This is a genomic window from Sphingobacterium faecium (assembly GCF_003054045.1).
Lineage (GTDB): Bacteria > Bacteroidota > Bacteroidia > Sphingobacteriales > Sphingobacteriaceae > Sphingobacterium > Sphingobacterium faecium.
Genome location: NZ_QBKH01000003.1, coordinates 461,371 through 576,713, shown reverse-complemented (window position 1 = coordinate 576,713; position 115,343 = coordinate 461,371). Strand labels below are relative to the sequence as shown.

Below are 115,343 nucleotides of genomic sequence, written 5' to 3'. Positions count from 1 at the left end.
AGACCAATAGGTAATGACAAGAGTACTGAAAATGGAAGAATATAACTTTTATACTGTGCACTTAAAAGAAAGTATATAAAAAGAAGGCAAAGGGAAAAAATTAAAACCGTTTGGCTACCGCTGGATAATTCTTCACGCGTCAATCCTGAAAATTCGTACGAATAGCCACGATCTAATGTTTGAGCGGCTGTCTCTTCTATGGCTTTAATAGCATCGCCAGAACTATAACCCACATTTGGGATTCCTGTAATGGTACTGGAGGTAAATAGGTTAAATCGTTGAATAAATTCTGGCCCATAAGTTTTTTTCAAGGTTACAAACTCAGCAATTGGCGCCATATTACCTTTTATCGTACGCACATAAATTTTATTGATATCTTCCTCCTTTGCTCTATAATCAGCTCCAGCCTGCATCATCACACGATACTGCTTTCCAAAGCGATTGAGATCTGAGGCATAAATACCACCAAAGTATCCTTGCAAAGTGGTCAACACGGTATTGACGCTCACACCAGCAGTTTTACACTGCGCTACATTGATATTAATTTCCAATTCAGGGAAACCAACATTAAATGAACTCGTCGCATAATTAATCTCTGGACGTTTGCTCAGGGCAGTAATAAATTGATCAATATTTTCGTTAAATTGCAAATAACTTCCTCCTGTTTTATCTTGCAACTGCACTTCAAAACCATTGCTATTTCCAAATCCCTGTAAAGTCGGTGCCGCAAAGAAAATAACACTTGCACCTTTGATATGAGCTGTCTTTTCAAATAATTTTTGAACAATCGCTGCTGCACTTTGATCTTTTCCTTTACGTTCTTTCCAAGGCTTTAAACGGATGAACAAGGCACCATAAGATCCACCGGTACCGTGCAGTAAATCCATTCCAGACAATGTCGAGGATAATTCAATTTCTGGTATGCTACGGGCGATACTATCAACCTCGAAAGCGATCTTTTCAGTACGTTCCAAAGTTGAGGCTGGAGGTAAAACAACATTTCCAAAGATCGCACCGCCATCTTCATTAGGAACAAACCCCGTTGGCGTGGTTTTTATTAAGGTATAAAATAACAATGCAAAGGCTACAATACCAACAAAAGAAATCCATTTGCGTCGTATTAAAAAGCGCACCACTCCTACATATTTTTTAGTCACAACTTCAAAGGCGATATTAAAACCTGTAAAAAATTTAGGAATAAAACCTTTGTGGTTTTCAGCATCAGCTGTATGTGGTTTCAATAATAAAGCACATAATGCTGGACTTAGAGTCAAGGCATTAATCGCCGAAATAATAATAGCCACAGCTAGCGTTAAACCAAATTGTTTATAAAAGACACCTGCGGAACCGGTTATAAAAGTAACAGGAACAAATACAGCCGACATGATCAAGGTAATCGAAACAATAGCTCCACTAATCTCACTCATGGCATGCAGAGTTGCTTTTTTTGCAGACTTAGCCCCTTGATCAAGTTTTGCATGTACCGCCTCAACTACGACAATTGCATCATCTACCACAATACCAATAGCTAACACAAGTGCAAATAGAGTCAATAAATTAATCGTAAAGCCAAAGAGTTTTAAGAAAAAAAATGTTCCTATAATAGCTACTGGAACGGCTATGGCAGGAATAAGGGTAGAACGCAAATCTTGTAAAAAAAGAAAAACAACTAAGAAAACCAATATAAACGCCTCGATGATTGTATAAATAACTTTCTCAACCGATGCATCTAAAAACTCATTGGCATTTAAAAAAGTATGATACTCCACACCGGGAGGAAAATCTTTAGAAGCTTCTTTCAAAATATTTTCACAAGCAATAATCAATTCTCTTGCGTTTGAACCTGAAATTTGACTTATCGCTCCTCCAGACGAGAGCTTACCTTGTGTTATCAATGAAGTCGTATAATCAAGCGCACCAAATTCTACATCTGCAACTTCTTTTAACCGTAAATAATCTCCAGATACACCACTTTTCAAAATGATATTTTCAAATTGCTCTGGATCCTCAAGGCGACCCGTGAATTTCAATGCATACTGTAAAGATTGACGGCTATTCTCTCCTATTTTACCTGGTGCAGCCTCTATATTCTGTTCTTTCAAAGCAGTTATAATATCTTCTGGTATTAAACCATGAGTCGCCATGACATCTGGTTTCAACCAAATACGCATGGAATACTCTTGATCACTATAGATCTCTGCTGCACCAACCCCTTCTACGCGCTTCATCTGAGGCATAATATTTATACGTAAGTAATTATCGAGAAATTTACGGTCATACTTTCCATCTTTACTATACAATAAGAAACTAAATGCTGTACTACTCAACTGCTTACTGGTGGTAATTCCAGATTTAATAACTTCAGCAGGTAATAAACTAGTTGCCTTACTAACCCGATTTTGGACATTCACTGCCGCCATATCTGCATTAGTTCCTTGTTTAAAAAATATAGTGATAGCAGCTGTTCCGTTATTACTGGCAGTAGAGGTCATATAAGTCATATTTTCAACACCATTAATTTGTTCCTCTAAAGGTATAATGACACTTTTCATGACCACATTGGCATTTGCTCCTTGATAAGAGGCTGTTACCACTACTGTAGGAGGTGCAATTTCAGGATATTGTGAAATGGGTAGCGATAACAATCCTAAAACACCAAGCATCACAATTATAATCGATATTACCGTGGATAATACCGGATTTTCTATGAATTTTTTTAACATTTTTTTTCTATTTTATTTATTCGAAATAGGGGCCGGTTTTATCTCCATCCCATTACTTAAAGTCCCAATACCTTCTGTAATGACAATATCTCCAATATGAAGCCCACTTTTTACAACATATTCTTGTTCCGTTGAGGTTGGATACAACACTATTTCAGTGTGATTGACAATATTCTTTGGACCTACTTTATAAACAAAGTAATTTCCCTGGATTTCAAAAACAGCTTTTTTAGGAAGGAAAATTGCTTGATCAATAGTAGTAGGTATACGAAGTATCGCACTGGCGCCACTCCATAAAAGTCCTTCAGGATTAGGAAACAATGCTCTAAAATTAGCAGAACCTGTTTCCCTGCTCATCACACCACTTAAGCTTTGAATTTTCCCCTGGGGCATGTAATCATTTCCATCTGCTGTTCTCAAAGTAACAGAAGGCATATTTTTCAATTTTTCAGCCATATTTCGACCTGTATATTGATCTAAAAAGCCATTTAACTGTTTCTGACTTAATGAAAAGTGTGCATATACTTCTCTTGTATTGGCAATTGTGGTTAAGGCCATCTCAGAATTACTACTGACTAGGCTACCTTTTTTAAGAGGAAGACGACCTACAATACCCGTAATTGGACTTACAATCTGTGTAAATCCCAATTGTGATTGCGCATCGGACAAAGCAGCTTTAGCTTGGTTAAGCTCTGCTTTCTTCACGCGTTCCACATTTCTTGCTGTAGTCAATTCAAATGAATTCACTATTTTTTTGTCGACTAAAGCCTGTGTTCGCAAAACTTGAATACTAGCCGTCTCCAAAGCAGCCTCGACAGCTAGCACCGCTGATTTTCGCTGATTAACATCTTGGACAAAACGGTTGGCATCAATTTTAAATAGCTTTTGTCCTATCTTGACCAGACTACCCTCCTCGACAAACACCTCCTCGATGTAACCATCTATTTTGGATCGAATCTCAACAGTTTGTATCCCTTCTAATGTAGCTGGAAATTCAACATACAAATCCGCTTTCTGCGCATTTAACGTTAACACTGGATATGAAGAAATTTTATTTGTAGGAGACTCCTTTTTCGATTCACAAGATATTAATCCTATGAAAAGAAAGAATAATAGATATAAGTGTGTTTTTTCCATGGTAATAATTTTTGAATAAACAATATGTAAAAATTTAATAATGAGATTTTTAGACCACAACATGGTATTAATAACAAGACATAGTTATCCCGTTCCCCCGCTCAAACCTGTTTTGGGGTTGGGGATATTTTAAATATTTAGATGATGAAATCTATATGTTCATCTTTTGCGCGAGGGTTATTACCTCTTCAGCGTATTCCAGTACGGAACCACAATTATAAAGGCAAAATGAACTCCTTGAGTTATTTGTTTAGGAAGGTGTATTTTTGATGTATCAATCCACATAAAATAAATATTACAATTCTTACTTTACATTCATCAAATTTATAATTGGAAGTCTATGCTTAAAATTATCCATTTTGATAAGTGTAACAAAAGTAGTAATTTTGAATAATAAAACAACTAAATACTTGTTTTATTATTTTATGACGACAAATCGAATTTTAATGTTACTGAAAATGCGTGGGCCTCTAACGGCACTCGACATTGCCCATGAATTAAAAATAACTAAGGAAGGTGTTCGACAACAACTCGTTAAGTTTATGGAAGAAGGCTTAATAGAAGTTGAAACAGAATCGAAAGGAGTTGGAAGGCCTCAAAAGTATTTTACGATTTCAGAAATCGGAAATCGGAAATTTCCGGATACTCATGCTGAATTGACTGTTAAATTATTAACAATCATCAAAGATGCAATGGGCAAGGATGCTTTACAAACGATTATTGATGCTAATGAGGTAACAGGTAAAAAAAGATATCATGAAGAGATCGATCCTCTACCCGATCTAAACTCTAAAATCGCCCGTTTGGTTGCTATTCGTACACGTGAGGGGTATATGGCAGATTATTCTGAAGATGAAGAAGGATATCTACTGGTCGAAAATCATTGTCCCATTTGTGCAGCGGCAAAAGCTTGTCAAGGGTTTTGTAATTCAGAATTACAAATTTTCCAGTCCGTTTTAGGAGAAAGTGTTTCTATTCACCGTACCGACCACATAGTAGCTGGTGCTAGACGGTGTGCTTATCGGATCGCTCTTTCTAAAAACATGGGGAATAATGAAGCATAAAAAATGCCCAAAGAACTAGATTCTTTAGGCACTTTTAGGTTAAAAACTAGGATTGATCATATTTCAATATTATTTTAGATCAAAAAACTATAATACGAATTCTAAAATCAAATCTTTATTTATGCTGATACCAGATCAAATCGATCAGCATTCATGATTTTATTCCATGCTTTTATAAAAGCATGGACAAAAGATTTCTCATTTCCCGATTCAGCAAATACTTCTGCCACTGCTCGCAACTCAGCATGTGATCCAAACACGAGATCAGCTCGACTAGCAGTCCATTTTGGTTGCCCCGTTTTTCGACAAGTCCCTAAATATAATTCTTTTGTCTCGTCCATGGCTTTCCATTCTGTCTGCATATCTAACAGATTCACGAAAAAATCATTAGTTAATTGCCCTGGGCGCAAGGTAAAGACACCATGTTTAGAGCCATCATAATTGATGTCTAACACTCGAAGACCACCAATTAGAACGGTCATTTCGGGAACAGAAAGATTTAACAACTGAGCTTTATCAATTAAAAGCTCCTCTGTTGAAATGGCTTTATTTTTTAATTTACGATAGTTTCTGAAGCCATCTGCAAGTGGTTCTAAAAATGCAATGGATTCCATATCGGTTTGCTCCTGACTAGCGTCCGTACGTCCAGGATTAAATGGTATCTGCACATCATGACCTGCATTCTGTGCTGCTTTTTCAATAGCAGCTACGCCAGACAACACAATTAAATCTGCAATTGAAACCTGCTTTCCGTCAAATTGCGCATGATTAAACCTTTGCTGGATATCTGTTAACACGATCAAAACCTGATTCAATTGGTTTGGCCGATTGACCTCCCAATTACTCATCGGTAAAAGGCGGATGCGAGCACCGTTGGCACCACCGCGTTTATCCGAATTACGAAAAGTAGATGCCGATGCCCAAGCTACGGATACTAACTCAGAAATTGATAGACCTGTATTCAAAATTTCAGTCTTTAAAAACTGAACATCAGCGTCATCGATCTGTATATATTCTATTTTTGGAAGTGGATCTTGCCATACAAACTCCTCATGAGGTACATCTGGTCCTAAGTAACGTGACCGAGGTCCCATATCGCGATGGGTCAACTTAAACCAAGCACGAGCAAAAGCGTCAGCAAACTCGTCTGGATTATTGCGAAATCTCCGAGATATTTTTTCATATTCCGCATCAAAACGCAGTGACAAATCCGTTGTTAACATGGTTGGTTTTAATTTCTTAGTGGCATCATGAGCATGCGGAATAATTTCTCCAACATCTTTAGCGATCCACTGATGTGCTCCAGCAGGACTTTTTGTTAATTCCCATTCAAAATCAAATAAATATTCAAAAAACTGATTCGTCCATTCTGTGGGTTTACTAGTCCAAGTTACTTCTAAGCCAGAGGTAATCGTGTCTGCGCCTTTTCCAGATCCAAATGAGTTTGCCCATCCTAAACCTTGAGATGCTAGATCTGCAGCTTCAGGTTCTTTACCAACATGGTCAGCAGGACCTGCACCATGTGTTTTACCGAATGTATGACCGCCTGCGATCAACGCAACGGTTTCTTCGTCATCCATAGCCATACGACCAAATGTATCACGAATATCTTTTGCGGCAGCAATTGGATCAGGGTTGCCATCAGGACCTTCTGGATTCACATATATTAATCCCATTTGAACAGCTGCTAAGGGATTTTCCAAATTCCGGCTGTGTATTTTTCCATCTGCATCATCATCCGACACCAATACACCATGTGACTCTGCAACACCTTCAGATCCCTGCGCATAACGGACATCACCTCCTAACCAAGTTTTTTCGGAACCCCAATACACATCTTGATCTGCTTCCCATACATCCTCTCGACCACCTGCGAAACCTAAAGTTTTGAATCCCATGGATTCTAAAGCCATATTTCCAGTTAAGATCAGTAAATCTGCCCAAGATATTTTACGTCCGTACTTTTGTTTTATAGGCCATAATAAACGTCTTGCTTTATCTAAGCTCACATTATCGGGCCAACTATTTAGCGGAGCAAATCGTTGTTGCCCACGCCCAGCACCGCCCCGTCCATCACCCACTCGGTAAGTTCCAGCACTATGCCAAGCCATTCGAATAAATAATGGCCCATAATGCCCAAAATCAGCTGGCCACCAATCTTGTGACTGTGTCATTAACTGTTTTAAATCATTTTTTACTGCTTCTAAATCTAAGGTTTTAAATTCTTCCGTATAATTGAAATCTGATCCCATTGGGTCTGACTTAGTAGCATGTTGACGTAGCAAATTAACTTTTAACTGATTGGGCCACCAATCTTGATTTGTTGTACCTCCACCTGCAACAGCTTTTCGCATTGTTCCATTATGAAATGGACACTTATTAATATCATTTAATTCGTTTTCCATTGATTTCTATTTTATCAGTAATTTAATTTCTAATTTTGGTTATTCTAATCTAATAAATTTAAACAAAAAAAATTCCCAAATGAAATTTTAATTACCTTAAAAAACTAATCTTCAAGAAAATAAATCAATAAACAGTATCATTATTGATGAAATATTTTCCCAAAATATAAATGGGTTACATCACATGATGTAACCCATTTATATTGTATTCCATTTATTTATTCCCTATAAATCCTAGGCACTTCTATAGCCTAAACTCCTACAATAAATGGATAAACTTTTCTTACTTTTTTATGCTTAACCAATCTATAGCTTCTTGTAGTTCACTTATTTCATAACCTTTAGCCTCTCCTGGACTGATATAGCTAAAGGCATCCGTAAATTTTTCTACTGCTGTTTGATCAGTCACGATAGCCATTTTTTTCCAAGCTGTAAAATGTTTCAAGCCCGCTATTAGATCTTGCACCCAAGCACCTGCTGTAAAATTTTGCACCTCTGTTTCCAACAGTAAAAGATAATAGATCTCGTTATAACGATCAGTTAATGATTCTAGCCCGGGTAATAAAACATTTTTTAAGTCATCTGCTGTGACCTCTCCGCTTGCACGTACACCAAATACATGGTCTGGTAGATTTTGAATAACTCTAAGCATATCTAGTATCATTTTATGTATATAAAAACAACAAACTAAGTCTAGCTTTGTTTTGGAGGAATATACCCAAACCTATAAGCTTTTTATAATTGTAATATAATGACTAGACATCAACTTACATTAAAGCAATTTTTAACTTTTTTACATAGAAGGTGAAGCACCTTCGAACGGGGTAGATTCATAGAACTTTTTTGTGTTCAGATCTTGCAAGCGTTCGATATGGTTATGCTGATCATAAAATATTTTAAAAGTTCGCAAAATCTTGTTCTTCCTATCCGTGAGATAAAGCATATTCTGGTCAATTTTTGCATCATACTGAACTAATTTGACAAACATAGATAGCACGTCGTTCTGTACATTATAATTCTCTTGTTCGCTCTTTTTCAATTTAACTTCAACATCTCTAAAGGAAACTCTGCTGTCTACCTGGTCACCGTTTAATTCGATAATTTCCCTAAAAATAACATTTGGAGCTAAGGTCGTATCCGCATTTATTTGCCAAGCAAAAGCTAGAGGAAAAAGCGGTACATTTTCACTCGTTTTATATTCCTCAGGAATGACAATTTCTGGCGGTGCTATAATATCTGGTCTTTTAATTCTAGTTTTCTTTGTAGACTTTGTTTGTGCTATACTTTGACTAGCAACGACAACAAAAAGTAATAGAAAGTATTTTAAAATTTTCATTATTTAACGATTAGGTTATACTATTTTAATTTAGAATTATTGATTACATGAAACTAGCAAATCATCTTCTACGAAAATACCCATTTTTTTTGCTTTAAGAAGATCTGCGCAACATGTTGGATCATTTAAAAACTGTTTAATCTGTCCCCTAACATAATATGAAAAACCATCGCTTTTGTCTAGATCTATTGCCTTATTACAATCTGCTAAAGCAGATTTAAGATTTAGATCTGCTTTTTCAGAACGTATTTTTGAATTAATTGTCCAATTCATCCTGAAAGGTTGGTTAGGCTGTTTAGTACGGATAATAATAGCTGACTGGGTTGGTTTTTCGGATAGGCTTACCTTGGCTATGGCCCTATTTATGTAAGCTAGAGCATACTTTCCATTGATTTGGATACTTTGGTTGAAGTCAACCAAAGCTTGATTATATTGCCCTAGCAACAAATAGATATGGCCTCTTCTATTAAAATATAATTCTTTTGCAAATCCATTGAGATTTGGAATCAATGCAATGGCATCATTCATTCGTACTAAAGCGGTATCCAATTTTCCAATATTCACTTTACTTTCCGCGTCGTGATAATAAATATCCGCTAAAGAAGCATCGTAATAGGATTGAAGTTCTTGTTGGCTTGCATTGATAAAGCGAGGATTATTTTTAAATTCAAGCATCAAGCTCGCCTTATTAATTAAAGCAATATCATAATTTAAAGTAGCGTTAGTAAAATCTTTCAGAGCCAAGTGGGCATTACCTTTAAAAGATAAAATCATGGCGTTATCAGGAAATTGCCGTAATCCTGCATCGTAAATTTTTAACGCTTTTTCATATTGTTGTAAGTTATAAAAAGCCACCCCGCGCTGATAGTAATAACTGGCTTTGCTGGAATCACAAAAGGTCGACATTGATTCCTCCATGTTTTTGTATAATTCAGCATCCTCTAACTTTTGCTCCAGAGCTAATGCTTTTGCTGTTGTATAGTCTTGACAGGATGCATCCAAATCTTCTAGCGCATAATATATTTCGGCTCTATTTAAATATGTGATAACATCATTGGGATTAAGTTGGATCGATGTATTAAGATCTGTCAAAGCATTTTCAAATTGTTTCAAATGGTTATAAACAGTACCCCGAAAATTATATAATTGAGGATCAGGAGCAACTAAGGAGATTGCTTGATTGATATCTTTCAATGCAGCAGAGAGGTCGTTATTTTCAAATTTCAATCTACCTCTAAAAAAATAAGCCTTATAATGCTTAGAATCGAGTTCGATCGCTTTATTAAAATCCAACAAAGCTTTAGATTTTTCTTGATGATTTAAATGATAATTTCCTCTTTCCACATAGTTACTGGCGCGATCAGGAGCAATTGATATTGATTTATTATAATCTACTAAAGCACCAATCTTATCACCGATCATATCCTTTATTCTTCCTCGATTTGATAAAATCATATCATCGTTTGAATCATTAGCCACAGCTTTATCTAAATAGTTTAATGCTTGATTAAAATCATTTTTAAAAGCGTAAATCAGACCTAGATTGAGATAACAACGTGCACATGCTGGATTGACCATAAGTGCTTGACGGTAATAATGCTCACCACGCTCTAAGTTGTTTAATTGCAAATATTGATATCCCGTTAATCGAAGTAACGTTTCTTCTTTAGGTTGCTTTTTAACTTCTATCTCTAAATATGGAATAATCTTCTCTGGTTGGCCGATTTGATTTAAAGAATCTACTGTTTTTTCATAAATACTTTTGATCTGACCAAAAACCGGAGCACAAAACAAAACGGACAATAATAAAATGGCCAACTTAATTCTCATAATAAAATATTTATAATTCAATATATCTATAATTTAACGGTTAACTTCTGATTTACCATAAGTACTCTATTAACAAAAAATACGCTTAAATGTTAACATACATTTTTATGTGGGAACTACGTCTTTATTTTATAGTAACATTCCAACGGATCTATTACATGTCTTTGATCCATTATCAATTTAAACTGGCTCTATAATAATTGATTTTTTTAAAGTGAACACCATCGATATCTTTTGATTGAAAAGTTTTTACTATAAACGTATCGTTGTCCAACCAACGGATTCCTTCAATCGTAAAATTTTTACTCTCGAAACTTTGATGCTCTTCAAGAATATGTGTCTTATTTCTATTCATCTGCAATAACCCAATAAAACAACTATTGCCATCATATAGCCAATTATAATAATAAACTAAATAGTTGCCCCGTGGAGATATGATAGGGGTTTCAACTGCCCCATCCCCTATGGAAACAATCGTATACGAATTTCCTGTTAGACTATCGATTAATGCAAGTGAACCAAAACTTAATTCATCAGACATGATATTCTCTGTGATCGCATACATATTAAGCTGAGGATAGTATCCAAGGAATTCATATCCATTAAAATCTTTTTTATCCGGTAGTGTTTTCTTAAATTTTATTTGACCGGTATTAGTCTGTAAATAGAAATTTGTTTTGCTCTGCTTAATCTTAGGTATTACGAATTGATTTAGTGATTTGCATTGTTCATATTCCACAACATTGGATTTTACAAAATTTATTCTTGGCAATTTCTGGTAATCTTCAACATACCCAATATCATTATTATTAATCAACTGCCCTTTCAGTTCACTTACGATCAATACCAGCATGGCAAAAATTAAAACCAGATATTTGGGAGAGTATATAAGCATTGACTTAAAAAATTAAATTTAGTATCTGTTTATTATCCAAATATTAATATGGAAACAAAGAAAGATTGAACCATTAAAACTTAACAACTTATTTATTTATAATTAGGCAATTTAACACGCTCTTTTAGATCCTTTTTGGCATTACCTCCAAAAATTTTTGAAATTTTTTTCACCAACCTGCTTGATGCTATTCCAAGGGCAGCATTAAAAAGTGTGATGCCCAACTTTGTCTTAGGATGTGCTACCCATGGCACTCCTGGAGGTAAGCTTTGAATATCTTCAACAAAAGGTCTCATCAACTTTTCGTAAGCTTCAAAAGCATCTTGATGATTTTTATGTCGTCCTAATTCACCTGCCAATATATATGCGCCCACAATGGATAGACTTGCTCCCATTCCTGACATTGGAGTGGGGCAATAGGCCGCATCACCAACCATTGCGCACCTTCCATTAGACCATCGAGGAGCCTTTACCTGACTTATACGATCAAAATACACATCTTTACTTTGATCTAATGCTTTTAGAATACGTGGAGCTTGCCATCCGGCATCTGCAAATTTATCCTTCAAAATTTCTCTCTGTTTTACTAAATCTAATTTTTCATAGCCGTTATCTGGTGAAAGAAAAGAAAAGGAAGCTCGGGTTGTACCCACATTATCAGGTCTTGTGTTTAATACTCTCGAGCCAGGTGCATTATACCAATATGCCCATTCATCATCAGACTCGATCCGAGGAATGGTGAGATATGAACAATAAACGCCAATGTACTTAATCTGTGGCTCATCTCCGAACATCAACTTACGTGTCGTAGAACGGATTCCATCTGCCGCGATCACGAGGTCAAAAATGCGCGGCGCATTATTTTTAAAGGTAACTAAAACCTGATTTCCCTGATCTTCTAACACCGTAATCTGGTCATCAAAAATATAACCTACATTTTCCCGGGTTGCATGATAGAGGATTTGAGCAAGATCCCCTCGGAGGATTTCTAATTCAGCCGTTCCAAAATCTGAATTTGCTTTTGGAAACTCGGCTTTAATACGATGAGCGGCATCGACAAAACGAATACCTAACTCACCAGTATTAGCGGCTCGGATTTTATCTTCCAACCCCATGAGTTGTACGACTTTCTGTGCTTCATCTCTAACATCTATATTTTGTCCACCTAATCTCAATTCTGGAGCGCGCTCTACTACAGTCACTTCAAAACCAAATCGAGACAACCAAAATGCAAGAGTTGGACCAGCAATACTGGCTCCTGATACAAGAACAGTTCTTTTTTCCATATATATTTTAAATAAAAATGAAGCGATACTTAATGTTAAATACGTATTATAATACATTTAGTTTTCAAATACGATTCCCTTTATCAAATAATCTGTATAAAGTAACATTATTTAAGATATATCTACTATGATTTTAAATCGTTCATAACAGCGTCTATTTAATCATCCATAGTACCTGCTATTTAAAATATCAATTAAAAATTATAAAAACTAAATTTACGTTAGATTAATTAGTAAAAATCAGTTTACAATAAGAATTGAGTTTTAGTTTAATCATGATTTCTGTGTGAAAATGAAAGTGAAAAACTGAATCGTCGGTATTTTATAAAGATAGCTTGGATTTATAAAAATTTCACAAATTATTAAAGTTACCTATTTGTTTAGATCCTAAAAACGATACAGATTCCACTACGTTTACTTGGTAGGATTTTATAACTTTACGTTATGAAATTGGTACAGGGCAAACAGTTTAATATTTTGTTTTTTTTACTCTGGTTAATTATTGTTGCTGTAATTTGGGTAGTGAGTGACTATCATCAGCATGATCCATTTTCCAAGATCATTTTTTTAGGTCTACAGTTATTTATCCTAATATTAACTACATACATCTTATGTAATATCTTGTTACCCCCAATCATCATGGGCAACAAGATTTATCTCTTTATCGTTATATTAGTCGGTATTTCGTTGATTCAGGCTACATCATTATATTATTGTGATGTCTTTTTAAATTTTTTAGAACAGAAAAAGATTATTTCTCCAAGCTTAGATGGAGCTCCAGATGAATTATTTGTTGCTATATCTAGCTTTACCCCCATTGCTTTGCTTTTAAATATGGGATTTGGTGGATTGAGATTTTTATATGATCATTCACGGCTATCCGAAAAAAACAATCTATTGCAAAAGAATCTTCTAGAAAGTCAAATCGCAACGTTACAAGCACAAATTAATCCTCATTTTACTTTTAATATTCTAAACCATATTCATATTTTAATGCAAACAAATCAGGATAAAGCTTCCGTATTATTATTAAAATATGCTGATATGTTACGTTATCAACTTTATGAAGGAAATAAGGATTTAACAAGCTTAATGGTTGAGATATCCTTCCTGAAAGACTTTATTACGATTGAAGGTATCCGATGGGATAATAGATTGTCTATAGACTGTTCTTGGGAGATCAGAGATCCACAAACGAAGATATCACCTTTTCTTTTTTTTACCCTGTTGGAAAATGCATTTAAACATGTGTCCAAATCAACATCGAATCTGGGGTTTGTAACTGTAAAAATGTGGCAGGAAAAAACTAAAATTCACTTCGTTGTCGCAAACTCAATTTCTACAGCAACCATTCTGCCGAAAAATAGAATTGAATCCGGATTGGGGTTATATAATCTTCGAAAACGACTTGAATTGATCTATCCAGATCGACATTTGCTCAAGACACAACAAAATGAAACAGAATATATAACCGAATTGATCATTCAGCTTTAAATAGAAATAGTAAAAATGACAAATAAAAGGATATTATCCTGTCTCATTGTTGATGATGAGCCGCTGGCAGTAGAGGGCATTAAATTTTACCTAAGTAAATTAGCTGATATCTCTATTGCTGATGTCTGCTACTCAGCACTCGAAGCAAATCAAAAATTGAAGGAAAATCAGATCGATCTGCTCTTCTTAGATATAAATATGCCTGATATATCTGGGTTGGATTGGCTCGAAAGTATCATTATGCCACCAATGACGATTTTAACAACAGCCTATTCAGAGTATGCGATGGATAGTTATCGTTTAAATGTAGTAGACTATTTGCTAAAACCCATTTCAATGCCGAGGCTAGTTGCTGCTGTTGAAAAAGCACATCTGCGAAAAAGTTATTCTTCAATGGTAGAATCTCCAATCAATGTTCTTTATATCAAGCACGCTGATGCACATTTAAAAATTAATATCTGCGATATTCTATTCGTGGAGTCTATGCAGAATTATGTAAAAATCTATACGGTTGAAAAAACTTATATTGCGCATCAGACTATGTCTTCTATTAGTGATAAATTGAATAAGGAATTGTTTTATAGGATACACAAATCCTATTTAATCAACACTACTTACATCAATAGTATTAAAGGAAACCGTATTTTTATTTTAGAGCATGAACTGCCATTATCTAAGCACCGTCGCGAAGATTTCTTTAAAACAATCGTGCATCTTTAATTCCTAAAAATAGATAGATGCTCTGAGCATCGGATAGTCACCGGTAAGGTCGGTCCAGATCATTTTCTGGTTTCTTTTTCCTTCAGAATAAAACATTTTTTTAAGTTTAGGTGTAATAGAGTAAGCCAGTTCTGTTGATAGAATCCCAATGCCCGCTCCTGCTAAGACATCGCTAAACCAATGTTTGTTATTCAACATGCGGAATATCCCAGTGCTAGCGGCTACTAGATACCCCGACGAAGCGATCCATATATTTTGATCTTTATATTCCTTAAAAAGCATATGTGCCCCTACAAAAGCGGTTGCGGTATGACCAGAGGGAAAAGATTTGTCGTTTGAATGGTCAGGTCTCCAAATATGAGTAGTTTTTTTAAGTGCTTGGGTAGTTATTGCGGTGATGGTCGCAGCTGTAGCCATTGCTTTCATCCGCTGAGAAATACTATGTTTTGCTTTTAGACCGGTCAGTTCCAATGCAAAAACAGCTAAGGAAGGTGTATACTGAATAAAATCATCTACATATGTTCTTCCTGTGTATACACTATTGGCAATTTCTTTTGCCTGTATGTCCAACCTCTTTAAGGCCGGAACTCCAAGAGAAACTAAACCATAACCAATTAGGCTTCCCGATATCACGATAGGTGTGGTAAAATGCGTTGGCTTTTCTACTCTTGGTAACTTAGAATACAACAGTAGCGAATCAAGTGAACATGCGAATGTAGAAGAATTGACAATATAGATGAAAAGTAGCAATAGGTATTGTTTAAATTTTAACATGTTGATCTTTTTCAGCAAAGATGTGAGCAACTCATACGCTAATCAAATTACTTTGACCAAAGCTTATTATGACTTGATTACAGGGAGAATACTGTTGATGACTGGAATCAATCTATAGTCAAAATAACCTTTAATGTACAATTACTAATCTAATTGCGAAAAACAATTCAACTGACTTTCGATCAAAAAATTGTGGGTATTCATCAGGATTTCTTATCACAGATCAAAGAGAATTTATCATCTGACTTAACCTAGCAATCTTTATCTCATCAACCTATATCGATAAAGATTATAAATAAGGTTAAAATATATATAAATATCAGGCACCTAAGTCATTGCTTATTAATAAGTAATTAACATATTGACAAAAATATAAATTCAAAATAAATGAAAAAGTCGCAGGACGAAAAAAATGAAAAATATATCTGCAGTAGATATAAGGAGTACATTGCTAAAAGAAAAAAATGAAGAGGATATCGTCTGATCTAAAACCAAACAAGCGAGCGAATAGATAAAGGCCCAACCATTTAAGTGGAAAATATTTAGTGCGCTTCAATAAATCTCAATAACTATTACAAACAAAAATAGATCTATATTTTCTAAATTATTTTGATAGTGTAAGCTTAATTCAAATTGAAATTGATTATTGTTGCGACAAGATAGTATAAAAAACAAGTGAATGCTACAATAAATTCGGCTTTATAAAAAAAATCAAGCGCAAATAGTATGCGCTTGATTTAATTATTTTTAAACTCTTGCAGACTCATTAATTTCTATACCCGAATCCTCAGATTGCTCTTCCTCTTTCTTCAGAAAATCTTCTAGTTCTTTTTCCAATTTTCCACTAGAAACTGTTTTTTTTAGATCAACATTTTCTTTCCCTTCTCCATGGGGTACAACTTTAGTCAGTAAAACTGTCACCTTTGTTTTCCCATCAGATAGTTTAGTCAAGGTTATATCCCAAGTAGACGCTATCATCACCGCATCCATAGGTTTTTTGTAACTAACAGCCATATAATTCTTTTCAATAGCAACGGCATATTGCTCTTGATCAATAGTGACACTAGTTATAAAATTATCATCACCTTTAGCTGCATCAGACATTCCATCAGGTGCAACCAGATTTTGAAAATCCCCTACTCTGCTGATTAAAGTATTCATGTCCTTATTAATGACGAAAGATTTTTCCTGAGCCATTGTCACGGAAAAGCTCACAAGAAGTAAGCAAATTAGAACTATTTTGTATTTCATATTGAATTGTTTATGATGGGTTTAACAATTGTAATAACTATTCAGTTTTTAAAAAATTATCGGAACATGACCTTTTTCTGTACTAAGTGGCTTTTGTTCTCATTAATCAACTTTTTCAAAATAATTTGTTTTAAGCTGATATTTAATTTTACGTTTAGTAATATATCCATCAGCTTGAATCAACGGAAGTATAATTGTTTTACTTTTGCTATCAAATGTCAACTTATAATCACTCGATTTCAAATTATCCAATCTATTCCTATTAGATAAACTCGATAAGTCCACTTCATAACCTAATGTATTATTAATTCCAGTTTTTGTTTTAATCAACTTCTCATCAGGATTCAATTTTCCATTTTCAATTGAAAAAATCTTAGCTTGATAATAGAACAGTGCGCTGCTACCACGACTTACTCTACTGGTCATATAATAATATTTATCCCCAACCCTAACATCGTTAATATCATAATAATCATAACCATCATTATTTTTAGGTGTGCGATCTAATTGGGCATATACTTTCCCATTATGACTATATTGATACACATTCTGAAAAAACTGCATGGTGCCACCTTCCAAGGTATTCCATGTATATATCCTAAATAAGCCATCCTTAGAAGTCACGATATCAATATTGTCTCTGATATTTTTAAACGGATATTGAAGTGTTTTGCTATTATTTGAGGTAAAATCAAGAATAAATTTCTCCAATTCCTGATTATAATACACGAGTGAGTCATATGCCTTATCATCATGACTATCGCTCCACTTTGTTCTCTGCTCACTCAGTTCATTTAATTTTTTTTCCAACAGATTCATATTTTGACCATAAAGTGGCACTGTCAGAGCTATCAACACGAGTAAAATAAAATTTTTCATCATACTTCAATCAAGGGAATAAAATAATTCAATCCATCCACCATAGGATAGATCTATTTGGCATTATATTTTGCTGCGATGGAGTTAATACTTAACCAATCACAACATGTTTAGGCAAACATAAAGCCAAAATTTTGTTATTATTCACGTTGATGATTGACTATCCAAAATAAGTCCTCCCTAAACTACAAATATCTACGGGTCTCCTATCGTCTATATTTTACGGTGTAACATTGTCATTATGATTAAATTTCTAATATTTATTATCTTTAAACAACGTTCTATATTCATCTCCAGACGTAAAAATCAACATGATGATGAACCCACTAATAAGAATGGGCTTTACGGCTAAAAAAGGGTGTGTGTTAGGAATTGCATAGCCATGATAAAAAATTTTTAAATTATAAATAATACAGATGTATACATTAATAAGAACAAATTCAGATCATGAAGATTTTCAAAAATTAGTCCAGCAATTAGACAGAGATCTCGCCCTTAAAAATGGTGATAAAAATGATTTTTTTGCCCAGTATAACAAGTTAGATTTGATTAGATATGTTGTGGTTGCCTATATGGATAAACAGCCTGTAGGCTGTGGTGCAATAAAAGAATATGAAGAAAGCATGATGGAAATCAAACGGATGTTTGTACCTATTGAAAATAGAGGAAAAGGAATTGCCAGCGGAATATTACAAGAATTGCAACAATGGGCAAAAGAATTGGGTTATAAAAAATGTATTTTAGAAACGGGCGATCAGATGGTTGAAGCAATTGGATTGTATAAAAAGCATGCATTCATCATCATTCAAAATTATGGTCAATATGAAAACATAACGAGTAGCATCTGCTTTGAAAAAAAGATATAATTTATTTTTAAATCTTCAGAAGTTACCATATATGTCTCAATTGGAGTATACTTTATAGTATATTTGAAGAGATGAATTTGCAGCAATCATAAAAAACTACGATCAATGTCGTTAACTGTATACAATAAAAGCAAATATGAAACTATTGAGCATACAGCCTCCAGCTCATCTAAAAAATGTCATCAATGAGTTTTGGTCTGCCACTATTCCAAGCACAGTATCTGGAGTTGATGAATATAAAATTTTAGCTGATGGGGCGCCAGGGATTATTTTCCAGCATCACAACGGAAACTCTAATTTATTTAGAGGACAGGATACTGCTTTACCCATTTCTTTTATTTATGGCCAGAAGAATGGTGCCCCTTGCACCAATTACATTCATGGAGCTTCTTTTATCTTTGGAGTCAACTTTCAACCAGCAGCAGTCAAAAAACTATTTTTAATCAACACATCCGAATTGACCAATACACTAGTCGAATTGAGAAATTTTTTTTCCGTACACTTTACCGAAAAGTTATTAGATGCATCCTCCATACAACAACTTGTTGAACTATTTAGTCAAGAGATTTCTCAAAAATTATTGAATTCTAAAAATCAAAACAGTATAGAAGAAAGTGTTAATTTGATTCGAAACAGTGCTTTTAAAATAAATTCTGCTTTGCTGGCGCAACAATCTCTGTTATCAAGAAGACAATTTCAGCGCAAATTTAAAGAATACGTCGGCATATGTCCAGAAACATATTCCCGAATTGTTAAGTTTCAAAACTCAATTCACCTCATAAAAACTGGACAGTTTAATAAGTTAAACGATATCGCTTACAGGATTGGGTATGCCGATCATTCTCACTTTGGCAGAGAATTTAAATTATTTTCCAGCCTAACGCCAAAGGAATTTTTAGCATTACAACATTCAGAAAATGATACTGGTACAATACATGGTAATGAGTTAAGTCTACTACGCATTATGAAAAATTGGCGATGATGTCGCCATAGTTCTATTTTATAAAAATTAGATTTCTTTATTTTGACAGCTAACATTTATAGCATGGACAAAATAAAAATACATCATCTAAACTGCGTGGATATCTTAACCCCTATGCAACTCAGTGCCATCGGACATTGCATTTTATTGGAAACAGCAAATAGACTTATTTTAATTGATACTGGAATTGGACTTAACGATGTACGAGATCCGCTAAAAAGGATAGGGAAAGAAGTGATTAAAATGGCTGGTTATCGATTTAATGAATCATCTACTGCAATCAGGCAAATAGAAAAACTAGGTCTAAATCCGGCTCTGGTTACCGATTGTATTATTTCTCATTTGGATAATGATCATATTGGTGGGCTTGCAGACTTTCCAAATGCCACAGTTCATATTAGCATGGAAGAATATAATAATTTCAAATCTGGAAATCCAAGGTATCTACAAGCGCCTATGCTCCATAATCCAAAGATAATTACTTATGGACCTTCTTTCAATCAGTGGAATGGCCTGCAATCCAGACATCTTAATCTCCAAATAGCAGATATTTCGCTAATACCTTTGTTTGGGCATACACATGGACATTGCGGAGTAGCGATCAACCTGCATGATACCAGTCTTTTCTACATAGGTGATGCCTATTACCTCAGAACAGAACTAGAGGATGATAGTCAACCTGTTAGTCAATTGGCAAAAAATAGAGCGGACGATGATATTCAAAGGATCAATACACTAAATATCCTACGAAACTTTATCAATCAACACCCAGAAATAATAGTTTTTGGTTATCATGACATCAAAGAGTTAGATCAATTCATTTGTAATTAACCACCTTTAAAGCAAACAGTACTATGGATGTAAATCGATGAGCACTGTTGAAATCAAACAACATTATCCGTATGGGGTATACCTATCCAATTTGTAATCCTAGAGAAAAGTAAACTATTGAAGTATCTGAAACGTTTACAGCTACACAGTGTATTGACATTACAACATATTATCCTTGGATAGACAAATAAAATATCTTTAACAATATGCCACCTGAGGATACTTATCATAACCCATTATGGGATTTTATAAATCATGAAAACAAGAGGAGTTTTGGACTTACAGTACAATTTGATGATGATGATAAGACGGAATTTTCATTATGTATTCTAGACTGAAATACGTGAAATTATTTTTTAAACTTTTAGGTTCAAAAGAAAAAATGATAGTCAATGGTACTTTTGCTTTTAGTCTTCAGGATGCAATCTATTATTTCATATGTTTTACTGATTGGTCATTTTGAAGAATTGGAACGTTTATATCAATAACAATAATTGGATTCAGTTTTTTTTTAAGTCTAAGATTTCTCTCTCACGTGCTACGGATTATATGCATTAAAAACATAGGCTCAATAAAATTACATATTTTATTGAGCCCACAATAATTATTAATATGAAGGATTCTGTATCAAAACCCCTTGACTTCGATCAATTTCGGTTTGCGGAAGAGGCCATTTGTAAAATTTATCTTCAAACTTATACGTTAAAATTCCATCTTTTACGTTATTCAGCACTTTTTCGGCAATATGCCAGCGCTTCAAGTCAAAATAACGAAACCCTTCGAAAGCCAGTTCCATCCTTCTTTCTTTACGAATTGCTGTCCTCATTTCATCTTTTGTCAGTGTCTTCGATAAATTGCCAAGTCCTGAACGTAAGCGTAATGAGTTGATGGCATCATGAACAGCAATAGTAGGACCTGACAATTCATTTTCTGCCTCCGCAAAGGAAAGAAGCACCTCCGCATACCTAAACATTACCCAGTCCTGCTCACTTTGGGTTGAATAACCATAAGGGATCAAATCTGGAGAAAGAAACTTTTTTAGTCCATATCCCGTAGGAACGTTATTTGAGGGTTTATGGATGGTGCCATTAAAATCAACTTGCCCTACAAAAACGGTTTGGTCTCTTCTTTTATCATTGGCTTCAAATGCATCGTAAAAACTTTTCAAAGGACTTGCTACTAACCAGTCCCCATACCATTGATCCATAGATGTCGCATTGTCAGGAGCTAAAAATTTAACCGAGAAAATGATTTCAGGATTTCCTTCCTGCGTAGTACTTCTAAAAATAGATTCAAATTGTGGAGACAATTGATATCCTGCCTGCATGATCTCCGTTGCAACGTTTTTAGCTTGTTGGATAATTTGCAAATCTACATTCCCATTTTGTCCATAAGCAATAAACAACAGTATGCGTAGTTTTAAAGCTTGAGCTGAGGATTTGACAAGATGTCCCTTTGCATCTTTATAAAGCGAATTAGGAAGATTAGCAATAGCTTCATCTACCTCATTTAAAATAAAATCCAACACTTCAGTTGCAGGCACTTTGGGCTGAATTTGATTTTCTAATGTCAATGGTTCTTTTACCAAAGGAACGTCTCCGTAACATGTATACAACAAGTAATAATAGTAAGCGCGCATAAAACTAGCCTCCCCAACATATATTTTCTTTGCTGTCGCATCTATGGCACTTCCCTCATAGTTAGCTAATTTCGATAGAAAAATATTCACCCGTGCGATACCTGCATAACAGTTTTTATAGACATCGCGGATATAGCCATCTGATGATGAGAAAATATCTCCACGTACGATAGCTTGGCTACCATTGGAATTGTGTTGACCATATCCATTATCTGTAATCAGATCCCAGTCTGGCGTGCCTGCGGAAAACATAGGAGTCTGCAAATTTCCATAAATAGCCGTAAGTGCCATGTCGAAATCTTGTTTGGTTTCCCAAAATTGATTAGAAGACAACTTATCTAGCGGGTCTCTATCCAAAAAATTTTTATCACATCCTTGAATAAAACATGCAAGTAATGATATTACTGTTATTATGACAATTTTTTTCATTTTTCTAATTATTAAAATTGAACATTTAAACCAAAAGCATACACTTTGTTCTGTGGATACCCCAAAAATGTACCACTCCCCGAACGTTCTGGATCCAGCCCCGGATAATCTGTTTTTGTGAATATATTATCGCCCGATACAAATACTCTAACTTTATTTATCCCTATTCTATTGGTAACTAAAGTAGGAATGGTATATCCGATGGTTAGGTTTTTTAATCGTAAATAACTTGCATTCTGCAGATAGTAGCTCGATGGTCTTCTGATTTTAGCTGGAGCATCAAATCCCCAGTAAATACGAGGCATTGTTAGTGAAGGATTTTCCTCCGTCCAGCGATTTCTCCATTCGGTTGTAGGTGGTGAACCTTGAACAAAAGGAACAGTTCCCCAATTATTGACAAATAGATTTCGTCCCTGTACTCCCTGAAACATAAAAGAGAGATCAAAATTTTTCCAACTTACATTTCCTGTTAAAGCATATTCAAAAGATGGAAACTGTCCTTTCATATAAGTACGATCTAGATCATTGATTATTCCGTCTCCATTCTGATCCTTAAAAATAAGATCACCAGGCTTCGTATCATCATTATACTGTTTAGGTGCATTTGAAATTTGTTCTTCGTTTTGAAAAATTCCTACCCACTCTAGCATATAAAAGGTATCCCAAGGTCTTCCTTCTTCTCGAATCGTATATTCTTGGATTTCTTGTTTCCCCAGTTTGACCACCGTATTTTTAAACCGGTCAATATTTCCACCAATACTATAAGACAATCCTTCAAATGTTCCCGATGCTATTTTATTGGAATATCTAAGACTTAGTTCCATACCTTGATTGCGCATTGTACCGCTATTCACATTTGGAGCCTCCAAACCTACGACTCCCGTAATTTGCGATTGACGGAGGACATCAGACGTAGTTTTACGATACCAATCAAATGTTAGGTCCAAGCCCTTGAAAAAAGTCAAATCAGCACCAATATCAGCTACAGATGTCTCTTCCCAGATCAGCCCTTGGTTTGCAAGTGCTGTTTGCGCGGCACCTGTACTTAGATTCGAGTTGTCAAATGAATAATTGCCTATATAATTTAGTATCTCTTGGTATGGATAAGGATAGGAATTATTACCAGCTACGCTGATATTGATATTTTGATTACCAAGTTTCCCATAAGAAGCTCTCAATTTTAAATTATTCAACCAGTTTAAATTTGCATTTTTCAAAAATGACTCTTCAGAAACACGCCAACCAGCTGATACAGAAGGGAAAGCTCCCCATCGTGTATCTGGGTGCATACGCGATGTACCATCATATCTCAAATTAGCTTCAAATAAATACCGTTGTTTATAGTTATAGGTCAATCTACCAAAGAAAGATCTTAGCGCCCATTCATAGGCTGATCCATTCGAATTTTGTACCGCTAAACCTCCGGCATCGATCTCCTTCAAGTTATTATTAAAGTAATCACGACGATAGCCATATAGGTATTCTTGTCGGTTAGATTCTTGGCTATATCCAGCCTGAACTTCAAGATTATGAACATCAGCAAATATATTTTCATACTTTAAATAAGAAAATACATTGGTATATCTGTTTTCACGACGCGTATTTCCCAATCCTTTTCCACCGACATCCAGATCGGTAGCAAATTCACCCGTATGGTAATTATATAGGGGCACAACTGGTCGCCAATCAGATTCATTATCGAAGTCTCCTACTAGAGCTGCTTTTGAGTACCAATTCAACCCCTTGGTAAGCTTGACATCAAACCAACCTTGAAAATTAAGGGAGTAATCCCTATTTTTCCATAGCACATCGTTGTCCACGATAGCCAATAAATTTTTGTTGTTATATTCAAAGTCATAGGCTTTGAATGTATATCTTCCATCTGGAAGTTGAGGTGCATAGGTAGGTGCTTGTGACAAGGTAGCAATAAACGCATCCTGTGCTCCCTGTCTCGGTCGTTTCGTATCTCCTTGTTTTGCACTGATATTTGCTCCAATTTTTAACCAATCCGCTACTTTGGAAGTCATGTTTAACCTCACATTATATCTTTTATAGTCAAACCCCTTCATTACACCAGGCTGATCAACATAGCCTAAAGATAGATTGTATTGTGTATTTTCACTACCTCCACTGATGCCTAAATTATGCTGATGAACAAATGCAGGATTAAACATAATATCCAGCCAATCAGTATTAGGGTATTTTACACGATCTGTAGCATTACGATATAAATCAATCGTCTCTTGCGGATATAAGCCACTATTAATGCCATTGTTTAGTTTAGCCTCATTCCATAATTCCATATATTCGGCCGAATTAGTAATCAGATCAAACAATTTTGTCGGAGTATGTATGGATCCGTTTGCACTATAATCAACGGTAATACGACCAGCCTTTCCCATCTTTGTTGTCACTAAGATGACACCGTTTGCTGCTCTCGAACCATATACCGCTGCCGAAGCTGCATCTTTTAAAACGGATACATTTTCGATATCATTCGGATTGACATCAGACAGGTTTCCTTCTACACCATCAATCAAAACCAATGGATTATTTCCAGCATCACTAAAAGTGCCCTGACCACGCATACGAATCGTCAATCCTTCACTTCCTGGCTCTCCTGAATTTTGAATGATACGTAATCCCGGCACCTGTCCCTGAAGCATGGATCCGGCATTCGTTACGGGTCTCCTCACCAAATCATCTCCCTTCACCGTCGCAACCGCTCCAGTAAGATTTACTTTCTTTTGCGAACCAAAACCTATCACTACGACTTCATCCATTGCCGTTACGTCCTCTTCTAATTGAATCGATAATAAACGGCTATCGCTTACAGGGACTTCTCGTTCTTTATAGCCAACATACTTCACAATCAACGTTGTCCCAGCTGCGGCACGTAATGAAAATTTACCATTTTCGTCCGTTGAAGTACCTGAACCAGTACCATTCTTCGGCATGATTGTAACACCCGCCAATGGTTGGTTCTTCGTATTCTTAACAGTACCCGTGATCGTTAATTGTTGACTTTCAAGGAATGGTATGGTGATACCATAACCATTCTTATCTACTTCTTTTCTATTCAACATCGCAAAAGTAGATTGTGAGAATATAAAAGCGGTCCCAAGAGACAATAATTGCCACTTCCCTCCCAAGGGGAGCGGCCACATGTTTTTATTTTTCATTGCTTAATCGGTTAGAATTTCATTAGATAATATCAAATAGATTGATATGTAAGTCATTTTTCATTTGTATTCTAGGTTTTACGTTAACTTAATCACAATAATCGAATCTTGTTTGTGAATTGATTTGGGCAGTACAACAGAAAGACCTGTTTGATCTTGATCAAATACTATTTCTTCATTCGACCCCAAGACTGTCACTGAATTAATTCTTTTTGCTTGCTGCAATCCATTGGCCAGTGAGCTGATCTTAACCTTCCCTTGATCAGGTGATCCCATAATGAAGGCATATAAAGCAGGACCTTTTGTGGTAAATCGCACATCCTTTCCACTGAAAGCAATCCCCTTTCCTTCGTTATTTCCGGGTCCATCAAAGTGAGTAGAGAACTGTTGAGCTGGTCCTTCCCCAAAGGTATGCCAAGGTCTTGTACCGATTATCGCCTCTTGGTTTACAGCCATCCAATCACCGATCTCAGACACAATTTTGTATGCTTTATCATCGAGCGATCCGTCTCCGCGAAGCGGTATGCTTAAAAGCAGATTACCATTTTTACTGACCACATCAACTAATGTCTGTAAAACCGTTAAGGCACTTTTATACTGATCACGATCATAAATACGCTTATCATAATGCCATGAACCGATACATGTACATGTCTGCCAAGGAATTGGCTCAATCTTTTGGCTGTGCCCTCTTTCAATATCCCATACCAAACACTTCCTTTGTTGCGCATCTAACAACTTTCCTGTCACAACAACATCTACAACTCCCTTATTTTCTTTCTGACTTTTATTGTAATAGTGTGAGGTAATATCAAGACCTACGGAACTTACCGGCCAAAGAGGTAAGGCCGTATCATCAAAATAAACCAGATCTGGATGATACTTATCGATCAGGTCAACCGTACGTTCTCTGAAATTATGATTATACTTCTGACTTGGGATACTCACTCCAGACCCTTCCTTCCAATCCCATTGCTCAAGCGTTTGATTACCACTTACAGCATTTTGGCTAAGTGCATGCTCCTGAACATATAATTCCTGCGGATCCATACCATCCCACCATTTGCCAAAACCATCTTTTTTGGTGGCTTTTCCATCATAGGCAACGCCTACTTTTCCTCCTTTTTTATCAGATAGTTGAGCAGGCTCGTACCACGTCCATGCATGAGCAGCATGAACGCTCACACCAAAGCGCAACCCCTGACGCTTTGCTGCATCACGCCACCCTTTTATGATATCTTTTTTAGGACCTACACGTGTACTATTCCAGGCATGATGGGTACTATCATACAAATCTAAATTATCATGATGATTTGCCATGGCCATAAAATATTGCACACCAATTTTCCGATAAAACTTTACTAATTGCTCAGGATCCCATTTTTCAGCCTTCCAAGTATGAATCACATCTTTAAATCCGAAAACAGACGGATGGCCATACTTTTCAAGATGATAGTTATATTGATCGGATCCCTCTTTATACATCCCCTGTCCGTACCAATCTCCATACTCAGGTTGACATTGTGGGCCCCAATGAGCCCAAATACCAAACTTTGCATCTCTAAACCAATCTGGAACATTATAACGCTCTAGTGATTGCCAATTCGGATTAAAAGGTGCTTTAGCCCAATCCGGAGTGGCGGAACTAAATTTGCTTAAAAACAATACCGGAATTGTGGCGCCCAGAAACTTAATTGCGCTTCTTCTATCCATCATAATTTATACCTCAGATTTTAAATATTGAAAGAACTAAGATCAACGAGACTTCACTGAGTTCATTCGGTTTATAATTTGTTATGGTTACTTAAACAAAAGTAAAGCTAATCGCTAACAAAATGAGTTACATAATCGACTAAAAATTGCACAAAATCGATAAATAGAAAATATAATAATATTATTTTAGTCAATTTGATGTTAATTGATAAAACTGATAATACTATTCATAAAGATAAAATATACGATCCATCAGCTGCCATTTTTCCATACTGCTCCCACCACTGGAATCTTGATAAATAGACATTTCTTTCTCCCATTCCTCTTGCAAGGGCATTTTTTTCAATTTTTCAAACGCAAGGTGCCATTCAAAATCCAAAGGAGCATCAACTATCATAAACAATTTATTATCAGATAAATATATTTCCATATTAAGGATTCCAACAGCGCGTATTCCATCGCGAATAATTTTCCAATGGTGATCTTCATGATGCATTTGAATATATTTTTCAATCAATTCTTGATCATTTTTAAGTTGTAGCGTCTGACAATATCTCTTAACAGGAACTGAGGTGCTGTCCGACAAGCACTCTTTTTTATTCATAAAATAACAGTAAGTATTTAATTGGAAATTCCCCACACCATATCTATCAAAAAACACTAATAAACAAAGTGTTATCTTTTCATATAGGGATCAAATAGTATTAAAATCAAAATTATGATAAACTGATTTCATCTTTCATGAACGTAATCGACAAAATTAGACACATTATCGACATTTTAAAAATTAGCCATTATACTTTTATGCCTATTTTTTCATACTTTTAAAACATACTCAATAGACTTTCAAAATCATGATGACCAAAGAAAAGAATAAACTTGATTTCACTTTACTTAATATAGGTTATGCGAAGCATGACGGAGACTGGAATTTTAAAAACATTAAAAGTCCATTTGCAAGAATACACTATATCCTAGAAGGTGAAGCAACCATAATTTTTCAAAACACGTCTATCAAACTAAAAGCTGATCACATGTACCTCACTCCCGCACATGTACATCACGGATATGAGTGCAGCTCGACATTATCTTTATTTTATATCCACATCTATGAGAACCCCGAAAGAAAATCCAGCATATTTGATCGCTATATCTTTCCAAAAGAAATCTTTGCGGACAAATTTTTACTTGAACTTGTAAAAAGGTTACATTCCATCAATCCTGGGCGCGAGCTATCCATATATGATCCTAAAAGCTATGACAATTCATCTGAATTAATGAAAAACATTGCTATACAGATCAATTCTCCTTTTGCTTTAGAGGCCGAAAGCCAAGCAATTATACAGCTATTGATCAGCAGATTTTTAGCAGGTGCAACCTCTAGAATACCAGATGTTGACAAACGCTTGTCTCGGGTGCTTGATTATATCGATGATCATCTTCATCAACAGATCTCAATTGATGCCCTTGCCGATTTAACATTCTTATCTAAAGATCATCTTATCCGTCTTTTTAAAAAACATATGGATGTAACCCCTATGAAATATATCAATCAGAAAAAAATAGAAAAAGCTCAACTCATGATGCTGGTGGATGATATCAATATCCAGGAAATAAGCTTTAAATTAGGTTTTGAAAATATATCCTATTTTAATCGATTATTTAAAAAAATGACAGGCGAAAACCCTACAAGTTACAAACGTAGAATAGGAAGATGAGATCCAATGGGATTAAATTTTCAATTTAGCAATCCCTCATCACGCATTGCTTCCCAAAATTCTTTAGGAATTGAACGTTTTGCCATGGATATATTTTCCTGTACTTTTTCGGACTTACTAGTATTTAATGCAACCGATTTTATCCCTTCCACCCCAAAACCAAAGGCAAAACAAGCCTCTGCAGGCTTAATGCTAAATCTATCACAAATCGTCCAAAATTTATCACGCCATTCATAAAGAACACTCCCCTGCCTCGTTTCTCTATCTACTAATTGATAATTATAATAATCACTTCCTACTAAAAATCCTCCATGAAATACAGCGGAATTAATAACCATTATATGCTTATCTGCCAATTGTGAGATAAACGCTAAAAGATCAGGAGAATGATCGTGTAAGGTAAGACTATTGGCAATCATGACCCAATCCAATTTGACATCTTGGGAAATTCGCTGAATGATTTTCCATTTCTTAGCACCTATACCTACAGCCAATACTTTGCCTTCTTTTTTAAGATCCAAAAGTGCACGATATGCCTCCAAAATATCTAAATACCTTTTTTCTTCATCAGCTTGATCTATCGCCTTTTCCAGATATTCGTCTGGGTCGTGTACCGAAACAAGTTGCGCAGTATAGTCTCCTAATAAACTATTTCCCTGATGGAAACACTCCAAAATACCTTCGTAACTGATTTTTTGTACAGCGTCATGTTTAATTCCTTTCCATACGCCTGGTTCAAAGGTCGGTTCTAATCCTACCAATGGCACTCTAAACCAACCCAACTTGTTACTGATCAATACCTTTGATGGATGAACACTTAGATGTTTTAAGCATGTCCCTATAGATTCTAAAGAAAGACCTGCGCCATATTTGCCCGCAGTATCAAACACTGCAAGGCCATCCGAATGTTGTACACATGCCCTTACAATTTCCAATTTTTCATCAAATGGAACTTCATGATATAAATTTCCCAGACTACTTGTACCAAATATAACGTCCGGAATATGCTGTAACGCGGAAATAGGTTCTTGAGATAATGACATTAGATTCTTAATATGAGTAAGTGTTCAAATTAACAATCAAAATGTCTTCGTCGTTAATCATAAATCGATATATAATAGCAATATATCGATATATTAGCATGATTATTTACTATTAACAGCAACATTTCACAACAAAGAAATAATAACAGTTAATTATTCCTTCTACAACTGATTTCTTTAATACCTTTATTATTATAAACATGTAGCGTAAACATTGTTTCTTTCGTTTAGTACATATGAAAAAGATCGTGATATTCACCATGCTCGTAGGCTTACTCTCTAGCTGCTGCAGTATGAAAAATACCGGAGATAGGGACACCATTGTTATTACAGGGAAAATAATTCCTTTAGGAATGACTACTTTTCAGTATGGAACACACATGATAGATGCAGAGAACAAAACTTATGCTTTGAAAAGTATTAAAATAAAATTAGATGATTATATCGATAAATCTGTCACGCTTAAAGGTAAAAAAGTAGCAGGCTATCCTTTAGAAGGAGGACCCGAATTGATTGAAGTATCAGAGATTTCCTCCAAGTAATGATATGAGTAACATACCGGGTTTGCTATCAGGACTAATCAGCAGCATGCCGCTTTCTACGTTATCTACTGAATAAAAAACGATCTAAATACATCCTAAACAACACAATAATTAACTATTTAAATTCCAAAATATATGATTCGTCCATATTCTTTAATATTATGTATTGCAACTGTCATGTTTACCAGTTGTCAAAACCAAAAAACAATAAGCTCAGCCAATGATGTAAAACAAAATGACTCCACACTACTCACCCTTCAAACACATCTAAGAGCAGTAGGTAGTAATTTCTCCACAGATTCGGTACAATTGTCTTTCACCGTGGTCAATCATGCGGATACGGTACAACGTTTTTGCAAATGGGAAACACCCTTTGAACCATTTTTAGGAAAATATATGGACGTTATCGACGAGCAGGGCAACGAAGCACTTTTTAATGGTCCTATGGCCAGAAGAGTAATGCCTCCTCCTGCAGAAAGCTATATTCAAGTACAACCGCATGATAGCGTGAGCACCGTATATAATCTAGCAAAGAATTACACGATGAAACCGGGAAATTACACCGTTAAATACACTGGTGGAGGTGTCAGTGGACTTGATACAGGAAATGAAATCAAAATTGCCATATCTGGGAAATAATTAGTGCAAGCCTACGTGTTTAAAAAAATCACGTAGGCTCTCGGCTTGCTGACACAATATAACTAAATTTGTACAACGATCAAATAAGAAGTGATTATCATTTTCCAGTGAGAGCAAAAAGTACTTTTCATAAGATCGATTCTGTAAATTTTCACTCATTTTAAAGTATCAATATTAAAATACAAATTCTGGTAAATATCTTTATAAATTTTAAGAAATTAAATTATTTGTCGAGCATAATCAGCAATTAGAAGATGAACAGCAGTCATATTTATATACTAAGTGGGTTGGGTGTAGATAGAAGGGTATTTTCAAGAATAAACTTCGAAGGTTTACCTATAGAATATTTAGATTGGATGTATCCGGTTGCACAGGAGTCAATGGCATCTTATGCCAAAAGATTATCATTAAAAATAACAGCAAAAGATCCTATCTTAATTGGACTCTCTTTCGGAGGGATGATGGCGATAGAAATCGCTAAAATCATTAAAGTGCAAAAAATTGTATTACTAGCCTCAGCAAAAGGCACTGAGGAAATACCCATACTTTACAGAATCATAGGAGGGCTAAAACTTAATCATATTCTCCCTAATGCCTTGCTCAAAAAACATAATATACTTTTGGATTATTTCTTTGGCATAACCTTAAAACAAGACAAATTGATGCTCAAACAGATATTACGGGATACTGATCCACAATTCTTAGTATGGGCAATCGATAAAATCTTAAACTGGAAAAATGAAATAATTTCCGCTGATCTCATTCATATACATGGAAGCAAAGATCGTATAATCCCCATTAAAAATATCACTCCGTCTTATGTGATCGAACATGGAGGTCATTTTATGACCATGACTCATGCTAAAGATATCGAGCTGTTATTAAGAAAACTTTTGATTAAACACTCGTAGAATACTAATCAAATACCGGTTTTTCATATCGTTTCCAAAGTCCCAACTGATTTGATCGCGCATAATCTTGTCCTTTATTAACTTTTTTTATTACCACTATAATCTACACCTTCACATCTAAGGAATGTATGTGTTGGTACGGTGATAAATTTGAAAAAGTAGACTGCGCTGCTAAAAACCAATCCAATATGGTTATAGCACGTGATAAAAATAGATTATAAAACTTTTAGAGAATAAAGATACTTTGAGTATGGAAGATGTAGGAAAGATAGGGTACTCAAAGATTGGAAATGAGGTTGAATTTTTCACGAGTCCAGTAAATCATCCTGTATAAATAACACCAAGCAAAATCGAAGAATGACCAAATCATCATAAAGAGCGAATGTGAAGAATCAATCTTAAAGTTGCATTCAAATACTAACCTCTTTGAACCATCAAATATATTGTATACACGACCTGTATAGAAGGGAGAACAATTATTGCTTCAGTTTCGCTTCAATCTGCAAATTTCTCTTTTCCACTTCCTCGAGCATATGCATTGTTTGAATAACAAATGAATGACCTTCAATCGGAGTAATCGGTTTTTGTCCCAATTCAGTAAAACAATAGAAATCCAATAGTCGTACCATACTTCGAATTGTAGCGACAGTACCTTTCCAATAGTAAAATTGTTCCTTTTTATTATTGAAATGCTTTAATACCAAATCCTCATTGATGATAAGCTTTGGACCTTGACCTGCATTTTTCTGTACATAACTGACCAATAATTCATTATCTACTTTTAGATCGCTCGTGAGAAATAACCCGATCGACTTTTGTTTATGCTTGTTAATAAACACACACATCGAAAGCTGAAGTTCATCGACAAGATTTTTCGTATAAAACGAACCTAATATCAAATTACAAATATTACCCATTATAAAATCAAATTATAGTGTGTGAACCAATTTAAAAACTACATAAGTATAGCTTTAACTTAATATACAAATATAATATTCACAAATAAAGGAAAATTATATTAGATTGATAAAATTTACAATTGTCGTTAGATGCAGATTTGCAGATATCAGTAATAATGACTACATTAATAAGTAATATAAAAAAAAATGAATAGCAAAATTATAGGCGCTGGAAATTATATTCCTTTACATACCGTTACAAATAAATTTTTTGACGAGTCTACCTTCTTTGACGAAAACGGAGTACCATTAAAACAGTCAAATGCAATTATAACCCAAAAATTAAAGGAAATAACTGGAATTGAAGAAAGGCGTTATGCAGAAACTGACCAAGTGGCATCTGACCTTGGTTTTCTTGCTGCACAGAAAGCAATCGAAGATGCTCAGATCGATCCCGAAACCATAGATTATATCATCTTTGCTCATAATTATGGAGATGTTGTGCATGGATCTATACAGTCCGACATGGTTCCAAGTTTAGCCTCTCGTGTTAAACACCTTTTAAAGATTAAAAATAACTTTTGTGTTGCGTACGATTTATTATTCGGTTGTCCGGGGTGGATTGAAGGCGTCATCCAGGCCAATGCATTTATTCAAGCAGGTATTGCTAAAAGATGTCTGGTTATCGGAGCAGAAACATTATCTAGAGTAATAGATCCTCACGATAGAGACAGCATGATTTATGCAGATGGTGCTGGTGCAGTAATCCTAGATGCTAATCAAGATGATTCTGGACTTCAATCTCATCTATCGGCTTCTTTCACCCTTAATGAAAGCGATTATTTATATTTCGGTAAATCTTACTTCCATCAGGATTCAAATACCAAGTATTTAAAAATGAAAGGACGTAAAATATATGAATTTGCGCTAACAAATGTATCTCAGGCTATGAAAACGTGTTTTGACAATAGCGGTTACTCTATAAAAGAACTTTCTAAGATCATCATTCATCAAGCTAATGAGAAAATGGACGAAGCGATCGTAAGCAGGTTCTATCAACTATACGATCTCCCAAAGCCGCCAAATGTTATGCCTATGATCATTCAGAAATTGGGCAATAATAGTGTTGCAACCATACCTACATTATTAGCAATGATTCTACACGGAGAAATACCCGAGCATTCGATCAATAAAGGAGATATTACGCTATTCGCATCTGTTGGAGCAGGCATGAATATCAACGCATTTGTCTACAAATTTTAAAACTGTCAAAATAAATCCCATGTATAAGTTACTACTAACTTATACATGGGATTTATTTATTAAAATATATTCAACTTATCTTTTATTATTCTACTAAGACACTATTGCCTTCACGAGTAATAACCAGATCCGAAAAATAACCATCCGATTTGTGTCCAGTCCAAAAACCTATTTTGCCACCTGTATTCGGATGAAGAGATTCCACAATAAGAGCAGGATTAGGATCTCCATTTATAAAGGTTTTAATGTTGTTATTATGAATAATAATTTTGACATGAAACCAGTCATTAGGATCGACGGGGATTGACAAAGGAGCTTCATACTTGTCCGGAAAATTCTCCCTTAAATAAGGCCAATCATTTTCAGGGACTGCAATGTACTGTACAGCATGTTTTCTTCTTATTGGATCTTTGGCATGAAAATTAAACGGACGAAAATAAACTGCTTCATATATACTATCACGCATGCCGTGAAAGGCAATTCCTACAAAACTCTCCTGTAAAACATCCTTTCCTTTTACATCAAATTCAATTATCCCATTTTGAAATTCAATTCCTTTTATCCAAGCAATACCAGGATAAGGTTGAGCCTTTACATTCACGATTGACCTATTATGCTGATCTTTTAAAACAATTATTGTTCTATTTATCACTTCGAATACCTCATGCGAGAGAACTGGTTTAAGAATAATTTCTTGTGCACGGGTGCTTAATGTAAGGCTGATAAAAGTAATGATACATAGAAAAATTTTAAATCTATTCATCTTTAACATGTGTTAGGGTTTGAAATTTATATTTAATTAATTTATTGTTCGGCAACTAAGATATTTATATGCTGGATAAGTTGTATATTCAAAGCCATTCAAGTCTTTTCAAGATTGATCACAAGAAATATATGTTTAAAAATCAACAGCTTATAGATAAATGCAAAGAATTGATCGAAAACAAACTTGGTTGGGGAAATAGCTCTTTGTGGCAATCTCAAGATTTTGAGAATCTGAGCAATCTGATATTCGAACAGACCAATGTCATGCTAAGTGCCAGTACTTTAAAATGTATTTGGGGTAAAATTCAATATAATAGTACTCCAAATTTGAGTACACTGGATGCTCTAGCAAAGTTTGCTGATTTTCCTAACTGGCGATCTTTTACAAATTCGTTAAATACAAGCCATACTCCAATAAATCGTAAAAAATATGATTTGAAGAATCCTTTCTTTCTTGCTTTTTTAATCTTAGCATGTACACTGTTGATCAGTTTTGCATTCTTCATTAAAGGTGCTAAAAAAATAATCTATAGTCACATCACTTTTTCCAGTAGACCTGTCACCTTTGGCGTGCCCAATACAGTGATATTCAAATACAATGTGAGCAAAAGTAATGCGGACAGTGTTTTTATCCAACAAAGCTGGGATCCTAAAAAAAGATTTAAAGTAGATAAAAATAAACATGAATATACGAGTACCTATTACATGCCTGGCTATTACCGAGCTAAATTGATTCTCAATGATTCGATCGTTCGTGAACATGATATTCTGATAGAATCTAAGGATTGGATGGGAATGCTTCATAGGGAACCAATACCTATTTATTTACCAGAAAAGACGGTTAATCATGGCGATTGGGTTGGAATTAAAGAAACTGATTTAAAGAATGAGCAATTGGATAATCAAAAAGAAGGACCAACACTTATTCTTACCCATGTAAGTAAAAAATTGAATGTTTCCAGTGAAAATTTTGCATTAAAGCTCGAACTACAAAATACTGCTAACCATTACAATAATCCTTGCAAGCAAGCAAGTATCATGTTATTAGGAACTGAAGGTGTGATTACCATTCCTTTATCAACACCAGGGTGTGTTGGGGAACTTAAATTAAGGATTGGTGAAAAGTTAGTTGATGGTATGACAAATGACTTATCAACATTCTCGACTGATTTTAAAAAACCAGTACAAATCAGCTGTATTTCAAAATCAAAATCTATAAAAATTGATTTGAATGGAACGAAGATTTATGAAGGTCGTTTTGCAAAAAGTATTGGTAAAATTGTAGGTGCACGTGTTTCCTTTCAAGGAACAGGTTATATAAAATCTTTTGATCTAAAAAATATATAGAATTAGTGTATCCCCAGACAGATGGATCGATTATAAATTGATAAGATAATATCTACTAATAGATATTAAAATCTATTCATACCTGATAAATAAGAAATTTCGTTCACAATACATTACCCAATTCAAAATTGATTACTTTGGAAAACAAATAAGTCAATTATTGGTTGAAAGAAAATAGGCTTAGATACAAATAAATTAAAATCATGAAAAAAGGCATCATCATTATCTTGTGTTTAAGTACAATCTTATGCTTATTTAATTCTTGTATTTCAAGATTAAGCCGCCCCGCTATCACAGGCTATATTTATGATTATGACAATAAGCCTATCCCTGGCTGTAAAGTTGGAGAAACACATACTGATGAAAACGGAAAATTTTATTTGAAAGAAATCAGGTCAAGTAAATTTTTATTATCAGAGATCATGGTTATGGAGGCTCCGCCTTTATTTTTTGAATTGGACATTGAAAAGCCAGGTTATCAAAGTTATAGCAAAGATTTTTTTAGCAGATATGGTGGCGGTAGAACAAAGGGTGCCATAGACAATCTAGATACCCTATATATTAAACGTATAAGTGAAGTAATCCAACCTGAAGATTATATTTACGACAACTGGCAATTTGTTGCAAATAAAAATCTCGATACCTTATTTGGGATCAATAAAAATTATCGTCTTCAAAACCCAATCACAAATAATCCTAATTTTGACAACAAATTCAATGGCGGATTACTCCATCGATTTGAGAATCCGGTCAAACCCGACACGGCATGGAGTCCCGAATCTTATGATATAGAAACTTCTTATTTAATTAAATTAAGCAAAGATGGAACCTATAAAGGAAAAAAAACAATTACATATCAAAATGCATGGCGTCACCGTAAGGAATACGATCGCATGTATCGTGAGTCTTATACCATTCCCAATAATCAGCAAACGACAAAGGGAAGATTTAAATTTTCAAAGAATATGATCCATTTCGACAGTGCATTTTATCCATCAAACAATTTATATAAAATTGATTCCATAGATCGAGATATCATGATCTTAACGAGAATTGAAAGTAAATAAACACGATCCATACCTTTATTCATGATGCCATTATTAAATGATGATAATAGATAATCAAACCCAATATTTAAAAATTACCATATCCATTGATCATTACTCCTATTGTACTACTAACGTTATGGTAAACAACCATTTTTAATACACTCTTCATTAAAAGGCTATTGGAATCAATTGGAAGATAATACAATCTCTTAAAAAACCATGAACTGTTAGGTATTCGACTACTTTTGCTGTATCTTAATTGCTTAAATTTTTTATTTTCATGCTATTCATAAACTATACAGCATTTTACAGGGAAAAATGTATCGAAATATTTAAAAGTAATTTACCAATCTTTTTTGACCAGCAAGAGTTGCCATTATTTGAAAACTTTTTAGATCACCATACTCATGAAAATTACTACCTGATTAAAGAAGGTGAGCAGATATTAGCCTGTGGAGGAATTTTTATTGACGAAATAAAAGGCGAAGCCAGTCTAGCATGGGGAATGGTGCATGCCCAGCATCATAAAAAAGGAATAGGTAAATTGCTTACTCAATACAGGCTAGAGATCATGAAAAACTGCTACCCGAATAAAACATATGTATTAGAAACCTCACAGCATACTGCAGCATTTTACGAAAAAAATGGATTTCATACCATAGCTATTGTACAGGATGGTTTTGGAAAGGGGATAGATAAATATATGATGGAAATAAAAAATAAATAGACATGGACCACTGTTCCACTTTAATTAATTCGATATGATATTTTTCTCCCTTGCTCTTTTTACATAATCATTGCTAAAACTATCCGGATCCAAGGTCATCGCTTTCCGTTCAACAAAAGAAATTCTCCCTATCCTATTTAAGCGATACATGGTAACCATTTTTGCTGGAAAATGATAATCGAAATGCAAGATTACAATTTTTAAATTTTTACCTATGATTGAGTAACTCCCTTCAGCTATAATATTATTTTCTGCATCCTTAATTTGTTTAGGAAAGGTCAATTCCAATATCTTTTGACTTTTATCGTCCAGCCAATAAAGAACATATTCCTCCCCTTTTTGATCAGCATCATAATCCATCATTTTTTTTAGCGCAGTAACCTGCTGTGGGGCATCATGGTCTTCGGGCAGTATCTCCGCTTCTACCGTATTTTCTTTAATATCCTTCCTATACAACTGATGATGAAATCCATTGGTATTGATCTTCTCTAATAGCACATAAGAGGTCATCCCATCTATAGCATCTTTTGAAACTTGAGCCTCTACTTGTTGATAACAAAAAAATAAGATAGTCACTTTTAAAAATTTCATCCAGTTGATCATTTGTTGCCGATAGATGATTTTAGCCAAAGCCTTTATCTGTGATACAACATGATCAGGTGATGATAGGAAATTAAAAAGTAATGTCATGATTAAGATAATTAAATATGGAAATAGTAAAGGATATTTCTGTTGATTGCCTATCCTTTTATGCAATCAGATCCTGCTCAAAATATGGCATTATTAAAAAAACCAATCTCCGCCGTAACCAAATAAAATGGAGACTACAAGGAGTAGAATCATATATGCCATAATCCTTTTGAGCAAGCTATTAACTTTAATATCTTTGAAAAAATAATAATTAACAACAAAAAATAGGAGCGCAGCAACTCAATAAAGAAAATAACGTACCTAAAATCCTCATCAGTAAAAAATATAACACCAATTTTCAACCAATTGTTCCTCTCAAAATTTCAGTTCAATTATTGTTGTTGCTCGCTAACCACTCATGTTATATATATGAATCAAATATGGTGCTAAAATGTAGATCATTGTCTGAAAATTGTTAACAATAAGCTTTCTTCTAATATAGTACAATACATCAATATTAAAAATGATCTGGCAATCATTGGATTACTAAGATTGAAAACCTAAATTTCTACACATCTCAATTCTAAAAGGAACATATCGGATAAATCATTATCATACCTTTGAAACTTCTAAATCATATAAACCTTCCTTTTTACAGATATGCCGATTGCATATTTGATGAAACTTTTACATATTTGTATATAAATAGCAGTTTTAACCGAACTAACCTTAACTAAATATTGTCTAAAATATTAAAAAATAAATGAATTGTAAAAACTGCAACACCGAAGTCTTTCAAAACTATTGTCCAAATTGTGGACAACCCGCAATCCTTAAAAGAATTGATAGACACTACATTACGCACGAAATCGAGCATATTTTACATTTTGAAAGAGGGATTTTATATACGATAAGAGAATTACTAACCAAACCCGGTGATAATGTCAGGCATTATATTTCAGAAAATCGTGCTCGACTTGTAAAACCAATCATATTTATTATTGTAACTTCTCTTATTTATTCGTTGATTAATGGTTTTTTCCATATAGAAGACGGCTATATAAATTATCAAGAAATCGAGCAAACAACGACAGGAAAAATTTTTACTTGGGTGCAAGCTCACTATGGTTATTCCAATATTATACTTGGAATATTCATTGCTTTCTGGGTTAAAATATTTTTTAAAAACTATAACTACAATCTATTTGAGATTCTAATCTTACTTTGTTTTGTCATGGGGATAGAGATGCTCATTTTTGCATGTTGCGCACTCTTACAAGGTTTAATAAAAATTGACATCATGCAATATGGAGGCATTATTGGAATTGCATATTTCAGTTGGGCTATTGGACAATTTTTTGACAAGAAAATCAGTAATTATCTAAAAGGATTTGCTGCATATATGTTAGGGGTCGTGAGTGCTACAATTTTAGCTGTTGCAATAGGAACATTAATTGACATACTTATAAAACATTAACATATGGAAAATAAAAAAGCATCATCCTTTATTTTTGGTATTATAGCGATCATAATTGGGGTAAGATTATATAAAGAATTTGACTTTGAAAATCTAAAATTTGAGAAACCAGCACTAGCTATTGTTTACAGCGTTGTCTTTATATTTTCCATTTACATACTCGGGAAAAATCTAAAGAACAAACTTAAAAACAAAAATAAAGATCAAAATATCGTTTAGAAGCTGATGATTATTCTTAATAATAAGAAAGAGCAAAGTTCAATAATCGAGATATTATTGAACTTTGCTATAAAAAATGTATCTTCTACTCATGAAGGATCGCGAAATTCTTAGACGACATATCGATCAAACTATTCAACTCAACGATGAACAGTTTGATTATTTCTTTTCTTTTTTTAAACCCGTATCATTTAAGAAGAAACAATCCATCATCCAAATTGGTGATGATGTAACATGCGAGTATTTTGTTTTAAATGGCTGTCTTAAAACATTTTTTGTTAATGATGAACAAAAGATGCACATCCTACAATTTGCAACAAAAACCTGGTGGGCATCTGATTATAATGCGTTACATAACAATAAAAAAGCAACAGTTAATCTGGATTGTGTAAGTGATGCAGATACCCTTTGCCTGTTTAGTGAAGACCGAGAAAAAGTGTGCAAAGAAATACACGAAGTGGAAACTTTTCTAAGGTGGCGTTCCAATAAGGGTTATATAGGTTTACAAAAAAGAATTCTCTCCTTACTTAACAACGATGCCCGAAGTCGGTATGAAGAATTGATGCAACAATATCCAGAACTCTACAACCTGGTTCCAAAACATTTAATTGCGGCGTATCTTGGTGTATCCCGCGAAACCCTCAGCCGCCTGTATCATGCCAGATAGGGTGATATATGTCACCAAAACAAACATTCTTTAAAATGTGATGTATATCACATAAGGGTTCGATAATTTATACCCTATTTTGTGATATCATTTTAAACATTTAAAAAATTTTAAAGATGGAAAAAGAAAATTTGAAAGTATTAGTCGTACTTACCTCTCATGATCAACTTGGAGATACAGGAAATAAAACAGGTTTTTGGGTCGAAGAATTTGCTGCACCCTATTATGTTATGGCTGATGCAGGAGTCGATGTGACAATCGCTTCTCCAAAAGGTGGACAACCTCCGATAGATCCTAAAAGCGCACTTCCAGAATTCCAGACTGAAGCGACAAAACGATTTGATGAGGACAAGGAATTACAAGCTAAATTGGCCAATAGCATGATATTGAGTGAAGTAGACGAACAGGATTACGATGCTATTTTTTATCCCGGCGGACATGGCCCACTTTGGGATTTGGCGAATGATAAAACCTCTATAACACTTATAGAAGATTTTTGGAAAAACAATAAGCCTGTTGCCGCGGTATGTCATGCTCCGGGTGTATTCCGGTTTGTTAAAGACAGCGATGGTATCCCATTAGTAAAAGGTAAAAAAGTTACTGGATTTTCGAATTCTGAAGAAGAGGCTGTTCAATTGACAGATGTTGTTCCCTTCTTAGTAGAAGATGAACTTATAAAACTTGGTGGTGATTACAGTAAAGGAGAAGATTGGGGTAGTTATGTTTTAAAAGATGGCAATTTGATCACAGGTCAAAATCCAGGTTCTTCAGAAGAAACGGCAAAGGAATTACTCGCCCTATTATCGAAATAGATATTAATCCAATACAGTTTTAAACTATTAATCAACGGATTGATCCCTTAGGGCCAATCCGTTTTCTATTTCTCGTATATGAGACTAGTTTTTTATTTCACAAAAGTCGCCTTAGAACCTCGACCCGTTGCATCTAAAGCTGAAATAGCAACATTTGACATAAGTTTTAATTACACTTTCTAAAAAACAGAAGGAGCAGCAAATTCTTTACTACCAGATCCAGTAACAGATGTGTAACTAGAAATCATCTATCCTTCTTTTTTATATTGGCAGAGATTTACAACTACTCTATCATTCTTTTACATGGCAATAGTTCATTTTTCATCATCAAACCATCCTATTGGGATCCAAACATCTATTTTAATATCAAAGTATATTAAGGAGCTATTATAAATAACAAATTTAGATTGGATGATCTTGTTTAGTAGAGCAGCAATTCTAAAAGAAAACGATCCAAATATTCGTCATAATGGAATAAGATCTATGGATAATTATCCCAAATTGCAGTACAAATTCGAAATCATAACCATAGATAATATCGTGAAAAAATGATTGAAATGTTAAAAAACCTTAAAAAACATACATTCAACATATCAAGTTAAAAAAGATTTAAATTAAAATATTCACACTAATAACACTGTAAATCAGCCATTTACAACATATTATATTATATCAAGTTTGTTACAAACATATATTTATTCTAATGCATGCCAAATATTGAGGCATGTGTTTTGTAAATACCAAATCGTAATATTTTTATTACAAAAGTAAGTTTGTCATTTGAATCTCAGATCAAATGCATTAACACACACTAAATAATATAGGATATGAATTACATGGAAGAAGTTCTCACTCCTACAAAGGAGGTTAAGGTGCTATTAAAGCCAGCTGTATTAAATTCAAACGAGCAGCAATTAAAACAACAAAAAAACAGTTTGTTACGCAAATCAATTCAATATGGTCTCAAAGAATATAGTATATGGGGCATAACATTTTTGATTTTACTAACGTCAGTATTTGGTCTATATATGCTTCAGACAGAATTCGAAGCATTACGTTTTGAACGTCTAGATAGCATTGGCGGAACTATAATTATTGGTTTCGGTATTTTCCTGTTACTATCCAGTATCAGTTTCTTGGTCTATTTAATAATTTTACATACTAAATATAAGCCTATAGCATCTGTATCTGATGATGAATTACCATCTTGTACAGTTATTGTACCAGCTTACAACGAAGGACATCTTGTCTATGATACTTTACGTAGTCTTGCTAATAGCGATTACCCTGGACATAAGCTCCAATTAATAGCAATAGATGACGGTAGTAAAGATGATACGTTCACTTGGATACAACGCGCTAAAGCGGAGTTGGGTGATCGCGTTGAGATTTATCAACAACCTAAGAACATGGGAAAACGACATGCGCTTTACCGTGGTTTCAAATTAGGTAAAGGTGATATTTTCATTACTGTCGATAGTGATTCTGTGGTAAAAAAAGACACACTTAGGAATATGGCCTCCCCTTTTGTGAAAAATAAGGATTGTGGTGCTGTTGCTGGAAATGTACGTGTACTCAATAATAAAAAAGCTATTATACCACGTATGCTTAGTGTAAGTTTTATATTCAGTTTTGAATTTGTCCGCTCAGCACAAAGTGTATTAGGATCAGTAATGTGTACTCCAGGTGCTTTATCTGCATATCGAAAAGATGCCGTGATGAATTGTTTAGAAGATTGGATGAATCAAACTTTTATGAATCAACCTTCTGATATTGGAGAAGACCGGGCTATGACCAATATGATTTTAAAACAGGGTTTCCATGTTTTATTTCAATCCAATGCATATGTCTATACCGATACTCCTGTACGTTATAAAAACTTATATAAGATGTTTATTCGTTGGGAAAGAAGTAATGTGCGTGAAAATATTATGATGAGCCGTTTTGCTTTTACCAATTTCCGTGAGGGTAAAAAATTAGGAACGCGTATTTTATTACTTATGCAATGGAAAAAAGTATTGCTTTCCTATCCGCTGCTTTTGTTAATGATGTGGACAATATTTCATTATCCTTTAATGTTCTTGAGTTCAACTTTTGTAGGAATACTAATTTTTTCAAGTATTCAAGCATTCTTCTTTGCCTCAAAAAGTGACAATAAAAAAGAAGCATTTTGGGCTTATACTTACAGTATATTCTATGCATTCTCTCTATTCTGGATTACTCCATATGCAATTGCTACAGCAGGACGCAGCGGATGGTTGACAAGAGGCTAACTCCAGTAAATAATAATATTCCATGTATCATATTTAATTAATATGATTACGATTTGGGCAAGGTTATGCGTTTTCGCATAATGCTTGCCCTTTCGGTATATAATACAATCCCTAAGCCATTTTACTAAGTAATTTATCATACACAATTTTGATACAGGAATGAACATGATAAACCATCTATGACAATCAGATACCACAATTTTAGAAGGTTAGAATATCTATTTTTAATCCACCATGCTACTATTAACCGGACTTATCACTATAACATGATCAAAAGTATTAATCTAACCGTTCTAATTTAATGAAGACTATATTGAAATGAAAATTTCGGGGAGGAAAGATCGAAACTGATAAAAGCTAAGAAAATTGCTTAAAAAAGGAAATTTTATGAAGAATTGGCAAATGAAATTTCAATCCATCATGAGATGACTAGTGTCGCATATCATAGTCCAAAATTTTCACTCAAACTCTACCCCTTTACTTGTAAAGGCAATGAGGCACTTGCTGAACACATCCAAGCAAATTCAGCATACCGTAGATTGCAAAACTAAGACCTGCCGAAGCAGATATGTCCACAGGAAAGGAGTATGTACAAATAATAACCATTTGATAATATCAGCGCGTATTAATCATGCTAGGCATGCTGTGTATAATTAGATCCATTATACTCCATGTACTGAATCAATGTGACTCAAAATATAGCATAAAGGCTAGGTATTGATTGTTGAAAATGGTATTAAGAAATTAATACAGGAATTTTATTAAAAATAATATATCCATCATATTACTATTTGAGATAAAATAATATGTTTTGAATAAAAAAAGAAAGTTATTTGCTTTTGTTATCCTTCGTACTCGCTAATGCCCAAGCAATAAGTACGGGTTGAAAGAACAGTCGTGCAAATCTCTTAGCATTAGTATCGAGACCAAAGGCATCACGTTTTTCTACATATTGGGCGATATTGCCAGGAAACACAGATGTAAAAAATCCAGCCGCTATTTGACCAACAGTTTCTCTATGTTTTTCATTTGTAAAAATTAGAGCAGCACCTAAAGAAATTTCCGCTAGTCCAGAAAACACCACCGTATCATCCTTTTTAAGTGGAACCCAATTAGGCACCTGAGCCCGAAATTCTTTACGAGCAAATGTTAGATGTGAGATACCAGCAGTCATTAAAAATGTACCAAGAGCAATTCTGCTTACCTTTTGAAAATAGGATTGATTCATCAGCATATTATTTATTTTATCAATATCGATCAGTATAGATACAACCGACAATGGACAAAGGTTTTTTATAATGACAATATTTTTAAAACTCCACAGAAATTCTCTATTTTGACAGTTCCGCAAGTTCATCTTTCGTGAATACATGATCCCCTTTCAAATAACTATTTGCTTCCTTCAGATATTTAAAAATTATTTTTTTACCTTCTTGACTTGGCAATTTTTTAAGATTTTGAACTAAAAAATTTTTATCCACTAATCGATCTTTATGATAATCAAGAAATGAGGGAGCATGTGTTTGGACAGACCATCGTATAAAATGCAGATCAATATTATCTTTATTTTTTGATATAACAGATTCTAGTCTATTCTTACCTTTTTTAAACTGGCTTAGCTTTGTAAATGGATTGTTCTTATGCTTTGCCCATAATATTTCATATGCTGCGAGATACCCTTGTTCTGTTGCAGTTTTGGCTCCAGATTCTAAGGTTTTCAGATTGTTCTCGCAGAGTTTTTTATCTTTAACAGCTACCGAATAGTCAGATCTTATTTTATCAATATCAATTTGACCAAAGCAAATAATTGTACTTAACACAAAAAATATACACACAAAAAAACGTTTACCCATATTCTCTCCAATTATGATGTTTATATTCCAATTTCTAAGTTTATAAATGTTATGCAGCATACCATCAGGTGATATAAGCCTTATGTTGAAAAGGGGACATGGGTCCCCTTTTCATTTAATTCAGTAATTTAAATATACTATATTTATATTCAAACTACAATTACAGAATAAAGTCTTGTGTTATAACGATACGTTATCACGTAACATTTTAATATCATTATGCGCAGCTAACTGCTTACCCAATTGGTTCAACACCATATTTTTCACTTCTATAGATAACTGATCAGCATCCTCTTCTAGAGTATTTTTATAGGTTTCCTTAAAAGCATCCTCTCCTTTTTCACAACTTTCCAATAAGCTTTTCTTATCATTTCCTGAAATATTTACTTTAACATTCATCCACAATCTAAAAAGTTTACCACTCATCATCGTACTTTCCGTTGGCTCCTCACCCTCGAGTTTAACATAAGGTGTTAACTCTTCTATAAATTGTTTTGATTGCTGCATATATTTCCCGAAAATACCGCCTAAGCTATCCACTCCCATATTGTTGGCAAGATCAGATGCTGTTTTATATCCTTCTATCCGATCATTGTTGATCTTGATCAGATCATTGATAATTTCTGGATTATTAATTTGATTTTCCATAGCAATTATGTTATTTGAGTTGTAAATCATTGCATTGAAAACAACAACATAAGCAATAGGTTCAGTCCCTAATTCATTTCGGGTATTAACACAGCAATAGCGTATTTAACACCAGCAACAAAAGACTGACCAAGTTATGGATATAACTAACAAAAGGTTTTCAGTCTTACAACCATGTAATACCAATAGCTTATTTAAATGTGTATGAAAAATCGCCATTTAGGGCATAGCGATTTCTTGATCTTCATGATATGCTTCATTCCATTTTGCGAGTTGACACATAATGGGGATTAATGCTTTTCCTTTTTCGGTTAAAGAATATTCTACTCGAGGGGGCAACTCTTTAAACTCCTCTCTAAAGATAATACCATCCTCTTCCAACTCTTTCAGCGAACTCGTCAATACCTTCCTAGAAATATGCTCTATCATAGCATCCAATTGTCCAAAGCGTGCTTTCCGATCACGCAAAGTATAGATGATAACAGGCTTCCATCTTGTTCCTAAAATTCCCATCGAACGCTGCATAGCGCATGAGCAGCTCTTAAAATCCGTTCGTTTCATATACAAATTATTGAATAGTTACATCTAGGTAACCACTTTATACTATCAATAGTTACAAAAGTACACTAATTGAAATATATTTGCAATACGATCAAATTTTAAAATAAAATATAATGAGTATACAAACACTATTTAATCCATTTCAATACAAAAACCTCGTTCTCAACAATCGTTTTGTCATGGCACCGATGACACGTGCATTTTCTATCGATGGCATTCCAGGTGATGATGTCAAAGGTTATTACGAACGTCGTGCAGCAGCTGAAGTAGGATTAATCCTGACAGAAGGTACTGTAATTGACAGACCATCATCAAAAAACCTAAAGGATATTCCAAATTTTTATGGTGATCAGGCATTATCTGCTTGGAAAAATATTGCTGATGCTGTTCATCAAAAAGGTGGAAAAATAGCCCCTCAAATATGGCATGTAGGCGATACACCGATGCAATGGACTCCTCCAGCACCTTTTGAAAGTCCAGATTCAATGAGCTTAGCAGATATTGAACATACGATACAAGCTTATGCGCATGCGGCAAAAGCAGCGAAAGATCTAGGATTCGATGCATTTGAAATTCATGGTGCACATGGCTATTTAATTGACCAGTTTTTCTGGGAAGGTATGAATCATAGAACTGACGAATTTGGAGGTAAAACAATCAAAGAAAGATCCAGATTTGCTGTTGAAGTCATAAAAGCGATGCGCCAAGCAGTAGGTCCTGATTTTGTTATTATCCTACGCCTGTCGCAATGGAAACAACAGGATTATACTGCTAAATTTGCTCCAACACCTACATCTTTAGAAGATTGGATCTTACCACTAGTCGATGCTGGAGTAGATATTTTTCATGGTAGCCAACGCCGTTATTGGGAATCGGAATTTGAAGGCAGTGACCTGAATTTTGCAGGTTGGCTGAAAAAAGTATCTGGACAACCCACTATTACCGTGGGTTCTGTAGGCCTTGATAAAGATTTTGGGGATGTATTTACCAATTCCGATTCAAAATCAGCTCCAGTTGCCTTAGATGAATTGGTTCGCAGATATGAAAGAGGAGACTTTGATCTTGTTGCAGTAGGTAGAGCAATTTTACAAGATCCAAATTGGGTCAAAAAAGTACATGCAGAAAAGTTCGATGAACTGTCGACATTTGAAGCAAAAAGTTTGGGCAGCTTGTCTTAGATCAGTCAAAAGGCTAAAAGACGCTATGGTAAACTAATTTTAAATCATGAGTTTATAAAAATTGATTGTTCTGATATCATCAAGTATTTTATCTATAGCATATACAGTCTATAGATAAAATACCGATATTTCCATTCCTAAATGGTGTTTTTAAAATAAGTTTTCTATTTCTCTAAGGTATGCGTTATCTTAATAAGATGAATATATAGACTTTTGCAAGTCGAGCAATATTCTTGTCCTCTTCAATTTATCATGACCTACTTTCATTCCTTTAATTCCATATTTGATGTATTCTAACATCTACATGTATAATACCATTACAGCATCATTACAACAAGCCTCCCTCAACCTTAAAATATCAACCTCATATTCCTATACACCGTTTTATTGGCTCTTAATACGCTGAGATAAACAAGTCCAAACAAGTTGATGGTATCTGATCATAAATAATTATTTATAAATTGTTATAATTTCCTATATTCACCATCTTTCTCTTACAAAAACCAACAATACGAACAACCGACTTATATTTTATGCTCCATACACAAATTTCAACAGCGACTTTCAATAATACAAAACCACATTACCCTATACTCGATGGGTTACGAGGTGTGGCAGCTATTACGGTTGTATGTTTTCACATATTTGAAGCTTTTGCAACGAGTCATTTGGACCAGGTAATCAATCATGGTTATTTAGCCGTCGATTTTTTCTTTATACTATCCGGATTTGTGATTGGTTATGCTTATGATGATCGTTGGGCAACAACATCAACTTTAGATTTTATCAAACGCCGAATAATTCGACTTCATCCCATGGTCTTTATGGGTGCGATCATTGGTGCCATTCTATTTTACTTCCAAGGCTGCTCGGTATGGGATGTTTCTACTGTCAGTATCATGGCATTGCTCGGTGCGACATTATTAAACGCATTTTTGATCCCAGCAATGCCAGGGCATGAAGTACGCGGTTTAGGTGAAATGTTTCCTTTGAATGGCCCAAGCTGGTCTTTATTTTTTGAATATATGGGAAATATACTCTATGCCTTGATTATCCGAAGATTTTCCACCAAGATTCTTGCAGGCTTAGTCTTTATTGCAGGTTGTGGCTTAGCGACATTTGCAATAGTAGGACCTTACGGGGATCTCTGTGCTGGATTCTCGTTGACCGAAATCGAATTTACTGCTGGATTTTTAAGGATGCTATTTTCTTTTTCTGCAGGTTTATTACTCTCACGTGTTTTCAATCCCGTTCATATAAAAAGAGCTTTTTGGATGTGTAGTCTCCTGTTAGTTGCTCTTCTTACCGTACCACGTATTGGCGGAGCAGAGTATTTATGGATGAACGGGCTATATGATACCTTATACTGTATCGTGATTTTCCCAATATTAGTTTATCTTGGAGCATCTGGAAAAACCAGCGATAAGTATACAACTCAGATATGTAAATTTTTAGGCGATATTTCGTATCCTTTATATACCGTTCATTATCCTTTTATCTATCTGTACTATGCCTGGGTAAAAAATCATAAACTTACTTTTGAAGAATCATTACCTGGTGCAGCAGCTGTTCTTATTGGAAGTATCATACTTGCTTATATCTCTTTAAAATTTTACGACATACCAGTAAGAAAGTATTTAACAAACCGACTTTTAAAAACTAGTAAATCATCATTAAACAATTCTTAAAAATGCTATACGATCTGATTTTTTTCATAAAAAAAATCAGATTAATAAACAAAGGTTTTTATCTTTAGCTACGAATCAATCACTTAAACCAGCCATGAATAAGAAATCATACCAAGAAATGAGCAATGAAGAACTAATCAATGCCAAAAAAGTAACAACAATAGCTGCAGTTCTATTGACCTTTATGTTACTTATCCTATTGGGAATGGGAATCTATATTTCCGTAACCAAAAAATTCAGTGCATTGGTCGCTATTCCTTTTGCTTTGTCACCCACGACGATCATTAATTTTAAAAATTTAAAGAAAATCAATCAAGAACTCAAGACGAGAGGGATATCCTAATTTATACATCAAAAATTTCACTTAGTTTTATTATGAACTCCAGCACTGCATCTTGTCCAAAGTTAGGACCCTGATCCTAAGAACTCAGGATCACTAAGCGTTTTCAAAAATGAAATAATATCTTGTTTTTCGTGATCAGTTAATGGGATCCGATTGCCATTTTCTTTTAAAATAGGATCCAGATTTTCAGTATCTCTAACACCTTTATCAAAGTAATCCAACACCTCTATTAACGTTGCAAACTGACCAAAGCTACCATAAGGCGCAGTATATTCAATATTCCTTAAGCTAGGAACCCTAAAACTCATAAAATCGGAAAGCATTCCCGTCACCCGAGCACGTCCCGCTTCTTCAGAACTACTGTGTAATGGAAAGCCCACGTTTCTGAAACTCTGATCCGTAAAAAGTTCCGTACTGTGACAACTCTCGCATTTTTGTTTAAATATCTGATAGCCCTGCGCTTCACTTTTAGTGAATTTTTCATCCTTATTTCGCATTACTTGATCATATTTACTATTAGCACTGATAAGAGTATAAGCATATTGGGCTATACTACGATAAATCCGATCAGGCGTAATATATTCATCTCCAAATGCCTTTTTAAACAATTCTTGATAGGAAATGTCCTGGCTTATTTTCCCAATAACTTCTACAATAGAAGAATTCATCTCTTCATGTGTTATGATAGGTACCAAGGGTTGTTTTTCTAGTTGGAGAACATTTCCATCCCAATTATAAAACTGCATAAAGGCCATATTTTGTATCGGCGGGGTATTTCTAAGACCTATTCGACCATAAATGCCTATGGCTCTCGGATTATGATCAGCAAAAGCATGGGCCCTATGGTGACAGCTCGCACAGGATATGCTATTATTTCCGCTTAATTTTTTTTCATTAAATAACTTTTCTCCCAGTTCTACTCCATATTTTGTTGGCCTATTATTTTTCACACTATTATTTAAAATAGGAAATCCAGCAGGAATTTCCAATGAAAGCTCTGGGTTATCGAAAGAAAAGGAAGTTTTATCATCTTCTTTACTACAAGAGAGCAACAAGATGAACACCACTATAATCCCTACTATTTTTTCCACTTGCATAGCTATTTTTAAATTATAAAAACACGAGCTGATCCACTCATCTCCTTTGATCAGCTCGTGTCCGATCTTAGTTTTCTACTTTACTTATAGAAAACATTCCTGATACATCACTAGAACCATTACCACCGAGATTGTCCACGAATTTTAACATTTGAACAGCAGTATGAACATTTGGTGTAGCATTATTCCCCATCCCTGTCCCTGTTGATAGGGTAATGGTATTGGTCTTCCCGGTCAACAGTTGATTAAAATCTGCTGTAATGGTTATTTTAGGAGCACGTTGACCCACAATAGCAACTGTTGTCAGATCTAATGTGATATCGCGATATGCATCCACACCTTGCGTATATGCACCTTCATTTCCTTCAATAGTGCTACCGGTGTGAATAGACATGGTTTTATTATCGATTTCATAAAAGCCTTCCAATTTTGTAAATCGATAACCTGTTCCCCACTCCCACATCATTTTAGTATCATTAGCACCAGCAGTGGCATAAAATGTTGGAAATCTCACTTGATCGATTGTATTCACATCCTGTTTTACACCCAAACCAAATTTGATCTGCTTATAAGTACCCGATGGAATGTTCGTTAAGACATAGTCCAGACTAGCTTGCTTCGCTTGATCAATAACAGTTGCTCCTTTATCCAGATCATTAACATGGTAAGGTATCTCCCCTCCATCAGCTTTGATAAGACGGATATTGCTAATCACATATTTCAATTCAGATAAATGATGGACTTGTCCTACTGCAGAAGTATTTGTTGTAGCAGTAGTTGAACTCGCCCCCCCTAAGATTATCGTTGTATTTTTAAAGGTATTATTAAAATGTAAGGTTACATGATTAGCCACAGGCATGTCATCACTTTTACTACATGAAACCATTGCCAGTGTACAGGCTGATAATAATAGATAGTTTTTTAGATTCTTCATTTCAATTTTTATTTAATTAAACATTATTTATTGTTAGCACTATGGGTTTTTCTAAAAACCCACTTTTAAGGATGTAAATATATTACGCCCCATTCGAGGAATATTTCCCCAGTCAGCGTATGTACTGTAGTATTCATTCCATAAGTTTTCGGCACCTACCTGTACAACAGCTTTACAATTCTTGATATTAAATCGATAGTCTGCCGAAACATTCCAAATCTTATAAGAGGAAGTTTTATCTTCTCCATACTCCGGACTGTAATTATTTTGTGTAAAATCACCATTCAAACTGGTTTGAAACCCAATTTTATGATGTGTAAAATGGACTGATGTCTGATAACTTAGGGGACGTATAAAGGGTAAATTTCCACCTCTGTCATCTTGACCGCGAGCATAAGTCAGCAGACCTTTCCATTGCAGATTTTGCAAGATGTCGTAATGACCACCAATAGAAAAATTGAAAAGTGTAGCATGGTCCAAAGAGGTATAACCTTTGACACCTACCGATTGGTAATTCATTGGGCTACCCATATTTAAAATTCGACCAACGATATAGTTTTGGATATAGAAGTAGTTTGCCTTAACTTCAATCCCGACTTTTTCTTTCTTAAAGCCCAAACTCGCATTCATTTCATATGAAATTTCATTTTTCAAATCCGGGTTCCCGATATAATCGTATCGATCGAAACTATTGTAGATATAATAACCATAACCTTCGGAAACAGATGGTGCCCTATGTCCATAACCCGTTCCCGCAGAAAAATTAAAACTGTCAAAATTAAGCTGATAATTTGCATGAAGACTTGGCAAGAATCTTGTTTTTTCTTGTGGTGTACCAGGGTGGAAAATCCAATTAAATTCCACGTACTTAGCATGATTGTAGTTCAACCCCAATGCTCCACCAACATTTACTTGACTCTTGTCGGAGATTTCCCATGCATTATTCATCGAAAGTCCTACATATCGAGTCGTTACCCATGGCCAACTGTAGGCAAACATGGTACGGTTGTTTCGATCTTGAGGATACATTCTCATTTCAGCGATCGATACATTCTCGTAAGCATTCAACTGTATTTCGGAAGCGTAATCATCTTTTTTTAGATTAATCTTACTCACAAGTCCATAAGTCGTGCTCCATCCCGGCATATCCATATGCACTAAATTTTCAGGACGTGTCGTATCATCCATATAGTGCTCTACTGCATTAAAATAGATTTTTGAATCCCACACTTTGACCAACCCATCCTCAAACATTTGCTTATAGGAAGCAGATGTGATCAATGCTCGGGATAGCCAGAGGTCCATCGGTAATGCTGGGAAACCGACATCCTTGGCCATATCAAAAATAGCATCCACTCTTAAAGCAGACAATGGACTTGTTTTATAAGCCATACCTAAAGACGTATTAAATTTATGGTATTGCGAATGCTTGACTTCATCGTTATGTCCATCAGCATAATTACCCGCTTTTCTAAAAGAAATACTTCCATCTGCTACAAATTTGTCATCTGAATAAGACAAATTTCCCATATTGAAAAACTGTTTATTATTCCATTCGAATCCTGTTTGGTAGGCACCACTCCACTTCGGATCCAGACTAAACGGGGTACTTTTTCGCTTCAGATCAATACTTCCCGACACGGTAGATCCATGCATACTTCCAGCCTGCCCCGATGTAATGTCAATCGCAGAAAGGTTGTTACTCTCCACATAAGAGGTGATCGGATCCATTTTATCGGTACAAGCTCCGAAGATATGCATACCATCAATGGTCAAATTCGTCCGTTCTGAACTCATATTATTCAACAAGGGCTCCCAAGCATAAGCACCACGTTTGATAAAACTTATATTTTCCGAGGATGCCAAAAATTCATCAACCGACACGGACATTTTCATTTCAGTCTCTATTTTCTTTTTGACCATCCTATTTACATGTACTTCATCGATACGACGCGTACTATCTTGCTTTATCTGCGAATCTTGCGCTTTAGCATATATACCAAATACCAGAAGCACTAAGCCAACACTTAATTTCTTCATCATGGTTAAAATAAAATATCAATATGCAGGTCGCTTTTAGCACCTGCAATGCCAGGTGTAAAATCATCCGGTACAACAGTTCCTTTTATGATTTGTCCATCTTGGTTCTGCATAATAAAATTCAATGTCCAGTTTCCGGTCATGGTATAATTCACTACGCCATGATACAACCCGTCGTTCTGTTGCGTCAGATCTTTATTGTTGGGTGACGAATGATTCCCCATAGAAGGTTCTGGCATACGCGGATCCAGCTGTAACATATAACCATTAACCTCAGTGTAGGAAAACTGTGTCGGATCTGGAAATACTCCCGATGGATTATCTATAGGTTTTTGATATCTATAGATTCCAGCTAACAGTTCGTTTTCAGAAACTTTTGGCTTCTGAGGAGATATTAAAGCGATGATATATTGTTCATTATCCTTCCCCGTAAAAACCGTCATGTTGAGATTTTTATTTGCTTGTTCCTGAACATTTATGCTTTTCTCGACCTGGAAAGTTTGACCATTAACGGTCAGGCTGAGGTATAGGTTCCAACTGTCATCTAAACTACTTTTCTCTGTAAATACAGCATATCCAGAAAAATATTTTTCATCAGATCTCTCCATCAATTGATACCGATGAGGACAGGACTGATGCTCCCCCATTGCATTAGTCATAATAGGCAAAAATGTAACTCCAGAAGTATTAGATATTTCGCCAGTCTGACTATTGGTGATTTTTAAACGGATTTCATTATAACCCTTATAGAATGTTCCATTCAAAGCTTCAATACGAATATGATACCCGTTAGTAGTAACAGTTGCAGCCTCTTTAAACTCGACATGTTCCGTTACTACAGTATCGATTTCAGCTTCGTAATCCGTTTTACCCTTTGTACATGACATGACCACAACGCATAGCGCAGCCATAAATAATAGTATTTTCATTATTATTTACTGTTTTGTGAAAAAAAAATCGGAAATCCAGCTTAGCTTCTACATATATGTAGTACAACGTCAAATCTATAGATAGGGACTATCTTCACCTCGATCTCAGAGTTGGGAATGACTTTGATTCATCGTAATCATCAGCAGGTAGATAAGAGGTTATCAAAATATAACAATTACCCACTATAAATCTTCCACTGCTACATACCGACTATGATATGGAGCGTATCCTGCAGAAATAATTTATGCGAGATCATTAATTGATGATCTGATAGTACTTTAATAAATGCTATACTTCAATTCATTCCTGTTTCAACCACTAGTCAACATGTTGAAGTCTGTTCTCCAAAATGATCAATAAAATTCATGATGCAGAGCATCATTTTCAATATTGATCTATCGCAGGTACAACGACATGAATAGGATCCGATAAAAATCTGTCTTTAACAATACATCAAGAAATTCATGATATAGGATATCAGTATCCGTCTCGATAATATCGTGATAAAATCAGGTCACTAAATTTAAAATAGCTGACGTTAATGACTAAGCTTTGCTGGTAAGCAAAAACGGGATAGGAGGACGAAAAATAGGTGTGGTAAATGTAAATCTGTAATCCGCCAAATAAGGAGAAAAATGTTTAACAGAAAGATTTTCTTCTGGTGGATGCATAGTAAAAAAAACACTTTCCTTATGCATATAAAAAGCATTACGCTCATATATCACCAGATTCTTTTTTGTTTCCTTCTGCTCTTCTGCTCTTATTTTTTTCATAAATACACATTGCCCATTACAATGAATCTGAGGACGATCCTTATTGATACATTGAGCAATATAATCGGGTAAGTGTATCTCATATTCAAGTACCATGACATTGCGATAGAAGGACTGCAATGTCAATGTTATCAGAAGAATATAAGTACAGATACGTTTCAAAACCTTTTAGTTTTTTTCAATATGGCCAAATATACGGAATGATTTTCTTTAAAAAACAGGAAAATAGCACTTAATTTAAAAAAATAGCTGAACATTTTTATTATCGGTGTACATCGAGCCGATAAGGGATCTAAAAAGAAGAAGTAATCGATATTGTAGTAATTGTACAAACACAGCTGTAAAACAACCTATGATGACAACTCAAATAGAAAAAAGACTAGCTTTTTATGTTCCTTGCTCTACTTAACAACATCTATCCGATTCAATGTACCATTAAAACCCGACACCTGAACAGGTAACTTGTAAAGTTCAATTTCCTGATGATCAACCGCCTTTATACCACTGATTTTGACATCCTGTTTTTTATTGATCTTCTTCGGTATTTCAATCAGACCATATGCCTTATAAGGCACTTGATCATCTCCTAATAAAGATCGTGGTCCCCCACCTAAACATCCACTATGATATAATATGACACTTTCTTTCTGTGCGGGATAATACACATGTTGATGTCCAGACAAATAAAGATCAACCCCATTTTCCTTTAAAAAAGATAAGGTTTCATCAGCTTGTTCCAATACTTCTCCCGGTTTGTTCTTTGATTCTACAAGAGCATATAATGGTAGATGTCCGAGTACGATTTTAAATCTCGTTTTTCTAGCCAAGGAAGAGTTCAATTGTTCTTTCATCCAACTTTTTATATCATTTGGTATCTGAGCAGAAGAGGCATCCCATGAGATGATCAATACGTTATTTTTCAAGTAGGAATAATAATATGGAAAATGACTGCTGTCTATAAAAGTCAGATTCACATCATGCTTATGATTGTTCCAAAATAACGCTGAAACTTCACGATCTAAAGCGTAACCAGGAGAAGCATCATGATTGCCCATGGTAAATCCAAAAGGTACAGCAGCTGTCTTTATTGGTTGCAAAACAACCCGATCAAATCCTGCCCACATGGCCTCTAGATCTACTCGCGTCAAAGTTTTTTTCTGACCAGCGACCATATCTCCGCCACATAAAATAAGATCTGGCTTCAGCTCAGCAATTCGGTCTACCACATCCAATACTTCTTGACTATAAGTGGTCGACCCATAGCCGTCATTTAAATCGGATAAGACCAAAATCTTAAGATTTTTATTGATCTTTTCTTGATTCAGATCCCGAGTGGATGATTGTGAAAATACAGGATAAATAGCATAAAAGGAAAGGAGAAAACAAATAGAGGAGTAAAATTTCATAAAAAGTCTATTGAATATATAGAACCTCAAATGTATCACTATAATTTTAAAATACCATTTTGCATAGCAAAAAAATAAGGCTTACTGATTACCATAGACATGATATCATATAAAGCAAAAAAGAGACTTTAAAAGTCTCTTTTTATAGCTTATCAACTTGAAATATTCTGAATGTTATGAATAAGCTAAAAGTTTATGCATTTCCTCGAATAACCCGTAGTAACACGACAATAATTGCGATTACTAACAACGCATGGATAATACCTCCACTGTAAAATCCTCCTAAAAAACTGATCGCCCAGATAATGACTAAAATTACTGCGATGATGTATAATAAATTTCCCATAGTATAATGTAGTTTTATGATGTTTAATATTTAGTAACCTGATTATATAACAATTGAAATGGGATATTGGTTTTTTGCACCCAACAAAAAATTATTAAAAATGCCTGATTTCCCTCATCAATAGAAAAATAGACCGCTGATCAATTCTTCCAAATCGAAAAAAAACAGCGTACAGACACAGCAGCTTTTAATATTTTTGATCAATCCACGTAACGTAAAATAACTAATCCACCAGAAGAAAGATAAAAGATGCCCTGTCGAAAGTAATTTCCAGCCTGCTTGATTTTAAGAGATAAGCAATGTGAAGCATACATCACGCTCAAATCTAGCTATCAATCAGTTACCCCTTACAATAGATATCATGAACAATAAAAATTACGCAATCGATTTCATTTAATAAGCCCATAAATTATCCAAACAAAACGGCTAACTTAATACCATTATGTTAACCAAAATCAATAATAAACCCTTATGAATCCATTCCAGTTATGAAAAAAACACATCTCACAGGCGTACTATTCGCAACACTCGCTACGATTTCCTGCTCAAAAGAAATTGTAAAATCAAGATTAGAAAAACCCTCTGCGACCATCTCACAGAGTGATAAAGATCTACCCAATCTGATATTAACAGGAAGTAATGCTGCACCCTCACAGCATCTCGTCTATAGTTTTCCAAATGATGCGGTATTGAAGATGGGCAAAATAAAGATTACAAATACAGCTAAAACCGAATATTTCTCGGTGCTCAATTATGATGGTGGATATATGGGTTTACAAGACACACCAGATCTGCGTTATGGAACATCCAATATTATGCTTGCTTCGCTGTGGGATAAAAATACCGCAACAAATAATCTCGCTTTCTATTCATATTTAGATAGCAAAACAGTTGCTAGTCGTTTCGGAGGTGAAGGAGATGGTCAAAAAACATTAAATCCATATAATTGGAGCATCAATACGTGGTACAATATGGTCATCCGTTCTTGGAAGGAAAACGGAAAAATATACATTGCCAATTTCGTTCAAGACCTCTCAACGGGAAAATGGTTACACACCTCCACCATCGGTAGAGAAGCTAGCGCAGGATATTTAGGTTCGGGCAGTGGTACATTTTTAGAAAACTGGGTAGGCGACAATCCGAGCTATGATGGCAGATTCCATAGAAAAGCATTGTTGAAAGATAATTGGAACCTCAGTGTGAATAACGTTTGGGAAAAATCGAGCAGTCGTTATTTCTCTGCCAATGATAATGATGCTGCACGAAATGGGCAATTTGATCGAGCATTTAATGTCGGTTACAATAGTGCCGAGGACGCGTATTTTATGGAGCATGGAGGTTCCACGACTCCAGATCCAGCTTTTGGTACTGGTCGTGTCTTAAACTTACCAGAACAGGCAGGACAAGGAACCGCTCCAATATTGACGACGATTGAAAATAGCTATAGTACCGCTCGTTATCATAATAATAAATTAATTGTTTCTTGGGGAATCAACGAGAACAAATCTCCACAACTACGCTATAAACTTGAACTATTAAATGCTTCAGGTTCAGTTTTACAGACACAAGAAAAAATAAAACCAGAGAAAAGAATAGATACCCTTTCCAGTACTTTAGCAAATGGAAATTATACCATTAGGATCACATTGACAGATATCTTTAATCAACAAGCTCCGGCAAAATTAGTTCCTATAACAGTTTTCAATACTAATGATACGTATAAGATTAAAAATGTCAGTAGCGGTAAGTATCTCACAGTTCGGGATAATAGTACAGCCAATTCTGCTCAAATTGTACAATACAGTGCTAATACAAGCGATTTTCAAAAATGGAAAATTGTCAGTGGCAGTTCCGGATATGCATTAGTTAATGTTGGAAGTTCCAAATCCGTCGATATCCCGGCCAGTACAGATGATCTCAACACCGGATTGATCCAGTACAGTAGCTCAACAAATCAAAATCAACAATGGACCTTTAATTTTTTAGATATCAGCAATACAGTCTTTATAAGAAGTATACTGAGCAAAGGATTGATCATAGACAACCCTGGAAGTAGTACAAGCGACAATACGCAAGTAGTATTATACAGTATCAATAATAATCTTGGCAGCAACAATCAAAGGTGGGTCTTAGAGAAACAATAAATAAGCATTTCCAGCAGCTATTCAAATCAATAAAGGGCTGCTGGAAATTAAATCATTTATTTAGCAACATGTTCCACAAGTAATTTTTCACAAACCATATTACTCAAGACCTCCATCTCTCTATGCGCATAATTGACCGACATGCTTTTATCAAACAATTCAACAGATTGTATAGTAATCACAGCTCCCAGTACCAATTCGCGGCTATTTAAAAATTTAAGCAATTCTTCCGAAGACGGTTTCACTGCCATAAATTTTACAACATCGCCACTTTCACAATCACTCAACCTATCAAAATCCTTAACGATCACTTTACCATTTTCATCAGGTATAGGCGAACCATGTGGATCCACCTCAGGAAAACCTAAGATTTCATCCATTTTAGCAAAAAAAGCCGGAGACTGTATATGTTCAATTTGTTCAGCAATGTCATGTACTTCCTCCCAACCAAATCCCATTTTTTCCACCAGATACATTTCTGTCAGACGATGTTTCCGAATAATTAATGATGCTTCTTTTCTTCCCTTTTCCGTTAGTTTCAAAGGTTTATAACTTTCATAAATAACAAAATCTTTTTCACTAAGACGTTTCATCATACCATTTACGGTAGGCATTTTAATGTCCAGCATTTTACTTAATTCATTTACACTAGCTTCACCTTTTGTACTCGTCAAAGCAAATAATGCTTTCAGATAATTTTCTTCCGTCTGTGATATCATGATAACAAAAATACAAATTATTAGTACAATCTAACAATATTGTTATAAATAATTTGTTAGTTCATACAAACTTTATAGATTTGCAATACTAACAAATAATATTTACACAATGAAGATCAATCATTTTCTAATAATGGGTACCCTCATCTTATCGAGTTTGACCCTTTCTGCACAGACAGGGCAATTAAAAGGTAAGATAACCGATCCCGAAGGAGCCCCCATTGAGTGGGCTACTATAAGCATTCCACGATTAGGTATGGCTACAAAAGCGGATAGCATTGGAAATTATGAATTACCTCCTATTCCAGCAGGATCCTATCAATTAAAGGTCAGTTTTATTGGTTTTGAAACCAAGCTCTTATCGGTAACCATAGTAGAGAGGGTAGTTCAAGTAAAAAATCTAGAACTGAACGCTAGCTCAAACCGATTAAATAGCGTTGTCGTTACCGGCACCCGAACAGCGCGCCGAAAATCCGAAAGTCCTATAGCAGTTCATATTCTAGACAGTAGAACTTTCGATATTACGCAATCCAACACCTTAGCAGATGGTCTATGTTTTCAACCGGGATTGCGTATGGAAACAGACTGTCAGACGTGTAACTATTCTCAGTTAAGGATGAATGGGCTTGGGGGCTCCTATTCCCAGATCCTAATTAATAGCCGCCCCGTATTCAGTTCATTGATGAGTCTGTATGGACTGGAACAGATACCTGCCAATATGATTGACCGCGTCGAAATTGTAAAAGGTGGTGGTTCGGTTTTATATGGATCCTCAGCCATTGCTGGAACGGTCAATATCTTAACAAAGGAACCGCGAAAAAGCTCGTTCACACTTTCCAATAACAGCTCATTAATCGGCAACAAAACCTGGGATCATTTTTTCAATGCCAATCTAACAGCAATTAATGATGAGCAGAATGCTGGAGTTTCTCTTTTCGCATCTCATCGCAATCGTGACTCCTATGATGCAAATGGCGATGGATTTTCTGAAATGCCCATCTTACAAAACAACTCTTTCGGTTTCAATTCATTTTTTAAGTTATCTCCGCAAGATAAACTGGAAATCAATGGATGGAGTATCAATGAAGAAAGAAAAGGCGGAAATAAATTAGATCTTCAAGCCGACAAAGCCGATCAATCTGAATACCGCTTACATCATATTCTGGTAGCAGGCTTCAATTACGAACGTCAGGCAAAAGACAAATCAAGTTCATTCAGTATCTATAGTTCTGCCCAAAATACAAAAAGAACACATTACACAGGTATAGACCAAATCGATGCATGGGGACATACAAAAAATTATTCGGTACAAAACGGAGTTCAATACAATTATATCAGTTCGGAATTCTTAAATGGGAAAAACACCTTTACTGCTGGAGTAGAAAATCAATACGAATACACGTTTGATGAAATTAAAGCATATGATTATCTGATTGACCAACAGGTCAATTTATTCGGAGCTTTTTTACAGAGTGACTGGGAAGTAACCCGTAAATTAACATTACTATCCGGACTTCGATTAAACAAATCCAACCGTATGGACAACATGGTTCTCACACCGAGACTCAGCGCGTTATATAAAATTGGCCATGAAACCCAATGGAGAACATCATATGCAAGAGGATTTAAAGCCCCACAAGCGTTAGAAACCGATATGCATATGGCTTTTGCCGGAGGTGGCGTTTCCGTCATTCGCACCGATGCAAATTTGATAGCAGAAACGTCCAATAGTTTGAATAGTTCTTTGGACTTTAACAGAGCCAGTGAACACATGATTTATGGGTTTACACTAGACGGATTTTTCACCCGCTTGTACAACACATTCGTTTTGGAAGAAATCGGTACTGATCAAAATAACAATCAGCAACTCTTACGAAAAAACGGAGGAAACTCATCCGTACGAGGGGTAACAGTGGAAAGTAGATTAAATTATGATCAAAAAATACAACTGGAGACCGGTTTGACCTTACAAAAATCCACCTATGATCAAGCTGTATCCTGGTCATCCGATCTTCCAGGCACGAAACAATATCTGCGCTCTCCTGATCTTTATGGTTATTATACCCTTAGTTTTTGGCCTCAAAATCCATTCAATGCTGTATTGTCCGGCGTCTTGACCGGTCCCATGCAAGTTCCTCATTTTGCAGGTGCTCCAGGTATCGATCAGGATGTTCTCTACACCTCCCCTACATTCCTTGAAAACAATATTAAGCTATCTTATACATGTACACTAAAACAAATCAAGCAAGATTTACAATTCCATATTGGTATTCAAAATATGTTCAATCAATATCAACGCGATTTTGATACGGGCAAAAATAGAGACAGCAACTATATTTATGGTCCGAGTAGGCCAAGAACATTTTTCTTAGGATTAAAATTTGGACTGATGTAAATTTTAGATCCCCCCTAATACCTAAAGAGCGCGATTATAGAGGGGAAAGATGGAAACTTTCTTTCTCCTCCATATATCGGCGCGATGAAAATAGGATTAAAAACACGATTCAATTACAAAAGCACTATAATTGCTTGATGATACTTAGAAGACCTTTCTTGAGCGCGATTTGCATAAGTCAATAAGATCGCTATCCGCCACGATAGATTTGGTATCTGCTACTTGCAAAAAATAGGCATAGTACTGTTCAAATTCATTTTCCTGAAATTGAATATCAAGTATTTCCATCCGATGTCGTAAAGCTGCACGACCACTGCGGGCAGTCAGTATAAGATCCGGTAACTCGAAACCGATCATCGCAGGATCAATAATTTCATAATTGCTCCTATCCTTCAGAACACCGTCTTGGTGTATTCCAGACGAATGGGCAAAAGCATTTCGTCCCACGATAGCCTTATTCGCTTGCACAGGATTGGACATGGCTATTTCAACCATTTTACTCAACTTGCTTATATAACGAGGATCAACAGTAGTAAATATCGGTAAATCTTTAATAATAAGAGTCATCACAATTTCTTCCAATGCCGCATTACCAGCCCGCTCCCCGACACCATTTATCGTTCCTTCCGCCTGACTTGCACCAGCCAGCAACCCCGCAATTGTATTTGCGGTTGCCATGCCTAGATCGTTATGACAGTGTACCGAAATTTTAGCTTTGTGCATATTCGAGACATTTTCTATAACAAATTTGATCTTTTCATAATATTCAAAAGGAGTACAAAAACCATTGGTATCAGGTAGATTAACAATAGTTGCACCTGCCTCAATCACATTTTCAACCATTTTTGCTAAGAATAAATTATCAGCTCTACCCGCATCCTCAGCAAAAAATTGCACCTCCTCAATTTTATTAGAGGCATACCGCACCATTTTAAATGCTACAGCTAAAATATCATCTCTGGTACTATTAAATTTATTTTTAATATGAATATCCGAAGTCCCGATTCCAAGTTGTACTCTAGGACACACCGCATTTTTGAGGGCATTAACCGCAGTGTCAATATCTAGCTCACGGGCTCTGGATAATGCGCACACTTTAGCATTTTTAATTAATTTTGAAACTTCCTGTACTGCCTTAAAATCTGCAGGAGAACTCACAGGGAAACCGGCTTCTATAATATCAACACCTAGAAATTCAAGCTGTTCGGCTATTTCCAGTTTTGATTGAAGAGTCAGCAAGCACCCAGGCCCCTGCTCACCATCACGGAGAGTGGTATCGAAAATATCTATTTTTTTCTTATTCATGATCTTTTGTTTTATCAAAAATAATGAGCGTTTTTATTTTGTTATATTTGAAAATAAAGCAATACTTATCTAATTATGCCAAAAGCTTATATATCAACACTAGATTGTGCAAAAGTTATTGAAGATGGAGATATTGAGATCCGGTATTTTGGTCAATTTAATACTGAAATACATCATCATGAAAAAGCACAGCTGATCTCCCCTGAAATGAGTGCTGTATATCTTTACTCAGAAAAGGGAAGTTTTTGTATTCCTGCCCGACACTATGCCTATGTTGACGCACATGTCAAACATAAATTAATATCAAGATCGCCCAATTTAAAACTCAAGACGATCTTTCTTGATTTGAATAAGGAAAAGTACCCTACTGCTCATTGGGGAAATATCGCTATTTTCTCTCCATCAAACTTACTTGATAATCTTTTAGCATTTGGCGTACAACATTGGTCCGATAAAGAACTGAAAGAAGTTGGGCTAACGTGTTTAAAAAAAATGTTAGCACATATATTAATCAGCCCCCTAAAACTTCATGCACAACCACCAAAGTCCGAATCACTCTTAAAAGTTGTTGAATATATTACCCAATCAATTAGTGAACAGATTACAGTAGCATCCTTATCGCAACACGTAAATATTCCCGAGCGGACATTGTCAAGACAATTCAAGAAAGAAACAGATATAACCATTTTTCAGTTTATAAAATTAAGCCGTATGCAGCTCGCATTAGAATTATTAGAAGACCAATCATTGCATATTAGTGAAATTGTTTACAAAATCGGTTACGACAGTATTCCCACTTTTTCAAACCTATTCAAAGAATTAATAGGAATCAGCCCTCAAAGATATAGACAAGGACTGCTCTAAGCCCAGAGTTTAATGCCCATTTAGGAAATAAAAATTATTCAAAAGATCAAAAAAATCAAACACATAGCAAATAGGAAAATAAAAAGGTATCTTTAAGCTTTATGGCATGATCTAAAATCAAAATAAGATTTAATATAGAGGACAAGAAAGCCACCATCATCATGTTTTGAAAATTAATAGTTTATTAACCTACAGTTCACAATGACGATGTATATTTAGACAAGTAAATTTACATAGCCTTTGGTTTAAAACATTTGAATTATGAAAACGATCACTCATTTATTTCAAAGGATGATATTTCGTCTCTTTCTTGTACAGTTTAGTTCATTCTATTCCCCTCTTAGATTCCATAAAAACTAAAAGATATAACAGAACATTTTTTACTGCACCTGAAAATTTATACGAGTAAATGCCTTTAACTAAAAAATCCTTTGGTGAAGATTTTATCTGGGGTGTCTCAACCGCAGCTTACCAAATCGAAGGAGCACATAATCTAGATGGAAAAGGACTTTCCATCTGGGACGTTTTTGTTCAGAAAAGAAATAAAATATTCAAAAACCATAGCGGGGATATAGCTTGTGATTTTTACAATCAATATACCCAAGATCTGTATTTAATGTACAGTTTAAATATTCGAAACTACAGATTTTCCATTGCATGGAGCCGCATACTTCCAGAAGGTACCGGAACAATCAATCCATTAGGAATCGATTTTTACAATCGGCTTATCGACCTGTCTTTGGAGTTAGGGATTACGCCCTGGGTGACCTTATACCATTGGGACCTACCCCATGCCCTTGAAAAAAAAGGGGGCTGGCTCAACCGCGATGTTAAAGAATGGTTTGGCAATTACGTAGCAGTCTGTGTCAGATCATTTGGTGATCGGGTAAAAAACTGGATGGTGCTCAATGAACCTGCCGTATTTACCGCAGCAGGATATTTCTTTGGAGTACATGCTCCTGGAAAAAAAGGAATTGATTATTTCTTAGCCGCTGCACATCATGCCACTTTAGCACAGGCACATGGTGCCAGAATTATTAAATCGTTACAAAAAGACAGTTTTGTAGGCACGACCTTCTCATGTTCGCATGTAGAACCTTTCTCGGCGCGGGAAAAAGATATCCGTGCTGCACAACGAGCAGACGTACTATTGAATAGACTCTTTATAGAACCGTTACTGGGCAAGGGCTATCCCACTAGTGAAATCAAAATTCTAAAAAGAATCGAGAAGTATATCAAACAAAACGATGAACAAGATCTAAAATTTGATATGGATTTCATTGGTGTACAAAACTATACTCGGGAGATTATCCGCCATTCCTTATTTGTCCCTTACCTGCAAGCAAAAATTGTAAGCGCGAAGGATCGTAAAGTCTCCATGACAGCCATGAAATGGGAAGTCTATCCAGAGTCCATGTATCACATCCTTAAAAAATTCCATGCCTACGAAAATATGCCGCCTTTGATTATCACAGAAAATGGCGCTGCTTTTCCTGATCAAGTAGAAAATAACAGAGTAGATGATCCCAAAAGAGTACAGTATTTACAAGCGATTATTGAACAGGTATATCGAGCGAAACAAGAAGGTGTTCAAGTAAACGGTTATTTTGCATGGACTTTTCTTGATAACTTCGAATGGGCAGAGGGTTATGAACCACGATTTGGTTTGGTTTATGTTGACTTTGAAACGCAGCAACGCATTATTAAATCATCAGGACATTGGTATGCTGATTTTCTAAAATAATAAGGCACGAAAAGATCAGTTACGTTCCTCTACATATGCAGACAACGTTATTAAGTTATCTAGAGCAGCCCCAACGGTATTATTAAAATAAACATATACCTCTTTTCCTTCGTCGAGCCAATCTTTTATATAAAAACTATATTCTTGCAAAAATGAATCTTCGTAAGAACCTTTATAATTCCCTTCAGGACCATGAAAACGCACATAGACAAATGGAGTTTCCATATCCTGCACCTGTATCCCCTGACCATGCTTATCATGTATAACAGAAGCAATACCATACCCGTCCAGGAGTTGGAGCGTTTCCTCTTTATACCAAGACGTATGCCTAAACTCCACACAGACTCGCCAGCCTTTACTTTGATCATTTTTCATGATCGTTTTCAGTAACAGGTCTACTTGTGCGCGATGATGGAAAGAAATTGTGGGTGGCAATTGTACTAGGAGGCATCCCTTCGTGTCTCCAACCGCAGTGATGACATTCAGAAATCGATCCACATCCTGAGGATCAAAAATCAATCCCTTATTGTGGGTTATGCCACGCCATAATTTGAAGGTAAAGCGAAAACCAGCAGTTACTTCCTCTGACCACCGCTGTACGGTTTCCAGTCGTGGTATTTTATAGAATGAACTGTTTACTTCCAAAGAATTGAAAAGGAGACTACATACCGTAAGCCTGCTTTTACCCTGAAAACTTTCAGGATAAAAATTTTTATTTTTATACGGTAAAAGAATACCGCTCGTGCCAGAATAATACGATGCATCCATAACTATAAAACAAGCAACCTCACAATAAGTTGTCTGAAGCTTAAACGATTCTATCTATAAAAATAAGACCTAGCTCAAGACCCCATATTTTAAAATCCTGATCGGGTCTAAAAAAACATCAGCTACTTGCAAGATGTTCCAATACAATTTGATAGGCAGACTTCTTCTTCCAAGTCGCCATCAGCCAAGAGAGAAAACAAAGGTGAAAAATATCCTGATTAGCTTTTAAGAGATGTTGAACATCCTGTTGAAATGCCGGATGAAATACAACATCAGGCTTAATCAAATATTTTTCAACGAAATTCACAAACTGCAACACCCTTTCTTCATGAGTGCTTGCCAGATATGCATTATACCTACGCTTAAAACTATTCAATCTTGACACGGCAAGATCCAGATGTTCAAACTGCGCATGGATCAAGATTTCCATCAGGTTTTTTCGAATCGTCCAGAGCATGCCCATTTTCTTTTCGTACCACAGGTCTGTATGTTGAAACATGGCAAGCTGACGTAGACAACTGTGATCATGTTGTAAGGACAAAAACATGGTCAGACAAATCCTGATATCCTCTATATCCTCCTGCTTATACTTTTGGGTCGATCCGAGTAAGATCTGCTGCAATATGGAGGTTGCGTCCCCACTATTCCCTGTAAAATAAAGATTGAGCGCGAACAACAATTGTTGCCTAGGATAAAATGGAGTGACATACACGCTATTCGCCTCCATATGCAGTTTCATCTCAACAAGATATTCCCTACTTGGAGCAAAATCTTTATTACGAAAATGAAAATTAGCTAGAAAATAGAGTACATACAAATGATAGAAAAGCTGCTGCTCATTGGTTTTTGTTTGGTTCTTTAAGAAATGGTGAATCCGTTTGATGTAACGTTCTATAAAACGATAATCTTGATAAATAGCGGCATATTCATTGGCAATAAAAAGAATCTGATAGATCGACTTATAGTTCATCAGATCACTGACAGCGATTTGATATTTACGGATGGTAGTCACCATCAGTGTGCTCAGATTAACAACTTTACCTTTCAGATTTACATCACGCAGTTCTTGACGTAGGAAGGCATAGGCAAGATTTAATTTTGCTTCACGCTGCATCTGTTGCTGATTGATCAGTAAACGATCTGTCAACAGTTCCAGATTTTCAGCATATGCGCTGTGGGCATATTGTATTTTAAGCAGCAAAATATCATTCAAGAGGTTATATTCTTCCAATTTTACAGCGAGCAGTTCTGCCTTTGCTAAAGACTTGAAAGCCGTTTTATCCAAATTGTTTTCCAAGAGGAAACGGCTTACTATAATCAAACGCATCGCTTCAGCCGACTGGCTATTGCTTTTCTCAAATGTTTTGTGCGAAAGAAATAACAGCAGGTTATCTTGTAACCGTTTACGCAAAGCATGATATGAATCTCTATTTTTTGCTTTTTTATAGAGCTTTTCGACACCACTTATATCATCAGTATTTAATAAATCAAACAAGACAATATTGCGCGCATCATCTCGCTTGTTCCTTCTTTGCAAAAATGACCTAAATACCTTTTTATCATCATCTCCAAGTAAATTCAGTAATGCCGAAAGTGTATCCATATCCATTAAATTTAATGATAAATATACGTATTATTGAACAATTATATCGTCAGTATTTTACTATATTTCATTTGTACAGGTATGGTTTAGATCGGATATTTGCTTTCAGTAAAACATTAAAAACTAAAAAATATGGAACCGCTAAAAAACAAAACTGAGGAGCATGCTCCACTTACAAAACACGAAGAAAAAGTAAAAAACCCATTTAAACCCACAGCTGCATTTATCGGTGCATCTTGGTTTGCTTTACTGACAGGAACAGTCGGCTTTTGTATTGGCTTATGGAATGCCATAATGGAACTCAACGAAAAAGGATACTATTTTACTATACTACTATTTGGATTATTCGCCGTCATCTCGGTACAAAAAAGTGTCAGAGATCGATCAGAAGGTATTGTAGTGACCGATCTTTATTATGGATTAAGTTGGTTTGCCACCATAGCTGCTATGATCCTGCTGACAGTAGGCTTATGGAATGCAGACCTCTTGCTTAGTGAAAAAGGATTTTATGCCATGTCATTTTGCTTAAGTATGTTTGCTGCTATTGCTGTTCAAAAAAATACCCGCGACGCCAAGATGTTTGAGGAAAACGAACTGTAACTTAGCGGTTGCTACCCGCAGTGCATTGCTCAGCAATCCTGCGGGTTTATGTAATAAACTCATCAGATATCACGAATTATTCATTATTTTAGTCTATCCAAAAAATTGGACAGCATATGCAAGCTGGGAAAATCGAAGCACATCAACTGATGAATGCAGTTAAATAAAGAACGTATGATCAAATTACTGACAAATACAGCACGGACCGCCATCCTGCTCTGGATCTGTACCATCATCCAGATTTATTGGTCCATGGGCATACTGACAGATAATACTTCAAGCGGATGTTTAAACTGTAGCTTTTTTCATGATGCTTTTTTCATTTCTTTATTTTCCACTCTGATCTTGACCATCCTATTTCTACCGCTGGATCGCATCAAGAAAAATAGCTTCAACATTACAGCAAAATGGATATTATTAATGGCTGTTTGGTTTTTTTGGGATTATACCATTTTTGTTGATCGCGAATCTTCTTGGAGCACCTATGATTTCCAAGCAGAAATCTATTGTACAATGTATACCTCCGCATTACCCATCATCATCGTATCGGCCATTACACTAATCATTCTTCATCTTGATCTTGTGTTATCGAAATTAAAAAAGTAAAGACATATCATCTTATTTGTTAGCTCCTAAATTGGTTTTTACAGATGTAACAGGAATCGAGCCCTACCACTTCACTTATCTAATACCCGATATCACCTAATTAAAAAGTATGGTGACTCAGAAAAGGCGATTCCTTCCAAAACTTTATCAGATGATTTGATTGCGTTTACAAGCAAATTTATCTATGTTTGATTTTTCTAAAACAGCCCGATCGACAACCATCCAGATGGAAGTATCATCAAAAAGCCCGTACACATGAAAAGACTTTACATATGTTTCCTTTTTTCTTTACTCTGTTTTACCGCCCTTAACCCACTTTCGGCGCAAGAGATAGACTCCGTAGATGCAAAAGAACTCGGATTGAGCTCCATTTTAAATGGTATTCGACAACAGCAGATCAACGATTCATTAGAGCGCGTGAAACTTCAGAACGAGATCACAAATCTAAAGACTCAAAACAGCAGTAAAAAAGAAAATCTAAAACAACAATTGAACAATTTGGATGAAGAAAACTTCATTCGAAATCAAGAGGTAAAGCTTAAAGTCGATTCCATTAAGAAAAATACCAAACGTTATGCCGTTGCTCCTTTTCAGGATACCCTTTTTTTCGTTTACAATAAATTGGGTTCATCTTTAGCAAAGGATCGTGCCGCAAATGTGGTCAACCGTATTCATAATCTGTATGAAGATGACTTTGTCCGTGTTGATTCCTTTAAGATAGAAAATAACGAAATCAGTTCCGATATTGTATACAAAGATTTGATCATTACTTCAATTACAGAACTCGATGCCCTATTGGAAGGGAAAAGCAAAGAAGAAGTAGCCAACCAATATTTAAAAAGCATTCAACAAGCCATTTCCCAAGAAAAAGAAGAAAACAGCATCACCAAAGTAATGATCCGTATCGGGCTTATTATCCTCATTTTATTCATATTTTACCTTCTCATCCTATTGATCAATAGGATTAAAAATTACAGCATTCAACGGATCATGACCGAGCGTACCCAACGGATCAAGGACGTGAAGATTAAAAATTACGTGCTGATCAGCTCCGTTCAAAAAACCCGAATACTGATCAGTAGCATCGACATGTTGCGCTGGACATTGATCGTTGTGATGGCATTTATCATGCTTCCCATTATATTCAGTGTTTTCCCCTTTACACAGAGCTGGGCAAATAGTTTAATAGGACTTTTTACCAAACCCTTAAAAAAAGCAGTCTTTGCGATTTGGGCTTACATCCCCAATCTGATTACGGTATTTGTGATCCTATTCGTGATGCGCTATGCCGTACGGTTTGTGAAGTATATATTTACTGAAATCGATAAAGGAAAATTAGAGATCAATGGTTTTCACCGAGAATTTGCCATGCCGACTTTTACCATTGTCCGCTTTCTATTACAAGCATTCACACTCGTCCTCATATTTCCCTATTTGCCCGGATCAAACTCCGATATTTTCAAAGGTATATCGGTATTTATCGGGGTATTGTTTTCGCTAGGATCTTCATCTGCGATATCCAATATTATTGCCGGTCTTGTGATCACTTACATGAGACCCTTCCGCATAGGAGATCGGATCACCATAGCCGATAAAACAGGAGTCGTCATTGAAAAATCACCCTTAGTAACACGGCTTCGAACCATTAAAAACGAAGAAATTACAATTCCCAATTCATCTATATTATCGGGCAATACGGTTAACTACTCTACTTTTTCAGATCAAGGTATTTGCTTTCAAGTCGAATTATCCGTGGGATATGAAGAACCTTGGGAACGGATCCATGAGCTATTATTGAGTATACCACCCCGTGTCGATCGAGTCAACACGACCCCCGCCCCTTTTGTATTACAAAAGAAATTAGATGATTTTTATGTATTATATGAATTGAATGTGTACATCACCAAATCTGGGGAAATAGAACTCGCCAAATCCGAAATCTTTCAGTTGATCCTGAACGATTTCCTAGCTGCCGGCATTGAAATGAACGCTCCGCACATTTACAGTAAAGTAGACTTTGTCCCACAATTTAAAGGGGGTATTGATCAAATCTAGTTACCCCATAAGCAAAATAGCATGAGATACAGCCAGTAAAAAACATAACGGGCTATAAAAAAAGGTATCTTTCCGAGCGAAAACAGATTGTCGGAATCTCTTGGTAATACCGACATATTTAAAATCACCAATAAAACGGATCAGGAAGATACCAGCTATACCCCACATAGCATAACTCACATAAGAAAGTCCAACAGGTGATTCAATCATCCCTCCAAAAATCATATTGGTGACCGCAAACACAAACAATCCTGCGGCTACAACAAAAGTACCAAAACGACTGGGAGTAAAGACCCGCTTTCCATTCAACTTCGTTGGAATTGTTGCTGCGATACCCACTTGACCATTACAGACCCAATATAAATGCATCAATGCCAGAAATAAGAAAATAACACTATTCACTATCGATAATATCAATTCCATTCGTTTGTTTTTATTTTAATTCAATAATAGGTATACTTAAAACAAGATCAAAGATTCTCCATCGCAATCATCCGTCACTTCGGGTAAAACGACAGCTCTGTGACAATCATTCAAATAAGTCACCTTTCTGGGGTACTTATTGATGTAGGAATTGATCACCTGCATCATATAATGATTACCATAATAGCGCTTTAAACTCGAGCGAATATCTTCGATTGACGCGAGCTGTGCATCTTGATCCAGATAGCCCATAGCATAAAAATTTCCCTGTTCGACCCACACATAACTTTTTTCATCAAGCGTTCTACCTTTGTCCACGATCACGAAAGTTGGTTGCTGTCCCAAAAGATGATCGACCGCCAAATCAACTTGCGCATTATGCATTTCGATATTTGGAAGATCGGCATCAGCCTCTTTAATTCTCTGAGCATATGGCGTATCTGCTGCCGCAAACATACACATGCGAGGATCCAAGTCAAAGTTAATCATCAACTGACGTAAGACATGGATTCCTTCATATTCCACATTAAACGTTTGTAAGCATTGACAATGCTTTTTCAATTTTCCAACAGCCAAGTAATGATAACCATTTTGCGCTTCATATCTAAACAAACCAAATTTAGGTTCAAAACGTTTTAAAGCACGGTTATAAGCCGGCCATAGCCTTTTTATCTCGGTACATTCGAGCAATAAGGCCATTAATTCGGTCGCACAGACCTCAAAAGTGATATGATAGATCTCCTTTAAGAAATGTTGCCTTTGCTTATGAATACTATGTCCTGTAAAATGAGAAGCGACACGCTTTTTGAGGTGAACTGCCTTACCCACATAAATCACCTTACCCTGCTGATTCAAAAAGTAATAAACCCCGGGCTGTGCTGGAAGCGCTTCAAAATCCTCGATTGCAAGATTCGGAGGAAAACGTTGGTCCGTTGAAGTTTTTTTCAGCATCTCCTCCAGCACTCCTTCATGATCCCATTCTAAAAGAGATGCAAATAATAGAGCAGTTGCTTCAGCATCACCACCAGCACGGTGACGATTGGAAATCGGAATGCCCAAAGCATCACACAGCTTGCCTAAACTATAGGATGGAAAACCAGGTTTGATTTTTCGGCTCAACCTGACGGTACACAATTTTCTAGCCCCCCATTTAAATCCCTCCTCTTCCAATTGATGGCGAATAAAAGAGTAATCAAAATTGACATTATGAGCAACAAAAATACGTCCATCAAGCATATTGAACACCTGCTGCGCAATATCACCAAATACCGGAGCATTCGCGACCAGATCATTATCAATACCCGTTAATGCAAAAATAGCCAGTGGGATATCCTGTTCGGGATTGATCAAAGACTCCCATCGCTCGATAACACGAAGCCCATCGTGTATAACAATAGCAATTTCAGTCATTCTGCTATTTCTCGCATGCCCACCCGTGGTTTCGATATCAACAATGGCATATTCCATATTTTTAAATTTATTCACGTTCATCCATTCAAATAAGTTGGTACAGTATGAAAAACGTCTTATTCCACCATAATAAAGATCCCTCATTCCTATACAAAAATCCTTCCATCAAGCGAGCATGCACCAAGTTTTTCATTCCTATAGTAACGTAACGACATCCCATTATATTCCTATACCCAAGCCGATATTTTTCAATATTTTACACTATATTTGTTTCCAATAGAAACAATTATATGTTTCTAATAATAACAAATGAAAGATAAAGAACCAAAAATTTTTTTCACTAATAACCTCAAGTTCCTTCGAGAGCGTAAAAAAGTGAGTCAGACAGTACTTGCAGATGCCATTAATGTAACGCGTACAAAGCTTGCATTGATCGAAATTGGAAAAACAAAGGCGATGGAACCCCATTTTTTACTCTCTATATCCAATTATTTTAAGATCAGCTTGGATACCTTACTGACGGTAGATATCAGTAAATTGGGCGAATTGAAAATTCGCGATCTGCAAGCCGGAAATGATATTTATATCAAAGGTGGAAACTTACGTGTACTGGCCATCACAGTCGATAAAACGGATCATGAAAATGCTGATTATGTACCCTTACAAGGAAAGGCAGGATATATCACAGGCGGATATGCCGACCCACTTTATCTAGCTGAACTTCCAAAATATCAGATCCCAAATCTTCCTAAACATCGCACCTATCGCACCTTTCCCATCCACGGGGATTCCATGTTGCCTTTTCCACAAAAAATGGATGTCACGGGTAAGTTTCTCGAAAACTGGGATCAGCTTAAGCCCGAAACATTAGCCATCGTCGTGCTCAAGGGTCAAGATATTGTCTTCAAGTCCATCAGCATACTCGAAGGCGGCTTTTTACAGTGCCGATCATTAAATCAGATTTATGAAGTCTATTCCATACCCTTTGAGCAGGTGTTAGAAGTATGGGAATTCCATAGTTATCACACCACAGCATTGCCGGAAACACAAACCGTCATGGAGACCGTGCTGCAAAGTTTAGAAGATATTAAAGATCTCATCACCAATAAGAATTAAAGAAAAATAAGGGTTCAGATACAAAATCGGACTTCACCCCAAAAGTTAAACAACGTTCATTTTTAATTTAGATGGATATGCCCGATAAAATATCGGGCATATCCATCTAAATTGCACTTTCTGCATTACGTTTTTTTAGACCATACCAGCTCCACTGCTTCTGTGATGCCTTCCATCGTTATAGTGTGCAACATTACAAATAGCAAGGATCAATGTGATATAAATTTAGGATGAATTAAATTTTCAATTGAATAGATCTCATCCCACTTGGCCTGCGTGATCAACTTCCGTTCGATAACCACGATGTCATAAATAGACTTCCCTGTTTTCAAGGCCTCTTTCGCGATCGAAGAACATTCTTCGTAACCTAAGATCGGATTTAATTGCGTGACAATTCCTATACTTTGCATCACCAGATTTTTACTATGCTCCACATTCGCCGTGATTCCGACCACGCACTTATCCTTCAACGTGCGACAAGCCTTAGTCAAGTACTGTAAAGACGTAAATAAGGCCATTCCGATCACAGGCTCCATCACATTCAACTGCAGCTGACCAGCCTCTGCAGCCATCGTCACGGTCAGATCAGCACCGATCACATAAAAGCAAGTTTGATTCATCACTTCCGGAATCACAGGATTAACCTTCCCAGGCATGATCGAAGAACCAGGCTGCATAGCAGGCAAGTTGATTTCATTCAGACCACATCGCGGTCCGCTACTCAATAAGCGCAGATCATTACAGATTTTACTCAATTTTATGGCATTTCGCTTTAGCGTGCCACTCAGCTGTACCAATGCCCCGGTATCATAGGTCGCCTCAATCAAATCTGCAGCAAGTGTCACGGGCACCTCACTGATGTCTGCCAGATACTTGACACAAAGTTGTGCATAGCCCTCAGGAGCATTTACTCCCGTACCGATAGCTGTAGCCCCCATATTTACTTCCGTAATCAACTGAGAAGCCTCACGGATGCGCATGACATCTTCACCCAAAGTCGTTGCAAAAGCATTAAATTCCTGCCCTAAAGTCATCGGGACCGCATCTTGCAATTGCGTACGTCCCATTTTTAAAATCCCATCAAATTCTTTTCCTTTATTAAAAAAAGCTTCTTGCAACTCTTCCAGAGCTATAGAAAACGATGCAATTTTAAGGTATATCGCAATTCGAAAAGCAGTAGGATAAGAATCATTCGTACTCTGTGATAAATTGACATCGTTATTGGGGTGCAAGTAAATATATTCTCCCTTTTTATGCCCCAAGTATTCCAGCCCCAGATTAGCAATCACTTCATTGGCATTCATATTGGTAGAAGTACCTGCTCCCCCTTGTATAAGATCACTGATAAACTGATCCGTAAATTCACCTGCGATCAAACGGTCACAAGCATAAGCGATTGCTTCCGCTTTGTTGGGATCCAAAATACCCAAATCCCGATTTGCCAAAGCCGCAGCCTTCTTTACATAACCAAATGCCTTGATAAAAAGAGGTTCACTACCGATTGGGATTCCGGTAATATCGAAATTTTCCTTGGCGCGCAACGTCTGAACCCCATAATAGCAATCATTGCTAATTTCCTTTTCTCCTAAAAAATCATGTTCAATTCGAGATGATGTCATCATATGTTGTTTTTTTTTATATTAAATCGCCTGTTCACGGATCAGAAATAGAGCCATTTCCTTCTTGAGCTCTCATTTCTATTTCAGATATCAAATCCAAAAAGTTGTACAGGTAGCAGTTCTTAGGTTGAGCACTGCTCCCTGTTGTAAAACCCCTGTGTAACACAAAATGTTTTATGAAAATCAAAATATAAAGCATTTGCGCGATGCAAACCAGATTAAACAAAAAAGTAGCCAGATGTCAACCACAAGAACAAAGTTTCAGCTGAACAGCTAACGTTTATACGATATTCATTTCCGTTACTCGGAATGAAAAATCACGCTTAGATTACCCATCCAGCGTAACAAGACCATGATCTCCATTTAACAAAGAACAATGCCACAGCATTGTCAATAAATACTTTAAATAAACTATTTTTTATATTGCACACAATATAATTGCAGATAACTTGTTATATTTGTAGCGCAAACAAAATTGATATGAAAGATCTTTTAAAGTTGGACAACCAGCTCTGTTTTCCACTCTATGCATTGAGTCGTGAGATCATACAGCGTTACCGCCCTCATCTTGATGAGATCGGACTCACCTACCCTCAATACCTTGTATTGATGGTGCTGTGGGAAAATGATAAGCAGACAGTCAACCAGATCGGACACAAATTATTGTTGGATAGCGGTACACTGACTCCCTTACTAAAACGTCTGGAGCAAAAGCAAATTGTCCTAAGACAACGCAGTACGGTAGATGAGCGAGTCGTTGAAATTTCCTTAACGAATATGGGGATTGATTTAAAGAAAAAAGCAAAATGCATCCCAGAGAAATTAATTCAAGAACTGGAAATAACGCAAGAAGAAATTGACTCTATACGCAGCATAGCGGATAAAATATTAAAATTAAAATAAGAACAAATAGTAAAATCTTGAATCGTTGATTGCGACACCATACCCATCAACATCTACGGAAAAACATCTTTTCCACAGATCAAAAACAATTGGAGTCGCATTCCAGATCAAGGTTAACACCATTTAAAATTAAAACAATGACATTAATAGCAGATCTACAGTGGCGTCATGCTGCAAAAGCATACGACCCGACCAAAAAAGTAAGTAAAGAGGATATCGAAAAAATTGTAGAAGCAGCCCGTCTAGCACCAACATCATCGGGACTTCAGCCTTTTCGAGTAATAGTTGTCGAAAGCCAAGAAATACGTGAAAAATTAATGGCAGGGGCATTAAATCCTGAATGTATGCGCGACTGCTCACACCTATTGGTATTCGCCGCTTGGGACAAATATACAGATGAGCGTATCGATAGCATTTACACCCGTACGACCGAAGAACGTGATCTACCAGCTGGACGTTTCAATAGCTATACCGACATGATCAAAAAAATGTATGCTTCACAAACAGAAGAAGAACATTTTATACACACTTCAAAACAGTCCTATATCGGACTAGGTCTAGCTTTGGCACAAGCTGCAGAATTGCGGATAGATAGCACTCCAGCAGAAGGCTTTAGCAACCAAGTGATCGATGAAGTACTTGACTTAGCAAGTCTAGGTTTAAAAAGTGTATCGTTGATGTATGTTGGGTACCGAGACGAAGAAAAAGATTGGTTAGCACCCATGAAAAAAGTAAGAAATCCATTAGAAGAATTTGCGATTTATAGATAATACCCGGTGTTGCAGGTAAACGAATGACAGTCTTTTACCGTTAAGCGACTACTTGCAAGCCCAATAACTTAAAGGGTCTAACGTTTCAATTGCTCCGATGAAGAAAAAACACTTACAAAGAGCAGCTCGTGACGCTAGACCCTTTGTTATTCAATGATGACTGGATTGAGAAATTGAGGACCAACGTTGTTCCTATTTCTGTCGTTATCTTTCGCGAGCGGACCATATTGATATTTTTCGTGTAAAATTGCTGTCATTTCCATCCGCAATATTGGAAAGGAAAGAAAACATCTTTTAGCTTTAGTGTTCTTATTCACAATTCTTATATTAGGGATCAAATCATGGAAAAACAAGTAAATGCAGATGAATTTGTAGAACGTTTTATGTTTGGTAGTTTAGACCACCTCAAATATATGCGTTCACCGGTCAAGATCTTTCGACTCAGCGAAATTGCACCCTATATTAAATTTCCAACTCCCCCCATTTTTCTAGGTTACAATTTACTAGTACACATTACTGAAGGCTATTTCAAGCACCAGATTGGCCCAAAGGAATATGTTGTCCAAGCGCCTGCTATCTTAATGAGTAACTATGGAAATATATCGGTCATCAAATCGGTAGACAAATCTGCCAAAGGACACTGCATATTGGTCAATGATGCCGCGATGACTTCCATATTCCGAGAGCAAGAAATCTTAAATATTTTTAATATTTCACCGTTGCATAATCTTTCCGTGGAGGAGGACCATGACCTTCATCAACTCTTTAGGCTGCTTTACAAAGAACTCCATACCGCATCGCCCTATAAAGAGTTGTTTGAGAGCCTATTAAAATCGGCCTTATTAAAGATCATCAAGCTTTCAGCCACCAACAAAATGCTCAATCGCAGTCAAGAGATTGCCATGATGTTTAAACAACTTGTCCACAAGAACTTTTTAAAACAGAAGGAGATCGGATTTTATGCCGATAAGCTCGCCGTTTCCCCTAATTACTTAAACAGGTGTGTATCCACCGTATTTAAAAAATCATCCAAAGAGCTCATTCTGGAAGTCTTGGTCATGCATAGCCAATTGCTGCTATTCGAATCGACCAAAAGCATAGCCGACATCTGCTACGAATTAGATTTCTCCGATCCGTCCTATTTTTCGCGAATCTTTAAGAAAATTGTAGGCATGTCGCCAACATCTTATCGTAATGAATCCAAATAGATTTTGTTGACAAATGCACGATTTGTCCTATTATTTATACTAAACAAAACACACGGATTACGTTTTTAGGCTTATTTTTGTAGAAAGCGATGGTCGATATGCAGTCAATTTTCAACAAAATTTGTGCTAACCAAAAAAATATATATTTTTTTGGAGCAGGAATTTCGTTACCTTACCTAGGCTTTTACTTTTCATCTGAAAATTTAAGAGACGGTAAACAACTAGCGTTTCTGCATATGCCCTTTCGTAATTGTTCATCATTTAATTCTATATTTTAAGATGCTTAACTTTTTAGAACAATCTACCATGACCCAAGATTTCGATATTTTCATATCCACTTTTAAGGAACGATTATCCAGTTTATTTAATCACGAGTACGATTACAATAAGCTGAGTCTATCGCGCGATTTACCCCCTGATTTTTTAAGCAAGATCATGGATATGACTCCCCTTTCGGTTGCTATTCCAGAAAGCCATGGCGGTCGCGGTGTACAGGTAAAAGAATGTTTAGGTGTTCTTGCTGCGGCATCCTATGAGTCGTTATCCCTATCGCTCATATTCGGTATCAATATCGCTTTATTCCTGGAACCACTAGCGAAGTATGGCAATATCTCTGTTCAGGAAAAAGTATTCAAGCGATTTTTGGAAGATAAAGCAATGGGTGGTCTAATGATCACAGAACCTGACTTTGGTAGTGATGCACTCAATATGCGTACCTCTTACGTACAACAAGATGATGCCTACCATATTCAAGGACAAAAGCATTGGCAAGGTCTTACGGGAGCAGCTGACTATTGGTTGGTTACTGCACGTAAGAGAAATGAAAATGGTGAACTGACGCGCGACATTGATTTCTTCTTAACCGAAGACGCACTTCAAGAACAAAAGATTATTGTCGAGAAACGTTACAATAGCTTAGGTCTGTATGCCATTCCTTATGGGCTGAATAATATTGATATCCAAGTCCCATCAGCACAGCGATTGACGCCAGAAAGCACCGGTATCAAATTAATGTTGGACACGTTACACCGCAGCAGGCTTCAGTTCCCGGGCATGGGGATGGGTTTTATCAAGCGTATGTTGGACGAAGCAATGCAGCACTGTCAGGAAAGACGCGTGACAGGTATGCGCTTAAATGAAATGGATACTGTAAAATTTCAATTATCACGTTTACAAGCAGCCTTTACACTCTGTTCGGCCATGTGTTCATACAGTACTTCGGTCAGTTCAATCAGTCATGACCTTTCCAGCCATGGGGTTGATGCCAATAGCGTAAAAGCATTTGTGACCGATTTGATGCAAGAATCATCACAAATATGTTTGCAGTTGTCAGGAGCAAATGGATATCGATTAGATCACATTGCGGGAAGAGGTGTCGTAGACAGCAGACCTTTCCAGATTTTTGAAGGATCCAATGAAATGTTATATACGCAGATTGCAGAAGCTATCGCAAAATTGATGCGAAAAGGAAAAGAGAATAACCTATTGTCCTTCTTAAAACAATATAAGGGAACAGAATTAGCAGCACCATTCTTTTCTGAAGTGTTAAACTTCAATCTTCCGGATCAGCCCAAACAACGCGAAATGATGACCATAGGAAGAATCATATCACGCGTCGTTTGTTTTCAATATGTCCTATTGATAAACAATGCCGGATTTAACGATAAGATGACCGAGATCACCCGTCAGCATATCCATATGGATCTATCGATGTTTGTCGGACAGTTAAACAGCAACAATACAGCAGATCCATTAATGGATTATGAAGAAAATGCCGATTGGATGAAGTTCACATCGCTATAATTATAGTCTATTTATATTTCAATGGCTGCAAAATGGTAAAGAACTATTTTGCAGCCATTTTCGTTACATCTCATCGAGTATCAGTGGCCTAAAACAAACAAAACCTTTGATACTAAAGTGTGCTGATTTCCAAAAAAAACGATAGGTTAATAAAATATGGATGCGGACTGAAAAAAAAATAACAACTCTCTTATCGTCATAAATCACTATTAGTAAGCATTAAAGGCATAAAATCATCTTTTTTTACACGATAAAAGCTAGACTAAAAAAAATAAATACAAATAATTTCAAATTTTCCGGTTTCCCGTAAAATCCCCCGTAAGGGAAATTTTATCTTTGTTATATTCGCATTTGAGGTAGATGGGAATTTTTATTTACACAGTTTTCAACTGACTATTACTTTTCCCAAAGAAGTGATAGTTGCTGCAAACGCATTGATTAATCGGTTAGTTGGTTTATCAAGAAAAAGGGTTAGCATACAGATCGTAGGCTGGCCCTTTTTAAATTTTAGCGTACATTTCACATAAATACAACATCAAAATAGGATATATCGCAGTCATTTGCTTAAATTTAAACAGGATATAAAAAAAGAGATCAAACATTTCTTTTCATTACCATTAAAAAACTCCTGTTTATGTTGAAAAAAATTATTCTGGCTGGCCTTTTCACGTGCAGCATTCATTTTTTAGCCCATTCCCAATCTCATGAACTACGGTTAGGCATTAACGCTGGTTTTTCCAATTTTACAGGATCAGGCAGTGCAGCCCTCAGTAGCTTAAATGGCACAGAAAAACAAAGTTATTACACCAACAATCCATTCGGTAAAAAGTATGGAATTAATATTGGTGGCGCGATCAATTACCGCTATGTGTTTAGCAGTAATTTTCTATTGGGTATTGAAGGATCGTTGGAGCGATTACAAACTAAAATAAATTTAGAGGGCAACGACTTTTTAAACAATAGCCGGGGCATGACCAAATTAAATCAGCAATTTTTAAATTTCAACCCTTTCTTTGGTTATCGTGTGCTTTTCGAGCCGATGACGATGGATATCCAATTGGGTGTAGATCTAGCCAAAACACTGAGCATAAAGGAAAAAGGAAGCTTCGAAGATAAACAAGGTCATGTAACAGAATTTGAACACGACAGAGGTAGTGATTTAATGAAGTTAGACATCAGGCCCCGATTGCAATTTAATGTCAATTACGATCGCTATACCGTATTTACAGGATACTCTTGGGGAACCAAAGATTATACATCCGGTATGGATGGTATGTCTGCCCAACCAGCGCGATTGAATGCCTTTCGATTTGGTATCCAATATCAATTGATTAAACCATCGATCCGTTAGTCCAGATCAAACACACTTTTTAATGCCCATACAAAATCCTCCATGCTATTCAAAAGGAATGGAGAATTTTATATGGACCTACTATCGATCGATTAGATGAGCCCGATGTCTTTCGAATAGGCAATAAGCTGTTCATTTTTTGAAAATTCCAATACCTCTTTCATCAAGCTGAGGCGCTTCTCCACACTGCTCAATCCCGAGGGTTTGACCTGCTGCTGTTGCAAATAGAGTGGAATCTCTTTTTGGCGTACGCCTTGTGACAATAGGGAAATAATATGGATATCCAGGGTACTGAATTCGTGAGAATTCTTTTCGCGAATCGACTGTTTAATTTCAGGAGACTGATACGATTTATCCTGCTGTGCAGCATGAAGTGCCTCTTTGAGATATTGTGCATCTCGTCTTGCTTTACGGACATAGCCGTTAATCGCTCGATTTTTAAACAGTTCATCAATGACCGCAGTGCGACTTTCAGCAGACAAAACAATTATTTTCAAACTCGGCTGCAAAACTTTGACCGCCTGGATGAGTTCAATACCACCCGTTAAACGTTGAGGGTTGTGATCCGCTTCAAAAATAAGATCTGTGATCAACAGATCATAAGGTACACCATCTCTTAACGCATTTTTAATCCAAGTCCATGCATCATCACAATAATAAACATATTTAGCCTCTTGAATTCCAAGTTCTTGAAGAGTTTTTTGAACCGAAATATTAGCTATTTCGTGATCTTCGGCTATGAGTACTTTTTTAAACATACATTTTACATCTTTTATAGAATAGGCATCGAAATTTCAATTTTTAATCCCTTTTCTGCTTGAGTTACAAAGGTAATCTTGCCATTTAAATTGAAAATACGGTTTCCCGTACTGGTGAGACCATTGCCTTTGACCTGCGTATCGGACATCCCGATTCCATTATCGCTGTAATAAATACGTAATACATCAGCATCCCAATCAAAGCGTATGACCACATTTGTTGCTTGACTATGTTTGCGCATATTCACCATCAATTCCTGCAGGACATGATGGATCTGCTCTTTGCTATCGGCATGGATACGCTCCCATTGTTCGGCATCATTACCTGCGATAATCACTTTGCGGTTTTCGGTCACAAAAGATTTAAGCAATTCTGCGATTTGGGTATGATAATCCTGTTGTTCTGGTTTCGTTACTTCGGTTTCGTAGGAGATATCACGTGATTTCTCGTACATCATTTCCAATCGGTCAAGTATACCATCCCGATCGATATCCTCCCTATTTTCAATCTCCGTCATTACGCGATACAGTCCATTGGCTACCACATCATGAATTTTTCTGGAGATATTAAGCTGATTGGCTTTAATTCTATTTTGAGCTTCCAGCTGAAGACGCTCTTTACGTCTTTTGTACCAAAATATTCCCCCAATAATCACAATCAAAGAAAATATGGAAATTCCTGCCGTCCACATACGCTGGCGACTGATATTATAAGCTTTCTCGGCATTATCTTTTTGGAGGCTTAAATTATCCGCTTTATTCTTTTCCACTTCATAACGAATCATGGTAAACTGATTTTTTGCAGCAAGCCGAGCTTGCTGTAGACTATCGTTTAGAGTATTATAAATTTCAAAATAATATTTAGAAGAATCGCTGAGACTTAACTTAATTAACTTTTTCAATGCAAAAATTTGATCATTCGGACTTGAGATTTTTTTTGCGACGTGGTACCATCTTTTAGCAAATATCAAAGCCGAATCCGGTTTATGATTTTCATAATAATCTGTAATATATCCTAAACTTGCATTTTGACCCCAAAAATCCTTTTCTTTTTCTCTAATTTTCAGTGAGATTAGAAATTCGTGAATAGCCGGATAAGTTGGATCTTGTTTCCATTTGATGCGAGCGAGATTTGCTAATACACGCGCATATTCCGCAGGATTTTTGTGAATTCCGTTGATTATATTGGTATATATTTTTTGAGCCTCTCTATATTTTTTACTATCAAGAAGGCTAACTGCTAAGTTATTTCGATAAACCAATGTGTTTTGTGGATCACCCGAATAATGAATTGCTTGTTCATAAAATAAAATGGATCGCGGGTAGTCTTTAAGATAATAAGAAGCCAATCCAAGTGCATTAAAATTCATACTTAGAAAAGTTAAGTGACCAGCTTTACGTGGATTCAAAAAAGGAACAGCTTGTAGTGCTGTTTCCTGTGCTCCATAATAATCACCTTGCTCTTGTTGGGTTATGGACATATTAATGAGACACTTTGCAACACTTAAACTATCCCCTTTTTCTAAAAACACTTGTTTCGCAGCATCAAAAAAATAAAATGCACTATCTGCTTTTCCGCTATCGACATAGTCAAAAGCTTTTTCATAGGCCGTATTAACAATAGGCATCTCTTTTTGAAAAGGCTCCTGCCTACAAGAAATAAAGATGGTGACGTATAAATATAAACTAAAGCGTTTCAAGAAGGCAGCTATTTTGTTCTAAAATATCGAAATTTTACTGGAAAAACAACTCAAGCTTAAAAAACAAAATAAGGCAACATACCTGTTGCCTTATTTAAACTTTATAATATTTAGATATTATTTAGGACGAACAGTCCCTGGACCACCACCATAACCAGAGTCATCACCAGGAATATTAACCTCACTTTGTGCCGAAGCCACAGTCTCATCCTGATTGCTAGTACCATTTGATGGGGTACCAAATAAAAGTGCTAAAATGAAATACCACATGTTTCAAAAAATTAAAAGTCAAAAACCTGGTAGTCCCGCGAGCTTCGTGCTCGGGGTTACTACAATGTTTTCAGAAGGCCTTCTGAATTTTTTGGGAAGTCTGTGAGTTGCTATCGCGGGAGCTTATAACTGCTTCCCAAACCGGTTAAAAACTACCGCAATAGGTACTCGTTCAAAATCTATTCGTCACTTTCCTAGAAAGGACTAGTTGATCGATCAACTGATTTCGAAATCAAATTTATAGCACTTAAAAATCTAATTACCAACTCATTCCGACATTTCCTTATATTCCGCAACAATTCCAAAAATTCCGATTATTCCATTCGGAAAAAGCTCTTAAATGATCTTGAATTTTACGGTTTTCCGTAAAATCAGACCATATCGTTGGTTTAATTTTGAACAATGTTTGAATTTGAAGAATTTAAAAAAGAGGTTATTGGAACCTATAGAGACATGCTTTTGCACCATGAGTTGGATACTCGATTAGAGCATCCGACCCCAGGCAATTTGAGGAATTTAAGCCTCAAATTGTATGCGAATGGATTGTCGAAAGAAGATATCCAAGTATTTCAAGATTTCTTTAATCCTACGAATAAGTATGCTGATCTTGAAACGGGCATTCGTCGTTTTGAATTGGATAAATTGAAGCCACTTAAAAATTTTATAATGGCCAAAACAAGCAATCCAGATGAGAATATTGTCAAGCTATTAGCTATACTGATACAATTTTCTCCGAGACCGTTTCATAAATGGCGTCAATTACGTCATCAAAAAAATACAGTTCTTCCAGAACAGCTGGAACATAAGGAAGACAAGAATATTAAAATCAAAACAGAAGAAACATATGAAAGAATAGCGGGGCAACCAGTTGGTCTGAAGGAGGGTGGAATGATCGAAATCGACAATCGTGTAGATGAGAATCAGGACATTCAACAACATCGCGAAGAAAAAAAGACTAAGGAAAGACTAGGCATCAAGAGTAATGAAAAGGGTATTCGAGATAGCTTAATCCAAAATTCGGATTTTAAAAATCAGCATGCCAGACGATACCTTACAAATAGATATAGGGGAGAAAAGGTCTTCGAAATAAAGCCAGAAAAAATTAGGCTAGCAGATAAATGGATTGGAATACATCAACATCTATATACAAAAAAGAACGGATTTAATAAAAATAGTAGCTCAGGTCTACATCAAAAAAAAATACGATCATCATCCAACATATATCCAAAAGAAGATTGGCCATTCCCCCAGGACAGCTTTTCCATGATTCAACCTGCCGTTGCGGCAAAGTCAAAAAAAAGTGATCCCTTCAAATTCGAAATGAAACATCTCTTTTATCTCTTGATATTGACCTTCTGTATGATTGTATTTTGCATAACCACCTATTTCGTCACTTCCAAGTTACGCATGTGTTGGATTGAAGTGCAATATGTTACTGCTGACTATCCCAGGGATGTTGAGCAGAAAGAAATTGTGCCTATTAATCAAGCTCAATTCCGTTACTTCAGAAAAATAACAGCACCTAACCCTACCATATCGACGATTCCTACCAATCGGGTTTCATACCCTACATCGAACGAAAATGTTGCAGCAGCTGATTCAACAGCTCTCCCTCCCATAGCAGTACAGGACTCGATAAAACCGACACCCCATTATGTCATCTTGCTCTATGCCGATGAAAATCATACAGAAGCAAGTATCCGAAAAAAGTTCAGAAGTGATCCACCAACATTATTAAATAAGTAAAGCCACATTTCTCAACGTGACTTTACCAAACATATATGATTAATTTAACAGTAAACTAGTCGATTTCAAACCGGCATAAAAATGAATAGACCGATTTGTGCAACTGAAATTTTGGTCATGATCAGATATCTTTCCGATTGTCATTGGAGTCGATATCGATCAGTTTATTATACGGATCAATACCTACCTGAGCAGGCAATCCGTCGACCACCAGTGTAACCTTATTATTGATCTGATCAATCTTATGTTTCTTCAGATACAATTCAGGAGACGGATTACCATCCTGCTTTTTCGCTTTAGAAAAAACTCCGATCTCGATATAATCGCTTAGTGGCAAAGACTGTACGGTCTCTTGATCTGATTTTTTGAATGAGATGGATTTGCTTCCTGGGTCATGGTAACTTTTATTTCCATTTTCATCCACTCGGTATTTGGCCACTTCAAATTGGATATCGATCTGATACTTTCCATTTTTCAATTTTTTAGAGGTCACTTTCTCGACCTTATTATTGTACAAGGTAATGGTCTCAAACATATCCTTGATCAGATACTGCAATGAATCTGGTGTCGCTTGCTTAAAGTACTCGACAAATTCCAACGATGTCGTATAAGGGGGATTTTGAAAAGCAGTGTGCTCCAGATAAGTTCTTGCTGTCCTATTGAACAGCTCCTCTCCCAGATAATCGCTCAAGGCATAGAGCACCAAAGAACCTTTTTGATAGTGGATATACATCTGGTTTTCGTTGAACATAAGCGGTCTCTCCCCCAATTTTTCGGCACTTCTCCCCATCAGGTAACCATCCAATGCATCTTTAAGAAATTTACGCATCTGTCCTTTACCATAGCGTTTCTCCAACACTTTAAGCGATGAATACTCCGACATACTCTCCGACATCAAAGTAGCACCTTGTGCTTTGGCGCCGACAACCTGATGTGCCCACCATTGATGTGCAATTTCATGTGCCGTGACCGCATAAGGATAATCTACCGCATCTTGGTTTTTCTCCTTGACATCAGCTATAAATCCGATGGCTTCTGAAAAAGGAATGGTATTGGCAAATGACTGCGCAAAAGTACCATCGGTACGTGGGAATTCCACAATACGCAACTGACGGTGTGGATAAGGACTATATTCTTGGGTATAATAAGCTAGAGAGGCTTTGCTAGATGCCAACATACGATCCAGGTTGTACGTGTGATCTTGATGATAATAGACCTCCAGGTTCACGCCATTCCAGCTATCTTTCCTCACTTCATAGCGCGCAGAATTAAACGCATAGAAATTGAGGATCTCCTTATCCATTTGATAATGGTAATATTTACGTCCATCCTTTTCCCACTGCTTAGTAAGGTAGCCAGGTGCGATCGCCAGCTGATCCATATCTGTACTCACCGTCGCTTCAAAACGGATCCAATCTGCATCATTCGAAATATAGTTATTTCTCAAGGCTTTCGGATCTGTCGGCGGAGCCATACGATTGCGGTGTGGCAATCCATATTTCTTACGAATATCATTATCCACCAGCTCCCCTTGATCCAAATATCCAATATTTGGAAACTGCATATTATTGATAAAAGTACCATTACCTTTAACAGGTGATCGCTCATTGACCCACGTGTTGCGCGGACTGCTCGTGCTGAAGTTCAAGACAATAGAATCCCCCGGTGCAAGCGGTTGCTGGAGTTGATAGATATTAAAATTGTACTTATCATCTTCCGAAACCAAGGTATGGGGTACATTGAACGAGAAAGTATAATCGTAATCATTGTAGTTGACAAAAATAGAATCAATCGCCGTATTGGTCTTATTTTTCAATACGTAAGCGACCTGCGCCTTAAAGCTCCGCTCTCCGGGATAGATATCCATCTTAAATTTAACATCGACCACCCTGGGCTGTGGCCGGTATTGATATTTTTTATATTTCTTCTCCCATTCGACCGCCTGCTTTTCATAATCCAATCCGGTATAATAAGGCTTTTTGATATTATTTTCATAATAGATCCCCAGACCTATGGACAGAAAACCGACAAGACTAACGGCAAGGACTGCAAGAGGGACAGGGTTCAAATTGGCCTTAAAGATTTCCCATCTTTCCCTGATACCAGAAAACCCTCCCCTACGCCACATTAATAAGGAAACCGTTAAGAATAAAATAGAAAATAAGAGCCAGTATAACCGATAGGTCAGGAAGGGTAAAATATATCCAAAACCATCCATATCCGAATAATCAATCCCAGGTCCTTGATTAAATTTGTAAATATTCTGTTCCACTCCCATTGCCGAAAGAAAGGGCAATGCGATAAACAAGAGCAAGAGCACAAAAAATCCTGTCAGATAGTTTTTGAACAAAGTATGGACAAACACAGAGATAAACAGCCAAGCTATATTGGACAGCATGCCATACACCATGAGATTCATCACATATTGTCCGATCTCAAAAGTATAATACCCATGATATACCTGAAAGGCCATACAAGTCACGATAACAACCAGTAATAAGGCCAGCTGCATTTTGACAATAGCAATTAAAGTTGATAAAAGTAAAACCCAGTTCGGGACAGGACTCGCATCAATCAATCCCCCCATACGGCTAATGCTCCCCCGATGAATCAGCAAACCTGTAAACAGGAAAGTCAATATCAACAGAAAAAACTTAAATGTGGATCCAGGTATCATCAGCATTTTCCAAGTAACAGGATAAGTCGATGTTCCCGAAATAGAACCGACGGTACTTGCCATTAAGATAACAAAGAGGATCCCTACCAATGTCAAAATCATAAATACAGGATTTTTGACAATGTAACTGAAGTTGTATCTCGCCAATGCCCATGAAGTCTTAAAATAGTGAAAAGCTGAAAAATTATATTTCACCACTGGCAGATCCATTCTAAAAATACTTTCAAAATTATTTTTAGTCACGCGTTTACCAATTTTACTCGTCTTAAACGTAAAAGCTTGTTGAGAAAACGAAAAGAACAAGTAAAAACCACCAATAAAAAGTGCAGATACGGATAGCCAGATCAATCTGTTATAAATCACTGCTCCAGTAAAAGGAAGATTTCTGATATCTTTTTCTGCTGGAGACCAATATTGTGTATAGTAGGAAATGGCACTATCCCCAAATGGATCGATCAATGCACCGAGGTAACGGTTATCCATATCAGCTGTAGTACTGTGAACCACCGCTTGCAGCAGGAGTAAAATCAGTACCGCAACAAAACCCACATATACATTTCTAGTCAGTGTCACCAATACAAAAATAATGGAACTGAAAATTATCAGGTTGGGGATGACCTGAATAAGATAGGTCTGAAAATAGGCAAATACATGTACCGGACCCAATAAACTTTGGTTAATACCGGGAACATACTGCGCAACTATAATCCCTAGTGTAGAAGCCAATACGATGATTAAGACTACTGAAAGTGAACCGAAAAACTTACCCAGCAAATAATCAGTCTTGGTAAAGGGATAGCTAAAAAGAATGCTATGCACATTGTATTGAAAGTCCCGATAGACAGAAGCTCCCACAATGGTTGGGATCAGAAAATAAATGAGATTAGACATCCCGTTGATCATTTCGCTGATCGCCAGAGGTGAGTTCATGATTGTATTGGAAGATGTCGTCGCGGTAATACCATCAAAGATACCAAGTGCAGACAGCATGATGAACAGTGCTAGCATAAAGAACAGCAACATGTAGATATAGATGGTACTATTCTTAAACCAGCGGGTGAACTCAAATTTAAAAATAGTGCTAAACATGGTGTTGATCTTTTTTAAGGGCGACAAAATAAACATCTTCCAGTTGCCCATCAGCAGGAACAAAAGATTCATCAGGACATAAATCGCTATAGACCCGGATATTTAAGGTATTATCCTGATTATAGTTGGTTGATATCACATTATATTTTTGGGTGTACTCATCCAGTTGTTCCCGGGTGATGATACGTACCCAAATCTTACCGGACAGTTTATCTATGGTTTCTTTCGGAGTTCCCCTTAATAAGATCTTCCCTCCATTCAGGATGGCCATTTCATGACACAGTTCACGTACATCATCTACGATATGCGTAGAAAATATAACCGTATGATCCGTGCCGATCTCGCGCAATACATTGAGAAAACGGTGTCTTTCTGCAGGGTCAAGTCCGGCAGTAGGTTCATCCACAATAATCAATTTGGGATTGTTCAATAACAGTTGAGCAATACCAAAGCGCTGTTTCATCCCACCAGAATATCCACTAACACTTTTATGGCGCACATCCCACAGATTGGTCACTTCAAGAACACGGTTGATGATTTTTTGGCGATCAGCACCTGAAGAAATACCTTTAAGACGAGCAAAATATTGTAATAGATCTACAGCCGAAAGTTTGGGATAGACTCCAAATTCTTGAGGGAGGTAGCCCAGTACTTTTCTCAAGTCCATCTGATTTTTCAGCACATCAATCTGGTCAAAAGTAATTGTACCACTATCCGGTCTTTGAAGTGTCGCGATAGTTCGCATTAAAGAAGATTTACCAGCTCCATTTGGCCCTAAGAGACCAAACATACCTGGTTTAATTTCAAGAGTGACATCATCTAAGGCTTTTACACCATTCGGATAGATTTTACTGAGGTTTGTTATAGATAAATTCATAAATAAGTTAACTGATGATTGGTTATTAGTCGATTGAATAAAAAAATTGTTACAACAATATAAAAAGAATATCTCAAATTAAGTTTTTGACGAACCTTCATATAGACTTATTTAATACTCTTTTTTCTCAATAAAACCTATTGGATTTGACTTAATAGCTGATACCTGATTTCCCCTAGTCCATATCCTATTTTATAAATTATGTATCAAGAAAACCGACCATAAAATGGATTTTTGATGTCTATTGTAAAAAGCTAAAATTTGACAGGTACTCATAAACAGCTAAATTACAGTTGCTCAATGCTCAAAAAAAGCATTGGAAATATTATTTGATAAATAATACTTACCTGCAGAAATAGGTCTAATCTATTTCAGATCGAGTTTTGGAGATCGGACCTGATTTGATATCAAAATGATTTTTAACACTTTAAGTAAAGTGATTGGGTTTATATCATCATCAAGAGAACTTGTGATATCTGATCGAAAGTCCACCAATAATGCTTATGATCATTTAAACCTAAATTCAAAATGATCATAAGTTAAGTATACTAGGAATTACAAGTTAAAAATATGATTATGAATGAATACAACCAAATTAATCAGAGCATGTAAAATGGTGACAAACAGAATTTTGTTAATCTTCCCCTGTTCCCTCAAACTTGCATAATAATATGCTAATACGAATCCCGTTCCAATTGCCAAAAGAATATAAATAAAACTGTACGAATGGGACAGCCCAAATAATAGTGCGGAAATGACTATCGCACTTCTCATTCTAATTTTAAATTTTAAAAGGATTTCAATAACTGCTGTTTGATAAATTAAGGTTTCAAAAATTGGAGCTACCACGACTAACATAAAAAACACGAACATTAAATTCTTTTCTTTACTCATAGAAGTCTCCAATAGAGACGGATCAAACAAATTAGAAATTGAAGAAGTGGTAACGGTATAAATAAATAGAATAAAGAAAAATAAAATTAAAAATTTAAAATTCTTATTTTGAGGTATCTTCATTAGAGAAATCATTAAAGCAAAAAGATAAAATCCTAGAAAATTATAATTAAAAATAAACCTTAAACTATATAAAAAAAACCTCGTCGTACGATGTTAAATCTAATAAATATGATGTAAGAGATTAGCTAAATAAATTCATTGAAGCTGCCAAAAGATTAATGAAGACGACTTGATTCACGCTGTCTATATTGATAGTAGAAAAAAATCAATGATATCAATATAAATCTAAGAATGAAACTATATAAACCTGCTTCTAAACCGTAATCAGCTCCAAATAAAAATGGATTTTCAGGAAGAGAAACATAAAAAAAACTCTGTTTAACAACGCCACTCATTGGTTGGGAATATAATATTTGAAGATAATTCCACCCAAAATGCAATCCTATACATAAAAAAATATTTTTACTTTTGATAAAAGCAAAAATATACACCCAACTTCCTATTAAATGAGATATAAAAGAAAGATAAGTAGCATGATCATTTCCTAAATGAAGGGTTGCAAAAATTATACTCGTAATAAAAATTGACAAGCCTAATTTAAAATATCTTGAGAAAAATCTAAATAAAAAGTAACTAAAAAATAATTCTTCAAATATTGCTCCAAAAAGGCAAACGAATAGGAGGTTAACTTGTGGTAAGATTGCGACATCATTAAAAATTCGAAATGTTGAAAATATTTCGAAAAATATAGTTAGTACAACAGCCGATAATACACTTCCAAAAAAGAAATTCTTTACGTTTTCTTTGAAATAATGATACTTTAGATCTATTTTACTGTACACAAGGAAATTTGTTATATATAATAGGTCATAATCAAATCAACTTTGATTATGACCTATTAAAAATTTATATTTATCCGTGATTAGCTGTTGGACCTCCAATTGATCCATCTAAATCCCGTTGTTGAGCATGAAAAAATCTACCAAGGTAATAAAAAAAACCTCTTGTTAAATCATCGCCACCAGTAATTTCTATCTCTTCTGCTACAGTAAGAGTAGAAACATTTAATTTATTTAATTCTCCCATTGTCATCATGATTTAAAAAATTAATTTCCGTTAAACCCCTCTTTAAATGCTTCAACATTTTCGTTCCAATCTCCAACAATATTATATAAAAATGTTGCAGCTGCTGCGGGCCAAAACCATCCACCATCAAGATTTACCATCTCATTAGTATCCAACTCTTGAACACCGATTGATTTTAATTCTAAGTTATTCATATTTTTGTTTATAAAAAAAACTATTCCTACTCTATTGCTAAGCCTTTTCGGATAACTGCTTCGTTGATCAACAATACTAAATTACAGTTGCTCAATGCTCAAAAAAAGCATTGGAGATATTTTTTGACAAATAATAAGTTCCTGCTGAAATATGTCTGATTTGCTGATAATTGAGCTGCTGAATATCAACCTTGATTTGAATCGAATATTCTTCTTCGTAATAATAGGTATTTCGTGATCGATCATATTCCAGCGGAGCACCTATCCCTTTCAAATACTCAATAATACGTGCAAGCCGTGAGACGGAAAGTCCAAGACGATTTGCAAATTCGGTTTGTGTACCTGTTCTTCCTTGACGGATCAGTTGATCCATTAAGTTGATCCGTTCAATATATTTAAATAGTTGCATAAACTGTGATTTAATGTATATGATTAGAAAATTTAATAGCCCCCGATACCTGATAATGCAGCATCAAGAGACTAAAAAGCGTATTATAGCGGGCCCGAATCATATCGGATTCCGATTTGATGAGATTATTTTTACTGTTATTAATATCATAAATGGAGGCTTTACCGGCCATAAAACTCAGTCTGGAATATTCCAATGATTCCTTTGTCGCGGCAAATGCTTCAGTCGAAATATCATATTGCTGTTTGCTTTCAATCCAGTCGAGATTCAGTTTTTCTAAAATTTGTACCTGCTGCAATTTTTCATAATCACTTAATAACTCGATTTCCTGTTTACGAAATGTAATCTGTTGCAATTGTCTTTTCGTTTTCCCTTTATTAAAAATGGGAACTGTGACTGCTATAGCGAGTTGTTGAGCAAAATTATCTTTGGTCTGAACAAATACAGGACGTTCACCAGGAGATTTAAAAGCATTGAAATAAGTTGTTCCCAAGCTCGCCGAACCTCTAACCAAGGGATAGTCTGCCGCTTTGATCAGCTTGGTTTCTACATCCAATCCGAGAAGCTGATTTTCAAGCTTTGCAAGAATGGGATTATTATCAAAGGCGGTTTGAATAAGATCCGATTGACTTTTAACGATCCCCGTTTTAAAAATTTCAGTTTCTAAAAGTGGATCGTATATGATCAAACTTTGATAATCCGTAAAATTCATATATTGAGCTAAAGTTAATTTTGCCTGTTGCGCTTCTTTATGATATTGTTGGAATTGCTGTTTCTCCCGGGCTAAGTTCGCCTTAGCCTCAAAAACTACCGCCGGTGCAGTTGCTCCGACTGCAGTACTTTTCTCCGCTTTATCAAGCAATTGCAAAGAAAAGTTTATTGCAGAATCTTGTGCATGTACTAGAGCTTGGGAAAGCAATACTTCCAAATAGCTTTGTACTACTTTAAGTGTTAAGTCTCTTCTTAAAATTCCTTTTTCCAGCTCCTCCTGCTCCGCTTGCAGCGTTGCCTTCTTAGCCTGATTGCGCAGGTAGTTGTATTGGTAAAGCGTTACCTCCGCATTGATACCGACATTGCTATTGAAGTTATCGTTGCGACGAATCGTCCCAAAGACATCTTGAGAATGACCAAATGTGCTGTATCCATTAAAATATCCACCTACTGCAGGTAGCCGATCTCGTCGAGCCATTTCCTGATCCAGATTTTTGATAGCCACCAAAATGTCTTGGCGTTTTATAGGCAAATTATGATCGGTTGCATAGGTTACACAATCTGCCAAAGACCATTGCTTCTGAGCCACCGTCATTTCTATTCCTAAAATGAATACAAGAGTGATAAGTAGTATATTTTTCATTATCCTAGCACTACAGATTGTTTTTTCCACATCTCTTTATAAGCAGACTCCGTAGATAGCAGCTGGTCATGACTTCCCTGTTCTATAATTTGTCCATCTTTCATCACAATAATGGTATCAGCTCCTGCTATGGTGCTCAATCGATGAGCGATAACAAGCATCGTCTTTCCAGCATCCCTAAATCGGTCGAAAGCACGCTGTATAATCAACTCTGTTTCGGTATCCAATGCCGAGGTTGCTTCGTCTAAGATCAAGATATCAGGATTGCGGTATAATGCTCGAGCAATAGCAATACGCTGTCGTTGTCCGCCAGAAAGCATAGAGCCGTTCTCTCCCAGATAAGTTTCAAAACCCGAGGGTAACTTTTCAATGAACGACATCAGATCCAATTGTTTCACAACCTCCATCATCCGTTGAAAATCTGGAACCTGCTCTCCCACGGCTATATTGTCGATCACATTTCCAGAGAACAGATCTATCTGCTGTGGCACCACAGCAATGCGTTCGCGAAGGGATTGTTTAGAAATATACTGGAGATCGTATTGACCTATATGGATCTTACCCGATTGGACAGGATATAATTGCTGTATAAGAGCTCCTAATGTTGTTTTACCACTTCCGCTTTCACCTATAATGGCAGTCATCTTGCCCTTTTCAAATCTGCAACTAAAATCTTTGAACACTTCAACCCGGGAGCCATAGGAAAAACGGATGTTCTCAAAAACAATATCACCAACCTGACTGCTTGGTAAGTCCAATTTCCCTTGATTTTCTTCTCTTTCAAGATCCATGATTTCAAATAAACGATCTGCGGCAATCAGTGCATTTTGTAATGTTTTGTTCATACCTATCAACTGGCTTACAGGACCCGTTAAATATCCGATCAATGCATAGAAAGATAGTAGCTCTCCTGGCGTGATCGTTCGGTCAATGACATAATATGATCCAGCCCATAGCAAGATAATGGTAAACAGACGCGAAAGAAACTCACTTGATGTCGCTGAGAAAAGACCATTCAAAACTGATGAATAAATTGTTTTCAATAAGTGACTAAACTTCTGATCTGTACCACTATTGAAATACGTCTCCATACCAAACTGTTTGATCGTCTTAACAGAATTGAGCGATTCAACCAGATGCGATTCCAGTTCAGCACCTTCCTCCATCAGCCGACGCTCCACTTTTTTATTTAATTTGTTGTTCAACCAATAGACAAAGAAATAAAATGGTATCACCAGTAAAATAATCAGCGCCAGTTTCCAGAAATAGGAAAACATCAATGCAAATGAGAATACCACAATTAAAACATTGACAACAGCCTGTATAGCCACATCATTGATAAATGCCCGGATCTTCACGGCATCATTGACTCTAGAGATAATCTCACCAACTTTCATCGTATCAAAAAAACGCTGTGGAAGACTCAACAAATGCTGATAATAGCCTAAGATTAAATAGCGGTCTATACGTTGCCCAGTTTGTAGCACCATGACACTTTTAAGCGTACCGATGATCAATTGAATTAACAAAATCACCAACATGGCTACAGATAGTAAATTAAGCAAACGCACATTACCATCCACTAATACATAATCAGTTATTTTCTGAATGTAAAATGAAGATGACAATCCAAGTAAAGTATAAATAACAGCACCTACCAAAGCCTGCAGAACAATCGATTTATGAGGTTTAATCAAGTTCCAGAATCGATTATAAACGCCTGTCTTTTCATTCCGTTGTTTAAAATACTCATTAGGTTCTAAAAGGATTAATACCCCTGTCCAGATCTTCTGAAACTCCTCCATACTGTATTGTTGCACTTTTCCTGGACCAGGATCCATTACGGTGATCTGATTTTTCTGAACTTTATAGATCACGATATAGTGCTGCAACTGATTATTTAATACAACATGTGCGATCGCAGGAAGTGGAATCTGGGGGATAGCGTCTATAGCGCCCTTCACACCCTTGGCTGTAAATCCAAATTCTTGTAATCCCTGGATCATACCCAATACATTCGTGCCTCGGGTATCTGTATGACAATGCTGTCTGATCTTTGCTATTGGAATATCTAATCCATAGTAACTTGCAACAGACGCCAGACAAGCAGCCCCACAATCACGAATATCATGTTGCTTAACACGGACAGGAGATTTCTTCATTTTTATTTTAATCTATTTTATCATATGAAAGAGTTCCAATGTTATTAATGGGCACCCTTTATTTGATTTAGTATGTTATATATTATTTAGTGAATTGGAGTAGTTGACACTATGCTATTGAGCTTGTGATCATAAAGTAAGCGGCTGCTTCTATTCGTTTTTAGAGCTTACCAGATCACAACTCATGTCGATACAATCGAACAAAAAATGCTATGACTCTTTACTACCCAAATTGGGATTAAAAAGATCATCTGCGCGATCGAATAGCAATTGCCACAGCGTACGGTCTACGAGATAAAAACGGGCATTAAAAGTATTTCCTTTACCGACTGTGACTTTGTTACCGTTTGGCAAACTCAGAAAATTAGCATCCATTTGGCAACGCACTTTAAAAAATGCAGCATTTTTCTGATCGGAAACCAGATTATAATCGATGTCTTTAACAGATCCCGTTAAGAAACCCCATTGATTATAATTATAAGTATCCATCTGAAATTTGACAACTTGCTTATCTTTGATATAACCAATAGCATTGGCCGGAACCATACATTCTGCCACCAGGTTATCTTCCGGTGAGATTTCTAAGATATCTTGGCCCTGTATAATTTGACTACCTTTTTGAAAACCCTTTAGATTGATCACTGTACCCGTTAATGGCGCTCTGACGATATAATTTTCACCATCGATCTGAATAGCATTTCGCTCAGAAGACGTAGATTGATGTTTTTGCTTCAATTCAATCAACTTAGCACTCCATTGTGCCATTTGCTGTTTTTCAATAGATGAAACTTGATTTTCCAATTGTTCATAAGAATACCTGCTTTTATCAAATTCAGCCTGTGCTATTATTCCTTGATTAAACAGAAGTTCATTTCGATCCAATTCACGTTTTGCTAATGTCAATTGCGATTGCACTTCAGACATCCGTTGCTGCATGGAGACGAGCTCCATGTGATACAACCCACTATGCAACCCCTTATAATTTCGGGACAATAAGAGCTTTAAATCTGCGATCTGCTGCGCATACTCCGATCCTAGGTGCTGATTTAATTCCAATTTATTTTGTAAATCTTTCGAAACAATAACAAATAAAGTATCCCCAGCCTTCACTTTCTGATTGTTCCCAAGTATTCGGCTCTCGACGACACGGCCACTGACAAGCGAGATGATTTTACTATTTTCTGTTTGTGGTCTAATCACTCCAGGAGCAGAGATAGAAATCGGGACTTGTATAAACGGCAAAGCAGTAAGCGTGCAAACAATCGCTATAAGCAATAAGATATAGATAATATTAGTTTTTCGCATAATGACAATTAAGTACTCAAATTTGTAAAATAAGAACTTACCACACCACAACTACAGGTTGTATTTTATTTTTTTTTACTATCTTGAAATAAAAATAATTTTAATTGTAGATGCAATTTTTCGACGTATTCCCAACTTTTAAAGAGGCACCATACTCGTACATTATCGTTCCCATTATACTAATTAGCAGTATCATTGGTTTTTACAACAAAGCCTATTTTCACGCCTTAATCTTACATCCTTACGAAATAATGAGAGGTAAGCGTATCCATACTCTACTTACCTCTGCATTTATACATAGAAATTGGTTGCATTTATTATTTAATGCACTAATCGTTTATGGGTTGGGGTATGATATGTTCGGAAACATCCAACAGATATACGGGGCTCTAGTGGCGTATATATTAACACCTCTATTGTTTGTACTACTAATTTCTCTGCCCAATCTGATCCAGACCTGCCAGAAAAGAAAAGATTTCTTTTTCACTTCTATAGGGGTATCTGGTCTAAGTTTTGGCCTCTATGGTTTCTCTGCATTATATTTCCCTCTACAACCCATGAAAAGTAGTATTTTTCAATTCATAAGTAATGCTATGCAAAGTTGGGTTTGTGGATTACTTATCTTATTACTTTTAGCTCAATTGAATAAAAGTTATATCAATAAATATTTGCATGTATCTGCTTATGTTACTGGAGGTATACTAGCACTACTAGCTAGACCCAAATCTGTATTAGAAATCTTTAATTACATCTTTAATTAAACAATCACCCTTGAAACAAATTCCATAACTTTTCAAACAGATCAATACGTTTATCTTGATTTCTTTCACTACCTGCGTTTATTTCTATTTTATCTTCCGAGCTTAGCTCAATGACATCACTCTTGTTTAATTTTTCTTCCATGATTTTCGATTTTATTACCTCTCAAAAGTCCTGAAATACAAAAGACTAAACCACAACTCTAGGTTATAAATCACAACCTAGAGTTTTAACACTTATAAATTTTATAACCTCAGGTTATATTGTTAAATTTGTCGATCAATAAATTAAGAGTAAGTTATGTCAAAAGCGGAGATTGGAACTTTTATTAGACAGAAAAGAGAAAATCTAAAAATATCACAAGAAGCCGTTGCTTATCATCTGGAGATGTCGCAAGCCGCGTATTCAAAAATTGAAAGGAATGAAACAAAAGTAAAAGTAGATCAGGTCTACAAAATTGCCGAGTATTTTGGTGTTAGCATTTATGAACTTTTGCCTCCTTCACTAGCGAGTGATACTATGGGAGAAAACGTATTTGGTTTAGTATATCAATACCTACTTGTAGGGATAAAGAAAATCAAATCTATATTAAAATAGGCAGTACTTTTATAATCAATCAGTTATTTGAAGATTATGGTTTACCTTATTCAGTAGATGTTATGGCAGGATTATTTAGGATTATCTATCCGACATAGGAGTTTAAATTAACGATCGATACACTAAGACACCTATCATAGGTCATTGAGATTACCTTTAGATCTGGTATCATCCGAGCGTGCGTTGCAGCAAATACTACAGCATATTTTTGTATATTTTTAGAATATAAAAGTTTATTCAACACTAGATCTAAAGTTATCAATCTAATGTTGAATAAACTAAATTTAAAAACTACAAAACTTTAATTACTAAGCTAATAAAAAGTATAAGCCGTAATAGAGAAATTAAAATGGGGATAACAGAAAAAATATTTTCAGACCCCTATCAATCATTTTTCTAATCCAGTTTTTTAGTATTCAATGTTACTTATTTATTGGCAGCCTCAGCATCTTTATATCCAACATACATTGCCAATAGAATTAATGGAATAAGCCCACCACCATTGGTATCTTTTTGTTCATCAAAAGATAATTCTTTAAATTGATAATCCATAATAACCTTTATAATTAATGAGTTGCATAATATAATGCTTTACCAGCATAATAACCTAAAGCCAAAGAAAAAGTTCCTGCAGCAAAACCTAGAGCAAGTACAGGAATTATACCTCCATCAACCTGTACCATTTCGTTCAAGTCCATTTCTTGAACGCCGATAGTTTTTAATTCTAAATTATTCATATTTTGTTTATAAAAGAATTACTCCTACTCTATTTGATAAGCCTTTTCGGATGACTGCTTTGTTGATCAACAGTACTAAATTACTATCGCCCAATGCATAAAAAAAGCATTTAAAACATTTCTGTAAGTAAAAAATTTCCCTGATGATTGGAGTAAAGTAGGTAGTGCTCTACGCTTTTTTCATAATCCTGCCAACAGTCATCTAGATTAAGAGAAAAAATACAATAAGGTTATACTTGCTAACCGTACGAGGTCCAAAATATAAATTTCATAAAATATATACCGTTCGGTATATATTCATATCTTTGTTCAATAATGACAAAAAAAGATTTTTAAAAAAAATGTCAAAAGCAGAACAAACTCGGCAATTCATCATCGAAAAAACGGCTGTACTTTTTAATAAAAATGGATTTTCCGGAACTTCTTTATCCGATATGACCGCAGCTACAGGCTTGACAAAAGGTAGTATTTATGGGAACTTTGAAAATAAAGAAGAGGTCATGATTGCTGTATTCAAGCATAGTTCAGCAGAATTAGCGAAAAATGCTGATCGCGCTGTTTCCGTTGAAACCAGCGCTTACAATAAACTAATTGCCTATATTAAATTTTACCGAAACAACTGGATTGCTATTTCCGAAACCGGCGGTTGCCCCATGTTAAATGCGGCTACAGAAACAGATGATGCGTTGCCATTTATGAAATCTACCGTTCAGCATGCTTTTGCGAGTTGGAACAAAAGATTAGAGCGCATTATTGAATTCGGAATAGAACAACATGAATTTCGCCCAGATATCAATTCAAAAGAATATGCAACCACTTTCTTAATGCTGATTGAAGGTGGAATTTTGCTTTCAAAAGTGACAAATAAACCCAAAAATTTATATTTGGCTTTAGATCGGATTTTAAAAATTATCAATGAAGAAATCGTAAAATAAAAAAAATTGGATAAATAATATACCAATCGGTATGTTGAACATTAACAATTCATTTTTTTTGAAATGAGTACCATTAATAACACTGCTTGATTTTAACGAAAGCACCAGAAAGAACACTTAGAAAGAACATTTGTGAATATGTACCGGAAAAATTGATGAAACAAAAATTGCCATTTGCATAAATGATGAATATCATAACCGCCGGAATGATTTCATTCAACTGGATTATCGTCAAACTTGGTTGGATAAATTTCCAAGTAGACATTTGGTCAACATCTTGGGCGATTGCGTATTTCATGGTGATACCGGTCATCTTAAATGATTTCTCTATGAGTAGAAAAATTAGTGCTAGTATTAACTCCAAAAAAATAATAATATGAGTCCATTAGAAATAATGAAATCCTGTATTGGACAAGAGTTTTCGGCGTCGCCATCACCATTTATGCATTGGTTGAATCCTGTTGTGAAAAGTGTAGAAGCGGGTGCTTTAGAATTTGAATATCTGATTCGCCCAGAGTGGCTCAATCCCATTGGAAATCTGCATGGCGGTATAACGGCAGCTATTGTTGATGACGTTTTGGGTGCTACCATGTTTTCTTTAGATGAAGATTATTTTTACACCACGATCAATAATGTGATTGATTATTTTTCAACTGCAAAATCGGGTGAGACCATCATTGCAAAAACTCATATTATCAAGAAAGGAAGGCAATTTATCAATGCAGAATGTGAGATTTGGAATGCCGATAAGACGAGATTAATCGCCAAAGGTTCTTCCAATTTATTTAAAACTGAAATAAAAAAAAATACATGAAACGAGTTGTCATAACAGGTTTAGGCACCATCAATCCCTTGGGAAATGATGTAGACACCTTTTGGAAAAACAGCCTTGAAGGAAAAAACAATACGGGCATTATTTCCCGTTTTGATGCGTCAAAATTTCGCACCCAAATTGCATCAGAAATAAAAGATTTTGAGCCCCAAAAATACTTGGATCGGAATGAAATAAAACGAAGCGATTTATTTACACAATACGCTTTATACAGTGCCTCGCAGGCTTTGGAAGATTCAGGTTTAAATATTTCCACCATCGATCCATTCGACATTGGCGTGATTTGGGGAGTAGGACAAGGCGGAATGGAAACTTTTGAGACAGAAGTTGAAAATTACGTAACCGGGAATTATATCCCTCGATTCAGCCCGTTTTTTGTGCCCCGATTGATTGTTAATATGGCTTCGGGAATGATTTCGATGAAATTTGGTTTACAAGGGATCAATTATACCACTGTCTCGGCTTGTGCCACAGCCAATACAGCGATTATGGATGCGTTTAATTACATCCGTATGGGCAAAGCCAAAATCTTTGTGAGCGGTGGTTCCGAAGCGCCGATTACCGCAGCTTCAGTGGGTGGTTTTGCTGCAATGAAAGCGATGAGTACAAGAAATCAAGACCCGAAAACAGCCAGTCGTCCTTTTGATAAAAATCGAGACGGTTTTGTGATGGGAGAAGGAGCTGGAGCGTTGATTTTGGAAGAATATGAACATGCCAAAAAAAGAGGAGCCAAAATTTATGCTGAGTTGGTGGGGGCATCAATGACTGCAGATGCTTACCATATGACATCGCCACATCCTCAGGGTATAGGAGCAGCAAAAGCCATGCAGCTTGCTATGGACGAAGCAAAACTCAATTTTTCGGAATTGGATTATTTAAATTTGCATGCTACCTCCACACCTGTTGGCGACATTGCAGAACTAAAAGCCGTCGAAAAAACGTTCAAAGGTTCCAAAAATTTGTGGGTCAGTGCCACCAAGTCCATGACGGGACATTTGTTGGGAGCAGCCGGAGCAATCGAAGCTATTTTAGCTATAAAATCGATTACTGACGATATCATTCCGCCAACCATTAATATCGAAGAACTGGATACGGACATTCCAGAAACTATTCAAATTGTCAAACACAAACCCATGCAAAAGGTCATTAAAACCGCTATGAGCAATGCTTTCGGATTTGGTGGACACAATGCTACTTTGGTTTTTCGTAATATCTAAATTTAACGAACAGGAAAGAAGTATTGATCATAACCGACAAACGAATACCATTCATGGTATTTTAGAAATTTATTAAGTTTCTAGCCCCTGAATGGGGAACTGGAATAATCTTAGGAAATAGGAGGTGCAATAAAAAGCGACAAAAAAAAGGATTCGTGTTTACAGCGAGCATGCTCGGCCTGCATGGGGACAGTCTGCTACAAGATAAGCTTCCACATGTAGAGGCATTCCTGATGAACGGAATGGTATCCACGATTCATAACGTTTGTGCATCAGCAAGGAATGCATCCCTATTTTTCTAAATACAAATGTAGGTTGACCACAACCTCCATTTGTATCATTTATCAAAAACAAAACCAACATCTCTCCACTGGACACCATCTGGTCTATGATCCAATCAAAGCCAGCGACCACTCTAATGATCGATGTCATGGGAAAAAAATGGATATTTCCATATAAGTTACTGATGATATTCCATGAATTCCTTATCATGATTCTCTAGCCTTTTATCAAGCTCGACAGACATAGGTGATGTTATCCAGTCCCACAAGTATATCTTAGAGTTCTTATTGAGGCTTCGATCTCTAGTTTATTTTAAAATAAGTTTTTAATAGACTTATTTTAAAATAATGATTTGGAGGCTTATTAAGAAAAAAATATAGCACGTATTCACTTTTTGATACAATAAATCGCTTATCCAACCATAGAAACCAACAGTGATTTCTAACTTCTAATATATTATAACTTGATAACAGGTATTGATTATAAACCATGGAAAGAAATTGCATCTCCAAGAGCAACGCTAAAATGGAAAATCCAGATTTTTAAACCAACCATGACGCTTGAGTGCTATCATTTTTAATTCATCGATTCTTTCCCTATATTTAGGACGAGCTTTTATAGATATTGAGCATCATAGACCTTAATTTTTAACATGACAAAAATTGATCTTGACCAAGCGCAAGCACAGATTCTACATATCTTTAATAGCATTTACCCCATGAGTGAAGCGCTTGAAAAGAGCATTCGCCAGCATAGTAAGCTTACTACATTTAACAAAAAAGCGCATTTATTGCAATTCAACGAAGTAAATAAATCGATATATTTTATCTTGCAGGGTTGCGTGAGGACCTATTATCTGAATGATGATGGCGAGGAACATACCTCTTGGCTGCTGACCGAAGGAGAACTCGCCATATCAGTGTATAGTTTTTATAGTCAGCAAAAAAGTTTTGAAGCCATTGAAGCTTTAGAGGACTGTGTTACCTTGGAACTGACGCATACCGCACTTTCCCATCTCTATCAGCATCATCTGGAATTTAATGTTATAGGACGGTACCTCACGGAGCAATATTATATCGAAAGCGAAAGTAAAGCTAATGCGCTACGTATGCTGTCGGCAAAAGAAAGATATCATGAATTGATCCTTAGAAAACCTCAAATTCTAAGACGTGTGCCACTAGGTTACATCGCATCCTATTTAGGAATAACGCAATCTACCCTAAGCAGAATTCGAGCAAAGATCTAAGCTTAAATTACTCTTCTTTCAACTATTTATATTTTTTGCCTTTTGTCAAAAGGATATCGTTTTACTACCCTTAATTTAGTGTTATTCATTCAAATATAGATTTAATGACGTTCGACTGTATGGGAACGATAGTTATTCTTGAATGAAAAATATGCAGTTATTTTCTTTTATAAACTATAACATGATCAAATCGATTTAATGACAATTCAATAAGTCTCGGTAGTTTATCACTGCCCATACCTGTTAGTGGTACAAACTCTAATTAATTATGAAAACTAAAAAATACTTACTAAGATTTATCTATGTATACCTGATCGCAGGCTTCATGAGTAATCTACCTTTCGTAAGTGGATACATACTTCGCCGTTTTGATGGTGATGTTTTTAAATATTCCAATGCAGATGCTTCTTTTACTTGGCATGACACCTTTGGTTTCAAATCTTCGCCTATAAGCCAATGGTTAATTGATCGCTATATAGCAGAATTTCATCCAGAGAAAAAGAATCAACAGGTATATCGGCTCTACAGAATTAATCCATTGTGTTTTTGGCGTTGGTCTCATTATCTCATAACAAGTAGGGATTACGAGTATAGATCGTGGAAAGAAATTGAGCCTAACCGAGTTCCTTACGATCCTGAGAATAGATATCAAGCTTTTTAAGCCCATCAGTTTACACAAATTGCAATTCATATGAAAACTAAAAAATACTTATTAACATTTCTCTATGTATACCTGATCGCAGGCTTTATGAGTAATCTACCTTTCGTGAACGGTTACCTACTTCATCGTATTGATGGTGATCTCTTTAAATATTCCAATGCAGATGCATCATATACCAATCATGACACATTCAGTTTTAAATCGCCTCACATTAGCCTAAAATCTGTTGATCGCTATATAGCAGAATTTCATCCAGAGAAAAAGAGCCAACAGGTGTATCGTCTCTACAGAATTAATCCACTATGTTTTTGGCGATGGTCTCACTATCTCATAACAAGTAGAGATTTTGATTATAAATCGTGGAAAGAGATTGAGCCCAACAGAGTTCCTTACAATCCTGAGAATAGATATCAAGATTTTTAGGATCCATTGTTAATCTTAGCCATTTCAGGCCAGTAATCTAAAAGTGCACCCGCAAGACACGATATCACTATGAAAAAGAAAACAATTCTGATGTTGCTGATCAGTATACTACTGATTCCTAATTTACCTTTCATCAATAAGTATATTGCTCATCGACTGGACGAAGGATATTTTAGATATGCTAACTTAGATGGATCATTTATCCAAACACAGCACTTTTCTTTTAAAAGCCCTGGATTCTCGACTTTTGGTTTTGAAAATTTTATTAAAAATACATCACCTGCTAAAGAAAACAGGAAGCTCTATCGGCTATACAAAATTAATCCACTCTGTTTCTGGCGATGGAAGAACTATTTGGTAAACGCTGTTCATTTTGAATATATGGATTGGAATACCATCGAAAAGAACAGGCAAAAAAGGACTATAAATGCCCAATCTGAAAAGTAGATTTTCTGACCTCTTTGCTGACAAGTACAACTTCATTCTGGGGTACGCCCGCAAAACGTAACGCATCAATAAAGATCAAGATCTGTAACGCTAACATATCAATCGAAATCTTTTCATGTTTGTTATTTCAATCAAATCAATTGAACTTGTCTATAATATCAAACAATACGGAGATATGAGTACCAAGAAACAAATCGTTTTCCCTAGGCTAGCCAAACTTATGGAACAAATAGGCGAGAACATAAAGTTAGCAAGGAAGCGTCGTAAACTAACCACTATTCAACTTGCAGAACGGGCTGAAATTGCCGCTCAACGTTATATCTCATTGAAAAAAGTAGATACCAGTGTAGCATTTGGCGCCTATTTAAACGTGCTCCGAGTATTAGGTTTACAAGATGATGTATTGCAGTTAGCGGCAAACGATGATTTAGGAAGAAAATTGCAAGATCTCGAATTATTAAAGTAGACAATGGCGCAAAATAAATTTGGCATATTAAGTATAATTAAACCCTACAATAGAAAAAGATGGCCTTTCATTGAATATTGACATGAACAATAACGCGTTGGATTTTGATCTTGCTAAAAGTGTAGGTGAGTTTTTTAGACTTAACCAAAATCAAATGGATAGTATTATTGGAGAAATACTAGAAGGCGTAAGCCAGTGGGAAAATCTTGCAGATAAGATTGGAATATCAAGAGCAGAAAAAGAACTGATGAGCAGGGCATTTAAAACACATTTTTAAAATCTTAATAATCGCTCCATAAGTTTATCATTTGCTTATCCCAATCTGCATGATTACAAAAAACGCTCCCTAATAACGAGATCCGTGGAAGGTGTCTCGTTGTTCAGGAGCATTTTTGAACATCCGGAATGCTAACATTCCATCAGAATAAAGACATAAACTGCTCGATTATTTGTTGGATTTTCTATTTCCAACATGCCCAAGCAGTCTACTCGTCACAAAACTGACCACCGTCCCTACTGCAGCCATCAATACCGTTTGCAATAGATCGCCCAAGGAAAAACTTGCCCATATGGAACACAAAGTACCTCCAAGAGTTCCGATCCTAATGTCATTCCATTTCATCGGATATCTCCTTTTCTTTCTGCTGCACCATAGGCTCATCCGGCGGAGACTCCTCCGCTTCTTTTTTGTCCGGATCATCCAGCACCGTCTCCACTATACCAAGACCTAAAGCGATATATTTGATGATATGCAGTGCCTTGCCTGGCAATTTTACAGGTGCTAGCAGGATCACCTGCAAGACCTGACCGATTTTATTGATTATTTTTTTCATTTTGTTGTTAAGGTTAGATAGTTAGTAAGTTAGAGTGTTAGAATAGGTCACTTCGTCACTCGATAACTCTGTTACTCGGTTACTCCGTCAGTATACTAATCCCCAAAAGCTGCAGGCTTATCCAAAAGGCCTTGTATTACGACTGCGTAATTGCACCGAAAAAGAGGTGTTAAAAATGAATTTATGTCTGAGTGAAACGAGTTTAAATTCATTTAGCCTATTTAAGGTGGAATAGCATTAAGGAATGCAACCTTGATTTTTTTGATTACTTTTTTCATCAAGGGAAAAAGTAATTGCCTGTCACGGCATGAGTGACAACTCCGTCACTTCCATAACAACCTCCCCGCTCATCATAAGCTCCACCAGTAAGGGATACAACTTTTTGTAAGCCGTAACGGATTGCTCCAGGCGATAGTCTCCTTTTTCAAAGACATACTTTGTTCCCACGAGCAGGCAGCCCGCAGTATGCTTATGCGTATTACCGATGTGGATATAGACATATTTAAAACCCGGGATATCCTGGATCTCGATCATACCCCGGTGCATCTGAGGATAACGGTCATAGTAATTACCATTCATACCTCCATCTCGGTTGAAACCCAATGTATAGGTACCCAAAGGGATACAGGTACTCCCCGGGATTTTCTGCTCACGAGGGATATCCTCCAGACCATAGCAGATAAACTGATGGTTCAGATAGAATTCAGACAGGGTACTGTCCTTCCCCTGTTTGATACGGATAACTTTTAACAGCATACGATTTTTGTTTAGAAATTCATTAAAAACTCCCCAGATACAGACTGTGGGAGACCATCCGTTTATCCCGATCGTGCAGCATCAGATACAGGTGTACGGGTCTATCCCGTAAGACAGAAGGCAACTGCAACTTCATATAGGCATCTTTTCTGATCACCTGCTGCTCATTGACCGCTGCATTTCCGGCCTCGATATCATACACACACAGGATCACTTCATCGTCCCAGTTGCTATAGTCTGCGATAAATTGATCCGGTAATACCCACTTCACCGTCATAAAATCGCCCACACGTTCGGCTTGAGCATTCAGCAATGGAGCTAAGGTTCCTTCACTTATTTTTGCTTTGGCCGGATCGATCTTCATATCCGGATACTCTCCGGTGACCGCATTGCGTAAATGGTGCGACATCGCCCTGCCGAGCGCTGTTTTTCCTTTCTTACGAGTCGCAAAGCCAATCTGGATCAGCAGATTGAGCGGATTGAGGAAATACCGGACCAACTTAAATCCAAGCTGGGTCGATTTGGCCCGATTGGGCTGCTCCTGCGTTTTTTCTTTATTGGATATCATCAACATATTCGATTGGTTTATCATATCGAAAGCAGGAGAAGCTCGACGCTTCTCCCGATTCGACATGCTGTACAACAGTTTACACTAAGTCCACTTCTCCCAGGTAGGTACTTCTGGATACCTTGGTACCTTTTCGGTCAGCAAAGAAGATCCATACATGCCCCTTCGCTCCTAGCAAATGTGATGGCACCGTAATATCGATAGTCCCATTGGCACGTGTGGCCGGCGTAGGGGTCGTCACAAATTCATCTGCCTTGGGCTGATAAAGTAAGATGATCACCTGATCATCTGCCTTGGAATCATAGAGGCTGCTGAGTGAAAAATCCCAGTCTACCGACAGCACCCCAAGCGATGCCGATACGGCCATCGCACCGCCACCGATATAGGAGCCCGAACTGATCATGATCTTACTGTAGTCCAGTTCAAAATTTGGATAAGATCCGACCACTGCCTGACTGATATTCTGCTGCAGGGCCGCATTGGTCGGCGTCATCCGATTGGCATTGACCTGACCAAAACCCAGGCGCAAGATTGGGGCTATGGGCATCAAGAATTTTGACATCGCATAGAATCGTGCCTGCACGATAAGCTGCTCTTCTGTAGCTCCTTTTGTCCGCTTTTTGGGCAGCCCTTTGATGTAGTCGATACCCTTCCAGCTTGACCCTATCACGCTGCCGGCTTTACCTCGAAAACTCCCATTGGCACCTTGTCTAATTGTTCCCATTTTTCTAATTTTTAAAAGATTTGACCATACGTAAAGGCTTGATGCATACCGGTATATTCTGCTTTACGATGACAAACATAGCACCTGAACATAGGGCTTGTCAAGAGCCAAAATGATCTTGTCGGTGTATGTCGGCGTACCGGTAACATGTTGTCGGCCTTTGTCGGTTTAAAATATTATAGGCTCTAAAAATCCGGATGCTCAGACCGATGAAAACATGACCTCTTTCTAGCCAAGAGGCTACCAGCTCCGCAGCTCCTTTTAATCAAAGGCCTCTATACACCGTCTTTGCACCGCTCCTATACCGTTCCTGCACCGGGAAAAGGACGGTGCAGGGACTTTGCAGGGACGGTACAAGTATGGGATACCTTAAAACAAGGTTAAAAGCAGGTACGAACAAGGTTAAAAGCAAGTCACCCTACCCTCCTAATCTGTCTAAGGCAATTGCGCGGGCTGATAGCCCCGATAAGCGATAAAAAACTCGAGGACAGCCTGCTTTGAAAATTGATTTTTCTTCTTATGTTTAGCGATCGGACTGATCAGACCCTGCTGTACTTTGCGTTCAAAAGTGCGTTTGGAAATAGCAACAAAATCCGCAGCCTCCTGCGTGCTCATGGTGCCGGCGAGCTTGCTTCCTTCGTCCTGCTGCTGACCTTCAAGCAGCCTGAGCATGCGATCCACTTTGCTATGCAGATCGGGGTCTGATGAGGTGGGTTGTGTTGCGAAATAATACGATACTGCGTGAGCCATGGATGTTGCATTGGAGCCAAAGCAGTGGCCTGACTCCTGAGTGGAAGCCGTGTTTTGATAAAAAAACATATGTAGGTAAGATAAGGGCGACCTACCGCCGAGATCCTGACTGATATAGCACCATTAAGGCCTATTGATCAGCTCAATCGGTCTAGTTTATAATTGGAAATATAGGACTTTAACTCAACGGTACACAGGCATTCCAACCTCTATAACGCAGTTCAAATCTCGATTTCAAAAACTCCTCTATATATTTATTCTTTACTTTACTTCCTAATGTACAAATCTTTAACACTTCACTCTTCGTTAGGTTTGTACTTAATGCTTGTATAGTCTGGCTCTGAATCTTGACAAATTGGCCGTTTTTATAATCCATAAAACATACATGCATCATATTGATATAATGATTTTTATTAACTTTCACCAACCAGATTAAGAGACCAAGATTTTTCAATGTCTCTAAAATTTTAGGCGAGTCAATCCGGGTTCCGTCAGTCAAGATCACAACAGCATGCTTTGTGTGCGATTCAATAGCAAAAATATGGAATAATACCACAGCTCCCAGCTCATTAAAAGAAGGCATAAGTTTGGTTGGACTCTTTGCATATAAACTGGCGTACAGATTTTCGAGCAATACCTCATCAGGCAGATCATCGCGTTCACTTTGCCATTCCTCGATCGCTTCCTTAACGATCTCTTTAAGCGGAGGATGACCTAACATCTGTTCAGTTTTATCTTGCTGCACTTGATGATCAGTTACAAACTCGATTAGTGCCTTCTTGACCAGGCTCACTTGTTCTTCATTTCGATCATGCAACTTATTGTCCAGTACAGTTGTCAGCTTATCTTCGACCACTTGAGAAAATTTTTCAATAACAGTATCCATCTGAGCATACCGCTGCTCCTCGATTGGACGATCAATAACGTCAACAGCATAAGTTTTTTGCTCTTCACCTGCTGTTGGAGGATATTCATGCTGAAAATAAGTAATAAGCAAATTGCGCTTTCGATCTGTATCCAACCAGATCGAAAAAGCGATCATCATAACCAGATACAGCAAAAACCGGGATTTAGCATGCTCCCACAAGATCGCGTACATCTGCTCCCCTTCATACCAGATGTATTTAAATGCAATCAAAATGCATAGCCCGAGTCCTATTGGCAGCACATAAAACAGAACCCGAGCACTCCCCTTCTTCCAGACGATATCTTGCTTATCATCCTCATAAGTGAATAGCAGCTGGATAACAAGCGAAATAGCCGTTATAAAAACAATCACAAACATCGTAAGCAGAAAAAGAGATCCAAATCTATAAGAGAAAACCGATGAGTCTGTCCAGGTATAATTATAGGTAATCTTATTATACAGTAAGGGTAACAAAACAAACATCAGATAATAAAAATAATATGCCCTAAAATGTCCAGATAAGGCATTTATATTTAAAAAGCGATTTTCAAATAGGTGGATCATTCGTATGTAAAAAAGTAATAATTAATTAGGTTAAAATGCAAATTAACAATATTTCATTATAAAACAAAACTGCAGATTTGTCTAAAAACTCAAAAAACAAGCTTTAAAGAGGTATTTTGCCGGTACTTTTAAAGTTTAAAGATACTTTCTAGATACCCTTAAACTAGAAAAATCAGTTTAACGACTCTTCTTATTATGCCTTAGCCTATTACTGGCCACCATCTCTTTTCTCAAAAAGATAGATTTGCCAAATTTGGAATTCACCAATAAACAGTAAATCATGAACACGTTAAACTTTGACCAAGAGGGTGTCAATAGTATGCAAGCCATTGTTCTTGGGCGGTCACCTGAACTATTAGAGATTGAACTGACCGAAATCCGAAACGATTTTGATAGCTGGATCAATAAGTTTTTTAGCTTCACTACCACTCAACTCGTTCAGCTGCAATCGATGGATCTCATCTTTAAGCAAGAGTTAGCTTACGCCATCGCCAACAGTTATGCTGCGGGCGTCATGGTCGTTTTTAGTAAAGACGACAAAGAGGATGACGAAGTACCCGACAAGAAAAGTATCGTTGTGCATGGACTTGATAAGTGGCAAGCACCATTAGAAACCTCTTCAGCAACTATGATCGTGACGCCATTAATGATCCGCATCCACTACAGTTGATCCATTAAAATCCACAAATTTCCTTGAGGGCTGGTAGCGAGATCCCCAGCCCCTTGTATATTTCAAATACTCCTATATATAACCTTTAAATAAACCTCTATTATATAAACCTAAATAAAACTCAATGAAAAGAACCACGCCAAAATTTAGCTTAAATAAAACAGCTGTCTATAGAAATCGAGCTGATTACTCCAACTTACTAAACATATGATCTTAAATTATGGAAAGAATGCAAGATTTTTTCAGTAAATACCATCAGCTCAGCGCATCAGCAAAAAATTATATCAAAGAACATGGAAAGCTCCATTTTTATAAAAAAGGAAGTTACTACAAGATCGCTGGTATTCCGATGTCGACCTGGTGCTTTATAATTGATGGTGTAGTCGCCAAAGAAGTGCTCGAAGCAGACACATTCATTCGCATCGAACGCATCAATGGGAAGAACGAATATTTTACGGGTAGCAATCACCCCTATAGTGATCGGGCAACATCCGTCGCTATCAAATTTTTGCAACCCACTATATTATATGAGATCAGCAACAGCCATTTCAAACACGCACTCAAACAGTACCCTGAGCTGAGTACGATATTCCATATCCTGAAACAGCATAAGGTCAATAGACTGCAGGACATAGTACATATCCTAAAACTTCCCCCCTTACATCGCGTACATGAGCTTTCTCTCAAGATGCCTCATATTATGCCTTTACTTACCATCAAAGAACGTCGTTCTTTTTTAAACATTTCCTGTGATCGTGATTATTA

At 36.2% G+C, this 115,343-nt stretch carries 110 protein-coding genes (2 of these 110 only partly in view); 49 read left to right on the top strand and 61 right to left on the bottom strand.

Annotated features, from left to right (window positions below):
• Together C8N37_RS10660 and C8N37_RS10655 are read right to left on the bottom strand one after the other, a co-directional pair.
• A protein-coding gene (locus C8N37_RS10660) for an efflux RND transporter permease subunit (RefSeq protein WP_108158882.1) crosses the window boundary here: on the bottom strand, positions 1-2,723 show its 5' portion. Its footprint begins 418 nt before the window's first position; only the first 2,723 of its 3,141 coding nucleotides appear in the window; it begins with the start codon at positions 2,721-2,723; its stop codon lies off the left edge, out of view.
• 12 nt (positions 2,724-2,735) lie between these two features.
• Complete coding sequence (locus tag C8N37_RS10655) at positions 2,736-3,860, bottom strand: efflux RND transporter periplasmic adaptor subunit (protein ID WP_170114514.1); 1,125 nt, start codon at positions 3,858-3,860, stop codon at positions 2,736-2,738.
• Between the two features lie 446 nt (positions 3,861-4,306).
• Here C8N37_RS10655 and C8N37_RS10650 point away from each other — a divergent pair, with 446 nt between their 5' ends.
• Positions 4,307-4,924 carry a helix-turn-helix transcriptional regulator gene (locus C8N37_RS10650; protein ID WP_244914395.1) on the top strand — a complete coding sequence of 206 codons (618 nt, stop codon included), beginning with the start codon at positions 4,307-4,309 and terminating at the stop codon, positions 4,922-4,924.
• A gap of 119 nt (positions 4,925-5,043) precedes the next feature.
• Here C8N37_RS10650 and katG read toward each other — a convergent pair whose 3' ends face one another.
• The 6 genes from katG to C8N37_RS10620 all read right to left on the bottom strand — a co-directional run bounded on the left by katG (position 5,044) and on the right by C8N37_RS10620 (position 12,676).
• The gene (katG, locus tag C8N37_RS10645; protein ID WP_108158880.1) at positions 5,044-7,329 is read right to left on the bottom strand and encodes a catalase/peroxidase HPI; all 2,286 of its coding nucleotides are present in this window, start codon (positions 7,327-7,329) and stop codon (positions 5,044-5,046) included.
• Positions 7,330-7,612: 283 nt separating this feature from the next.
• Entirely contained in the window at positions 7,613-7,981 is a 369-nt protein-coding gene (locus tag C8N37_RS10640; RefSeq protein WP_094772562.1) for a SpoIIAA family protein, read from the bottom strand.
• A gap of 141 nt (positions 7,982-8,122) precedes the next feature.
• Positions 8,123-8,665 carry a hypothetical protein gene (locus C8N37_RS10635; RefSeq protein WP_108158879.1) on the bottom strand — a complete coding sequence of 181 codons (543 nt, stop codon included), beginning with the start codon at positions 8,663-8,665 and terminating at the stop codon, positions 8,123-8,125.
• A 36-nt stretch (positions 8,666-8,701) separates the two neighbouring features.
• A complete protein-coding gene (locus tag C8N37_RS10630; RefSeq protein ID WP_108158878.1) occupies positions 8,702-10,495 on the bottom strand; it encodes a tetratricopeptide repeat protein in 1,794 nt (597 codons plus the stop codon).
• Positions 10,496-10,670: 175 nt separating this feature from the next.
• Positions 10,671-11,390, bottom strand: coding sequence for a hypothetical protein (locus C8N37_RS10625; protein WP_108158877.1), 720 nt, complete (start codon positions 11,388-11,390; stop codon positions 10,671-10,673).
• A gap of 92 nt (positions 11,391-11,482) precedes the next feature.
• Entirely contained in the window at positions 11,483-12,676 is a 1,194-nt protein-coding gene (locus C8N37_RS10620) for an FAD-dependent monooxygenase (RefSeq protein ID WP_108159068.1), read from the bottom strand.
• A 639-nt stretch (positions 12,677-13,315) separates the two neighbouring features.
• Between C8N37_RS10620 and C8N37_RS10615 the strand changes: the two genes are divergently transcribed.
• Positions 13,316-14,170 (top strand): sensor histidine kinase, encoded by an 855-nt coding sequence (locus C8N37_RS10615; RefSeq protein ID WP_211322228.1) that lies wholly within the window; start codon positions 13,316-13,318, stop codon positions 14,168-14,170.
• A 15-nt stretch (positions 14,171-14,185) separates the two neighbouring features.
• Positions 14,186-14,890 carry a LytR/AlgR family response regulator transcription factor gene (locus C8N37_RS10610; RefSeq protein WP_108158875.1) on the top strand — a complete coding sequence of 235 codons (705 nt, stop codon included), beginning with the start codon at positions 14,186-14,188 and terminating at the stop codon, positions 14,888-14,890.
• A 3-nt stretch (positions 14,891-14,893) separates the two neighbouring features.
• Here C8N37_RS10610 and C8N37_RS10605 read toward each other — a convergent pair whose 3' ends face one another.
• From C8N37_RS10605 to C8N37_RS10595, 3 genes are all read right to left on the bottom strand, one after another.
• Positions 14,894-15,664, bottom strand: coding sequence for a phosphatase PAP2 family protein (locus C8N37_RS10605; RefSeq protein WP_108158874.1), 771 nt, complete (start codon positions 15,662-15,664; stop codon positions 14,894-14,896).
• Positions 15,665-16,411: 747 nt separating this feature from the next.
• Complete coding sequence (locus tag C8N37_RS10600) at positions 16,412-16,915, bottom strand: hypothetical protein (RefSeq protein ID WP_146171058.1); 504 nt, start codon at positions 16,913-16,915, stop codon at positions 16,412-16,414.
• Positions 16,916-17,017: 102 nt separating this feature from the next.
• Complete coding sequence (locus C8N37_RS10595; RefSeq protein ID WP_146171057.1) at positions 17,018-17,797, bottom strand: hypothetical protein; 780 nt, start codon at positions 17,795-17,797, stop codon at positions 17,018-17,020.
• A gap of 413 nt (positions 17,798-18,210) precedes the next feature.
• Between C8N37_RS10595 and C8N37_RS10590 the strand changes: the two genes are divergently transcribed.
• From C8N37_RS10590 to C8N37_RS10580, 3 genes are all read left to right on the top strand, one after another.
• Positions 18,211-18,660, top strand: a complete 450-nt coding sequence (locus C8N37_RS10590) for a GNAT family N-acetyltransferase (RefSeq protein WP_108158871.1) — start codon at positions 18,211-18,213, stop codon at positions 18,658-18,660.
• Positions 18,661-18,796: 136 nt separating this feature from the next.
• Complete coding sequence (locus C8N37_RS10585) at positions 18,797-19,642, top strand: helix-turn-helix transcriptional regulator (protein ID WP_108158870.1); 846 nt, start codon at positions 18,797-18,799, stop codon at positions 19,640-19,642.
• Positions 19,643-19,705: 63 nt separating this feature from the next.
• Complete coding sequence (locus C8N37_RS10580; protein WP_186812824.1) at positions 19,706-20,473, top strand: MBL fold metallo-hydrolase; 768 nt, start codon at positions 19,706-19,708, stop codon at positions 20,471-20,473.
• A 607-nt stretch (positions 20,474-21,080) separates the two neighbouring features.
• Here C8N37_RS10580 and C8N37_RS10575 read toward each other — a convergent pair.
• The 4 genes from C8N37_RS10575 to C8N37_RS10560 all read right to left on the bottom strand — a co-directional run bounded on the left by C8N37_RS10575 (position 21,081) and on the right by C8N37_RS10560 (position 28,040).
• Positions 21,081-22,541, bottom strand: a complete 1,461-nt coding sequence (locus C8N37_RS10575; protein WP_108158869.1) for a RagB/SusD family nutrient uptake outer membrane protein — start codon at positions 22,539-22,541, stop codon at positions 21,081-21,083.
• 11 nt (positions 22,542-22,552) lie between these two features.
• Complete coding sequence (locus C8N37_RS10570) at positions 22,553-25,723, bottom strand: SusC/RagA family TonB-linked outer membrane protein (RefSeq protein WP_108158868.1); 3,171 nt, start codon at positions 25,721-25,723, stop codon at positions 22,553-22,555.
• Positions 25,724-25,801: 78 nt separating this feature from the next.
• Entirely contained in the window at positions 25,802-27,439 is a 1,638-nt protein-coding gene (locus C8N37_RS10565; protein ID WP_244914394.1) for an alpha-L-fucosidase, read from the bottom strand.
• A 220-nt stretch (positions 27,440-27,659) separates the two neighbouring features.
• Positions 27,660-28,040, bottom strand: coding sequence for an L-rhamnose mutarotase (locus C8N37_RS10560; protein ID WP_108159065.1), 381 nt, complete (start codon positions 28,038-28,040; stop codon positions 27,660-27,662).
• Between the two features lie 250 nt (positions 28,041-28,290).
• Between C8N37_RS10560 and C8N37_RS10555 the strand changes: the two genes are divergently transcribed.
• On the top strand, positions 28,291-29,154 hold the full coding sequence (locus tag C8N37_RS10555) for an AraC family transcriptional regulator (protein ID WP_108158867.1): 864 nt from the start codon (positions 28,291-28,293) through the stop codon (positions 29,152-29,154).
• 20 nt (positions 29,155-29,174) lie between these two features.
• On the opposite strand, the gene C8N37_RS10550 is transcribed toward C8N37_RS10555, so the two are convergent.
• Positions 29,175-30,197 (bottom strand): aldo/keto reductase, encoded by a 1,023-nt coding sequence (locus C8N37_RS10550; RefSeq protein WP_108158866.1) that lies wholly within the window; start codon positions 30,195-30,197, stop codon positions 29,175-29,177.
• Positions 30,198-30,433: 236 nt separating this feature from the next.
• Here C8N37_RS10550 and C8N37_RS10545 point away from each other — a divergent pair, with 236 nt between their 5' ends.
• From C8N37_RS10545 to C8N37_RS10535, 3 genes are all read left to right on the top strand, one after another.
• Positions 30,434-30,739: a hypothetical protein gene (locus C8N37_RS10545; RefSeq protein ID WP_146171056.1), complete on the top strand. Its 306-nt coding sequence runs from the start codon at positions 30,434-30,436 to the stop codon at positions 30,737-30,739.
• Positions 30,740-30,874: 135 nt separating this feature from the next.
• Entirely contained in the window at positions 30,875-31,378 is a 504-nt protein-coding gene (locus C8N37_RS10540; protein ID WP_146171055.1) for a protease, read from the top strand.
• Between the two features lie 254 nt (positions 31,379-31,632).
• On the top strand, positions 31,633-32,289 hold the full coding sequence (locus C8N37_RS10535) for an alpha/beta hydrolase (protein WP_108158863.1): 657 nt from the start codon (positions 31,633-31,635) through the stop codon (positions 32,287-32,289).
• 476 nt (positions 32,290-32,765) lie between these two features.
• Here C8N37_RS10535 and C8N37_RS10530 read toward each other — a convergent pair whose 3' ends face one another.
• On the bottom strand, positions 32,766-33,206 hold the full coding sequence (locus C8N37_RS10530; RefSeq protein WP_108158862.1) for a hypothetical protein: 441 nt from the start codon (positions 33,204-33,206) through the stop codon (positions 32,766-32,768).
• Positions 33,207-33,395: 189 nt separating this feature from the next.
• Between C8N37_RS10530 and C8N37_RS10525 the strand changes: the two genes are divergently transcribed.
• Entirely contained in the window at positions 33,396-34,451 is a 1,056-nt protein-coding gene (locus C8N37_RS10525) for a 3-oxoacyl-ACP synthase III family protein (RefSeq protein ID WP_094772434.1), read from the top strand.
• Positions 34,452-34,536: 85 nt separating this feature from the next.
• Here C8N37_RS10525 and C8N37_RS10520 read toward each other — a convergent pair whose 3' ends face one another.
• Positions 34,537-35,214, bottom strand: a complete 678-nt coding sequence (locus C8N37_RS10520) for a hypothetical protein (protein WP_108158861.1) — start codon at positions 35,212-35,214, stop codon at positions 34,537-34,539.
• A 131-nt stretch (positions 35,215-35,345) separates the two neighbouring features.
• On the opposite strand from C8N37_RS10520, the gene C8N37_RS10515 reads away from it, so the two are divergent.
• From C8N37_RS10515 to C8N37_RS10505, 3 genes are all read left to right on the top strand, one after another.
• Positions 35,346-36,563: a hypothetical protein gene (locus C8N37_RS10515; RefSeq protein ID WP_146171054.1), complete on the top strand. Its 1,218-nt coding sequence runs from the start codon at positions 35,346-35,348 to the stop codon at positions 36,561-36,563.
• A 203-nt stretch (positions 36,564-36,766) separates the two neighbouring features.
• Complete coding sequence (locus C8N37_RS10510) at positions 36,767-37,630, top strand: transthyretin-like family protein (protein ID WP_094772431.1); 864 nt, start codon at positions 36,767-36,769, stop codon at positions 37,628-37,630.
• Between the two features lie 262 nt (positions 37,631-37,892).
• Positions 37,893-38,339 (top strand): GNAT family N-acetyltransferase, encoded by a 447-nt coding sequence (locus C8N37_RS10505; protein ID WP_108158859.1) that lies wholly within the window; start codon positions 37,893-37,895, stop codon positions 38,337-38,339.
• A gap of 24 nt (positions 38,340-38,363) precedes the next feature.
• Here C8N37_RS10505 and C8N37_RS10500 read toward each other — a convergent pair whose 3' ends face one another.
• Positions 38,364-39,029: a hypothetical protein gene (locus tag C8N37_RS10500; protein ID WP_108158858.1), complete on the bottom strand. Its 666-nt coding sequence runs from the start codon at positions 39,027-39,029 to the stop codon at positions 38,364-38,366.
• Between the two features lie 703 nt (positions 39,030-39,732).
• On the opposite strand from C8N37_RS10500, the gene C8N37_RS10495 reads away from it, so the two are divergent.
• The 5 genes from C8N37_RS10495 (at position 39,733) to C8N37_RS10475 (ending at position 44,417) form a co-directional block, all read left to right on the top strand.
• Entirely contained in the window at positions 39,733-40,446 is a 714-nt protein-coding gene (locus tag C8N37_RS10495) for a DUF3667 domain-containing protein (protein ID WP_108158857.1), read from the top strand.
• Between the two features lie 3 nt (positions 40,447-40,449).
• On the top strand, positions 40,450-40,665 hold the full coding sequence (locus C8N37_RS10490) for a hypothetical protein (protein ID WP_045754847.1): 216 nt from the start codon (positions 40,450-40,452) through the stop codon (positions 40,663-40,665).
• Between the two features lie 91 nt (positions 40,666-40,756).
• The gene (locus tag C8N37_RS10485; protein ID WP_108158856.1) at positions 40,757-41,332 is read left to right on the top strand and encodes a Crp/Fnr family transcriptional regulator; all 576 of its coding nucleotides are present in this window, start codon (positions 40,757-40,759) and stop codon (positions 41,330-41,332) included.
• Positions 41,333-41,448: 116 nt separating this feature from the next.
• Positions 41,449-42,144 (top strand): type 1 glutamine amidotransferase domain-containing protein, encoded by a 696-nt coding sequence (locus C8N37_RS10480; RefSeq protein ID WP_108158855.1) that lies wholly within the window; start codon positions 41,449-41,451, stop codon positions 42,142-42,144.
• Positions 42,145-42,971: 827 nt separating this feature from the next.
• Entirely contained in the window at positions 42,972-44,417 is a 1,446-nt protein-coding gene (locus C8N37_RS10475) for a glycosyltransferase family 2 protein (protein WP_211322227.1), read from the top strand.
• A gap of 829 nt (positions 44,418-45,246) precedes the next feature.
• Here the strand turns inward: C8N37_RS10475 and C8N37_RS10470 are convergent.
• The 4 genes from C8N37_RS10470 to C8N37_RS10455 form a co-directional block, all read right to left on the bottom strand.
• Positions 45,247-45,645, bottom strand: coding sequence for a DoxX family protein (locus C8N37_RS10470; RefSeq protein ID WP_045755659.1), 399 nt, complete (start codon positions 45,643-45,645; stop codon positions 45,247-45,249).
• A gap of 103 nt (positions 45,646-45,748) precedes the next feature.
• On the bottom strand, positions 45,749-46,330 hold the full coding sequence (locus C8N37_RS10465) for a hypothetical protein (protein WP_108158854.1): 582 nt from the start codon (positions 46,328-46,330) through the stop codon (positions 45,749-45,751).
• Positions 46,331-46,450: 120 nt separating this feature from the next.
• A complete protein-coding gene (locus tag C8N37_RS10460; protein WP_108158853.1) occupies positions 46,451-46,918 on the bottom strand; it encodes a ferritin-like domain-containing protein in 468 nt (155 codons plus the stop codon).
• A 219-nt stretch (positions 46,919-47,137) separates the two neighbouring features.
• On the bottom strand, positions 47,138-47,479 hold the full coding sequence (locus tag C8N37_RS10455) for a winged helix-turn-helix transcriptional regulator (RefSeq protein WP_186812825.1): 342 nt from the start codon (positions 47,477-47,479) through the stop codon (positions 47,138-47,140).
• A gap of 113 nt (positions 47,480-47,592) precedes the next feature.
• On the opposite strand from C8N37_RS10455, the gene C8N37_RS10450 reads away from it, so the two are divergent.
• From C8N37_RS10450 to C8N37_RS10440, 3 genes are all read left to right on the top strand, one after another.
• The gene (locus tag C8N37_RS10450) at positions 47,593-48,657 is read left to right on the top strand and encodes an NADH:flavin oxidoreductase (RefSeq protein WP_108158852.1); all 1,065 of its coding nucleotides are present in this window, start codon (positions 47,593-47,595) and stop codon (positions 48,655-48,657) included.
• Positions 48,658-49,190: 533 nt separating this feature from the next.
• Positions 49,191-50,345, top strand: a complete 1,155-nt coding sequence (locus tag C8N37_RS10445; RefSeq protein WP_108158851.1) for an acyltransferase family protein — start codon at positions 49,191-49,193, stop codon at positions 50,343-50,345.
• Between the two features lie 94 nt (positions 50,346-50,439).
• Positions 50,440-50,688 carry a redox-active disulfide protein 2 gene (locus tag C8N37_RS10440; RefSeq protein ID WP_108158850.1) on the top strand — a complete coding sequence of 83 codons (249 nt, stop codon included), beginning with the start codon at positions 50,440-50,442 and terminating at the stop codon, positions 50,686-50,688.
• A gap of 62 nt (positions 50,689-50,750) precedes the next feature.
• On the opposite strand, the gene C8N37_RS10435 is transcribed toward C8N37_RS10440, so the two are convergent.
• The 7 genes from C8N37_RS10435 to C8N37_RS10405 form a co-directional block, all read right to left on the bottom strand.
• A complete protein-coding gene (locus tag C8N37_RS10435) occupies positions 50,751-51,779 on the bottom strand; it encodes a cytochrome-c peroxidase (RefSeq protein WP_211322226.1) in 1,029 nt (342 codons plus the stop codon).
• A gap of 73 nt (positions 51,780-51,852) precedes the next feature.
• The gene (locus C8N37_RS10430) at positions 51,853-52,719 is read right to left on the bottom strand and encodes an MbnP family protein (RefSeq protein WP_108158848.1); all 867 of its coding nucleotides are present in this window, start codon (positions 52,717-52,719) and stop codon (positions 51,853-51,855) included.
• Positions 52,720-52,770: 51 nt separating this feature from the next.
• Entirely contained in the window at positions 52,771-54,762 is a 1,992-nt protein-coding gene (locus tag C8N37_RS10425; protein WP_244914393.1) for a TonB-dependent receptor plug domain-containing protein, read from the bottom strand.
• A 2-nt stretch (positions 54,763-54,764) separates the two neighbouring features.
• Positions 54,765-55,688 (bottom strand): hypothetical protein, encoded by a 924-nt coding sequence (locus C8N37_RS10420; protein WP_108158847.1) that lies wholly within the window; start codon positions 55,686-55,688, stop codon positions 54,765-54,767.
• Between the two features lie 546 nt (positions 55,689-56,234).
• A complete protein-coding gene (locus C8N37_RS10415) occupies positions 56,235-56,462 on the bottom strand; it encodes a hypothetical protein (protein ID WP_146171053.1) in 228 nt (75 codons plus the stop codon).
• A gap of 401 nt (positions 56,463-56,863) precedes the next feature.
• A complete protein-coding gene (locus C8N37_RS10410; protein ID WP_108158846.1) occupies positions 56,864-57,868 on the bottom strand; it encodes a metallophosphoesterase family protein in 1,005 nt (334 codons plus the stop codon).
• Positions 57,869-58,061: 193 nt separating this feature from the next.
• Entirely contained in the window at positions 58,062-58,214 is a 153-nt protein-coding gene (locus C8N37_RS10405; RefSeq protein ID WP_108158845.1) for a lmo0937 family membrane protein, read from the bottom strand.
• A gap of 488 nt (positions 58,215-58,702) precedes the next feature.
• On the opposite strand from C8N37_RS10405, the gene C8N37_RS10400 reads away from it, so the two are divergent.
• Positions 58,703-60,358, top strand: coding sequence for a DUF3472 domain-containing protein (locus C8N37_RS10400; RefSeq protein ID WP_108158844.1), 1,656 nt, complete (start codon positions 58,703-58,705; stop codon positions 60,356-60,358).
• Positions 60,359-60,414: 56 nt separating this feature from the next.
• On the opposite strand, the gene C8N37_RS10395 is transcribed toward C8N37_RS10400, so the two are convergent.
• A complete protein-coding gene (locus C8N37_RS10395; RefSeq protein WP_108158843.1) occupies positions 60,415-61,077 on the bottom strand; it encodes a metal-dependent transcriptional regulator in 663 nt (220 codons plus the stop codon).
• A gap of 109 nt (positions 61,078-61,186) precedes the next feature.
• On the opposite strand from C8N37_RS10395, the gene C8N37_RS10390 reads away from it, so the two are divergent.
• On the top strand, positions 61,187-63,472 hold the full coding sequence (locus tag C8N37_RS10390; protein WP_108158842.1) for a TonB-dependent receptor: 2,286 nt from the start codon (positions 61,187-61,189) through the stop codon (positions 63,470-63,472).
• Positions 63,473-63,616: 144 nt separating this feature from the next.
• Here C8N37_RS10390 and C8N37_RS10385 read toward each other — a convergent pair whose 3' ends face one another.
• Positions 63,617-64,795, bottom strand: coding sequence for a 2-isopropylmalate synthase (locus tag C8N37_RS10385; protein WP_244914392.1), 1,179 nt, complete (start codon positions 64,793-64,795; stop codon positions 63,617-63,619).
• Between the two features lie 57 nt (positions 64,796-64,852).
• Here C8N37_RS10385 and C8N37_RS10380 point away from each other — a divergent pair, with 57 nt between their 5' ends.
• Both C8N37_RS10380 and C8N37_RS10375 read left to right on the top strand, forming a co-directional pair.
• A complete protein-coding gene (locus C8N37_RS10380) occupies positions 64,853-65,641 on the top strand; it encodes a helix-turn-helix domain-containing protein (RefSeq protein WP_108158840.1) in 789 nt (262 codons plus the stop codon).
• 409 nt (positions 65,642-66,050) lie between these two features.
• Positions 66,051-67,385: a GH1 family beta-glucosidase gene (locus tag C8N37_RS10375; RefSeq protein ID WP_108158839.1), complete on the top strand. Its 1,335-nt coding sequence runs from the start codon at positions 66,051-66,053 to the stop codon at positions 67,383-67,385.
• Positions 67,386-67,400: 15 nt separating this feature from the next.
• Here C8N37_RS10375 and C8N37_RS10370 read toward each other — a convergent pair whose 3' ends face one another.
• Both C8N37_RS10370 and C8N37_RS10365 read right to left on the bottom strand, forming a co-directional pair.
• Positions 67,401-68,153: a DUF72 domain-containing protein gene (locus tag C8N37_RS10370; RefSeq protein ID WP_108158838.1), complete on the bottom strand. Its 753-nt coding sequence runs from the start codon at positions 68,151-68,153 to the stop codon at positions 67,401-67,403.
• 118 nt (positions 68,154-68,271) lie between these two features.
• Positions 68,272-69,756, bottom strand: coding sequence for a hypothetical protein (locus tag C8N37_RS10365; RefSeq protein ID WP_108159062.1), 1,485 nt, complete (start codon positions 69,754-69,756; stop codon positions 68,272-68,274).
• 132 nt (positions 69,757-69,888) lie between these two features.
• Here C8N37_RS10365 and yiaA point away from each other — a divergent pair, with 132 nt between their 5' ends.
• From yiaA to C8N37_RS10350, 3 genes are all read left to right on the top strand, one after another.
• Positions 69,889-70,356: an inner membrane protein YiaA gene (gene yiaA, locus C8N37_RS10360; RefSeq protein ID WP_108158837.1), complete on the top strand. Its 468-nt coding sequence runs from the start codon at positions 69,889-69,891 to the stop codon at positions 70,354-70,356.
• 174 nt (positions 70,357-70,530) lie between these two features.
• The gene (locus C8N37_RS10355; RefSeq protein WP_211322225.1) at positions 70,531-70,962 is read left to right on the top strand and encodes a hypothetical protein; all 432 of its coding nucleotides are present in this window, start codon (positions 70,531-70,533) and stop codon (positions 70,960-70,962) included.
• Positions 70,963-71,217: 255 nt separating this feature from the next.
• Complete coding sequence (locus tag C8N37_RS10350) at positions 71,218-73,017, top strand: mechanosensitive ion channel family protein (RefSeq protein ID WP_108158835.1); 1,800 nt, start codon at positions 71,218-71,220, stop codon at positions 73,015-73,017.
• Here the strand turns inward: C8N37_RS10350 and C8N37_RS10345 are convergent, their stop codons facing one another.
• Positions 73,018-73,440, bottom strand: a complete 423-nt coding sequence (locus C8N37_RS10345) for a DUF3995 domain-containing protein (RefSeq protein ID WP_108158834.1) — start codon at positions 73,438-73,440, stop codon at positions 73,018-73,020.
• A 36-nt stretch (positions 73,441-73,476) separates the two neighbouring features.
• Complete coding sequence (locus C8N37_RS10340; RefSeq protein ID WP_244914391.1) at positions 73,477-74,994, bottom strand: exonuclease domain-containing protein; 1,518 nt, start codon at positions 74,992-74,994, stop codon at positions 73,477-73,479.
• Positions 74,995-75,159: 165 nt separating this feature from the next.
• On the opposite strand from C8N37_RS10340, the gene C8N37_RS10335 reads away from it, so the two are divergent.
• The gene (locus C8N37_RS10335) at positions 75,160-75,966 is read left to right on the top strand and encodes a helix-turn-helix domain-containing protein (protein WP_108158833.1); all 807 of its coding nucleotides are present in this window, start codon (positions 75,160-75,162) and stop codon (positions 75,964-75,966) included.
• A 209-nt stretch (positions 75,967-76,175) separates the two neighbouring features.
• On the opposite strand, the gene aspA is transcribed toward C8N37_RS10335, so the two are convergent.
• Positions 76,176-77,588: an aspartate ammonia-lyase gene (gene aspA / locus C8N37_RS10330; RefSeq protein WP_244914390.1), complete on the bottom strand. Its 1,413-nt coding sequence runs from the start codon at positions 77,586-77,588 to the stop codon at positions 76,176-76,178.
• A 477-nt stretch (positions 77,589-78,065) separates the two neighbouring features.
• Between aspA and C8N37_RS10325 the strand changes: the two genes are divergently transcribed.
• The 5 genes from C8N37_RS10325 to C8N37_RS10305 all read left to right on the top strand — a co-directional run bounded on the left by C8N37_RS10325 (position 78,066) and on the right by C8N37_RS10305 (position 83,620).
• Complete coding sequence (locus tag C8N37_RS10325; RefSeq protein ID WP_094772405.1) at positions 78,066-78,488, top strand: MarR family winged helix-turn-helix transcriptional regulator; 423 nt, start codon at positions 78,066-78,068, stop codon at positions 78,486-78,488.
• 137 nt (positions 78,489-78,625) lie between these two features.
• Complete coding sequence (locus tag C8N37_RS10320) at positions 78,626-79,258, top strand: NAD(P)H-dependent oxidoreductase (protein ID WP_094772404.1); 633 nt, start codon at positions 78,626-78,628, stop codon at positions 79,256-79,258.
• 341 nt (positions 79,259-79,599) lie between these two features.
• A complete protein-coding gene (locus tag C8N37_RS10315; RefSeq protein WP_153195638.1) occupies positions 79,600-80,466 on the top strand; it encodes a helix-turn-helix domain-containing protein in 867 nt (288 codons plus the stop codon).
• A gap of 279 nt (positions 80,467-80,745) precedes the next feature.
• Positions 80,746-82,269 carry an acyl-CoA dehydrogenase family protein gene (locus C8N37_RS10310; protein ID WP_244914389.1) on the top strand — a complete coding sequence of 508 codons (1,524 nt, stop codon included), beginning with the start codon at positions 80,746-80,748 and terminating at the stop codon, positions 82,267-82,269.
• A gap of 634 nt (positions 82,270-82,903) precedes the next feature.
• Positions 82,904-83,620: an outer membrane beta-barrel protein gene (locus tag C8N37_RS10305; protein WP_108158831.1), complete on the top strand. Its 717-nt coding sequence runs from the start codon at positions 82,904-82,906 to the stop codon at positions 83,618-83,620.
• A gap of 92 nt (positions 83,621-83,712) precedes the next feature.
• Here C8N37_RS10305 and C8N37_RS10300 read toward each other — a convergent pair whose 3' ends face one another.
• The 3 genes from C8N37_RS10300 to C8N37_RS22810 all read right to left on the bottom strand — a co-directional run bounded on the left by C8N37_RS10300 (position 83,713) and on the right by C8N37_RS22810 (position 86,348).
• Positions 83,713-84,378, bottom strand: a complete 666-nt coding sequence (locus C8N37_RS10300; RefSeq protein ID WP_094772400.1) for a response regulator — start codon at positions 84,376-84,378, stop codon at positions 83,713-83,715.
• Between the two features lie 14 nt (positions 84,379-84,392).
• Complete coding sequence (locus C8N37_RS10295) at positions 84,393-86,006, bottom strand: tetratricopeptide repeat-containing sensor histidine kinase (protein WP_108158830.1); 1,614 nt, start codon at positions 86,004-86,006, stop codon at positions 84,393-84,395.
• A gap of 189 nt (positions 86,007-86,195) precedes the next feature.
• Positions 86,196-86,348, bottom strand: coding sequence for a hypothetical protein (locus tag C8N37_RS22810; RefSeq protein WP_170114513.1), 153 nt, complete (start codon positions 86,346-86,348; stop codon positions 86,196-86,198).
• A gap of 402 nt (positions 86,349-86,750) precedes the next feature.
• Here C8N37_RS22810 and C8N37_RS10290 point away from each other — a divergent pair, with 402 nt between their 5' ends.
• A complete protein-coding gene (locus tag C8N37_RS10290; protein ID WP_108158829.1) occupies positions 86,751-88,094 on the top strand; it encodes a hypothetical protein in 1,344 nt (447 codons plus the stop codon).
• A gap of 121 nt (positions 88,095-88,215) precedes the next feature.
• Here the strand turns inward: C8N37_RS10290 and C8N37_RS10285 are convergent, their stop codons facing one another.
• From C8N37_RS10285 to C8N37_RS10245, 10 genes are all read right to left on the bottom strand, one after another.
• Positions 88,216-91,860, bottom strand: coding sequence for an ABC transporter permease/M1 family aminopeptidase (locus C8N37_RS10285; protein WP_108158828.1), 3,645 nt, complete (start codon positions 91,858-91,860; stop codon positions 88,216-88,218).
• Entirely contained in the window at positions 91,853-92,737 is an 885-nt protein-coding gene (locus C8N37_RS10280) for an ABC transporter ATP-binding protein (protein WP_108158827.1), read from the bottom strand. Before C8N37_RS10280 ends, C8N37_RS10285 begins: the two co-directional genes overlap by 8 nt.
• Before the next feature lie 555 nt (positions 92,738-93,292).
• A complete protein-coding gene (locus C8N37_RS23275; protein WP_394342481.1) occupies positions 93,293-93,610 on the bottom strand; it encodes a CPBP family glutamic-type intramembrane protease in 318 nt (105 codons plus the stop codon).
• Positions 93,611-93,909: 299 nt separating this feature from the next.
• A complete protein-coding gene (locus tag C8N37_RS10270) occupies positions 93,910-94,536 on the bottom strand; it encodes a CPBP family intramembrane glutamic endopeptidase (RefSeq protein WP_170114511.1) in 627 nt (208 codons plus the stop codon).
• A gap of 70 nt (positions 94,537-94,606) precedes the next feature.
• Positions 94,607-94,789 carry a hypothetical protein gene (locus tag C8N37_RS22805; protein WP_094772394.1) on the bottom strand — a complete coding sequence of 61 codons (183 nt, stop codon included), beginning with the start codon at positions 94,787-94,789 and terminating at the stop codon, positions 94,607-94,609.
• Between the two features lie 11 nt (positions 94,790-94,800).
• Positions 94,801-94,974 carry a hypothetical protein gene (locus C8N37_RS22800; RefSeq protein ID WP_165905899.1) on the bottom strand — a complete coding sequence of 58 codons (174 nt, stop codon included), beginning with the start codon at positions 94,972-94,974 and terminating at the stop codon, positions 94,801-94,803.
• A 91-nt stretch (positions 94,975-95,065) separates the two neighbouring features.
• The gene (locus tag C8N37_RS10260) at positions 95,066-95,383 is read right to left on the bottom strand and encodes a hypothetical protein (protein WP_108158825.1); all 318 of its coding nucleotides are present in this window, start codon (positions 95,381-95,383) and stop codon (positions 95,066-95,068) included.
• Positions 95,384-95,393: 10 nt separating this feature from the next.
• Positions 95,394-96,737, bottom strand: a complete 1,344-nt coding sequence (locus C8N37_RS10255) for a TolC family protein (protein ID WP_108158824.1) — start codon at positions 96,735-96,737, stop codon at positions 95,394-95,396.
• On the bottom strand, positions 96,737-98,899 hold the full coding sequence (locus C8N37_RS10250) for a peptidase domain-containing ABC transporter (RefSeq protein WP_108158823.1): 2,163 nt from the start codon (positions 98,897-98,899) through the stop codon (positions 96,737-96,739). Before C8N37_RS10250 ends, C8N37_RS10255 begins: the two co-directional genes overlap by 1 nt.
• 210 nt (positions 98,900-99,109) lie before the next feature.
• Positions 99,110-100,204 carry an HlyD family secretion protein gene (locus tag C8N37_RS10245; protein ID WP_108158822.1) on the bottom strand — a complete coding sequence of 365 codons (1,095 nt, stop codon included), beginning with the start codon at positions 100,202-100,204 and terminating at the stop codon, positions 99,110-99,112.
• A gap of 110 nt (positions 100,205-100,314) precedes the next feature.
• Here C8N37_RS10245 and C8N37_RS10240 point away from each other — a divergent pair, with 110 nt between their 5' ends.
• Positions 100,315-100,965: a rhomboid family intramembrane serine protease gene (locus C8N37_RS10240; RefSeq protein ID WP_108158821.1), complete on the top strand. Its 651-nt coding sequence runs from the start codon at positions 100,315-100,317 to the stop codon at positions 100,963-100,965.
• 4 nt (positions 100,966-100,969) lie between these two features.
• Here the strand turns inward: C8N37_RS10240 and C8N37_RS22795 are convergent, their stop codons facing one another.
• On the bottom strand, positions 100,970-101,107 hold the full coding sequence (locus C8N37_RS22795; RefSeq protein ID WP_170114509.1) for a hypothetical protein: 138 nt from the start codon (positions 101,105-101,107) through the stop codon (positions 100,970-100,972).
• 156 nt (positions 101,108-101,263) lie between these two features.
• On the opposite strand from C8N37_RS22795, the gene C8N37_RS10235 reads away from it, so the two are divergent.
• Entirely contained in the window at positions 101,264-101,560 is a 297-nt protein-coding gene (locus C8N37_RS10235; RefSeq protein ID WP_108158820.1) for a helix-turn-helix domain-containing protein, read from the top strand.
• A 426-nt stretch (positions 101,561-101,986) separates the two neighbouring features.
• Here C8N37_RS10235 and C8N37_RS23180 read toward each other — a convergent pair whose 3' ends face one another.
• Together C8N37_RS23180 and C8N37_RS10230 are read right to left on the bottom strand one after the other, a co-directional pair.
• On the bottom strand, positions 101,987-102,112 hold the full coding sequence (locus tag C8N37_RS23180) for a hypothetical protein (protein ID WP_261775295.1): 126 nt from the start codon (positions 102,110-102,112) through the stop codon (positions 101,987-101,989).
• Between the two features lie 14 nt (positions 102,113-102,126).
• The gene (locus C8N37_RS10230; protein ID WP_108158819.1) at positions 102,127-102,297 is read right to left on the bottom strand and encodes a class IIb bacteriocin, lactobin A/cerein 7B family; all 171 of its coding nucleotides are present in this window, start codon (positions 102,295-102,297) and stop codon (positions 102,127-102,129) included.
• 341 nt (positions 102,298-102,638) lie between these two features.
• On the opposite strand from C8N37_RS10230, the gene C8N37_RS10225 reads away from it, so the two are divergent.
• The 3 genes from C8N37_RS10225 to fabF all read left to right on the top strand — a co-directional run bounded on the left by C8N37_RS10225 (position 102,639) and on the right by fabF (position 105,281).
• Positions 102,639-103,232 carry a TetR/AcrR family transcriptional regulator gene (locus C8N37_RS10225; protein WP_108158818.1) on the top strand — a complete coding sequence of 198 codons (594 nt, stop codon included), beginning with the start codon at positions 102,639-102,641 and terminating at the stop codon, positions 103,230-103,232.
• A gap of 376 nt (positions 103,233-103,608) precedes the next feature.
• Entirely contained in the window at positions 103,609-104,046 is a 438-nt protein-coding gene (locus C8N37_RS10215; RefSeq protein WP_108158816.1) for a PaaI family thioesterase, read from the top strand.
• A complete protein-coding gene (gene fabF / locus C8N37_RS10210; RefSeq protein WP_108158815.1) occupies positions 104,043-105,281 on the top strand; it encodes a beta-ketoacyl-ACP synthase II in 1,239 nt (412 codons plus the stop codon). The genes C8N37_RS10215 and fabF overlap by 4 nt, the downstream gene beginning before the upstream one ends.
• A 159-nt stretch (positions 105,282-105,440) precedes the next feature.
• On the opposite strand, the gene C8N37_RS10205 is transcribed toward fabF, so the two are convergent.
• Positions 105,441-105,773: a hypothetical protein gene (locus C8N37_RS10205; protein ID WP_108158814.1), complete on the bottom strand. Its 333-nt coding sequence runs from the start codon at positions 105,771-105,773 to the stop codon at positions 105,441-105,443.
• 442 nt (positions 105,774-106,215) lie between these two features.
• Here C8N37_RS10205 and C8N37_RS10200 point away from each other — a divergent pair, with 442 nt between their 5' ends.
• From C8N37_RS10200 to C8N37_RS10175, 6 genes are all read left to right on the top strand, one after another.
• Positions 106,216-106,809 carry a Crp/Fnr family transcriptional regulator gene (locus C8N37_RS10200; protein WP_108158813.1) on the top strand — a complete coding sequence of 198 codons (594 nt, stop codon included), beginning with the start codon at positions 106,216-106,218 and terminating at the stop codon, positions 106,807-106,809.
• A 268-nt stretch (positions 106,810-107,077) separates the two neighbouring features.
• Positions 107,078-107,470: a hypothetical protein gene (locus C8N37_RS10195; protein ID WP_108158812.1), complete on the top strand. Its 393-nt coding sequence runs from the start codon at positions 107,078-107,080 to the stop codon at positions 107,468-107,470.
• Positions 107,471-107,500: 30 nt separating this feature from the next.
• Entirely contained in the window at positions 107,501-107,893 is a 393-nt protein-coding gene (locus C8N37_RS10190) for a hypothetical protein (protein ID WP_108158811.1), read from the top strand.
• A 69-nt stretch (positions 107,894-107,962) separates the two neighbouring features.
• A complete protein-coding gene (locus C8N37_RS10185) occupies positions 107,963-108,340 on the top strand; it encodes a hypothetical protein (RefSeq protein WP_108158810.1) in 378 nt (125 codons plus the stop codon).
• Between the two features lie 175 nt (positions 108,341-108,515).
• Positions 108,516-108,806, top strand: a complete 291-nt coding sequence (locus C8N37_RS10180; RefSeq protein WP_108159060.1) for a helix-turn-helix domain-containing protein — start codon at positions 108,516-108,518, stop codon at positions 108,804-108,806.
• A gap of 82 nt (positions 108,807-108,888) precedes the next feature.
• Positions 108,889-109,083 carry a hypothetical protein gene (locus tag C8N37_RS10175; protein WP_108158809.1) on the top strand — a complete coding sequence of 65 codons (195 nt, stop codon included), beginning with the start codon at positions 108,889-108,891 and terminating at the stop codon, positions 109,081-109,083.
• Positions 109,084-109,251: 168 nt separating this feature from the next.
• On the opposite strand, the gene C8N37_RS22790 is transcribed toward C8N37_RS10175, so the two are convergent.
• The 7 genes from C8N37_RS22790 to C8N37_RS10145 all read right to left on the bottom strand — a co-directional run bounded on the left by C8N37_RS22790 (position 109,252) and on the right by C8N37_RS10145 (position 113,908).
• On the bottom strand, positions 109,252-109,428 hold the full coding sequence (locus tag C8N37_RS22790; protein ID WP_170114508.1) for a hypothetical protein: 177 nt from the start codon (positions 109,426-109,428) through the stop codon (positions 109,252-109,254).
• Entirely contained in the window at positions 109,415-109,639 is a 225-nt protein-coding gene (locus C8N37_RS10170) for a hypothetical protein (protein ID WP_108158808.1), read from the bottom strand. The genes C8N37_RS22790 and C8N37_RS10170 overlap by 14 nt, the downstream gene beginning before the upstream one ends.
• A 300-nt stretch (positions 109,640-109,939) precedes the next feature.
• Positions 109,940-110,395, bottom strand: coding sequence for a DUF5675 family protein (locus C8N37_RS10165; RefSeq protein WP_244914388.1), 456 nt, complete (start codon positions 110,393-110,395; stop codon positions 109,940-109,942).
• A gap of 22 nt (positions 110,396-110,417) precedes the next feature.
• Entirely contained in the window at positions 110,418-110,963 is a 546-nt protein-coding gene (locus tag C8N37_RS22665) for a DUF6266 family protein (protein WP_244914404.1), read from the bottom strand.
• 79 nt (positions 110,964-111,042) lie between these two features.
• Entirely contained in the window at positions 111,043-111,687 is a 645-nt protein-coding gene (locus tag C8N37_RS10155) for a DUF6266 family protein (RefSeq protein WP_108158806.1), read from the bottom strand.
• A gap of 435 nt (positions 111,688-112,122) precedes the next feature.
• The gene (locus C8N37_RS10150; protein WP_146171051.1) at positions 112,123-112,506 is read right to left on the bottom strand and encodes a helix-turn-helix domain-containing protein; all 384 of its coding nucleotides are present in this window, start codon (positions 112,504-112,506) and stop codon (positions 112,123-112,125) included.
• A 109-nt stretch (positions 112,507-112,615) separates the two neighbouring features.
• Positions 112,616-113,908, bottom strand: coding sequence for a hypothetical protein (locus C8N37_RS10145; RefSeq protein ID WP_108158804.1), 1,293 nt, complete (start codon positions 113,906-113,908; stop codon positions 112,616-112,618).
• 280 nt (positions 113,909-114,188) lie between these two features.
• Between C8N37_RS10145 and C8N37_RS10140 the strand changes: the two genes are divergently transcribed.
• Together C8N37_RS10140 and C8N37_RS10135 are read left to right on the top strand one after the other, a co-directional pair.
• Positions 114,189-114,578, top strand: a complete 390-nt coding sequence (locus C8N37_RS10140) for a hypothetical protein (protein WP_108158803.1) — start codon at positions 114,189-114,191, stop codon at positions 114,576-114,578.
• Positions 114,579-114,798: 220 nt separating this feature from the next.
• Positions 114,799-115,343: the 5' portion of a cyclic nucleotide-binding domain-containing protein gene (locus C8N37_RS10135; RefSeq protein ID WP_108158802.1), read on the top strand. 34 nt of this gene lie beyond the right edge of the window; the window shows 545 of its 579 coding nt (coding positions 1-545); it begins with the start codon at positions 114,799-114,801; its stop codon lies off the right edge, out of view.

Bases quoted from the DNA above. Each gene is read 5' to 3' on its own strand.
- C8N37_RS10655 (WP_170114514.1), bottom strand. From the start codon at position 3,860: ATGGAAAAAACACACTTATATCTATTATTCTTTCTTTTCATAGGATTA.
- C8N37_RS10650 (WP_244914395.1), top strand. From the start codon at position 4,307: ATGTTACTGAAAATGCGTGGGCCTCTAACGGCACTCGACATTGCCCAT.
- katG (WP_108158880.1), bottom strand. From the start codon at position 7,329: ATGGAAAACGAATTAAATGATATTAATAAGTGTCCATTTCATAATGGA.
- C8N37_RS10640 (WP_094772562.1), bottom strand. From the start codon at position 7,981: ATGCTTAGAGTTATTCAAAATCTACCAGACCATGTATTTGGTGTACGT.
- C8N37_RS10635 (WP_108158879.1), bottom strand. From the start codon at position 8,665: ATGAAAATTTTAAAATACTTTCTATTACTTTTTGTTGTCGTTGCTAGT.
- C8N37_RS10630 (WP_108158878.1), bottom strand. From the start codon at position 10,495: ATGAGAATTAAGTTGGCCATTTTATTATTGTCCGTTTTGTTTTGTGCT.
- C8N37_RS10625 (WP_108158877.1), bottom strand. From the start codon at position 11,390: ATGCTTATATACTCTCCCAAATATCTGGTTTTAATTTTTGCCATGCTG.
- C8N37_RS10620 (WP_108159068.1), bottom strand. From the start codon at position 12,676: ATGGAAAAAAGAACTGTTCTTGTATCAGGAGCCAGTATTGCTGGTCCA.
- C8N37_RS10615 (WP_211322228.1), top strand. From the start codon at position 13,316: ATGGGCAACAAGATTTATCTCTTTATCGTTATATTAGTCGGTATTTCG.
- C8N37_RS10610 (WP_108158875.1), top strand. From the start codon at position 14,186: ATGACAAATAAAAGGATATTATCCTGTCTCATTGTTGATGATGAGCCG.
- C8N37_RS10605 (WP_108158874.1), bottom strand. From the start codon at position 15,664: ATGTTAAAATTTAAACAATACCTATTGCTACTTTTCATCTATATTGTC.
- C8N37_RS10600 (WP_146171058.1), bottom strand. From the start codon at position 16,915: ATGAAATACAAAATAGTTCTAATTTGCTTACTTCTTGTGAGCTTTTCC.
- C8N37_RS10595 (WP_146171057.1), bottom strand. From the start codon at position 17,797: ATGATGAAAAATTTTATTTTACTCGTGTTGATAGCTCTGACAGTGCCA.
- C8N37_RS10590 (WP_108158871.1), top strand. From the start codon at position 18,211: ATGTATACATTAATAAGAACAAATTCAGATCATGAAGATTTTCAAAAA.
- C8N37_RS10585 (WP_108158870.1), top strand. From the start codon at position 18,797: ATGAAACTATTGAGCATACAGCCTCCAGCTCATCTAAAAAATGTCATC.
- C8N37_RS10580 (WP_186812824.1), top strand. From the start codon at position 19,706: ATGGACAAAATAAAAATACATCATCTAAACTGCGTGGATATCTTAACC.
- C8N37_RS10575 (WP_108158869.1), bottom strand. From the start codon at position 22,541: ATGAAAAAAATTGTCATAATAACAGTAATATCATTACTTGCATGTTTT.
- C8N37_RS10570 (WP_108158868.1), bottom strand. From the start codon at position 25,723: ATGAAAAATAAAAACATGTGGCCGCTCCCCTTGGGAGGGAAGTGGCAA.
- C8N37_RS10565 (WP_244914394.1), bottom strand. From the start codon at position 27,439: ATGATGGATAGAAGAAGCGCAATTAAGTTTCTGGGCGCCACAATTCCG.
- C8N37_RS10560 (WP_108159065.1), bottom strand. From the start codon at position 28,040: ATGAATAAAAAAGAGTGCTTGTCGGACAGCACCTCAGTTCCTGTTAAG.
- C8N37_RS10555 (WP_108158867.1), top strand. From the start codon at position 28,291: ATGATGACCAAAGAAAAGAATAAACTTGATTTCACTTTACTTAATATA.
- C8N37_RS10550 (WP_108158866.1), bottom strand. From the start codon at position 30,197: ATGTCATTATCTCAAGAACCTATTTCCGCGTTACAGCATATTCCGGAC.
- C8N37_RS10545 (WP_146171056.1), top strand. From the start codon at position 30,434: ATGAAAAAGATCGTGATATTCACCATGCTCGTAGGCTTACTCTCTAGC.
- C8N37_RS10540 (WP_146171055.1), top strand. From the start codon at position 30,875: ATGATTCGTCCATATTCTTTAATATTATGTATTGCAACTGTCATGTTT.
- C8N37_RS10535 (WP_108158863.1), top strand. From the start codon at position 31,633: ATGAACAGCAGTCATATTTATATACTAAGTGGGTTGGGTGTAGATAGA.
- C8N37_RS10530 (WP_108158862.1), bottom strand. From the start codon at position 33,206: ATGGGTAATATTTGTAATTTGATATTAGGTTCGTTTTATACGAAAAAT.
- C8N37_RS10525 (WP_094772434.1), top strand. From the start codon at position 33,396: ATGAATAGCAAAATTATAGGCGCTGGAAATTATATTCCTTTACATACC.
- C8N37_RS10520 (WP_108158861.1), bottom strand. From the start codon at position 35,214: ATGAATAGATTTAAAATTTTTCTATGTATCATTACTTTTATCAGCCTT.
- C8N37_RS10515 (WP_146171054.1), top strand. From the start codon at position 35,346: ATGTTTAAAAATCAACAGCTTATAGATAAATGCAAAGAATTGATCGAA.
- C8N37_RS10510 (WP_094772431.1), top strand. From the start codon at position 36,767: ATGAAAAAAGGCATCATCATTATCTTGTGTTTAAGTACAATCTTATGC.
- C8N37_RS10505 (WP_108158859.1), top strand. From the start codon at position 37,893: ATGCTATTCATAAACTATACAGCATTTTACAGGGAAAAATGTATCGAA.
- C8N37_RS10500 (WP_108158858.1), bottom strand. From the start codon at position 39,029: ATGACATTACTTTTTAATTTCCTATCATCACCTGATCATGTTGTATCA.
- C8N37_RS10495 (WP_108158857.1), top strand. From the start codon at position 39,733: ATGAATTGTAAAAACTGCAACACCGAAGTCTTTCAAAACTATTGTCCA.
- C8N37_RS10490 (WP_045754847.1), top strand. From the start codon at position 40,450: ATGGAAAATAAAAAAGCATCATCCTTTATTTTTGGTATTATAGCGATC.
- C8N37_RS10485 (WP_108158856.1), top strand. From the start codon at position 40,757: ATGAAGGATCGCGAAATTCTTAGACGACATATCGATCAAACTATTCAA.
- C8N37_RS10480 (WP_108158855.1), top strand. From the start codon at position 41,449: ATGGAAAAAGAAAATTTGAAAGTATTAGTCGTACTTACCTCTCATGAT.
- C8N37_RS10475 (WP_211322227.1), top strand. From the start codon at position 42,972: ATGAATTACATGGAAGAAGTTCTCACTCCTACAAAGGAGGTTAAGGTG.
- C8N37_RS10470 (WP_045755659.1), bottom strand. From the start codon at position 45,645: ATGAATCAATCCTATTTTCAAAAGGTAAGCAGAATTGCTCTTGGTACA.
- C8N37_RS10465 (WP_108158854.1), bottom strand. From the start codon at position 46,330: ATGCTGCATAACATTTATAAACTTAGAAATTGGAATATAAACATCATA.
- C8N37_RS10460 (WP_108158853.1), bottom strand. From the start codon at position 46,918: ATGGAAAATCAAATTAATAATCCAGAAATTATCAATGATCTGATCAAG.
- C8N37_RS10455 (WP_186812825.1), bottom strand. From the start codon at position 47,479: ATGAAACGAACGGATTTTAAGAGCTGCTCATGCGCTATGCAGCGTTCG.
- C8N37_RS10450 (WP_108158852.1), top strand. From the start codon at position 47,593: ATGAGTATACAAACACTATTTAATCCATTTCAATACAAAAACCTCGTT.
- C8N37_RS10445 (WP_108158851.1), top strand. From the start codon at position 49,191: ATGCTCCATACACAAATTTCAACAGCGACTTTCAATAATACAAAACCA.
- C8N37_RS10440 (WP_108158850.1), top strand. From the start codon at position 50,440: ATGAATAAGAAATCATACCAAGAAATGAGCAATGAAGAACTAATCAAT.
- C8N37_RS10430 (WP_108158848.1), bottom strand. From the start codon at position 52,719: ATGAAGAATCTAAAAAACTATCTATTATTATCAGCCTGTACACTGGCA.
- C8N37_RS10425 (WP_244914393.1), bottom strand. From the start codon at position 54,762: ATGATGAAGAAATTAAGTGTTGGCTTAGTGCTTCTGGTATTTGGTATA.
- C8N37_RS10420 (WP_108158847.1), bottom strand. From the start codon at position 55,688: ATGAAAATACTATTATTTATGGCTGCGCTATGCGTTGTGGTCATGTCA.
- C8N37_RS10415 (WP_146171053.1), bottom strand. From the start codon at position 56,462: ATGAAAAAAATAAGAGCAGAAGAGCAGAAGGAAACAAAAAAGAATCTG.
- C8N37_RS10410 (WP_108158846.1), bottom strand. From the start codon at position 57,868: ATGAAATTTTACTCCTCTATTTGTTTTCTCCTTTCCTTTTATGCTATT.
- C8N37_RS10405 (WP_108158845.1), bottom strand. From the start codon at position 58,214: ATGGGAAATTTATTATACATCATCGCAGTAATTTTAGTCATTATCTGG.
- C8N37_RS10400 (WP_108158844.1), top strand. From the start codon at position 58,703: ATGAAAAAAACACATCTCACAGGCGTACTATTCGCAACACTCGCTACG.
- C8N37_RS10395 (WP_108158843.1), bottom strand. From the start codon at position 61,077: ATGATATCACAGACGGAAGAAAATTATCTGAAAGCATTATTTGCTTTG.
- C8N37_RS10390 (WP_108158842.1), top strand. From the start codon at position 61,187: ATGAAGATCAATCATTTTCTAATAATGGGTACCCTCATCTTATCGAGT.
- C8N37_RS10380 (WP_108158840.1), top strand. From the start codon at position 64,853: ATGCCAAAAGCTTATATATCAACACTAGATTGTGCAAAAGTTATTGAA.
- C8N37_RS10375 (WP_108158839.1), top strand. From the start codon at position 66,051: ATGCCTTTAACTAAAAAATCCTTTGGTGAAGATTTTATCTGGGGTGTC.
- C8N37_RS10370 (WP_108158838.1), bottom strand. From the start codon at position 68,153: ATGGATGCATCGTATTATTCTGGCACGAGCGGTATTCTTTTACCGTAT.
- C8N37_RS10365 (WP_108159062.1), bottom strand. From the start codon at position 69,756: ATGGATACACTTTCGGCATTACTGAATTTACTTGGAGATGATGATAAA.
- yiaA (WP_108158837.1), top strand. From the start codon at position 69,889: ATGGAACCGCTAAAAAACAAAACTGAGGAGCATGCTCCACTTACAAAA.
- C8N37_RS10355 (WP_211322225.1), top strand. From the start codon at position 70,531: ATGATCAAATTACTGACAAATACAGCACGGACCGCCATCCTGCTCTGG.
- C8N37_RS10350 (WP_108158835.1), top strand. From the start codon at position 71,218: ATGAAAAGACTTTACATATGTTTCCTTTTTTCTTTACTCTGTTTTACC.
- C8N37_RS10345 (WP_108158834.1), bottom strand. From the start codon at position 73,440: ATGGAATTGATATTATCGATAGTGAATAGTGTTATTTTCTTATTTCTG.
- C8N37_RS10340 (WP_244914391.1), bottom strand. From the start codon at position 74,994: ATGAGGGATCTTTATTATGGTGGAATAAGACGTTTTTCATACTGTACC.
- C8N37_RS10335 (WP_108158833.1), top strand. From the start codon at position 75,160: ATGAAAGATAAAGAACCAAAAATTTTTTTCACTAATAACCTCAAGTTC.
- aspA (WP_244914390.1), bottom strand. From the start codon at position 77,588: ATGATGACATCATCTCGAATTGAACATGATTTTTTAGGAGAAAAGGAA.
- C8N37_RS10325 (WP_094772405.1), top strand. From the start codon at position 78,066: ATGAAAGATCTTTTAAAGTTGGACAACCAGCTCTGTTTTCCACTCTAT.
- C8N37_RS10320 (WP_094772404.1), top strand. From the start codon at position 78,626: ATGACATTAATAGCAGATCTACAGTGGCGTCATGCTGCAAAAGCATAC.
- C8N37_RS10315 (WP_153195638.1), top strand. From the start codon at position 79,600: ATGGAAAAACAAGTAAATGCAGATGAATTTGTAGAACGTTTTATGTTT.
- C8N37_RS10310 (WP_244914389.1), top strand. From the start codon at position 80,746: ATGCTTAACTTTTTAGAACAATCTACCATGACCCAAGATTTCGATATT.
- C8N37_RS10305 (WP_108158831.1), top strand. From the start codon at position 82,904: ATGTTGAAAAAAATTATTCTGGCTGGCCTTTTCACGTGCAGCATTCAT.
- C8N37_RS10300 (WP_094772400.1), bottom strand. From the start codon at position 84,378: ATGTTTAAAAAAGTACTCATAGCCGAAGATCACGAAATAGCTAATATT.
- C8N37_RS10295 (WP_108158830.1), bottom strand. From the start codon at position 86,006: ATGCCTATTGTTAATACGGCCTATGAAAAAGCTTTTGACTATGTCGAT.
- C8N37_RS22810 (WP_170114513.1), bottom strand. From the start codon at position 86,348: ATGTGGTATTTCATTTTAGCACTTTTATTTGGTACCCCATCAAATGGT.
- C8N37_RS10290 (WP_108158829.1), top strand. From the start codon at position 86,751: ATGTTTGAATTTGAAGAATTTAAAAAAGAGGTTATTGGAACCTATAGA.
- C8N37_RS10285 (WP_108158828.1), bottom strand. From the start codon at position 91,860: ATGTTTAGCACTATTTTTAAATTTGAGTTCACCCGCTGGTTTAAGAAT.
- C8N37_RS10280 (WP_108158827.1), bottom strand. From the start codon at position 92,737: ATGAATTTATCTATAACAAACCTCAGTAAAATCTATCCGAATGGTGTA.
- C8N37_RS23275 (WP_394342481.1), bottom strand. From the start codon at position 93,610: ATGTTCGTGTTTTTTATGTTAGTCGTGGTAGCTCCAATTTTTGAAACC.
- C8N37_RS22805 (WP_094772394.1), bottom strand. From the start codon at position 94,789: ATGATGACAATGGGAGAATTAAATAAATTAAATGTTTCTACTCTTACT.
- C8N37_RS22800 (WP_165905899.1), bottom strand. From the start codon at position 94,974: ATGAATAACTTAGAATTAAAATCAATCGGTGTTCAAGAGTTGGATACT.
- C8N37_RS10260 (WP_108158825.1), bottom strand. From the start codon at position 95,383: ATGCAACTATTTAAATATATTGAACGGATCAACTTAATGGATCAACTG.
- C8N37_RS10255 (WP_108158824.1), bottom strand. From the start codon at position 96,737: ATGAAAAATATACTACTTATCACTCTTGTATTCATTTTAGGAATAGAA.
- C8N37_RS10250 (WP_108158823.1), bottom strand. From the start codon at position 98,899: ATGAAGAAATCTCCTGTCCGTGTTAAGCAACATGATATTCGTGATTGT.
- C8N37_RS10245 (WP_108158822.1), bottom strand. From the start codon at position 100,204: ATGCGAAAAACTAATATTATCTATATCTTATTGCTTATAGCGATTGTT.
- C8N37_RS10240 (WP_108158821.1), top strand. From the start codon at position 100,315: ATGCAATTTTTCGACGTATTCCCAACTTTTAAAGAGGCACCATACTCG.
- C8N37_RS22795 (WP_170114509.1), bottom strand. From the start codon at position 101,107: ATGGAAGAAAAATTAAACAAGAGTGATGTCATTGAGCTAAGCTCGGAA.
- C8N37_RS10235 (WP_108158820.1), top strand. From the start codon at position 101,264: ATGTCAAAAGCGGAGATTGGAACTTTTATTAGACAGAAAAGAGAAAAT.
- C8N37_RS23180 (WP_261775295.1), bottom strand. From the start codon at position 102,112: ATGGATTATCAATTTAAAGAATTATCTTTTGATGAACAAAAAGATACC.
- C8N37_RS10230 (WP_108158819.1), bottom strand. From the start codon at position 102,297: ATGAATAATTTAGAATTAAAAACTATCGGCGTTCAAGAAATGGACTTG.
- C8N37_RS10225 (WP_108158818.1), top strand. From the start codon at position 102,639: ATGTCAAAAGCAGAACAAACTCGGCAATTCATCATCGAAAAAACGGCT.
- C8N37_RS10215 (WP_108158816.1), top strand. From the start codon at position 103,609: ATGAGTCCATTAGAAATAATGAAATCCTGTATTGGACAAGAGTTTTCG.
- fabF (WP_108158815.1), top strand. From the start codon at position 104,043: ATGAAACGAGTTGTCATAACAGGTTTAGGCACCATCAATCCCTTGGGA.
- C8N37_RS10205 (WP_108158814.1), bottom strand. From the start codon at position 105,773: ATGATAAGGAATTCATGGAATATCATCAGTAACTTATATGGAAATATC.
- C8N37_RS10200 (WP_108158813.1), top strand. From the start codon at position 106,216: ATGACAAAAATTGATCTTGACCAAGCGCAAGCACAGATTCTACATATC.
- C8N37_RS10195 (WP_108158812.1), top strand. From the start codon at position 107,078: ATGAAAACTAAAAAATACTTACTAAGATTTATCTATGTATACCTGATC.
- C8N37_RS10190 (WP_108158811.1), top strand. From the start codon at position 107,501: ATGAAAACTAAAAAATACTTATTAACATTTCTCTATGTATACCTGATC.
- C8N37_RS10185 (WP_108158810.1), top strand. From the start codon at position 107,963: ATGAAAAAGAAAACAATTCTGATGTTGCTGATCAGTATACTACTGATT.
- C8N37_RS10180 (WP_108159060.1), top strand. From the start codon at position 108,516: ATGAGTACCAAGAAACAAATCGTTTTCCCTAGGCTAGCCAAACTTATG.
- C8N37_RS10175 (WP_108158809.1), top strand. From the start codon at position 108,889: ATGAACAATAACGCGTTGGATTTTGATCTTGCTAAAAGTGTAGGTGAG.
- C8N37_RS22790 (WP_170114508.1), bottom strand. From the start codon at position 109,428: ATGAAATGGAATGACATTAGGATCGGAACTCTTGGAGGTACTTTGTGT.
- C8N37_RS10170 (WP_108158808.1), bottom strand. From the start codon at position 109,639: ATGAAAAAAATAATCAATAAAATCGGTCAGGTCTTGCAGGTGATCCTG.
- C8N37_RS10165 (WP_244914388.1), bottom strand. From the start codon at position 110,395: ATGCTGTTAAAAGTTATCCGTATCAAACAGGGGAAGGACAGTACCCTG.
- C8N37_RS22665 (WP_244914404.1), bottom strand. From the start codon at position 110,963: ATGATATCCAATAAAGAAAAAACGCAGGAGCAGCCCAATCGGGCCAAA.
- C8N37_RS10155 (WP_108158806.1), bottom strand. From the start codon at position 111,687: ATGGGAACAATTAGACAAGGTGCCAATGGGAGTTTTCGAGGTAAAGCC.
- C8N37_RS10150 (WP_146171051.1), bottom strand. From the start codon at position 112,506: ATGTTTTTTTATCAAAACACGGCTTCCACTCAGGAGTCAGGCCACTGC.
- C8N37_RS10145 (WP_108158804.1), bottom strand. From the start codon at position 113,908: ATGATCCACCTATTTGAAAATCGCTTTTTAAATATAAATGCCTTATCT.
- C8N37_RS10140 (WP_108158803.1), top strand. From the start codon at position 114,189: ATGAACACGTTAAACTTTGACCAAGAGGGTGTCAATAGTATGCAAGCC.